The organism is Mycobacterium sp. NGS67 (genome assembly GCF_059812185.1).
Window position 1 is genome coordinate 1 of record NZ_JCALCF010000003.1, and the last position, 113,389, is coordinate 113,389.

Annotated in this window: 103 protein-coding genes and 3 pseudogenes (1 of these 106 cut by a window edge); 52 read left to right on the forward strand and 54 right to left on the reverse strand. The window is 67.1% G+C overall.

Annotation, left to right across the window (positions count from 1 at the left end):
- Window positions 1–116: 116 nt before the first annotated feature.
- From AC5Y4D_RS02925 to AC5Y4D_RS02950, 6 genes are all read right to left on the reverse strand, one after another.
- Window positions 117–350, reverse strand: coding sequence for a hypothetical protein (locus AC5Y4D_RS02925; protein WP_500036299.1), 234 nt, complete (start codon window positions 348–350; stop codon window positions 117–119).
- A gap of 85 nt (window positions 351–435) precedes the next feature.
- Window positions 436–735 carry a type II toxin-antitoxin system PemK/MazF family toxin gene (locus AC5Y4D_RS02930; RefSeq protein ID WP_500036300.1) on the reverse strand — a complete coding sequence of 100 codons (300 nt, stop codon included), beginning with the start codon at window positions 733–735 and terminating at the stop codon, window positions 436–438.
- Window positions 732–968: a YlcI/YnfO family protein gene (locus AC5Y4D_RS02935; protein ID WP_500036301.1), complete on the reverse strand. Its 237-nt coding sequence runs from the start codon at window positions 966–968 to the stop codon at window positions 732–734. Before AC5Y4D_RS02935 ends, AC5Y4D_RS02930 begins: the two co-directional genes overlap by 4 nt.
- A gap of 324 nt (window positions 969–1,292) precedes the next feature.
- Window positions 1,293–5,555 (reverse strand): patatin-like protein, encoded by a 4,263-nt coding sequence (locus tag AC5Y4D_RS02940; RefSeq protein ID WP_500036302.1) that lies wholly within the window; start codon window positions 5,553–5,555, stop codon window positions 1,293–1,295.
- A gap of 217 nt (window positions 5,556–5,772) precedes the next feature.
- Window positions 5,773–6,405: an ATPase gene (locus AC5Y4D_RS02945; RefSeq protein WP_500036303.1), complete on the reverse strand. Its 633-nt coding sequence runs from the start codon at window positions 6,403–6,405 to the stop codon at window positions 5,773–5,775.
- Window positions 6,406–6,418: 13 nt separating this feature from the next.
- On the reverse strand, window positions 6,419–6,766 hold the full coding sequence (locus tag AC5Y4D_RS02950) for a type II toxin-antitoxin system Phd/YefM family antitoxin (RefSeq protein ID WP_500036304.1): 348 nt from the start codon (window positions 6,764–6,766) through the stop codon (window positions 6,419–6,421).
- A 134-nt stretch (window positions 6,767–6,900) separates the two neighbouring features.
- Here AC5Y4D_RS02950 and AC5Y4D_RS02955 point away from each other — a divergent pair, with 134 nt between their 5' ends.
- The gene (locus AC5Y4D_RS02955) at window positions 6,901–7,464 is read left to right on the forward strand and encodes an FKBP-type peptidyl-prolyl cis-trans isomerase (RefSeq protein ID WP_500036305.1); all 564 of its coding nucleotides are present in this window, start codon (window positions 6,901–6,903) and stop codon (window positions 7,462–7,464) included.
- Between the two features lie 200 nt (window positions 7,465–7,664).
- Here the strand turns inward: AC5Y4D_RS02955 and AC5Y4D_RS02960 are convergent, their stop codons facing one another.
- Both AC5Y4D_RS02960 and AC5Y4D_RS02965 read right to left on the reverse strand, forming a co-directional pair.
- On the reverse strand, window positions 7,665–8,063 hold the full coding sequence (locus AC5Y4D_RS02960; RefSeq protein ID WP_500036306.1) for a type II toxin-antitoxin system VapC family toxin: 399 nt from the start codon (window positions 8,061–8,063) through the stop codon (window positions 7,665–7,667).
- Window positions 8,060–8,320, reverse strand: a complete 261-nt coding sequence (locus tag AC5Y4D_RS02965; protein WP_500036307.1) for a type II toxin-antitoxin system Phd/YefM family antitoxin — start codon at window positions 8,318–8,320, stop codon at window positions 8,060–8,062. The genes AC5Y4D_RS02960 and AC5Y4D_RS02965 overlap by 4 nt, the downstream gene beginning before the upstream one ends.
- Window positions 8,321–8,447: 127 nt before the next feature.
- On the opposite strand from AC5Y4D_RS02965, the gene AC5Y4D_RS02970 reads away from it, so the two are divergent.
- From AC5Y4D_RS02970 to AC5Y4D_RS02980, 3 genes are read left to right on the forward strand one after another with little or no spacing between them, the layout of a single operon-like run.
- A complete protein-coding gene (locus AC5Y4D_RS02970) occupies window positions 8,448–9,401 on the forward strand; it encodes a GGDEF domain-containing protein (protein WP_500036308.1) in 954 nt (317 codons plus the stop codon).
- Between the two features lie 57 nt (window positions 9,402–9,458).
- Window positions 9,459–10,382, forward strand: a complete 924-nt coding sequence (locus AC5Y4D_RS02975; RefSeq protein WP_500036309.1) for a class I SAM-dependent methyltransferase — start codon at window positions 9,459–9,461, stop codon at window positions 10,380–10,382.
- Window positions 10,383–10,430: 48 nt separating this feature from the next.
- Window positions 10,431–11,276: an aldo/keto reductase gene (locus tag AC5Y4D_RS02980; protein ID WP_500036310.1), complete on the forward strand. Its 846-nt coding sequence runs from the start codon at window positions 10,431–10,433 to the stop codon at window positions 11,274–11,276.
- 16 nt (window positions 11,277–11,292) lie between these two features.
- On the opposite strand, the gene AC5Y4D_RS02985 is transcribed toward AC5Y4D_RS02980, so the two are convergent.
- Genes AC5Y4D_RS02985 through zwf form a run of 3 tightly spaced genes read right to left on the reverse strand, consistent with a single transcriptional unit; the run spans window position 11,293 to window position 15,222 of the window.
- Window positions 11,293–12,528 (reverse strand): osmoprotectant NAGGN system M42 family peptidase, encoded by a 1,236-nt coding sequence (locus tag AC5Y4D_RS02985; protein ID WP_500036311.1) that lies wholly within the window; start codon window positions 12,526–12,528, stop codon window positions 11,293–11,295.
- Window positions 12,529–12,566: 38 nt separating this feature from the next.
- A complete protein-coding gene (locus AC5Y4D_RS02990) occupies window positions 12,567–13,706 on the reverse strand; it encodes a M42 family metallopeptidase (RefSeq protein ID WP_500036312.1) in 1,140 nt (379 codons plus the stop codon).
- A 4-nt stretch (window positions 13,707–13,710) separates the two neighbouring features.
- Window positions 13,711–15,222 (reverse strand): glucose-6-phosphate dehydrogenase, encoded by a 1,512-nt coding sequence (gene zwf / locus AC5Y4D_RS02995; RefSeq protein ID WP_500036313.1) that lies wholly within the window; start codon window positions 15,220–15,222, stop codon window positions 13,711–13,713.
- 107 nt (window positions 15,223–15,329) lie between these two features.
- On the opposite strand from zwf, the gene AC5Y4D_RS03000 reads away from it, so the two are divergent.
- A complete protein-coding gene (locus AC5Y4D_RS03000) occupies window positions 15,330–16,409 on the forward strand; it encodes a YihY/virulence factor BrkB family protein (RefSeq protein ID WP_500036314.1) in 1,080 nt (359 codons plus the stop codon).
- A 17-nt stretch (window positions 16,410–16,426) separates the two neighbouring features.
- Here the strand turns inward: AC5Y4D_RS03000 and hrpA are convergent, their stop codons facing one another.
- Window positions 16,427–20,320 (reverse strand): ATP-dependent RNA helicase HrpA, encoded by a 3,894-nt coding sequence (gene hrpA, locus AC5Y4D_RS03005; RefSeq protein ID WP_500036315.1) that lies wholly within the window; start codon window positions 20,318–20,320, stop codon window positions 16,427–16,429.
- Window positions 20,321–20,348: 28 nt separating this feature from the next.
- Window positions 20,349–20,663, reverse strand: coding sequence for a hypothetical protein (locus AC5Y4D_RS03010; RefSeq protein ID WP_500036316.1), 315 nt, complete (start codon window positions 20,661–20,663; stop codon window positions 20,349–20,351).
- Between the two features lie 120 nt (window positions 20,664–20,783).
- Between AC5Y4D_RS03010 and AC5Y4D_RS03015 the strand changes: the two genes are divergently transcribed.
- A complete protein-coding gene (locus AC5Y4D_RS03015; protein WP_500036317.1) occupies window positions 20,784–21,425 on the forward strand; it encodes a cutinase family protein in 642 nt (213 codons plus the stop codon).
- 15 nt (window positions 21,426–21,440) lie between these two features.
- Here the strand turns inward: AC5Y4D_RS03015 and AC5Y4D_RS03020 are convergent, their stop codons facing one another.
- The 3 genes from AC5Y4D_RS03020 to AC5Y4D_RS03030 form a co-directional block, all read right to left on the reverse strand.
- Window positions 21,441–22,829, reverse strand: coding sequence for a PPE family protein, SVP subgroup (locus tag AC5Y4D_RS03020; RefSeq protein ID WP_500036318.1), 1,389 nt, complete (start codon window positions 22,827–22,829; stop codon window positions 21,441–21,443).
- Window positions 22,830–23,033: 204 nt separating this feature from the next.
- Entirely contained in the window at window positions 23,034–23,450 is a 417-nt protein-coding gene (locus AC5Y4D_RS03025; RefSeq protein ID WP_500036319.1) for a hypothetical protein, read from the reverse strand.
- Window positions 23,451–23,469: 19 nt separating this feature from the next.
- Window positions 23,470–24,276: a 1-acyl-sn-glycerol-3-phosphate acyltransferase gene (locus AC5Y4D_RS03030; protein WP_500036320.1), complete on the reverse strand. Its 807-nt coding sequence runs from the start codon at window positions 24,274–24,276 to the stop codon at window positions 23,470–23,472.
- A gap of 306 nt (window positions 24,277–24,582) precedes the next feature.
- On the opposite strand from AC5Y4D_RS03030, the gene manT reads away from it, so the two are divergent.
- From manT to mmpH, 3 genes are read left to right on the forward strand one after another with little or no spacing between them, the layout of a single operon-like run.
- Entirely contained in the window at window positions 24,583–25,833 is a 1,251-nt protein-coding gene (manT, locus tag AC5Y4D_RS03035) for an MMP alpha-(1->4)-mannosyltransferase (RefSeq protein WP_499990756.1), read from the forward strand.
- Window positions 25,827–26,561, forward strand: coding sequence for a class I SAM-dependent methyltransferase (locus tag AC5Y4D_RS03040; protein ID WP_499945871.1), 735 nt, complete (start codon window positions 25,827–25,829; stop codon window positions 26,559–26,561). The genes manT and AC5Y4D_RS03040 overlap by 7 nt, the downstream gene beginning before the upstream one ends.
- A gap of 10 nt (window positions 26,562–26,571) precedes the next feature.
- Complete coding sequence (gene mmpH, locus AC5Y4D_RS03045; protein ID WP_500036321.1) at window positions 26,572–27,639, forward strand: MMP endo-(1,4)-3-O-methyl-alpha-D-mannosidase; 1,068 nt, start codon at window positions 26,572–26,574, stop codon at window positions 27,637–27,639.
- Here mmpH and AC5Y4D_RS03050 read toward each other — a convergent pair whose 3' ends face one another.
- The 3 genes from AC5Y4D_RS03050 to AC5Y4D_RS03060 form a co-directional block, all read right to left on the reverse strand.
- Window positions 27,640–28,296, reverse strand: a complete 657-nt coding sequence (locus tag AC5Y4D_RS03050) for a class I SAM-dependent methyltransferase (protein ID WP_500036322.1) — start codon at window positions 28,294–28,296, stop codon at window positions 27,640–27,642.
- A 100-nt stretch (window positions 28,297–28,396) separates the two neighbouring features.
- Window positions 28,397–28,675: a hypothetical protein gene (locus tag AC5Y4D_RS03055; protein ID WP_499945874.1), complete on the reverse strand. Its 279-nt coding sequence runs from the start codon at window positions 28,673–28,675 to the stop codon at window positions 28,397–28,399.
- A gap of 95 nt (window positions 28,676–28,770) precedes the next feature.
- On the reverse strand, window positions 28,771–29,640 hold the full coding sequence (locus AC5Y4D_RS03060; RefSeq protein WP_500036323.1) for a cyclopropane mycolic acid synthase family methyltransferase: 870 nt from the start codon (window positions 29,638–29,640) through the stop codon (window positions 28,771–28,773).
- Window positions 29,641–29,823: 183 nt separating this feature from the next.
- Between AC5Y4D_RS03060 and AC5Y4D_RS03065 the strand changes: the two genes are divergently transcribed.
- From AC5Y4D_RS03065 to katG, 3 genes are all read left to right on the forward strand, one after another.
- The gene (locus tag AC5Y4D_RS03065) at window positions 29,824–30,516 is read left to right on the forward strand and encodes a DUF899 domain-containing protein (protein ID WP_500036324.1); all 693 of its coding nucleotides are present in this window, start codon (window positions 29,824–29,826) and stop codon (window positions 30,514–30,516) included.
- 70 nt (window positions 30,517–30,586) lie between these two features.
- A complete protein-coding gene (locus AC5Y4D_RS03070; protein ID WP_500036325.1) occupies window positions 30,587–31,024 on the forward strand; it encodes a Fur family transcriptional regulator in 438 nt (145 codons plus the stop codon).
- Window positions 31,025–31,073: 49 nt separating this feature from the next.
- Window positions 31,074–33,314 (forward strand): catalase/peroxidase HPI, encoded by a 2,241-nt coding sequence (gene katG, locus AC5Y4D_RS03075; RefSeq protein ID WP_499945878.1) that lies wholly within the window; start codon window positions 31,074–31,076, stop codon window positions 33,312–33,314.
- 476 nt (window positions 33,315–33,790) lie between these two features.
- Here katG and AC5Y4D_RS03080 read toward each other — a convergent pair whose 3' ends face one another.
- The 3 genes from AC5Y4D_RS03080 to AC5Y4D_RS03090 all read right to left on the reverse strand — a co-directional run bounded on the left by AC5Y4D_RS03080 (window position 33,791) and on the right by AC5Y4D_RS03090 (window position 35,883).
- Window positions 33,791–34,120 carry an STAS domain-containing protein gene (locus AC5Y4D_RS03080; RefSeq protein WP_499945879.1) on the reverse strand — a complete coding sequence of 110 codons (330 nt, stop codon included), beginning with the start codon at window positions 34,118–34,120 and terminating at the stop codon, window positions 33,791–33,793.
- 130 nt (window positions 34,121–34,250) lie between these two features.
- Complete coding sequence (locus AC5Y4D_RS03085; protein ID WP_499945880.1) at window positions 34,251–35,048, reverse strand: DUF1906 domain-containing protein; 798 nt, start codon at window positions 35,046–35,048, stop codon at window positions 34,251–34,253.
- 37 nt (window positions 35,049–35,085) lie between these two features.
- Window positions 35,086–35,883 carry an enoyl-CoA hydratase-related protein gene (locus AC5Y4D_RS03090; RefSeq protein WP_499945881.1) on the reverse strand — a complete coding sequence of 266 codons (798 nt, stop codon included), beginning with the start codon at window positions 35,881–35,883 and terminating at the stop codon, window positions 35,086–35,088.
- A gap of 242 nt (window positions 35,884–36,125) precedes the next feature.
- Here AC5Y4D_RS03090 and AC5Y4D_RS03095 point away from each other — a divergent pair, with 242 nt between their 5' ends.
- Window positions 36,126–36,764, forward strand: a complete 639-nt coding sequence (locus tag AC5Y4D_RS03095; RefSeq protein ID WP_499945882.1) for a cutinase family protein — start codon at window positions 36,126–36,128, stop codon at window positions 36,762–36,764.
- 3 nt (window positions 36,765–36,767) lie between these two features.
- Here AC5Y4D_RS03095 and AC5Y4D_RS03100 read toward each other — a convergent pair whose 3' ends face one another.
- A complete protein-coding gene (locus AC5Y4D_RS03100) occupies window positions 36,768–37,040 on the reverse strand; it encodes a hypothetical protein (RefSeq protein ID WP_499945883.1) in 273 nt (90 codons plus the stop codon).
- A gap of 760 nt (window positions 37,041–37,800) precedes the next feature.
- Between AC5Y4D_RS03100 and AC5Y4D_RS03105 the strand changes: the two genes are divergently transcribed.
- Genes AC5Y4D_RS03105 through AC5Y4D_RS03120 form a run of 4 tightly spaced genes read left to right on the forward strand, consistent with a single transcriptional unit; the run spans window position 37,801 to window position 41,391 of the window.
- The gene (locus tag AC5Y4D_RS03105; RefSeq protein WP_499945884.1) at window positions 37,801–38,100 is read left to right on the forward strand and encodes a PE family protein; all 300 of its coding nucleotides are present in this window, start codon (window positions 37,801–37,803) and stop codon (window positions 38,098–38,100) included.
- Window positions 38,101–38,130: 30 nt separating this feature from the next.
- Entirely contained in the window at window positions 38,131–39,318 is a 1,188-nt protein-coding gene (locus AC5Y4D_RS03110) for a PPE family protein (protein WP_499945885.1), read from the forward strand.
- 23 nt (window positions 39,319–39,341) lie between these two features.
- The gene (locus AC5Y4D_RS03115; RefSeq protein ID WP_499945886.1) at window positions 39,342–40,529 is read left to right on the forward strand and encodes a PPE family protein; all 1,188 of its coding nucleotides are present in this window, start codon (window positions 39,342–39,344) and stop codon (window positions 40,527–40,529) included.
- 52 nt (window positions 40,530–40,581) lie between these two features.
- Entirely contained in the window at window positions 40,582–41,391 is an 810-nt protein-coding gene (locus AC5Y4D_RS03120; RefSeq protein WP_499945887.1) for a glycoside hydrolase family 16 protein, read from the forward strand.
- Window positions 41,392–41,487: 96 nt separating this feature from the next.
- Here the strand turns inward: AC5Y4D_RS03120 and AC5Y4D_RS03125 are convergent, their stop codons facing one another.
- Entirely contained in the window at window positions 41,488–41,694 is a 207-nt protein-coding gene (locus AC5Y4D_RS03125; protein WP_499945888.1) for a hypothetical protein, read from the reverse strand.
- 260 nt (window positions 41,695–41,954) lie between these two features.
- On the opposite strand from AC5Y4D_RS03125, the gene AC5Y4D_RS03130 reads away from it, so the two are divergent.
- From AC5Y4D_RS03130 to AC5Y4D_RS03155, 6 genes and pseudogenes are all read left to right on the forward strand, one after another.
- On the forward strand, window positions 41,955–42,959 hold the full coding sequence (locus tag AC5Y4D_RS03130) for an NADP-dependent oxidoreductase (RefSeq protein ID WP_499945889.1): 1,005 nt from the start codon (window positions 41,955–41,957) through the stop codon (window positions 42,957–42,959).
- Window positions 42,960–43,081: 122 nt separating this feature from the next.
- Window positions 43,082–43,375 (forward strand): EF-Tu/IF-2/RF-3 family GTPase, encoded by a 294-nt coding sequence (locus tag AC5Y4D_RS03135; protein ID WP_499945890.1) that lies wholly within the window; start codon window positions 43,082–43,084, stop codon window positions 43,373–43,375.
- Between the two features lie 37 nt (window positions 43,376–43,412).
- Window positions 43,413–44,843: an amino acid permease gene (locus AC5Y4D_RS03140; RefSeq protein WP_499945891.1), complete on the forward strand. Its 1,431-nt coding sequence runs from the start codon at window positions 43,413–43,415 to the stop codon at window positions 44,841–44,843.
- Window positions 44,844–44,855: 12 nt separating this feature from the next.
- Window positions 44,856–45,062 (forward strand): annotated as a pseudogene (locus tag AC5Y4D_RS03145) (nitroreductase/quinone reductase family protein); the annotation flags it as partial.
- Between the two features lie 87 nt (window positions 45,063–45,149).
- Window positions 45,150–45,419, forward strand: a complete 270-nt coding sequence (locus tag AC5Y4D_RS03150; protein WP_499945892.1) for a hypothetical protein — start codon at window positions 45,150–45,152, stop codon at window positions 45,417–45,419.
- 131 nt (window positions 45,420–45,550) lie between these two features.
- Window positions 45,551–46,306: an SDR family NAD(P)-dependent oxidoreductase gene (locus AC5Y4D_RS03155; protein ID WP_500036326.1), complete on the forward strand. Its 756-nt coding sequence runs from the start codon at window positions 45,551–45,553 to the stop codon at window positions 46,304–46,306.
- A gap of 34 nt (window positions 46,307–46,340) precedes the next feature.
- Here AC5Y4D_RS03155 and AC5Y4D_RS03160 read toward each other — a convergent pair whose 3' ends face one another.
- Window positions 46,341–47,246, reverse strand: coding sequence for an NAD-dependent epimerase/dehydratase family protein (locus AC5Y4D_RS03160; RefSeq protein WP_500036327.1), 906 nt, complete (start codon window positions 47,244–47,246; stop codon window positions 46,341–46,343).
- 87 nt (window positions 47,247–47,333) lie between these two features.
- Between AC5Y4D_RS03160 and AC5Y4D_RS03165 the strand changes: the two genes are divergently transcribed.
- Complete coding sequence (locus tag AC5Y4D_RS03165) at window positions 47,334–49,037, forward strand: sensor histidine kinase (protein WP_500036328.1); 1,704 nt, start codon at window positions 47,334–47,336, stop codon at window positions 49,035–49,037.
- Window positions 49,019–49,714: a response regulator gene (locus AC5Y4D_RS03170; RefSeq protein ID WP_499945896.1), complete on the forward strand. Its 696-nt coding sequence runs from the start codon at window positions 49,019–49,021 to the stop codon at window positions 49,712–49,714. Before AC5Y4D_RS03165 ends, AC5Y4D_RS03170 begins: the two co-directional genes overlap by 19 nt.
- On the opposite strand, the gene AC5Y4D_RS03175 is transcribed toward AC5Y4D_RS03170, so the two are convergent.
- Complete coding sequence (locus tag AC5Y4D_RS03175; protein WP_499945897.1) at window positions 49,680–50,006, reverse strand: PE family protein; 327 nt, start codon at window positions 50,004–50,006, stop codon at window positions 49,680–49,682. The two genes, AC5Y4D_RS03170 and AC5Y4D_RS03175, sit on opposite strands and share 35 nt — an antisense overlap.
- A 308-nt stretch (window positions 50,007–50,314) precedes the next feature.
- On the opposite strand from AC5Y4D_RS03175, the gene AC5Y4D_RS03180 reads away from it, so the two are divergent.
- The 5 genes from AC5Y4D_RS03180 (at window position 50,315) to AC5Y4D_RS03200 (ending at window position 56,511) form a co-directional block, all read left to right on the forward strand.
- Entirely contained in the window at window positions 50,315–50,950 is a 636-nt protein-coding gene (locus AC5Y4D_RS03180) for a PE family protein (RefSeq protein WP_500036329.1), read from the forward strand.
- A gap of 82 nt (window positions 50,951–51,032) precedes the next feature.
- A complete protein-coding gene (locus AC5Y4D_RS03185; protein WP_500036330.1) occupies window positions 51,033–51,293 on the forward strand; it encodes a hypothetical protein in 261 nt (86 codons plus the stop codon).
- Window positions 51,294–51,311: 18 nt separating this feature from the next.
- Window positions 51,312–51,713: an NYN domain-containing protein gene (locus tag AC5Y4D_RS03190; protein WP_500036331.1), complete on the forward strand. Its 402-nt coding sequence runs from the start codon at window positions 51,312–51,314 to the stop codon at window positions 51,711–51,713.
- Window positions 51,703–52,650, forward strand: a complete 948-nt coding sequence (locus AC5Y4D_RS03195) for an NAD(P)H-dependent flavin oxidoreductase (protein ID WP_500036332.1) — start codon at window positions 51,703–51,705, stop codon at window positions 52,648–52,650. Before AC5Y4D_RS03190 ends, AC5Y4D_RS03195 begins: the two co-directional genes overlap by 11 nt.
- A gap of 618 nt (window positions 52,651–53,268) precedes the next feature.
- A complete protein-coding gene (locus AC5Y4D_RS03200; RefSeq protein ID WP_500036465.1) occupies window positions 53,269–56,511 on the forward strand; it encodes a LuxR C-terminal-related transcriptional regulator in 3,243 nt (1,080 codons plus the stop codon).
- 5 nt (window positions 56,512–56,516) lie between these two features.
- Here AC5Y4D_RS03200 and tpx read toward each other — a convergent pair whose 3' ends face one another.
- Entirely contained in the window at window positions 56,517–57,011 is a 495-nt protein-coding gene (gene tpx / locus AC5Y4D_RS03205; RefSeq protein ID WP_499990719.1) for a thiol peroxidase, read from the reverse strand.
- Between the two features lie 110 nt (window positions 57,012–57,121).
- Between tpx and AC5Y4D_RS03210 the strand changes: the two genes are divergently transcribed.
- Together AC5Y4D_RS03210 and AC5Y4D_RS03215 are read left to right on the forward strand one after the other, a co-directional pair.
- The gene (locus AC5Y4D_RS03210; RefSeq protein WP_499990785.1) at window positions 57,122–58,072 is read left to right on the forward strand and encodes a GlxA family transcriptional regulator; all 951 of its coding nucleotides are present in this window, start codon (window positions 57,122–57,124) and stop codon (window positions 58,070–58,072) included.
- Between the two features lie 37 nt (window positions 58,073–58,109).
- Complete coding sequence (locus AC5Y4D_RS03215) at window positions 58,110–58,847, forward strand: DJ-1/PfpI family protein (RefSeq protein WP_499990718.1); 738 nt, start codon at window positions 58,110–58,112, stop codon at window positions 58,845–58,847.
- Here AC5Y4D_RS03215 and AC5Y4D_RS03220 read toward each other — a convergent pair.
- Window positions 58,844–59,320, reverse strand: a complete 477-nt coding sequence (locus tag AC5Y4D_RS03220; RefSeq protein WP_500036333.1) for a nuclear transport factor 2 family protein — start codon at window positions 59,318–59,320, stop codon at window positions 58,844–58,846. The two genes, AC5Y4D_RS03215 and AC5Y4D_RS03220, sit on opposite strands and share 4 nt — an antisense overlap.
- A 19-nt stretch (window positions 59,321–59,339) precedes the next feature.
- On the opposite strand from AC5Y4D_RS03220, the gene AC5Y4D_RS03225 reads away from it, so the two are divergent.
- A complete protein-coding gene (locus tag AC5Y4D_RS03225; RefSeq protein ID WP_500036334.1) occupies window positions 59,340–59,792 on the forward strand; it encodes a hypothetical protein in 453 nt (150 codons plus the stop codon).
- On the opposite strand, the gene AC5Y4D_RS03230 is transcribed toward AC5Y4D_RS03225, so the two are convergent.
- The 5 genes from AC5Y4D_RS03230 to AC5Y4D_RS03250 are packed head-to-tail and all read right to left on the reverse strand — an operon-like array spanning window position 59,786 to window position 65,721.
- Window positions 59,786–60,553 carry a YqjF family protein gene (locus AC5Y4D_RS03230; protein WP_500036335.1) on the reverse strand — a complete coding sequence of 256 codons (768 nt, stop codon included), beginning with the start codon at window positions 60,551–60,553 and terminating at the stop codon, window positions 59,786–59,788. The two genes, AC5Y4D_RS03225 and AC5Y4D_RS03230, sit on opposite strands and share 7 nt — an antisense overlap.
- Window positions 60,550–62,373, reverse strand: coding sequence for a fatty acyl-AMP ligase (locus AC5Y4D_RS03235; RefSeq protein WP_500036336.1), 1,824 nt, complete (start codon window positions 62,371–62,373; stop codon window positions 60,550–60,552). Before AC5Y4D_RS03235 ends, AC5Y4D_RS03230 begins: the two co-directional genes overlap by 4 nt.
- Window positions 62,374–62,401: 28 nt before the next feature.
- A complete protein-coding gene (gene lipD, locus AC5Y4D_RS03240) occupies window positions 62,402–63,679 on the reverse strand; it encodes a lipase LipD (protein WP_500036337.1) in 1,278 nt (425 codons plus the stop codon).
- A 21-nt stretch (window positions 63,680–63,700) separates the two neighbouring features.
- Window positions 63,701–64,816 carry a serine hydrolase domain-containing protein gene (locus tag AC5Y4D_RS03245; protein WP_500036338.1) on the reverse strand — a complete coding sequence of 372 codons (1,116 nt, stop codon included), beginning with the start codon at window positions 64,814–64,816 and terminating at the stop codon, window positions 63,701–63,703.
- Window positions 64,817–64,857: 41 nt separating this feature from the next.
- The gene (locus tag AC5Y4D_RS03250) at window positions 64,858–65,721 is read right to left on the reverse strand and encodes a lysophospholipid acyltransferase family protein (protein ID WP_500036339.1); all 864 of its coding nucleotides are present in this window, start codon (window positions 65,719–65,721) and stop codon (window positions 64,858–64,860) included.
- Window positions 65,722–65,806: 85 nt separating this feature from the next.
- Between AC5Y4D_RS03250 and AC5Y4D_RS03255 the strand changes: the two genes are divergently transcribed.
- The gene (locus AC5Y4D_RS03255; protein WP_499945913.1) at window positions 65,807–66,271 is read left to right on the forward strand and encodes an SRPBCC family protein; all 465 of its coding nucleotides are present in this window, start codon (window positions 65,807–65,809) and stop codon (window positions 66,269–66,271) included.
- Between the two features lie 25 nt (window positions 66,272–66,296).
- On the opposite strand, the gene AC5Y4D_RS03260 is transcribed toward AC5Y4D_RS03255, so the two are convergent.
- Together AC5Y4D_RS03260 and AC5Y4D_RS03265 are read right to left on the reverse strand one after the other, a co-directional pair.
- Window positions 66,297–67,460 (reverse strand): LLM class flavin-dependent oxidoreductase, encoded by a 1,164-nt coding sequence (locus AC5Y4D_RS03260; protein WP_499945914.1) that lies wholly within the window; start codon window positions 67,458–67,460, stop codon window positions 66,297–66,299.
- A 160-nt stretch (window positions 67,461–67,620) separates the two neighbouring features.
- A complete protein-coding gene (locus tag AC5Y4D_RS03265; protein WP_500036340.1) occupies window positions 67,621–68,061 on the reverse strand; it encodes a hypothetical protein in 441 nt (146 codons plus the stop codon).
- Window positions 68,062–68,735: 674 nt separating this feature from the next.
- Here AC5Y4D_RS03265 and AC5Y4D_RS03270 point away from each other — a divergent pair.
- On the forward strand, window positions 68,736–73,577 hold the full coding sequence (locus tag AC5Y4D_RS03270; RefSeq protein ID WP_500036341.1) for a PPE family protein: 4,842 nt from the start codon (window positions 68,736–68,738) through the stop codon (window positions 73,575–73,577).
- Between the two features lie 415 nt (window positions 73,578–73,992).
- Here AC5Y4D_RS03270 and AC5Y4D_RS03275 read toward each other — a convergent pair whose 3' ends face one another.
- From AC5Y4D_RS03275 to AC5Y4D_RS03285, 3 genes are all read right to left on the reverse strand, one after another.
- A complete protein-coding gene (locus AC5Y4D_RS03275; RefSeq protein WP_500036342.1) occupies window positions 73,993–80,550 on the reverse strand; it encodes a PE family protein in 6,558 nt (2,185 codons plus the stop codon).
- A gap of 284 nt (window positions 80,551–80,834) precedes the next feature.
- Entirely contained in the window at window positions 80,835–83,123 is a 2,289-nt protein-coding gene (gene aceA, locus AC5Y4D_RS03280; protein ID WP_500036343.1) for an isocitrate lyase ICL2, read from the reverse strand.
- A gap of 126 nt (window positions 83,124–83,249) precedes the next feature.
- A complete protein-coding gene (locus tag AC5Y4D_RS03285) occupies window positions 83,250–84,533 on the reverse strand; it encodes an RsbRD N-terminal domain-containing protein (protein WP_500036344.1) in 1,284 nt (427 codons plus the stop codon).
- Between the two features lie 117 nt (window positions 84,534–84,650).
- Here AC5Y4D_RS03285 and AC5Y4D_RS03290 point away from each other — a divergent pair, with 117 nt between their 5' ends.
- Window positions 84,651–85,655 (forward strand): zinc-binding dehydrogenase, encoded by a 1,005-nt coding sequence (locus AC5Y4D_RS03290; protein WP_499946795.1) that lies wholly within the window; start codon window positions 84,651–84,653, stop codon window positions 85,653–85,655.
- A gap of 21 nt (window positions 85,656–85,676) precedes the next feature.
- On the opposite strand, the gene AC5Y4D_RS03295 is transcribed toward AC5Y4D_RS03290, so the two are convergent.
- Both AC5Y4D_RS03295 and AC5Y4D_RS03300 read right to left on the reverse strand, forming a co-directional pair.
- Window positions 85,677–87,119, reverse strand: a complete 1,443-nt coding sequence (locus AC5Y4D_RS03295) for a class I adenylate-forming enzyme family protein (protein WP_500036345.1) — start codon at window positions 87,117–87,119, stop codon at window positions 85,677–85,679.
- 3 nt (window positions 87,120–87,122) lie between these two features.
- Window positions 87,123–87,812: a hypothetical protein gene (locus AC5Y4D_RS03300; protein ID WP_499946793.1), complete on the reverse strand. Its 690-nt coding sequence runs from the start codon at window positions 87,810–87,812 to the stop codon at window positions 87,123–87,125.
- 151 nt (window positions 87,813–87,963) lie between these two features.
- Here AC5Y4D_RS03300 and AC5Y4D_RS03305 point away from each other — a divergent pair, with 151 nt between their 5' ends.
- Window positions 87,964–88,440: an Rv1352/Rv1906c domain-containing protein gene (locus tag AC5Y4D_RS03305; RefSeq protein WP_500036346.1), complete on the forward strand. Its 477-nt coding sequence runs from the start codon at window positions 87,964–87,966 to the stop codon at window positions 88,438–88,440.
- 15 nt (window positions 88,441–88,455) lie between these two features.
- On the opposite strand, the gene AC5Y4D_RS03310 is transcribed toward AC5Y4D_RS03305, so the two are convergent.
- Window positions 88,456–88,878 carry an anti-sigma factor antagonist gene (locus AC5Y4D_RS03310; protein ID WP_499946791.1) on the reverse strand — a complete coding sequence of 141 codons (423 nt, stop codon included), beginning with the start codon at window positions 88,876–88,878 and terminating at the stop codon, window positions 88,456–88,458.
- Window positions 88,879–89,058: 180 nt separating this feature from the next.
- Window positions 89,059–89,454, reverse strand: a complete 396-nt coding sequence (locus tag AC5Y4D_RS03315) for a phage holin family protein (RefSeq protein WP_500036347.1) — start codon at window positions 89,452–89,454, stop codon at window positions 89,059–89,061.
- Between the two features lie 94 nt (window positions 89,455–89,548).
- Between AC5Y4D_RS03315 and AC5Y4D_RS03320 the strand changes: the two genes are divergently transcribed.
- Complete coding sequence (locus AC5Y4D_RS03320) at window positions 89,549–90,811, forward strand: sialate:H+ symport family MFS transporter (protein WP_500036348.1); 1,263 nt, start codon at window positions 89,549–89,551, stop codon at window positions 90,809–90,811.
- 48 nt (window positions 90,812–90,859) lie between these two features.
- Here AC5Y4D_RS03320 and AC5Y4D_RS03325 read toward each other — a convergent pair whose 3' ends face one another.
- Complete coding sequence (locus tag AC5Y4D_RS03325; protein ID WP_500036349.1) at window positions 90,860–92,155, reverse strand: competence/damage-inducible protein A; 1,296 nt, start codon at window positions 92,153–92,155, stop codon at window positions 90,860–90,862.
- Window positions 92,156–92,208: 53 nt separating this feature from the next.
- Here AC5Y4D_RS03325 and AC5Y4D_RS03330 point away from each other — a divergent pair, with 53 nt between their 5' ends.
- On the forward strand, window positions 92,209–92,655 hold the full coding sequence (locus AC5Y4D_RS03330) for a hypothetical protein (protein ID WP_500036350.1): 447 nt from the start codon (window positions 92,209–92,211) through the stop codon (window positions 92,653–92,655).
- Here the strand turns inward: AC5Y4D_RS03330 and AC5Y4D_RS03335 are convergent.
- The gene (locus tag AC5Y4D_RS03335; RefSeq protein WP_500036351.1) at window positions 92,640–92,942 is read right to left on the reverse strand and encodes an MTH1187 family thiamine-binding protein; all 303 of its coding nucleotides are present in this window, start codon (window positions 92,940–92,942) and stop codon (window positions 92,640–92,642) included. The two genes, AC5Y4D_RS03330 and AC5Y4D_RS03335, sit on opposite strands and share 16 nt — an antisense overlap.
- Window positions 92,943–92,974: 32 nt before the next feature.
- Between AC5Y4D_RS03335 and dtd the strand changes: the two genes are divergently transcribed.
- Together dtd and AC5Y4D_RS03345 are read left to right on the forward strand one after the other, a co-directional pair.
- On the forward strand, window positions 92,975–93,406 hold the full coding sequence (gene dtd / locus AC5Y4D_RS03340) for a D-aminoacyl-tRNA deacylase (RefSeq protein ID WP_500036352.1): 432 nt from the start codon (window positions 92,975–92,977) through the stop codon (window positions 93,404–93,406).
- 18 nt (window positions 93,407–93,424) lie between these two features.
- Window positions 93,425–94,333 (forward strand): annotated as a pseudogene (locus tag AC5Y4D_RS03345) (class I SAM-dependent methyltransferase).
- 4 nt (window positions 94,334–94,337) lie between these two features.
- Here AC5Y4D_RS03345 and AC5Y4D_RS03350 read toward each other — a convergent pair.
- The 3 genes from AC5Y4D_RS03350 to AC5Y4D_RS03360 are packed head-to-tail and all read right to left on the reverse strand — an operon-like array spanning window position 94,338 to window position 98,250.
- Window positions 94,338–95,270 (reverse strand): carbon-nitrogen hydrolase family protein, encoded by a 933-nt coding sequence (locus AC5Y4D_RS03350; RefSeq protein WP_500036353.1) that lies wholly within the window; start codon window positions 95,268–95,270, stop codon window positions 94,338–94,340.
- 17 nt (window positions 95,271–95,287) lie between these two features.
- Window positions 95,288–96,313 carry a zinc-binding dehydrogenase gene (locus AC5Y4D_RS03355; protein ID WP_500036354.1) on the reverse strand — a complete coding sequence of 342 codons (1,026 nt, stop codon included), beginning with the start codon at window positions 96,311–96,313 and terminating at the stop codon, window positions 95,288–95,290.
- Window positions 96,314–96,318: 5 nt separating this feature from the next.
- On the reverse strand, window positions 96,319–98,250 hold the full coding sequence (locus tag AC5Y4D_RS03360) for a flavin-containing monooxygenase (protein ID WP_500036355.1): 1,932 nt from the start codon (window positions 98,248–98,250) through the stop codon (window positions 96,319–96,321).
- 241 nt (window positions 98,251–98,491) lie between these two features.
- Between AC5Y4D_RS03360 and AC5Y4D_RS03365 the strand changes: the two genes are divergently transcribed.
- Entirely contained in the window at window positions 98,492–99,622 is a 1,131-nt protein-coding gene (locus tag AC5Y4D_RS03365; protein ID WP_499990690.1) for a nitronate monooxygenase, read from the forward strand.
- Window positions 99,623–99,673: 51 nt separating this feature from the next.
- Here AC5Y4D_RS03365 and AC5Y4D_RS03370 read toward each other — a convergent pair whose 3' ends face one another.
- From AC5Y4D_RS03370 to AC5Y4D_RS03380, 3 genes are all read right to left on the reverse strand, one after another.
- On the reverse strand, window positions 99,674–99,895 hold the full coding sequence (locus tag AC5Y4D_RS03370; RefSeq protein WP_499946848.1) for an Rv1893 family protein: 222 nt from the start codon (window positions 99,893–99,895) through the stop codon (window positions 99,674–99,676).
- A 75-nt stretch (window positions 99,896–99,970) separates the two neighbouring features.
- Window positions 99,971–100,261, reverse strand: coding sequence for a hypothetical protein (locus AC5Y4D_RS03375; protein ID WP_499946849.1), 291 nt, complete (start codon window positions 100,259–100,261; stop codon window positions 99,971–99,973).
- Window positions 100,262–100,269: 8 nt separating this feature from the next.
- Window positions 100,270–100,683, reverse strand: a complete 414-nt coding sequence (locus AC5Y4D_RS03380) for a hypothetical protein (protein WP_499946850.1) — start codon at window positions 100,681–100,683, stop codon at window positions 100,270–100,272.
- Between the two features lie 182 nt (window positions 100,684–100,865).
- On the opposite strand from AC5Y4D_RS03380, the gene AC5Y4D_RS03385 reads away from it, so the two are divergent.
- The 3 genes and pseudogenes from AC5Y4D_RS03385 to AC5Y4D_RS03395 all read left to right on the forward strand — a co-directional run bounded on the left by AC5Y4D_RS03385 (window position 100,866) and on the right by AC5Y4D_RS03395 (window position 103,774).
- The gene (locus AC5Y4D_RS03385; RefSeq protein WP_499990688.1) at window positions 100,866–102,158 is read left to right on the forward strand and encodes a cytochrome P450; all 1,293 of its coding nucleotides are present in this window, start codon (window positions 100,866–100,868) and stop codon (window positions 102,156–102,158) included.
- A gap of 16 nt (window positions 102,159–102,174) precedes the next feature.
- A pseudogene (locus AC5Y4D_RS03390) lies at window positions 102,175–103,189 on the forward strand (alcohol dehydrogenase catalytic domain-containing protein).
- 24 nt (window positions 103,190–103,213) lie between these two features.
- Window positions 103,214–103,774 carry a YceI family protein gene (locus AC5Y4D_RS03395; protein ID WP_500036356.1) on the forward strand — a complete coding sequence of 187 codons (561 nt, stop codon included), beginning with the start codon at window positions 103,214–103,216 and terminating at the stop codon, window positions 103,772–103,774.
- 1 nt (window position 103,775) lies between these two features.
- Here AC5Y4D_RS03395 and AC5Y4D_RS03400 read toward each other — a convergent pair whose 3' ends face one another.
- Window positions 103,776–104,900 (reverse strand): DUF7159 family protein, encoded by a 1,125-nt coding sequence (locus AC5Y4D_RS03400; RefSeq protein WP_500036357.1) that lies wholly within the window; start codon window positions 104,898–104,900, stop codon window positions 103,776–103,778.
- Window positions 104,901–105,479: 579 nt separating this feature from the next.
- Between AC5Y4D_RS03400 and ag85B the strand changes: the two genes are divergently transcribed.
- Window positions 105,480–106,460, forward strand: coding sequence for a diacylglycerol acyltransferase/mycolyltransferase Ag85B (gene ag85B / locus AC5Y4D_RS03405; protein WP_499946855.1), 981 nt, complete (start codon window positions 105,480–105,482; stop codon window positions 106,458–106,460).
- Between the two features lie 77 nt (window positions 106,461–106,537).
- On the opposite strand, the gene AC5Y4D_RS03410 is transcribed toward ag85B, so the two are convergent.
- Entirely contained in the window at window positions 106,538–107,107 is a 570-nt protein-coding gene (locus AC5Y4D_RS03410; RefSeq protein ID WP_500036358.1) for a lipoprotein LppJ family protein, read from the reverse strand.
- Between the two features lie 94 nt (window positions 107,108–107,201).
- Here AC5Y4D_RS03410 and AC5Y4D_RS03415 point away from each other — a divergent pair, with 94 nt between their 5' ends.
- The 6 genes from AC5Y4D_RS03415 to AC5Y4D_RS03440 all read left to right on the forward strand — a co-directional run bounded on the left by AC5Y4D_RS03415 (window position 107,202) and on the right by AC5Y4D_RS03440 (window position 111,466).
- Window positions 107,202–107,771: a chorismate mutase gene (locus AC5Y4D_RS03415; protein WP_499990687.1), complete on the forward strand. Its 570-nt coding sequence runs from the start codon at window positions 107,202–107,204 to the stop codon at window positions 107,769–107,771.
- A 107-nt stretch (window positions 107,772–107,878) separates the two neighbouring features.
- On the forward strand, window positions 107,879–108,304 hold the full coding sequence (locus AC5Y4D_RS03420; RefSeq protein ID WP_499990686.1) for a transglycosylase family protein: 426 nt from the start codon (window positions 107,879–107,881) through the stop codon (window positions 108,302–108,304).
- Window positions 108,305–108,355: 51 nt separating this feature from the next.
- Complete coding sequence (locus tag AC5Y4D_RS03425) at window positions 108,356–108,811, forward strand: SRPBCC family protein (protein WP_499990685.1); 456 nt, start codon at window positions 108,356–108,358, stop codon at window positions 108,809–108,811.
- Window positions 108,812–108,824: 13 nt separating this feature from the next.
- Window positions 108,825–109,667 (forward strand): SDR family oxidoreductase, encoded by an 843-nt coding sequence (locus tag AC5Y4D_RS03430; RefSeq protein ID WP_500036359.1) that lies wholly within the window; start codon window positions 108,825–108,827, stop codon window positions 109,665–109,667.
- Between the two features lie 35 nt (window positions 109,668–109,702).
- Window positions 109,703–110,131, forward strand: coding sequence for a lipoprotein LpqH (locus AC5Y4D_RS03435; RefSeq protein ID WP_500036360.1), 429 nt, complete (start codon window positions 109,703–109,705; stop codon window positions 110,129–110,131).
- Between the two features lie 9 nt (window positions 110,132–110,140).
- Complete coding sequence (locus AC5Y4D_RS03440) at window positions 110,141–111,466, forward strand: cytochrome P450 (protein WP_500036361.1); 1,326 nt, start codon at window positions 110,141–110,143, stop codon at window positions 111,464–111,466.
- Here AC5Y4D_RS03440 and AC5Y4D_RS03445 read toward each other — a convergent pair.
- Together AC5Y4D_RS03445 and AC5Y4D_RS03450 are read right to left on the reverse strand one after the other, a co-directional pair.
- A protein-coding gene (locus AC5Y4D_RS03445; protein ID WP_500036362.1) for an IS5 family transposase occupies window positions 111,463–112,360 on the reverse strand; the annotation gives its coding sequence in 2 pieces (ribosomal slippage) (window positions 111,463–112,015 and window positions 112,014–112,360; 900 coding nt in all). The two genes, AC5Y4D_RS03440 and AC5Y4D_RS03445, sit on opposite strands and share 4 nt — an antisense overlap.
- Window positions 112,361–112,407: 47 nt before the next feature.
- Window positions 112,408–113,389 carry the 3' portion of a potassium transporter Kup gene (locus AC5Y4D_RS03450; RefSeq protein WP_500036466.1) on the reverse strand. The gene runs 899 nt beyond the window's last position, so the window shows 982 of its 1,881 coding nt (coding positions 900–1,881); its start codon lies off the right edge, out of view; the stop codon is at window positions 112,408–112,410.

The window sequence follows — 113,389 nt, forward strand, 5'->3', positions numbered from 1 at the left end:
GACCACGTGGCCTACTTTTCACCGTCGCTTCTGGCCTAGTTTTCGACCGTCGTCAACAGCGGGAACCCGACAGCTCGTGACCGCGACTCCCCCGTGGGGCATGCAACGGAAAGACCTCACCACGCACGCAGCGTCTCCATATCGCGCAGCACCTGCATTGCCTCAGCGCGATCGGACTCGTCTTCGGCAAGACTTTGCGCCTCGGCGCGAATCGCCGCGGCGGCTTTCCGTCGTGCCGCCTCGATGAGGGCAGATCGAACGGCCGCGGACACGGCCGTGCCATCTTTGGTCAAGACCTCCAGCGCCTTGGATGTGTCGTCGTCCGGCCGGAAGGAAATCGTGTCAGCCACAGCAACAGCGTACGACGTTTTGTATGACAGTCGGCGCATCGGCAGGAAGCTGCGCGGCAAGCGAATTCGCCACGGCCCCTGCTTGTCAGTCCAGATCGAAGGCGTGCTGAATCGCCGATGTCAGCGATTCCTCTTGATCAGGAAGAAAGAACCCGATCTGGCGGCCCAGGGCCGTAACCGGGATCGTGACAATGTTGTCGACGCTGACGACGGAATCTTTCTCGAGCCCGTTACGCACACCTACTGGAACTTCGGTCGACAGGCCGCGAGCTGTTCCGGTGATCGGTGCCACGGTGACTCTGGTCAGGTGAGGCCGCACGAGTTCCCGAGTGAGGATCAGAACCGGCCGAGCCTTATCGAGTTGGGCGAGGTGAATTGGCCTCAATCGATATCCAACTCGAAGGTAGAGGTATGAGCAGCGAGCGCATCGAAGTCATCGTCGGCCGTGGTCCGGGTGGCCAGAATCGCCGCATCGCGGGCGGCGATAAGCCGGCGTCGCTCACGTTCGAGCGCTTTGAGTACAAACGATGCACGGCTCTCGACGTGCCGCTGGTCCACTTCCCTGTCAATGAAATCGACGACCTCGTCCGGGAGCCGAACGGCGATCTGTTTGCTCATCGCGCTATGGTACCGATGTGGGATGCGAGACGCTACCACTGATTGACGCGTGGACGCTTGCCGGCCGACGTTTTCTCGGATGCGTCGGATATCCGCCCGAGGAGGATCACCGTTGAGGTGTCAGGATCCCCCGGCTCGGAGCTGTTGGTCCCAGCGACGAGTCGGTCAGATCGTCGATGGCGCATCGGAGCGCGTCTGGTCTCACCTGTGGGAGATTCTTGCGGCGACGAATGAGTTCGGCTGAGCCTGCGCTGGATCGCGGCAGCGGGCGGAGCTCCGCCAACACCGCCGCCGGCTTCCGATAACCGCTCCCCGCTCGGCGGCTCAGAGTTCCTTGGACTGCTTGCCAGCCCGGCCGGCGGCTAGCGACCCGGTTGGATTGCGTTGCCGCCGTTGGCTTTCGACGGAACGGCAAACGCGCTTCTGCACCCGCTTGCCGTGCTTTGACAAAACGGACGGTCGGATTGTGGGGCCGACGGGCAGCGTGTCGGCCCCGACGGGCGTCGTGTCGGCCCTCTGATCCGTCTTGACGCCCAGCAAGTAATTGGAGAACTCTCCGACAGTCGCTAGCGCGCTGATGAACTCAGCATCGTCGTAAGGATTGCCGCGCGGTCCGAAATGTGTCGCGAGTCGTCGTACAAGTCGTCGCTCGCGCAGGATCGGAATCAGATGTACCGCGACCACGCAGAAAACCAGCCCGAAGACGGTCGAGACGATTGCCGCGGTCTGCACCCAATTGCGTACGCCCATACCCAAAAGGGGTACCAATGTGACACCCGCCAGGAGGTAGAAGGACCCGTACACCGGCGACCATGCTGTCGCCAGACCGGCCGGGTCGGCTAGCCGCGTGACAGAACCGGCCGGTGCTGACGGACGGAACCGCTTCGAGATGAGATACGCCGCAACGCCTCCGTACAGAGCCGCGCCAACCACCGGAACGATTGCGAGAGAACAAAAGTCGCCGGACACCGGACTGCTGCTGAGGTTGCGTCCCAGCCACGCAACCAGACCCTGAGCCCACGGGCACCGGTGGTAGAGATCCAGGATCGGCTGCCTCAGCCAGACGTAAAACAGCAGTGCCGCCGCCCCACCGGCGACAAAGATCAGCAGTGTGCGCACCAGCACGGCCTTGCGAGCGCGTATCCATGACCGTGACGCGCGAAACAACTTGTTGAGAGTAGCAATTGGCGATCGCGTGTTCGGGGCAAAGTTGGCGACCACCACCACCGATGCCACCAGCAACACCAGACAAATCACTCCGACACTTGCTTCGCCCGGGGCCTTGGCGTTCGTAGGCTGCGTGGCACCGGCTGTCGCGTAGGCGATCAGTGGAATGTACAGGCCGAGTAACGCCGCCCCGTGTACCAACGAGCGCGTCCGCAACGTGGCGAACACCAGAAGTGTGAGAAGCGCCGTGATCCCGACGGTCGGCACCAGCTTGCCCACAAAGCCTGGCAGATCCGTAAGCAGCGACAGCGCAGTCAAAGTCACGCCGAGTGCCAACATCAAGGTGGCCAGAGTTCTGGCGACGGGGCTTCGACTGGACAAACTCGTCAGCGTCCAATACGGCAGAGCGATGAGGCCACGAGCCACCCTGGTCACCGGCGCGGCGAAACCCAATCCGGACCTCTCGGAGCTCAGTGCTGTCACCGCAGTGGCGGCCGCGGTCGCGGTGGTACGAATCATCAGATCGCTCGGCATCTGACCGGCAAGAGCTTCCTGTCCGATGCGCGAGTCGGCAAACAGCGTGAGCAACCGATAACCGTCAGGCGGTCGGCCGCCGTCACCGTCTCGGTGAAGGGAATCAAACTGATTGATGAATTCGGCGGTCTCTGCCCCGGTCGCCCCATCTTCGCGATCGTCGAGAATCGTCGTGGCCAGCCACGGGACATCCTCTGCGGCTGTTGCGATTTGGAAACCGTACGCGGCAAGGCTGGCGAGATTGACCATCGGCTCGTCACTGCCGGCGAGGGCCCGTTTCACGTCCGTGATCGCGTCCGTACGCAATTGCCCGAGCTTGCTTGGCGCCTCGTTGGCAGGTGTGGGTTTCGCGAGGGCGACATAGAGCTCATGGTTCGCAAACGCCCGCTCGGCTATATCGTCGACAATCTGTTCGGTGCTACCGTTTTGCCCGGCGGCCTCGCTGTTGCGGTCATTCAGTCCTCGAATCATCTCGGGCGTCAAGATGATGAGCATCAGTATCTTGGCCGCGTCGAGCCGACCCCAGATCCAGTCGTTGGCGCGCCATGCCCGCTTCAGGAACGCGCCGAACCGGTTCAGGGACATCCCGGCTAGTTTGTCGTCGGAGGTGAAGCGGGGCGCGAAGTGTTGCTGGATCTGCGCACTCAACTGGACGAATTCGATTGGCGCAGTGGGCACCGACGCGTCGTTGACGTCCTGTTCGGCGGTGAGATAGGCCACGATCTCGATTTGGACCATCCGCTTCAGAAGCTCGGCTTCGTCGGTGACGTTGCGCAGCGGATTGTGCGGCTCCAGCAGTGATGCGGTCCTGTTTCGCGGAACCTCCTGCGACGTACCGTCACGGTGAGTGGCACCTGAGTTCGGCGCGGCGAGTGCTGCCTGAAGAGCGGTGACGACCGTGACAAAGGAAAAAGCGATACGGCGCAATGCCTTTATCGTTCGTTCGCCGTCTGAGGTCTCTGCGGTGTTGGTCGCATCGCTGGTAGACAGCATCTTGATGGCGTAGTCGGCCAGGTTTTGGCGAAGGCATCTGCGGATTCTGTTGCTCTCTTGCTCCTCTTCGTGTGGCGGACTGTCGACGGACGCGCGTTGCCTGGCAGCCGCTATCCGGCACTGTCGGGCGGCGGCCGCTTTGGAGCGTCTTTCCCGGTCTTGTTCCTCCCCGATCTGATCGAGCTCGATGCCGACGTTCACCGCTGTCTCCCACGCCTCATAAGCTGCGGTCTTTACGGCGGTGCGGGCTTCCTGGGGGACCGGAATGTCCTTTAGTGAGTTGATCAGCTGGCGCAGCACATCGGTCGCTTGGGTCGCGACGCCGACCGCCAACTGCAGTCCCCACCGCCATTCCTTCGAGTTCGAATCGAAGTCCTCGGGGCTGGGTGGCGTCTTGGGCAGGAATGGCAAGCCAGCCGCGTTGCTGTCATCAGCGTCCTGCAAGACTTCGGCGGCGTACTGCATCAACTTGGCGAAAGGCGTTGCGAAATCTTCGCGTATCTGCTGGGCCATGACGTACGCGGCGCGCCGCATTCGCATGCGACGGAACAGCTGCCAGGACGGGCACCCGTCGTCGGTCTCACCGATGAAGTCGGCCAGCGTGTCGGAGGTGAACTGCACCATCGCGGCTTCTCGGCCGTCGCGCCACCGCAGCGCGAGGTCATTGTGTTGCCGGATCTCCTCGACGTAGGTGCGGGAGCCAACAGATCCGGAGGCGCTCAGGACCTTCGTGAGAGTGCCTGCGAGCGTGGGTGGTTTGCCTGGATCATCACCGATGTTGTCGATGTCGCTGGCGTATTCGGCGTGTGGATGGACGAGGACGAGGACCCGGCGCACCATTGTCTTGGTGACTGTTTGTCGGCGAATCGCCGACAGCGCGGGGCGGGTCGGCGTGTTGGCGAGTACTCCCCCGTCAACGGCAAAACGTGACAGATCTCGTGTGTCGTCCTCTTGCTTTCCGGTGACTGCCCAATCCGCGTAATACCCCATGTCCGGCCGGTTGTCGTCGGTGGTGCCGTCGTATCGCACGGGAACAAAGGTCGGCTCGAAGGCCGCCGGGAAGCCCGCGGAGGCGCGCGCCGCCAGCGCGAGAGCTTCGACGGTTACATCGATTTCGCGCCGCTCGTCGCTGTCGTCCTTGACGTTTCGTCCGTCCCTCTTTGCCGGTCCGTCCGAGAAGGCGTCTGCCGGTGGACCGTCGTCGGGAACACTTCGGTTGCTGCCGCGAAAATAGAAGAGACCCGCATGTTGGGGCTGCACCATGCCGGTTCCCAGATCATCGACCGAGAAGGTTTGGATGGGGGTCAGCAGTGTGGCAGGAATCGTCAAATCCACTGGACGCAAACGTCGTTGGCTTGCGGGAGGTGCGGCGGAGTCCTCAGAGTCCTCGACTATCTTGGGGGCTCGTTGGTAGCCGTCGATCAGTCGTTTGAAGGCCGCGCGGATCTGCGGGTAGAAGAAGTCGTCACCGCGCAAGATGGATGCCGGACCGGCGTGAAAGGGCTCCCTCATCAGGTCCCCGATCTGCCCGTGCTGAATCCACAGCCCTTTCAACACATCCAGATCGCCGTTGACGTTGGCTTGGGCAAGGGCGAGCGCCGCGGCGTTGATCCCGCCGGCTGAGGTGCCTGTGATGACGTCGATGATGGGTAACACATCAGACGGCTCGTCGGTCGGGCCCTTCGACGCGTAACCGAACTTCGACAGCAGTGCGCGATATCCTGCGGCGCCTCGGGTGAATCTGTTGAATTCGTGTGCGACACCACCGATATAGACCGCCAGGCTGACGCCGCCGTTCATCGTGACGGCCAGCCGCAATTCGCGTTGGATTTCCGGATCGGTCTTCTCTATCGGAGATTTCGGCGTCGCTGCCGCCGAGGTTTTCTCGGTCATCGCGCCCTCCTCGCGGTCGATGGGCACGACAGACAGCCCATCACTAGAGTGTGTCACTGGTGAGACGCCCTGCACCGCTGTTTCGTTGTGCTGGGCGAGATTCGCCGACGGCTGCGGGTGGCGATCGCGACGGATCGGCGGCCTTGTCCGCTGCCGCACAACCGGTTTGGTGGTGCCCGGGCACCCAACGTTGATGATCCCGGATTCGAGACTTTGATCAGTTGGTGAGTTCCAGCGCGGCCGCGACGACGGGTTTGGCCCAATCTGGCGTAGAGGTCAAGTCGGGGGGACCGACTATCCGGCGCTCCTTCCAGTGCAGCACCAAGACCGGACGCGGTGGCTGCCCCTTGGCGGGGTCGGCAGTGATCGAGTTGTCGTACACCCGCAACTCGGTCAGCACCGGCAGCAACGTCACAAGATTGATCATGCTGTGCCGGTACCGCCGGCGAATGTCGGCGTCGGAAATGTCATGCCCGCCGGCGCGGACCCGCTGCCCTACCCGTGCGATATGCATATCCGGGCTGGCGAGCCCGACATAGAAGACGTGAATCTCTATGCCGCGCTTGGCGGCTTCGGCCAGCAGTGCCGTTATCGTGTTGCCGCCGAGTGTGGTCTCGAACACGAAGTCGAGACCGTCATCGATCGCCCGTTGCAACAACATTCGGCCCTGTTCCCACGCCGCGGCATTAGCCTCGGTCTGGCTCAGTCCGGCATTGGCCGCCATGATCTCCCGTGCGGCTTCGTCGGGGTTGTAGTACTCACCGCCGTTGTCGCGGATGGTCGCGCCGACGATGCTGCTCTTGCCGGCGCCGTTGACGCCCGCTACTACGCTGATGCGTGCTGGGGCCATGAGCGGTGCCGGGTCACCGCCGTCGGGCGGCTTTCACCGCAGCAGCCCCGAGCTCCTCGGGTGTGGCGTCGAACGCCGCAGCAACCCCGGCTTTGGCTTCGGAGGTCTGCATCGCTGACAACAATTCGTCGAACCGCGCACTGAGGCCATCGAGGACGGGGGTCGCCGAAGCGGTCAACGCCTCGAATTCGGCGAACGACACCAACACCGCCCGCGGGGTGTCGTGCTTGGTGATCACCACTGCCCCACGGGTGGCGGCCTCTTCAAAGACGGCGCCGAAGGCATTTCGGAGGTGACTGGCAGTCACCGTGGGTACATCGACCAGCTTGCCGTCGCGGTTACGGAAGGCGACCGTAGACATGGCGCTCACTCCCCTCGGTTACGTCCATTCTAACTGTTTTGTCTAATTTGTGCGATTAGTCCAATCTACTGCGGCTTCCCAGCTTGCGCCACCGGGCGGACTCGCGGCGAGCGAGGCCTCGAGGTGGCTGTAGCGTGGCGGCCGTGAAATTCTCCCGGGTATGTTCCTCCGTCGCGCTCGCATCCGCCGTCTTCGCCGGCGCCACCCTTGCCGGATCAGGCGTAGCGTCCGCCGCCGGCACCTGCCCCACCGCGGCACCACCGGCCGGCGCGGCAACCGACTGGACGCTTTCGGGGACTACCGGCAGCATCGCGGTCGTCGGTCCGACGGATGCGGCCGCGCCGCGGGTGACGGTGACGGCGCCGTTCAGCGTGTCCCAAACCCAGGTCCACACCTTGCAGGCCGGGGACGGGCCGGTGGTACCGGCTACGGCGCGGGTCTCCGTCTGCTACCAGGGCGTCAACGGACGCGACGGCTCGGTGTTCGACAGCAGCTACGAGCGCGGTGCCCCGGCCAGCTTCTCGCTCCTCGGGGTCATCCCCGGCTTCCAGAAGGCCATCAGCGGACAGAAAGTCGGGTCCACAGTGGCCGTCGCCGCGACGCCCGCCGACGGTTATCCCGAAGGTCAGCCCAGCGCAGGAATCCGGCCGGGCGACTCGCTCATCTTCGTGCTCAAGATCCTCGCCGCCGCGGGCTGAGCCGGGTTAGACGGGTGGTTTCGCCGTCACGGGTCAACGTATAACGACCTGTCTTTTCTGGTCCGATGAAAGCTCCTGGATGGTGAATACCCCGAACCCGCCCTCGTCGTCATGGATCTGCACGGTGGTGGTGTGCTGTGTGCCGTGCCCTGTCACCTGTGCGCGATGCGGGGCTGCGATGTGATCGAGGGAATCGAACCCTAGACGTGAAGAACCGTCAGACCGGCAGCACCTTCGAGCGCGTCGAAATCATCGTCCTGGGTCACTACCGCTAACCCGCGCGAAGCGGCGATGGCCGCGATCCACAGATCGTTGACGCGGACCCGCCGGCCCGTTTCGGCCAAATGAATGCGAAGCCGCGCCCGCATCCGCGCTGCGCTGTCATCTACGGGCAAAGCGACCAGGTCAGCGACCGCATCCAACGTTTGCAGCCGTTGCGCTCGGACATCGGACGAGTCCGCCGCAAGCACGCCGAGATTGAGTTCGGCCAGAGTGACCACGGTTGTCGCCACCTCGTCGGGGATTTGTGACACATCCAGTCGGCGACCGCTCTCCTTCGCGATGAATACGGATGTGTCGAGCACGCCTGCGGATGTCATTGTAGGGGCCCGAGGTCATCGGTCGTGTCGCCGGCAAGTTCGGAGAGCTGTTGGCGCAGTGCAGGATCCGCTTGTGCGTATTCAAGACGCTGGAGCAGTTCGGCCCGGCTCAACCACCGGCGCCGAGTCGGCCGCACCGCGGTCAGCATCGCGACGGCTTTTCCGTTGACGGTCACAGTGATGTCTTCGCCGCCCTGAACCCGCCGCAACAAACCTGCGGTGTCGTTGCGGAGTTCACGGGATGCCACTTCTGACATGCTACGAACGTAGCACATCTGTAGAAAGTAGCCTTGCGGCTATCCCGGTAGCTGGATCACCCGCACGTCCCGACGGCGTAGTCGAAGTCGTCGCCGAGATAAGCCGCCGCAACCCTATTCTTGGCTCGTGTCCTGGCACGTGGACCCTCCACCCACAACGCGACGCTGGCATGCGATCGGTGTGGCGGGATATCTGTGCATGCTCGGTATCTACGCTGTGGCGGCAGCGCACGTCGAGGCTGCCAAGGGAGAAACCCGACTGCACTGGCTGCTGGCCGGAGCCGCGGTGTTGGGCGTATGCGGCGCGGTGGTCGGCTGGCTTCGCGGCTGGGAACGGCGGCGCGACCTGCTGCTGGCGTGGCCGGTGGGAGGACTCGTCGTCACCGTGCTGGCCGGGTGGATCGATCCGCACGCCACCCGGGACTTCCCCGGCACCATCACGATCGCGTTCGCCTACATCGGGCTGACCCGCCCCCGCTGGCAGTCGCTGACCCTGGTGCCGCTGGGAGTCGCGGCGTTCCTGGTGGGCGGCGCCAGGGACTTCCCCGGCGCGCTACCGGCCGCGGTGCCGCCCGCGATCATGTGGGTCCTGGTCGCCGAAGTCCCGGCCTGGCTCATCGACCGGTTGGAGCGGCAGAGTGCGCTGCTGCGCAAGATCGCGCAGACCGACGCCCTCACCCAACTGCTCGACCGCAGCACGCTGGGACCACGGTTGTCGATGCACGCCGCCGAATCGGCGGTCGTGCTGCTCGACCTCGACAACTTCAAGCGCTACAACGACCGCCACGGCCATGAGGCCGGCGACGAACTGCTGGTCGCCTTCGCCGATGCGTTGCGCTGGTCAGTCCGCAAGGAGGACATCATCTTTCGGATCGGCGGCGACGAATTCCTACTGATGCTCGTCGGCGCCGACCGCGCCCAGGCCGAACAAGTCGTCGAACGGCTGCGCCGCCGCTGGTCCGAGGTCGAGGGCCAGGTCGGTTTCAGCGCCGGGATCGCCACCGGCGAGCAAGACCTGTTGCGTCTGGCGGACGAGCACATGTATGCGGCCAAGCGCTCCCGCGGTCTGCCCGCCGACTGATCGACGACGGTTAGGCTGGCGAAGGATCGCATCGTCCCGGCGGAACGGAGTACGCGGATGTCGTCATTTGGTTCAGCACGCACCGACGGGGACAGCTGGGACCTCGCCTCCAGCGTCGGGGCTACCGCGACGATGGTGGCGGCGGCGCGGGCACTGGCCTCCACCCCTCCGGAACCGCTGCTCGACGACCGCTTCGCCGAGCCGCTGGTGCGCGCGGTCGGGCATCCCTTCTTCATTCGCATGCTGGACGGGGAGATTCCGCTCGACGACGCCGACATGCCGATGACCTATCAGCAGCGCCGCGAGCAGATGACCGTCCGGACGAGGTTCTTCGACGACTTCTTCGCCGCAGCGACGACCGCCGGCATCCGTCAGGCGGTGATTCTGGCCGCCGGGCTCGACGCCAGGGCCTACCGACTGCCGTGGCCGGCCGGCACGGTGGTCTTCGAAGTGGATCAGCCCGACGTCATCACCTTCAAGGACGTGACCCTCGCCCGGCTGGGCGCCGAACCGGCGACCGAACGCCGTCCCGTCGGGATCGACCTCCGGGAGGACTGGCCAAAGGCGCTGCGCGACAACCACTTCGACATTGCCCGGCCCACCGCCTGGATCGCCGAGGGGCTACTCCCCTACCTGCCGCCCGAAGCTCAGGACCGGCTGCTGGACAACATCACCGCGCTGAGCGCCCCCGGTAGCCGGTTAGCGACCGAGAACATCAAAGACATGAGCGTGTTCACCGACGAACGTGCCCGCGCGATGCGCAGCAGCTGGCGCAAGCACGGACTCGACATCGACGTCGCCGAGCTGGTGTGGCTGGGACCCCGGCGTCAAGCCGCTGAACATCTGGCGTCCACCGGCTGGACAGTCACCCGGCATTCCACCGAGCAGGTCTACGCCGACTACGGCTTCGTGGTGCCGGACAATGAGATCCTGACTGAATTTCGCCAGGCGGTCGGTTACCTCAGCGCCGAATTAAGTTGACGGGAAGTGGGCATCCAGTCCACAACCGCAACGAGGAGGAATGAGTACATGACCGACGTCCCGTCAATCACCCTCAACGACGGGAACCTGATCCCGCAACTGGGTCTCGGGGTCTTTCAGATCGAGCCCGACGAAACGGCCGCCGCCGTTCGTTCCGCGCTGGAGTTGGGCTACCGCCACATCGACACCGCGCAGATGTACGGCAACGAAAAGGAAGTGGGACAAGGGATTCGAGACGCGGGTATGGACCGCAGCCAGGTCTTCGTCACCAGCAAACTCAACAACGGATTCCACCGGCCCGACGACGCGCGGCGCGCCTTCGATGAGACGTTGACGGCACTGGGGTTCGACTACATCGACCTCTTCCTCATCCACTGGCCGCTGCCGACGCTCTACGACGGCGACTTTCTCGCCACCTGGACCACGCTCGAGGAGTTCGCCCGAGACGGGCGCGCCCGCAGCATCGGCGTCTCGAACTTCCAGCCAGACCACTTGGATCAGCTGTCGGCCTCAGCGATCGTGCCCGCGGTCAACCAGATCGAAGTACACCCCTACTTCACCAACGACCAGGTGCGCGCGTACAACTTGCAGCACGAGATCGCGACCGAGGCGTGGTCGCCGATCGCCCAGGGCAAGGTCCTCGACGACCCGGCGGTGGTCGGGGTCGCCGAATCGCTGGGCAAGACACCTGCGCAGGTGGTGCTGCGCTGGCACATCCAGCGCGGCGACATCGTGTTCCCGAAGTCGGTGAATCCCGAACGGATGAAGGCCAATTACGAGATCTTCGACTTCGAGCTGTCCGGGGACGACATGACGGTGATCAGCGGACTGGACCGCGGTGAGGATGGCCGCACCGGAGCCCATCCCGACGAGTTCGACTACATCCCCGACTGATCGGACCCACGGGACCTCACGCCTGTGGACCCACTGAAGGTGGCCAGTGCGTGCCCGGCGATGCGTCACCGGGTTCGGCGTGCTCCCCGCGCGACAGCGGCACCCACTGCTCACTCGGCGCCGGCTGGTTCGACGACGGAAAGTCACGCAGCTTGCCCGACGGCTTGGCGTCCCAACGGGCGAACGTCAGCGGTGTCTGCAGCCAGGCGTGTAGCAGGTTGTACACCGCTTCCAAGGAGTCCATGTGGGTGCGTTCCCAGCCGTGGCTGCCGTCGAGTCCGAAGCCGACCAGCGCGGCCCGGGTACCCGCGCCCGCCTCGATCGCCGCGGCGGCGTCGGACCGGTAGTAGCGGAACACATCCCGCGCGAAAGGTATCTCGCATCGCTCGGCGAGCCGGCACAGCTTGCGCGTCAGGTGATAGTCGAACGGGCCGTGCATGTCGGCCATCGGGATGGTCACCCCGTCCTCGCGGGAGTGCTGGCCGGGCGCGCACACTGCGTTGTCCACGGAGATGAGCTCGGCGACGTCGGCGGGCAACCCGTGGCTGGCGCCGTGCCCGACTTCCTCGGTGATGGTGACCATGATCGTGGTCCGGTGCGGCAGCACCAGCTTGTTCTCGGCGAAGTTCTTGGCCAGCGCGAGCGCCACCGCCACGCCCGCTTTGCCGTCCAGGTGCCGGGACACGATGAAGCCGTCGGCGGTGAGCTCTGGGCTGGCGATCAACGCGACGAAGTCGCCGACGTTCAGGCCGAGACGGACCAGGTCTTCCCGCGAGGACACCTTGCGGTCGATGCGGACCTCGACGTGCTCCCAGTCGGTGGGCTGGGTGTCGATCTCGTCGCCGAACGCGTGCCCACTCGCCTTCAGCGGCATCACCGTGCCGGTGATGAACTCGTCGGGATCGTCGATGAAGATACGCACCCGGGCGCCGGCGGCGAACCGTGCCGAGAAGGTGCCTACCGGGACCAGCTCGAGGCGGCCGTTGTCCTTGAGGTTGCGCACCATGCACCCGATGGTGTCGGCGTGCACCACCAACGCCCGGTCGGTGGTCTTGGACTTTCCTGCGAGTTCGGCGGTCAACGCCCCGCGGCGGGTCAGCGAGAAGGGCACGCCGAACTCGTCGAGGATGTCACCGATCAGCTGCATCACCGCGTCGGTACGTCCCGACGGGCTCGGTGTCTGCACAAGCGCCAGCAGCGTATCGATCATCCAGGCGCGATCGGCTTCCGACATGGCCGCTTCTTGGCCCACGCCGCCTCCCTTCCAGGTTGTTCGGACTCGTGTTCAACCTAGCGGGTGGCCTCGGGATGCTGTTCGGTGAGGAACTCGACGACGATCGCCGCCATCTCGTCGATCGCGTTGCGCGCGATGACTTCGAAACCGTGCGTGCTCAACGTGGGCAGGCACAGCAGGCCCGCGCGCGGCGTCAGGCCGTTGGCCTTGGCGTGGGAGGCGTCGGATTCGAAGGCGCCGAGGGCCGCGGCCTGGGGCTCGAGTCCCTGCTCGGCGGCGATCTTCATCAGCCGGTCGGCGACGTCCTTGTCGTAGACGCACAATGCATCGTTGTAGCCGACGATCGGGCCGCCCGCGACGCTGGTCCCGTACTCCTGCTCGGTGGGGCCGACTTCCAAGGCGAGGGCGAGCGTGCCGGGCAGCGAGGCACTGGCGTAGGAGCCGCCCACGCCGCCGATTTCTTCGTTGGTGGTGAAGACCAGGTAGACGTCCTCGGCCGGCCGCCGCCCGGCAGCATGAAGGAGCCGCGCCGCGCGCAGCAACGCGGTGATCGCGGCGCGATCGTCGAGGAAATAGCAGCCGATGTAGTCGCCGAGTTCGACCAGCGTCCGCTTGGTCCGGTCCACGCAGATGCGGGTCCCCGGGTGCACCCCGGCCTCCTCGAGCTCCTGCTGGCTGCGTCCGGTGAAGACGTAGACGTGTTGCCAGTCCAGTGCCCGATCACCCTGGTCGGGTTTGGTCTCCCAGATGCGCTGGCTTTCCTTGGTGGTGTGCTCGGAGCCGAGGGTGAGCACCGCGGTGAACGTCTCCCGGTCGCCGAGCACGGCAACCGGTCCGAGACCGAAATTGCCCGGATACATCGTCCCCAACTGCGTCAGATGCAGCGTGCCGTCCGATTCGACGCGCTTGACCAGCATGGACAGTTCGTCCATGTGCGCCATGACTTTCGTCCCGGATCCCGGTCCGGTCGCCGGGTTCCAGCGGTGACGGCCCTGGGCCAGGGCGTCGCCGTCGGGATCATCCCCGGCGGCGATGTAACCGATCAGATTGCCGGCGGCGTCGGTCCACATGTCGTCGACGAACGGGCGCAGTTCGCGGGCACAGACCGTCCGCACTTCGTCTTCCTGACCGCATGGCCCGTAGGTCCACAACAGTTCCTGCAGGAGGTCGTCGGTCGAGTCGCTGTCGGGGTGCACGGGCCTAGTCCCCCTGCGCGGATTTCTTCTCGCGCCATTCCCGCTCGAATGGCAGCCGCCACGCATTCGGCGCGATCAACTGGTGGATGGCGTTGGGGCCCCACGTACCCGGCTGGTACATCTTGACCGGCGGCGGGTCGTCCAGGAGATCCTGGGAACGCTCCCACAACGACTCGATGCCCTCGGCGGTGTTGAACAGCGTGTGGTCGCCACGCATCGCGTCGAGGATCAACCTCTCGTACGCTTCGAGCACGTCGGCGACGGCGTCGATCTCCTGGGTGGAGAATTGCATCGACATCTTGTCGAGCTTCATTCCCGGGCCCGGCCGCTTCCCGTAGAAGGACAGCGAGACCTTCGAGTTGTCGGCGAGGTCGAAGGTCAGGTGGTCCGGGCCCTGGGTGCCTACGCCCGATCCGGGCGGGAACATGGTCCGCGGTGCCTCTTTGAACGCGACCGAGATGACGCGGATGCCTTCGGCCATTTTCTTGCCGGTCCGCAGATAGATCGGCACGCCGGCCCAACGCCAGTTGTCGATGCCTACCTTCAGCGCGATGAACGTCTCGGTGTCGGAATCCTTGGCCACTCCGTCCTCTTTGCGGTAGCCGGCGTATTGACCGCGCACCACATGGGACGTATTGACCGGCAGCATCGAGCGGAACACCTTGTTCTTCTCTTCGCTGATGGCGCGTGGCTCGAGCGCCGTCGGCGGCTCCATCACCACGAACGCCATTACCTGGAACAGGTGAGTGACGACCATGTCTTTGTAGGCGCCGGTTTGCTCGTAGAAATTGGCCCGCTGGTCGAGTCCGAGTTCTTCGGGGATATCGATTTGGATGTGGTCGATGAAGTTGCGGTTCCAGATCGGTTCGAACAGCCCGTTCGCGAACCGGAACGCCAGGATGTTCTGCGCGGCTTCCTTGCCCAGGAAGTGGTCGATACGGAAAATCTGCGATTCCTCGAACGTTTCGTGCAGGAAGTCGTTGAGGGAGACCGCGCTGGCCAGGTCGGTTCCGAACGGTTTCTCCATCACCACCCGCGAGCGCTCGACCAGATCGGCGTCGCGCAGCATCGTTATCACGGGGCGGGCGGCCTTGGGCGGCACGGACAGGTAGTGCAGCCGTCGGGTGTTCGGTCCGAGTTCCTTTTCGGCTTTCGCGACGGCGGCTGCCAACGCCTCCGGTCCGGCGTCTTGCGGGACGTAGGTGAGGATCTTGGAGAAGTCCTCCCACTGCTCGTCGGTCAGCTTGTGGGTGCCGTAGTTGTCGATTGCTTCCTTGGCGAGTTCCCGGAACTCGTCGTCGGTGAGGTCTTCCAGTGACGTCGCGATGATGTGGATGTCGGGCGCGAGCTCGGACTGATCCAGGTAGGCCAGGCCGGACAGCAATTTGCGCTTCGCCAGATCCCCGGTCGCACCGAACAGGACGATGACATGGGGCTCGAGCGGGTCGGAGTCGTTGCGGCGCGGGCGGGACCCCGGCGCCGGATAGGAGATCGTCTGCGGTTTCTTGGTGGCCACTCTGGCGATACTTCCATCGCTGCGCCGTGTACGCACCCATCCCCGCCGGATCAATCTCATCGAGATTTCGGCGGTGTGGATCCAGCGGCTGCGGGGAACGAACGAGTATGGCCCACACCGAAACCGACCCCGAGATGGGCTCCGAGCGCACCGAGGAGAAGAACCGGGCACCCGACCCCGACGACCCCAGCAAGCCGGAATCTCCGCACGACCTCACCCAGGCGTCGTGGTTGTACGTGCTGCGAAAGACGGCGCACGAATTCGTCGACGACCAATGCACCGACCTGGCCGCGGCGCTGACGTACTACGCGGTGCTCTCGCTGTTTCCGGCACTGCTGGTGATGGTTTCGCTACTCGGCGTGTTCGGGCAGGGCCGCAGTACCACCAACGCGCTGCTCGATGCGGCCGCCGGTCTCGTGCCGGCCTCCGCGGTCGACATGCTGCGCGAGCCGGTCCAGCAGATCGTGGACAACCCGTCGGCCGGCTTCGCGCTGATCGTCAGCACACTGGCGGCGTTGTGGACGGCCTCGGGTTACGTCGGGGCGTTCGGGCGGGCGATGAACCGCATCTACGAGGTGGCCGAGGGACGGCCAATCTGGAAGCTGCGCCCGCTGCAGGCCGGGCTCACCCTGGCCGGCGTCGCGCTGGTCGCCGCGGTGGCGTTGATGCTGGTGGTCAGCGGACCGGTCACCGACGCTGTCGGCGACGCGATCGGCTTGGGTGAGGCGGCGCAGACCGCCTGGACGGTCGCCAAGTGGCCGCTGATCCTGGTGTGCGTCTCGCTGGCGGTGGCGATCCTGTACTACGTCAGTCCCAACGTGCGGCAGCCGAAGTTTCGCTGGCTGAGCATCGGGGCGGCGGTCGCGATCGTGGCGTGGGCGATCGCCTCGGTCGGCTTCGGGTTCTACGTCACCAATTTCGGCAGCTACAACAAGACCTACGGGGCGCTGGGCGGTGTCATCGTGTTCCTGCTGTGGCTGTACATCACCAACGTCGCGCTGTTGTTCGGCGCCGAGCTCGACGCCGAACTCGAGCGGGGACGAGAGCTGCAAGCCGGCATCCCGGCCGAGCGGGAACTGCAGTTGCCCCCCAAAGACACCCGCGTCGTGGAGAAGAACGAAGCCACCGAAAAGAAGGACATCAAGCGCGGCCGCTGGTTGCGCCGCACCCGGGGCCGACGCGAGTAGCGGCATCGGCAGCGGCGTCAGAGCCGATCACGCACGCTGTCGATCGCCCGCAGGATGCGCTGTTCGCTGACCGGCCGCGGGGTGCCGAGCTGCTGAGCCCACAGACTCACCCGCAATTCCTCGATCTGGCGGGCGATGTCACCGACGTCGGCTCCCCGGGCCCGGGCCGATGCCAGTTCCTGCAGCAGATCCTGGTAGGCCCTCTGCACGGCGTGCACCCGTTGCATCCGTTCCCGATCGGCCTGGATGGCGTGCGGCAACCTGTCCAGGCGGCGCCCGATCGCGGTCAGGTAGCGCTTCAGATCGTCTAGGTGTTCGACCCCGGTGGCCGTGACGAACCCCGGTGCCAGCAGCCGATCGAGCTGTGTTCGCACATCGGAGATCGCCTCGGCCTGAGCCGACGGCGGATGTGCGGGCAACAACAGCTCGACCTCCCGCGCGGCAGCCAACACCTGCTCCACCCGCCGCACGACGTCCAGGGTCGCGGCGGGCAGGGTCTGCGCCAGCCGGTCGCGCAGCGCCGCGAATTCGTCGTGCGTCCAGACCGGCTGCTTGCACAGCGTGTCCGTCGCGGCGTCGGCGCAGTCGTCGAGCAACGCGCGCAACGAACCGTCGGGATTGCTGCCCAGCGCCAACCTGGTCCGCGGATCCAGTTGCCGCTCAACGGTTTTGGCTGGCGACGGCGCGCTGAGTCGCAACAGCCGACGCAGGCCGGCGGCCATCGCGCAATGCTGCTCGCCGGCCGTCGCGAAAACCCGCAGATCGACGGCGGTGCCGGCGTCGACGAAGGCGGGATAGCCACGTACGGTCCGACCGTCGACCGTGCGCTCGACCACCCGGGGCAGTTCGTCCAGGTCGTCGGGCCAGGTGCGTAGCCCGGTCCGTTCCAGGTCGCCGGCCACGGCGTGGGCGACGGCTTGCCGCGCGGGCGCCGCCAACTCGTCCTGCAACGCCGGCAGATCCTTGCCGCGGGCCACCTCGGTGCCGTCGGCGGCCTCGACGGCGAACGTCACCCGCAGGTGCGCGGGCAGCGCATCCAGGTCGAAGGCGTCGACCGGCACCAAAACCCCGGTGCGGCGGCGCAATTCGCGCTGCAGCGCGACCAGCAGTGGCTCGCCGACGGGGTCGATGTCGGCGAGCACCGCACGCGCCGTGTCGGGCGCCGGAACAAAGTTGCGCCGCAGATCTTTTGGCAGTGAGCGGATCAGGGCGGTGACGAGTTCCTCACGCAACGCCGGTACCTGCCAGGCGAACTCGTCGCCGCCCAGGCGCGCCAATACGTCGATGGGCACGTGCACCGTGACGCCGTCGTCGGCGGCGCCGGGCTCGAACCGGTACGTCAAGGGCAAGATGGCATCGCCGGTGCGCCAGGTGTCCGGCCGGTCGACGTCGTCGTTGCTGCGCAGCAGTTCGTCGCGGGTGAAGGTGAGCAGGTCCGGGGTGCGGTGGCGCTGCTTCTTCCACCACCCGTCGAAGTGCCGGGTCGAGACGACGTCGGCGGGGATGCGGGCGTCATACAGGGCGTAGACCTCCTCGTCGCCGACCAGCAGGTCGCGGCGCCGGGCGCGTGCCTCCAACTCCTCGAGTTCGGCCCGCAGCCGGGCATTGTCGGCGAAGAAGCGGTGGCGGGTGTGCCAGTCGCCCTCGACCAGTGCGTGCCGGATGAACAGCTCCCGGGCCACCGCCGGCTCGACCCGGGCGTATCCGACACGGCGGCGCGCGGCCAGCGGCAGGCCGTACAGCGTCACCCGCTCGTAGGCCAGCACCTCCCCGCGCGTGGCGTCCCAGTGCGGCTCGCTGTAGGTGCGCTGCACCAATTCCCCCGCGACCCGTTCCACGATCTCGGGCTGGATGCGCGCGGCGGTCCGCCCGTAGAGGCGACTGGTCTCGACCAGCTCGGCCACCACCACCCAGCGCGGTGGTCGCCTGCTGAGCACCGAGCCGGGCGCCAGGACGAACCGCGCATTGCGCGCGCCCAGGTACTCGCGCCCGTCCTCCCGGCGCATCCCCACATGCGACAGCAACCCGGACAGCAGCGCCGCATGGATCCGGCCGGGGTCGGCGGGCTCGTCGGATTCGGTGATACCCAGGTCACGGGCGATGCTGCGCAGCTGCCCGACGAGATCCTGCCATTCCCGGATCCGCAGGTAATGCAGGAACTCGTCCCGGCACATCCGTCGGAACCCATTGCCGGACAAAGACTTTCGTTGCTCGCCGAGATAGCTCCACAGGTTGAGGTAGGCCAGGAAGTCCGAATGCTCGTCGGCGAACCGGGCGTGTTTCTGGCGGGCGGCCTCCTCGCGGTCGGCGGGTCGTTCCCGCGGATCGGGAATGGTCAGCGCCGCGGCCAGCACCAGCACCTCCCGCACGCACCCCTCGGTGTCGGCCTGCAGAATCATCCGGCCCAGCCGCGGGTCGACGGGCAGCCGCGCCAGCCGCCGGCCCAGGTCGGTGATCGCGCCCTGCTGATCGAAGGCACCCAGCTCCTGCAGCAGCTGCACGCCGTCGCGGACGCTGCGCCGATCCGGTGGGTCGAGAAACGGGAAGTTCTCGACATCGCCGAGCTGCAGGGCCGCCATCTGTAGCAGCACCGCGGCGAGGTTGGTGCGCAGTATCTCCGGTTCGGTGTAGCGGGGCCGGGTCTCGAAATCCGGCTCGGAGTAGAGGCGGATGCACACGCCGGGCGCCACCCGACCGCACCGGCCGGCGCGTTGCGCCGCGGAGGCCTGCGAGATCGGCTCGATCGGCAACCGCTGCACTTTCAGCCGGCGGCTGTAGCGCGAGATGCGGGCGTTGCCCGGGTCGACGACGTAGCGGATCCCGGGCACGGTCAGCGAGGTTTCGGCGACGTTGGTGGCCAGCACGACCCGACGGCCGGTGTGCGGCGCGAACACCTTCTGTTGTTCGGCGGTCGGCAGCCGGGCATACAGCGGCAGCACCTCGGTGTGCCGAAGCTCTCGCAAAGCCTCTGCGGTGTCACGGATTTCACGTTCGCCGGACAGGAACACCAGGATGTCACCGGCTGGTTCGGCGGCCAGTTCGTGCACGGCGTCGACGATGGCCTCGACCTCGTCCCGGGTCTCGGTGCGCACGATCTCCTGGTCGGGGTCGTCCGGATCATCCTCGGCGCCAACGGAAATGGGAACTTCCAGCGGGCGGTACCGAACCTCGACCGGGTAGCTGCGCCCGGACACCTCGATGATCGGCGCGCCACCGAAGTGCGCTGCGAAGCGTTGCGGTTCGATGGTGGCCGACGTGACGATCACCTTCAAATCGGGTCGGCGCGGCAGCAGTTCACGGAGGTATCCGAGCAGGAAGTCGACGTTGAGGCTGCGTTCGTGGGCCTCGTCGAGGATGAGGGTGTCGTAGCGCAGCAGGCGACGGTCGCGCTGGATCTCGGCGAGCAGGATGCCGTCGGTCATCAGCTTGACCAGGGTGCGGTCGCTGACCTGGTCGGTGAACCGCACGCTGTAGCCGACGGTGTCGCCGAGCGGGCTGTGCAGTTCGTCGGCGATGCGCTGCGCGACGGTGCGGGCGGCCAGCCGCCGGGGCTGGGTGTGCCCGATGGTTCCGCGGACGCCGCGGCCGAGGTCGAGACAGATCTTGGGCAGCTGGGTGGTCTTGCCCGAGCCGGTCTCCCCGGCCACCACGACCACTTGGTGTTGACGGATCGCCTCGGCGATCTCCTGCCGTCGGTCGGCGATCGGCAGGTCGGGATAGGTGATGACCGGGACCGCAGCCCGCCGGGCCGCGACCAGGGCTTCGGCGGCGGCGACCTGGTCGGCGAGGCGGTGCAGCGTCTCGGGCTTGGCGCCGCGCAGGTTGCGCAGCCGCCGGCGCAGCCGTGTCGCGTCGCGGATCGTCAGCTCGTCGAGGCGGCTGCGTAGCTCCGCGGGGGTCGGGTCGGCCACTCCGCAGAGGATAGGCCGTCAGGCTCGCCTATCCGGCCGGCTGCACGGGCCGGCACACGTTGGCGCCCGGGTCCCACCATTCGCCGTCCGCGCACGCGAGCGGCTGCGGTCCCACCCCGAGCGGCCGGCACACGTTGGCCGTCGGATCCCACCACTCGCCGGCCGCGCACGCCAGCGGCTGCGGTCCCACCCCGAGCGGCCGGCAGACCTTGCCGGTGGGATCCCACCATTCACCGTTGGCACACTGGGCCGAGCTGACCGCGGGCGATACGAATGTCACGATCGCCCAGGGCGCTACCACCATGGCGGCGACGGCGACCAGACGGCTGCAGAGTGTCCACATTGCACACCTCTATTCGCGCTGTTCAGGTGACCAGATGCCGGATTCGTTCCCGATGCGGCCAGATCCCAAACCCGCAGGCCGCCGACGAACGCGCTACGGCCGGTATGCCAGGATCTGGATATGACTGCACGCAGCCTCGCACGGATCTTCGGTGTCTTCGTCATGGCGACATGGGCGGTGCTCAGCGTGCCCAGCGCCGCTCCGACCGCCGCCGCCGACCCGTGCGCCGACGTCTCGGTCGTCTACGCCAGGGGCACCCACCAGGAACCCGGCCTCGGCAACGTGGGCCAGGCCTTCGTCGACTCACTCACCTCGCAGATCGCCGGGCGTTCCGTCGAGGTCTACCCGGTCAACTACCCGGCCAGCGACGACTACCACGGCAGCGCCCCGGCCGGCGCCGACGACGCCAGCGCCCACGTCCAGGGCACCGTGGACAGCTGCCCGAACACCAAGATCGTGCTGGGTGGCTACTCGCAGGGCGCGACCGTGATCAATCTGGCCACCAATCAGCTGCCGCCCGCGGCGGCCAACCGGGTGGCCGCGGTCGCCTACTTCGGCGAACCGTCCAGTGGATTCTCCAGCGCGTTGTGGGGTGGCCCGCTGCCGACGATCAACCCCGCCTACAGCGGCAAGCTGATCAGCTTGTGCGCCACCGATGACCCGATCTGCACCGGAGGCGGAAACATCATCGCGCACGTCTCCTACATCGAGAACGGCATGACGAACCAGGCCGCGACCTTCGCCGCGAACCGGATTAAGTAGCGCCCGGCCACGACCTCACTGGGCCAGCAGACGCCGCTTCTGCTCGGTGAACTCCTGCTCGGTGAGGATTCCCGCGTCGCGCAGCGACGCCAGCTCCCGCAATTCGGCGGCGATGCTGGTGATCGGCCCGCCGGCCGGTGTCGGCGGCGCAGCGACGGGCTCCTTGCCGGCCGTCGCCGCCTCCGCATCGGGTTTTGCCGGCCGCTTGGCCACGCCGCCCAGTTGCTCGCGGGCGCGTGTCCCGGCGCCGCCGCCCGAACCGGTGGTGCCGGCCACCGCGCGTCCGGCCAGGCCCGCAAGTGCCATCTGGCTGAACAGGTTTCCGGCGCTGCCCGCCACGCCTTCGGCGGCGGCAGCGGCGGCCGGCACTGCCAAGGTAGTCATGCGGATGGCCGGCGCCGCCGTCGTCCAGCCCGCAGGTACCGACAACCCCCCGACCGTGGCGGCTTCGCCCAGGCCGGCCGACACGGTGGACCCCGCCGCCGGCGGCAGCGGCACGGGACCCGAGTAGGCCGGTAGCCTGGCCCAGCCGCTGACGATGTCGTCGGTGTGCAGACCGACGTAATACCCGTCGATGTCGTAGGGCAGAGCCGCGCCGGCGAGGATTCCGTCGAGCGTCACTCCCGCGGTACCGATCTCCGGATCGAGGAAGATGCCGCTGAAGTCGCCCAACAGATCCAGGATCTGCAGCGGCGACAGGCCGGACGCCAGTGGATCGGTGACGGCGGCCGGGCCAGCCAATCCGGTCAGCGCGTTCGGGACCGCGGACAACGTTTGCTGCGCCGAAGAAACGGCCGAGGAAACGGCGCTTTGCGCATCACCGGCGGCGGTGCCGTTGGCCTGCGCGACCGCACCGGCCTGCGCCGACAGCCCACCCGGATTGGTGCTCGACTCGGGCTCTTGGAACGGCGTCAGCGTGGTGGCGGTGGCAGAGGCGAGTGCGTACGCGAGCATGGTCCCGGTGTCTTGCGCCCACATCTCGGCGTACTGAGCCTTGGTCGAGGCGATCGCCGGCAGATTCTGCCCGAAGAAGTTCGTCGCAATCAGCGTCGCCAACAGGCTGCGGTTGGCCGCGACGACCGGCGGCGGCACCGTCGCGGCGAAGGCGGTTTCGTAGGCGACAGCGGCAGCGGCGGCCTGGTCGGCCGTCTGCTCGGCCTGCTGCGCGGTGACCTGCAGCCACGCGACATAGGGGGCGGCCGCACTCGACATCGACGCCGACGCCGGCCCTACCCAGGGTCCGGAGGTCAGCGTCGTGATCACCGATTCGTACGCACTCGCCGTCGAGTACAGGTTGGCGGCCAATTCCTCCCACGCCGTGGCGGCGCTGAGCATCGACCCCGAGCCGGGTCCGGCATACATCAGCGTCGAAATGATTTCCGGCGGCACCAACGCGAAGTCCATAACGTTCCCTCCCGGTCGGGTGCAATCGGCTGCAACACCCCGAACGCCGACGCACCGGCCCGAGATCACTTCGTCGTGGCGAGCCAGGCCCAGTGATATTGCCTGTCGTTCGCACAGCCGCTACCAATAAAGCACATATATGCGCAGTGCGTGGAATCCGCTCACGTCCCCACCGACGTGGGCATCGTCACAGGTCGGAGGCTATTACCGCTCGAACTCGAGGTAGTGCCGGATCTCCTCGACTGCCGCGTCCAGGTTCCGCGACACCAGGCCGCGCCCGACCCATTCGCTGAGCCGCGCGATCCCGAGGCCGGTGGTGGTGAACGTCAGAGTCAGCGTGAGACGGCTGCGGTCGCCGTCGGGTTCGGCCAGCGCCGCGAACGAGTGCCGGGTGCCCTGCACCGAACGCCACTTCAGCAGGCTGCCGGTCGGGGTCGCGATGAGCACGCGTCCGCCGAGTTGAATGGTGCCGCTGTCCAAATAGACGTCCCACAGCTCGCCGTCGTCGCGGGCGTGGATGAACCGGCAGCGGCTGAAGACCGACACCGCGTCGAACAGGCAGTGCGGGTCGGTGACGAAGCCGGCGGTGTCCGCGAACGGGCAGTTGATGTGGCGTGTCACGCTGACTGTCTGCGTCATCTCACCGAACCAGCGGGACGACGGTTTTGCTGGCCAATTTGGACAACCCGACCTGCATGACGCTGGTGACGTAGGCCGACGCCTGGTCCCAGTCGGGTTCGTCACCGAACCGGGCCCGCACGTCGATGGGCTCGAGTACCTGCATCCGGATCTTGGCCGGCAGCGGGAAGTGCGGCAGCGGCAGCGGTGACAGACCCCAGGGGATGCTCAACGTCATCGGCATGCTCTTCACCCGGGCGAGTTTGTCCAGCCGCAGCAGTTGCGCGGTGCGCCGGCCGTCGTTCAGCACGATCAACGTGTCATGGCCGCCGGTGGCCACGACCGGAACGATCTTGACGTTGCTTTGATGCGCCAGGCGCAGGAACCCCTTGCGGCCGGAGAAGACGATCTTGTTCCGGTCGCGCCACGGCCGCAGCGCCTCGACGTCGCCGCCCGGATAGACCAGCGCCGAGCCGCCGCATTCGAAGACGCGCTCGGCGAAGGAGTGCGCGGCCGGAACGACGCCGAGTTTGCGGGTCACCCTGCCGATACCGGGCGCGGCGGTGACGGTGTCGTGCGCCAGCGCGTACAGCGGACGGCCTTCGACGGTGAAGTAGGTGTTGTAGGCGAGCAGGAAGATGAACGTGTCCGGCGTGGCGCCCCCGCCGCTGTGATTGCACACGAACAGCACCGGCTCGTCGGGCACGTTCTCGAAACCGCACACCTCGGCTCGGAACCAGACAGTCGATGCCAGCCACAACGGGGGCAGCACGGCACGGATGAACTCCGGGTCGCGGTGACGGAGTTCCTTCGGGAGACGAGGCCGCATCATCTCGATGAGATTAAACCGATCCCGCGCGATCCAATCGCATTGGGGCGTTCGTCGGTCCGTCCAGGGGCGCGGATCGCGGGGCGGGGTCTACGTTCGCACCCGCCGTAGTCGGTGTCGTAGCTTGAGACGGGAGCGGCCGCGCGGCTGGTCCAGGTCTTCGAGTGGGGGGCAGCGTTTGCGTCGATTAGGCGACCGAACTATCATCTGGACACATGTCCAGTTTGCTGTCGCGCGGGCGGGTGCGTTGACTGCAAACCGACGGGTGCCCTTCCCCGGTGGTTCGGCGACGGTAAAGGGTTGAGTATGCGAATCGCGCTGTTGTCCTACCGGAGCAAGGATCACTGCGGCGGGCAGGGTGTCTACGTGCGGCATCTCAGCCGCGGTCTGGTCGACCTCGGACACGACGTCGAGGTGTTCTCCGGTCAGCCCTATCCGGAGTTGCTCGATCCGCGGGTCCGCCTGACGAAGGTCCCCAGCCTGGATCTGTACCGCGAACCCGACCCGTTCCGGGTGCCGCGCCCGAGCGAGATCCGGGACTCGATCGACCTGCTGGAACTCGCCACCATGTGGACCGCCGGCTTCCCCGAGCCGCGCACGTTCACCATGCGGGTGGCCCGGCTCCTGGCCGAGCGGGCCGGTGAGTTCGACGTCGTCCACGACAACCAGAGTCTGGGCACCGGCTTGCTCAGCATCGCCGCCGGCGGAACGCCGGTGGTGGCCACCGTGCACCATCCCATCACCCGGGACCGGGTGCTGGATCTGGCTGCCGCGAAATGGTGGCGAAAGCCGTTGGTGCACCGCTGGTATGGGTTCTCCACCATGCAGAAGCAGGTGGCGGCCCAGATCCCGGACCTGCTGACGGTGTCGTCTTCGTCGGCGCAGGACATCGTCACCGACTTCGGGGTCTCCCCCGATCAACTGCACGTGGTGCCGTTGGGCGTCAATACCGATCTGTTCAAACCGGTTTCGGCGCCGCGACAACCCGGCCGGGTGATGGCGATCGCGAGTGCCGACACTCCACTCAAGGGCGTCAGCACGCTGTTGCACGCGGTCGCCAAGTTGCGGGTGAACCGCGACCTGGAACTGCGGCTGGTCGCGAAGGTGGAGACCAACGGCCCCACCCACAAGCTGATTGCGGAGTTGGGTATCTCCGACATCGTCCACATCGCCAGCGGTTTGTCCGATGCAGACCTCGCCGCTTTGTTCGCTTCGGCCGAGGTTGCTTGCATTCCCTCGCTCTACGAAGGGTTTTCGCTGCCCGCGGTGGAAGCGATGGCCAGCGGAACCCCGATCGTGGCCAGCCGGGTGGGTGCGCTGCCAGAGGTGCTGGGGACCGACGGCGCGTGTGCCGAACTGGTGGCGCCCGCCGACGTCGACGCCCTCACCCACGCGCTGGGCAAGCTGCTCGACTCGCCGGAAAAGCGGCGCAGCCTGGGCCAGGCCGGCCGGGCGCGCGCGGTCGGCGTGTTCAGCTGGGAGGCGGTGGCGGCCCAGACCGTGCGCGTCTACGAGCGCGCGATCGACCGCGCCGCTGAGGGCCGTACGCGATGCTGACGATTGACTTCGACCGGCTGGACATCGGTCCCGGCACGACGGTCATCGACGTGGGCTGCGGGGCTGGGCGGCACGCCTTCGAAGCGTATCGGCGCGGGGCTGACGTCGTCGCCTTCGACCAGAACGAGTCCGACCTGCGCGACGTGGATGCCATCCTGCGCGCGATGGGCGAAAGCGGCGAGGTACCGGAATCGGCCACTGCCAAGGTGGTTCGCGGCGATGCGCTGCATCTGCCCTATGCCGACGGAACCTTCGACTGCGTCATCGCCTCGGAGATCCTGGAGCACATACCCCACGACGAAGCCGCCATCGCCGAACTGATCCGGGTGCTCAAAGTCGGTGGCACACTAGCGGTCAGCGTGCCCCGCTGGCTTCCCGAGCGGGTGTGCTGGTTGCTGTCCGAGGAGTACCACAGCAACGAGGGCGGCCACGTCCGCATCTACCGGGCCAGCGCGCTGCGGGACAAAATCGTCGGCCGCGGACTGGAATTGACCCACGCACACCACGCGCACGCCCTGCACTCGCCGTTCTGGTGGCTCAAATGCGCTGTGGGCGTGTCGAATACGCAGCACCCCGCGGTGACCGCTTACCACAAACTCCTGGTGTGGGATCTGATGCAGCGGCCCAAGTTGACCCAGCTGGCCGAGACGGTGCTCAATCCGTTCGTCGGTAAGAGCGTGGCCATGTACTTCAGCAAGTCGCGGCCGGTAAAAACCAACGCAGCGTGAGGTATTGAATTTGCTTCGCGATAACGCGCCGGCCGTGGCCGGCATCCTCACCCCTGAGCAGTGCCGGCAGACCGCGGTGTCGATCGCGGCCGCCCAGGAGCCGTCCGGAGCCATCCCCTGGTTCGCCGGCGGCCACACCGATCCGTGGGATCACGTGGAAAACGCGATGGCCCTCACCGCGGCCGGACTGCTGGAACCGGCGCGGGCCGCCTACGAGTGGTGTCGGCGGACGCAGCGGCCCGACGGTTCCTGGCCGATTCAGTTGCGCTCGGGCGTCGTCGAGGACGCCAACAGCGACAGCAACTTCTGCGCCTACATCGCCACCGGCGTATGGCATCACGTGCTGGTCACCGGCGACGAGGCGTTCGCCGCGACGATGTGGCCGGTGGTGCACAAGGCAATCGACTTCGTCATCGACCTGCAGATCGGCTACGGCGAGATCTGCTGGGCCCGAAGCGAAGTCGGGCCGGTGCCGGAGGCGCTGCTGACCGGTTGCGCGAGCATTTATCACAGCATCCGCTGCGCGTTGGCGCTGGCCGCCTTCATCGGCGAGCCGCAACCGGAATGGGAACTGGCCGCGGGCCGGTTGGGGCATGCCATCATCGCGCACCCCGAGGCGTTCACCGAGAAGGACCGGTACTCGATGGACTGGTACTACCCCATCCTGGGTAGCGCGTTGCGTGGCCCGGCGGCCGCCGTCCGGATCAAGCAGCGCTGGGACGAATTCGTGGTGAGCGGCCTGGGTATTCGATGCGTGTCGGACCGGCCCTGGGTCACCGGTGCCGAAACGTGCGAATTGGTAATGGCTTTGGACGCTCTCGGGCACCGTTCGGCGGCGTACCGGCAGTTGGCGGCGATGCAGCACCTGCGCGAGGGCGACGGTTCTTACTGGACGGGTCTGGTGTTCGCCGACGGGAAGCGCTGGCCCGAGGAGCGGACCACGTGGACCGGTGCGGCCATGATCCTGGCCGCCGACGCGCTGTCGGACACCACCCCGGGTAGCGGGATCTTCCGCGGCGACGCGTTGCCGACGGGCCTGCAGACCGACTTCGCCTGCGAGTGCGTGGCGACCGGGTAGTCAGACCTGCTCGCCGGCCTGACCGCCGGTGCGTTCCAGCACGCGCAGCGAACCCAACGCCGCCACTTCCTTGAACTGACCGGAATCCAGTGCGCGGCAATAGATCTGGTATGGAGCGCGGCCGCCGTCTGCCGGATCGGGGAACACGTCGTGGATGACCAGCGCGCCGTCGGCGGACACCCATTTCGCCCAGCCCTCGAAGTCCCGGGCGGCGGCGGCTTCGGTGTGCCCGCCGTCGATGAACAGGAACTGCAGCGGCGTGCGCCATCCCCGCGCGACGAGCGGGGACTTGCCCACGACGGCGACGACGTGGTCGTCGAGGCCGGCGGCGTCCAGCGCGCGGCGGAAGGTCGGCAGCGTGTCGAAGAGTCCGGTGACCTCGTCGACCAATGACGAGTCGTGGTATTCCCAGCCGGCCTGGTGCTCCTCGGAGCCGTGGTGATGGTCGATGGTGAACAGCACACTGGCCGTCTCGAGCGCAGCCGCACCCAGCAGCAGGGTGGACTTGCCGCAGTAGGTGCCGATCTCGACGCCGATACCACCGTCGAGGTAGCGCCGGGCGGCGTCGTAGAGTGCGCGACCCTCGTCGCCGGGCATGAAGCCGCGCACCTGCTCGGCCAGCGCGAACAACCGGTCGGTCGCGTCGTGATCGCTCATCGGCTCAACCTATCGGTCGCTCGTCGAGCGCCGGCGCTGTGGTCGTCGGTCCTTGCTGGCTTGTCCTCGTGGGCGACTCGGCTGGACAGCAGTCCGGGGGTCAGCCGTGCGGCGCTTCGGAGATTTTGCTGTCGGGCTTGCCGACGGTCTGACAGTAGGTCTGCACCGAGAGGCGGGTGGCAGTGATCTCCAGTGAGGCCGGTTCGGTGCCGCTCTTGTCCTTGAGCATCTTGCTGACCTCCTCACTCTGCTTCTTCTCGTCCTGGCTGACGAAGTCCTTGCATTTGGTGTCGCCGCCGGTGTTGATCACTTCTGACGGCGAACAAGCACTGAACATCAGCGCGGCGATGATGACTGCGGGAGGGGCGAAGCGCTTCATCGAAGGCCTTTCAGAGTCGGGGTCGCTGCTATTTATAGACCGCGGTGCCTGATTCCAAACGCCGCCTTGGGATCCCGGCCTGCGGGTGGCCCGGGTCAGGGCTGCTTTTCCAGTGTGAACTGGTTGACGTCGATATAACCCGCGCGGAAGTTGTCGGCGCAGCCGGTGAGGTACTTCATGTAGCGGTCGTAGACCTCTTCGGACTGAATGGCGATCGCTTCGTCGCGCCGGGATTTCAGCGCGGCCCCCCACAGGTCGAGGGTCTTGGCGTAGTGCTGTTGCAGCGACTGCTGGCGGGTCAGGGAGAAGCCGGCCTTCCCCGCGTGCGTGGCCACCATGTTGGTGCTGGGTAGCCGTCCGCCGGGGAAGATCTCGGTGAGGATGAACTTGGCGAAGCGGACCGTGTCCATGGTGATGGGCAGACCACTTGCGGTGAGCTGCTCCTGATCCAGCACGGTGATCGAGTGCAGCAGCATGACGCCGTCGGCGGGCAGGACCTGGTAGGCCAGCGCGAAGAAGTCGTCGTAACGGTCGTAGCCGAAGTGCTCGAACGCTCCGATCGACACGATGCGGTCGACGGGCTCGTCGAACTCTTCCCAGCCCTGCAGCAGCACCCGCCGGCTGCGCTCGGTGTCCAGCTCGTCGAACGTCTGCTGCACGTGCGCGGCCTGGTTCTTGGACAGGGTCAGCCCGATGACGTTGACGTCGTACTTCTCGATCGCGCGGCGCATGGTGGCGCCCCACCCGCAGCCCACGTCCAGCAACGTCATGCCCGGCTGCAGACCCAACTTTCCCAGCGACAGGTCGATCTTGGCGAGCTGCGCCTCTTCCAGGCTCATGTCGTCGCGCTCGAAGTAGGCGCAACTGTAGGTCCGGGTCGGGTCGAGGAACAGTTCAAAGAACTCGTCCGACAGGTCGTAATGGGCCTGTACGTCGTCGAAGTGCGGCGTCAATCGCTCGTTCATGAGGTGGGGAGATGCCTTTCCGGCTTCAGAGGCACTGGGGAGCCCGGCATTGCCGCCGTTGGCTACCCGAGGGTTCCCCGGAAAGCCCAGATCAAACGGTGCGGCGATGAGTTTCGCTCGCACCGCGGGTCATAACGTTCACAACGGACACATCGACAACGTGCGCGAACAAAGGTGGATTTCATGTCTCATGCCTCCCCGACCCTACCCCCTGTCGCCGATCATCAGACCTGGCGCGCTCAGCTGGATGAACTTCGCAAACGCGAGAAGGCCGCCACCCGGGAACTGGATGCCATCGCCGCCCAGCGCCGCCGGCTCCCGATGGTCGCCCTGCCCGATTACACGCTGATCGGCGCCGATGGTCCCCTCAGTCTGAGCGAGGTGTTCGGCGGCCGCGCGCAGCTCATCACCTACCACCACATGTGGTCGCCGGGAGCGGACTGGCAGTGCGGCGGCTGCACGGGATTCACCTCGCAGTTCACCCGATTGGAATTCCTGGACAACTACGACGCCCGGTTCGTCGTCGTCACCACCGGAACCATCGAGGAGGCCCTGGCGTACCGGAAGAAGGTCGGCAACAGGATGGAGTGGTACTCGTCGTCGGACAGCACGTTCTCCGCGGACATGGACGCACCGGCCGGCGGCGGGTTCGCGGTGAATGTGTTCCTGCGCGACGGTGACGCGGTGTACCGCACCTGGCACACGGCCGGCCGGGGCACCGAGCAGCTCAGCCATTCGTTCGGCCTGATCGACATCCTGCCGTGGGGCCGGCAGGAGGAATGGCTCGATTCGCCGCCGGGCTGGCCGTCCCGACCCACCTATTCCGGCTGGCTCGACTCCCCCGACATCGCCCGCGCTTACGGCGCCCCGCATTAAGCAATCCGGTTACTGGACTGGGTTCAACAAAGTCTTGACTGAATCCAGACGAGCGCGAAATATGTGCGCTGTGTCCTCAGCCCAGGATTACGCCGAGCAATTGCGGCGGGCCGATCTGCGGGTGACACGACCAAGGATCGCAGTGCTGGAAGCCGTGCAGGTACATCCGCACGCCGACACCGACACCATCTTCTCCGCCGTACGGCTGGGCCTGCCCGCCGTGTCCCGCCAAGCCGTCTATGACGTCCTGAACGCGCTGACCGCGGTCGGTCTGGTCCGGCGAATCCAGCCGTCCGGCTCGGTGGCACGGTACGAGTCCCGGGTCGGCGACAACCACCACCACGTCGTGTGCCGATCCTGCGGGGTGATCGCCGACATCGATTGCGCGGTCGGTCAGGCTCCCTGCCTGACTCCGTCGGACGACGACAACGTCTTGGATGGGTTCGTTCTCGACGAGGCCGAAGTCATCTATTGGGGCCTGTGCCCCGACTGTTCGAGTGATTCCTGATCACAACCGTGGTCACTGCCCGTTTCACCTAACACCCGGAAGGAATGCTGTGTCATCCGATACGTCCGACAGCCGCCCACCCCACGACGACGCGGGAACCGCCAGCACGAGCGAGAGCGAGAACCCGGCGATCCCCTCGCCCACGCCAAAGTCGGATGCGCCGCGGACCAACCAGGACTGGTGGCCCAATCAGATCGATGTGTCGAAGCTGCACCCGCACTCGCCGCAGTCCAACCCGCTGGGCGAGGACTTCGACTACGCCGCGGAGTTCGCCAAGCTCGACGTCGACGCGCTCAAGGCCGACCTGACGTCGGTGATGACCACCTCGCAGGACTGGTGGCCCGCCGACTACGGCCACTACGGCGGCTTCTTCATCCGGATGAGCTGGCACGCGGCCGGCACCTACCGCATCTACGACGGTCGCGGCGGCGGCGGCCAGGGACTGCAGCGGTTCGCGCCGCTGAACAGCTGGCCCGACAACGCCAGCCTGGACAAGGCGCGCCGGCTGTTGTGGCCGGTCAAGAAGAAGTACGGCAACAAGATCTCCTGGGCAGACCTGCTGGTCTTCGCCGGCAACGTGGCCCTGGAGTCGATGGGATTCGAGACGTTCGGCTTCGCGTTCGGTCGTCCGGATGTCTGGGAGCCCGAAGAGATCCTGTTCGGCGAAGAGGACGAATGGCTGGGCACCAACAAGCGTTATTCCGGTAAGCGTGACCTCGCCGAGCCGTACGGCGCGACCACGATGGGTTTGATCTACGTCAACCCCGAGGGGCCCGAAGGCAAGCCGGATCCGATCGCCGCCGCGCACGACATCCGGGAAACGTTCGGCCGGATGGCCATGAACGACGAGGAGACCGCCGCGCTGATCGTGGGTGGCCACAGCTTCGGCAAGACGCACGGTGCCGGCGACGCCGGCCTAGTGGGACCCGAGCCGGAGGCGGCCCCGATCGAGGCGCAGGGGCTGGGCTGGCAAAGCTCGTACGGCAGCGGCGTGGGCAAGGACGCCATCACCAGTGGACTGGAAGTGGTCTGGACACCGACCCCGACCAAGTGGGACAACAGCTTCCTGGAGACGCTGTACGGCTACGAATGGGAGCTGACCAAGAGCCCCGCCGGTGCCTGGCAGTACACCGCGAAGGACGGTGCCGGCGCCGGGACCATCCCCGACCCGTTCGGTGGCCCGGGCCGCAACCCGACCATGCTCGTCACCGACGTCTCACTGCGCGAGGATCCGATCTACCGCGAGATCACCAGCCGCTGGTTGAAGAACCCCGACCAGCTCTCCGAGGCCTTCGCCAAGGCTTGGTACAAGCTGCTGCATCGCGATCTGGGACCGATCTCGCGCTACCTCGGGCCCTGGGTTGCCGAGCCGCAGCTGTGGCAGGACCCGGTTCCGGCGGTCGACCACGCTCTGGTCGACGACCAGGATGTGGCGTCGCTGAAGGCCAAGGTTCTCGACTCCGGTCTGACGGTCCCCCAGCTGGTCAAGGCGGCGTGGTCGTCGGCGAGCAGCTACCGCAACACCGACAAGCGCGGCGGGGCGAACGGGGCGCGGGTTCGGCTGGAGCCGCAGAAGGACTGGGAGGTCAACGAGCCGGCTGAGCTGGGTCAGACGTTGGCGGTCCTCGGGCAGATTCAGCAGGACTTCAACGCCTCTGCCGGGGACGGCAAGAAGATCTCCTTGGCCGACCTGATTGTGCTGGCCGGGTCCGCGGCGGTGGAGAAGGCGGCCAAGGACGGCGGCTACGAGATCTCGGTGCACTTCGCCCCCGGGCGCACCGATGCCACGCAGGAGAACACCGACGTGGAGTCGTTCTCGGTGCTCGAACCGCAGGCCGACGGGTTCCGCAACTACGTGCGCCCCGGCGAAAAGGCGCCACTCGAGCAGCTGCTGCTCGAGCGTGCCTACCTGCTGGGGGTGACCGGCCCCGAGTTGACGGTGCTCATCGGTGGTCTGCGTGCCCTGGGCGCCAATCACGGCGGCACCAAGCACGGCGTCTTCACCGACAAGACCGGCGTGCTGACCAACGACTTCTTCGTCAACCTGCTCGACATGGGTACGCAGTGGAAGCCGTCGGAGACCGCAGAGAACGTCTACGAGGGCACCGACCGGGCGACCGGCGAACTCAAGCGGACCGCCACCGCCAACGACCTGGTGTTCGGCTCGAACTCGATCTTGCGGGCCTTGGTCGAGGTGTACGCGCAGGACGACAATCAGGGCAAGTTCGTCGAGGACTTCGTCGCCGCCTGGGTCAAGGTGATGAACAGCGACCGGTTCGACCTGAATTAGTTCGGGGCGAGAGGGCACCCCGCGGGCCACGTGCTCGCGGGGTGTCGCTTTCTCAGCAGACGTGGTTGGCCGGACCGATGACCGCCCACACCGTCTTTCCGGAGTCGGTGGGAGTGTTCCCCCACTCACGGCTGAGGACCCGCAGGACCTCCACGCCTGACGCGCCGGCACGGCTGTACAGATATGGCGCAGTTGCGTGGGCGTGGGATCCGGGTCGTCGACGGCAACCGTGACGCTGGCGCCGTTGGTTTCCAACCGCAGCTTCGCGCAGCCGCCGGAACGCTGATTGATCAGATCCTCGAAGAACACCGTCGCGACGGTCGTGGCCGCGGGGATGAACTCGCACTTCGACCATCGGGTGAGCCAGTCGGTGATCAGGCTGCAGGCCCGTGCCACCGTGTCCGGCATGATCGGCAACTCGACGTGCGCGCGACGCCGCAGCGGACTCTCGCGGGGCACGTTGGCGACGGCTTCGGTTAGCGACGATAAACCGTCAGATACCGCGTCAAACCGTTACGCCGGATCGCCTCGCGACCTTGCTGGTGGGAGCAGACCAGCGCCATCGGAACCTCGTGCCAGACGTTGACCTGCCAGTAGGCGTTGAGGAACACCATCCAAGCCGAGGCGGCCGACACCTCCAGTTCGGACACGTCCACCACCACCGCGACCGGGTCGTCGACGGCGGTCTTGACCAGGTAATCCCGCAGCCGCAGATACGTGGTGCTGTCGAGCACACCTACAGCAGTAACCAGGGTGACGTCGTCGCGCACGGACGGCGTCAACTCCAGTCGACTATGAATGCCCAAGCTGCGCCCCCTAGCCCAGAACCACCACCTGTGCGTATCTTGCACCGGGCGTCCTAACTGTGGCAACGGCCGTTCGTCGATCGAGCTTGCCGGATGCGATGTCAGCAAACGATGTTCGGCGCGGCACCGATCAGCGCGTCAAGTCCCACTGCCCGTAGTCAGCCGCAAGGATGTCGTCCACGTCCACTTTGATGCCGTTGAGGACGGGACCTTCGAGCACTCGCTGATACAACACCGCGGCCGGCTCGCGCTGGCCGTGCGACCACCCGATCGTCTGCCATGCCCATTTGTGGCCCGGGGTGGTCGAGTTTCCGATGACACCGTCTTTGATCGCCCAGCCGCATACCTGGTAGCTGCCGTAGATGCCGCTGCGGCCGACGCCGAGTACCGAGTTGATGCCTCGAAACCATTGCAGCGCAACGGTGTTCCAGGTGTTCTGGTCGATGTCCTCGTCGACGCTGAAGAAGATCGGGGCCGACGGTGGGCCGCCCGCGGCCGCGTGCAGGCTCTGCGCCGTCTGGGCATCGGCCACGCCGCCGTCATATCCGCGGGTGTAGTCCGACGGCGAGTCGACCCAGCCCGGCTTGCCGTATTGAAAGTTGCTGACGATGTGCAGACCGGCGGCGCGCAGGGAGTCGGCGTACTGGCGGGTGATCGGCTTGGCTTCGAAGTGCGCGCCGGGCCGCTCCGTCGACACGTAGTTGACGACCCCGTCGTAGCCGGCCGCCTTGATCTCTTCGGGTGGGATGCGGCGTTCGGCGAAATCGATCAACTGGCCGCTGGCCGCCGACGCCTTCGGTGGGTTCTGAGTGGCGGCCCACGTCCCCAGGCCGAGCAATACCGGAGCGGCGGCGTACCGGAACGCGTCGCGTCGGGTCACCGAACGCGCATCGAGGTGCCTACCTGGTGATTCAGCCGAATCGTGCACGGCGCGATGGTAACAAGCCTGTTGTCGCAGCACCCGGTCAATGCCCGGAGAAGTTCGGCGACCTCTTCTGGGCGAACGCCGACAACCCCTCCTTGGCGTCTTGGGAGCGCATGACCTCTCTGACGAAGCGTCGCTCGATGCGGCGCGCGTCTGCGTCGTCGAGCCATCCGCTGGCCAGGATCGACGCCTTAGCATTGCGGACGGCCAACGGACCATTGGCGGCGATCCGCGCGGCGATCCCGCGTGCCTTGGCCAGTGACTGCCCGGTGGGCACGACATGTCCGACGAGGCCGAAGTGATAAGCCTCCTCGGCAGTGAGGGGATCGCCGGTCAGGATCATCTCCATGGCTTTGGTGTAGGGGATCTGGCGCTTGAGTCGCACGGTGGATCCGGCGCCGGCGATCATCCCGAACTTGGCTTCCGGCAATCCGAAGACGGCCTGCTGCTCGGCGATCCGGATATCGGTCTGCTGCAACATTTCACACCCGCCGCCCAGGCACGGCCCGTTGACCGCCGCGATCAGCGGCTTGGCCAGCGACCGGCTGAGCAGCAGGCCCTCGCTGATGATCGTGCCGACATCCTTGGGCGGCGCCGAATCCGACGGCTTGGCCGCCTCGACCATCCACCCGTCGGCCAAATCGCCGCCTACACAATAGGAGTCGCCGGCCCCCGTCAGGATCGCCGCCCGGATCCCGTCGTCGGCGTCGATCTCGTCCCAGGCAGCCGCCATCAAGGTGAGCATCGACGGCGTGAGTGCGTTCTTGCGACGTGGATTGTTCATCGTGAGAATGACGACGTCACCGTCGCGCTGGTAGCTCAAATGAGGTTCGGTCATTCGTCCGCCTATCGTAAAAGTTTGTGCTGCAGTGCGATTGGTCGATTGCCGCGCGCAGATTCGACGGCGGGAGCGTCGTCGTCGGGCATCGGACAAGTATCGCCGACAGCCGGCAGAACGCCAGTGTGCTGCGCATCTCGAATCAACCCGCGCGCGGGTCGGGTGCGAGTCGCTACCATCTTGCTGTGCGTCGAGAAAATGCCCGGAAATCGGTTGATCTTGGCCTCGCGGTGCTCGCGACCGTGGCCGCCCTCCTGTCGGCCGGCGTGGTCTTGCCCATCGCCGCGCTGGTCGCGCCGCCGTCAGCGGCGGCCGCGAACTGTCCACAGATCGAGGTCGTCTTCGCCCGCGGCCGACTCGAGTCGCCGGGCACCGGCGTCCTGGGCAATGCGTTCATCAACGCGCTCAGCTCCAAGGTGGGCGGTCGCAGCATGGGCACTTACGCCGTGAAGTACCCGGCGGACACCGAGGTCGACGTCGGCGCCAACGACATGAGCCGGCACATCCAATACATGGTCAACAACTGCCCGAACACCCGGCTGGTGCTCGGCGGCTACTCGCTCGGTGCCGCGGTCACCGATGTGGTGCTCGCGGTTCCCATGAGCGCCTTCGGGTTCGACAGTCCCCTGCCGCCCGAGGCGGAGCAGCACATCGCCGCGGTGGCGTTGTTCGGCAACGGCAGCCAATGGGTCGGGCCCATCACCAACTTCAACCCGGTCTACAACGACCGGACCATCGAGCTCTGTCACGGCGCCGACCCGATCTGTAATCCGGCCGACCCGAACACGTGGAAGCAGAATTGGCCGGCGCACCTCGCAAGTGCCTATGTGGCCGACGGGATGGCCAACGAGGCGGCCGATTTCGTCGCGGGCAAGCTGTAGCCGCTACCGCCATCTGGGCCGGGGCCGCGCGGTACGGCCGCGCCTGCCGATAGCCGCGGGCAGTATGCGCCGGGCGCGCAGGCTCCGCCGCAGACGACGGGCCACTACCAGGACGATCAGGCTCCCCGCGGTTCTGCCCAGGGCCAGCCGGCTGGTGCGCTGCTGCCAGGACGGTGCTCTGTTCCTGGCCGGCGATCTCGCGCCGGCGTGCCGGCCGAACTGGTAGCCGGTGCACAACGCAGTCAGCAGCGCAAAGCCGATTACAAACGCCGCCATGCTCAACAGCGTGCTCGGTTGCGGTCGCGTCGAGGTCACATGCCAGATACACCTCGGCCAAAAAGTCGCGCTCGCGGTAATGGAATGCAACCTAAAATCAGTTTGAAAATAAGAGCCGAGACCGGCGAAGAGCCGGGCCGGCACAGGAAAGAGATAACCTCACCCTGAGTTCAACTATTGCCGGCGAGTCTCATATGTTCGTCGTGCGGAAATCTCTTCAGTTATCCGCGATAGCTGTGCTATAGGGCCGCGCGGTGCCGTTGCGGCCGTGGTGCGTCCGGCGGGACGGGTCGCCCGGCGCGTCCGCTGCGGCAGGCCCCTCCAATCGACGAGTCGGAGTCCTGGTGACGGCTGCACGGATCGGGTGTGGCCCTGTCGCAGACGGTCGCGTCGAACCTGGCATTCCGCGAAAGACGGTCACTGACAGGCTGATTCAGCGCGGCCGGGCGGGTGTCGTTTCGCGCGGCCGGCGTCTGGGCGGCGCATTCCAGGACAAACCGGACTGCGGGACTGTTGCGCCGCGCCGGGCCGCCGTTCTTTCCGCGCCGCATCCCGCGCTCGGCAACAGCGGCCTTAATTCTATGAAGTGCATGTGACTAAAAATCAGGGTGAATGTTGTGAAAACATCAAGATCAGCGTCCATTTATGGGACGGACACGTTGGGACGGTTCGGCACAGAGTCAATACCGTGTCGAAATAACAACGCAACACACAGACGTGTGCGTGTGCAATTTTCCCAATTCTTGTTGGAGGAAATCCTATGTCTTTCGTTCGCACATATCCAGAGCACTTGACGGCGGCCGCCAGCAACCTGCAGTCGCTGGGCGCGGCGCTGAACATCGGGACCGCGGCGGCCGCCGCCCCGACCACCGGCGTGGTTCCCGCGGCTGCCGACGAGGTGTCGATCCTGACCGCGGCGCAGTTCGCCACCCACGCGATCCGGTTCCAGGAACTGCACGCCCAGGCGGCCCGGATCCAGGCCACGTTGACGGCGACGCTTTCGGCCAGCGGCGGCTCGTACGCGGAGACCGAAGCTGCCAACGCCGCGGCAGCGGGCTAGTCAGCCTCGGACATCTAGGGAGTCATAGCAATGGTGGACTACGGATTGTTGCCGCCCGAGATCAATTCCGGGCGCATTTATGCAGGCCCGGGTGCGGGTTCGCTGGTGGCCGCGGCGGTCGCCTGGGGCAACCTGGCCGCTGACCTCGGCGAGGCCGCGGCCGGACACCGTTCGGTGATCGAGAGCCTGACCAGCGGCCCCTGGCTGGGACCGGCCTCAGCGCAGCTGGTTGCGGCTGTCTCGCCGTTCGTGACGTGGTTGAGCAGCAGCGCCGAACAGGCAGCCGAGGCCGCCAGTCAATCCGCCGCGGCAGCGGCCGCCTACGACGCGGCGTTCGCGGCCAGCGTCCCGCCGCCACTGATTGCGGGCAACCGGGCCCTGGTGCAGGAGCTGACCGCCACGAACCTGCTCGGCCAGAACAGCGCGGCCATCGCGCAGCTCGAGGCCCAGTACGCCGAGTTCTGGGCCCAGGACTCTGGCGCGATGTATGCCTATGCGGGTCGCGCGTCGTCGGCGACCCAGCTGTCCGAGCTGGCGGCGCCGGCCGAGGTGGCGGACCCCTACGGCCTGGTCGACCAGGCGCTGGCGGTGTTCAAGGCGGAGTACAACTCCGCGTACACCAACGTCAACCAGGTGCTGGCGCAGATCAACCCGAGGGTCGGCGATGTGCTGAAGACGCTGTCGACGCCGATCAACCAGCAGGCGATCGACGCGTTCCTGGTGCAGAACACGCCGCTGGACGACATCGTCGGGCTGTACAGCAAGTACATCGGGCCGTACGTGCAGGCGCTGCAATCCGGGATTCAGTCCACCCAGTCCTTCGGTCAGGTCACCAACGGTCTGGTGGCGGCAGCCAACTTCGCCAAGCCGGCCGCGTCCGCTGCCAAGGCCGCCGAAGGCGCGGCGTCGGCGGCCGGTGCTGCCGCCTCCAGCGCGGGCCAGGCCGCGGCCGGTGCAGGTCAGGCGGCAGCCGGTGCGGCGGCAACGCTCGGCAAGGCCATTCCGATCGGCGGCTTGTCGGCCCCGGCCAGCTGGGTCCCGTGGCAGTCCACCCTCAACCCCGGCGTCGCGTCGGCGATTCCGGCCGGCGTCGAGACCGCCAACAGCTTCCCGATGGCGCCGCCGTTCGGACAGTTCCTCAACGGTGGCTACGGCCGGAACCAGCCGACCTACGGATTCAAGCCGTCGGTCATGGCCAAGCCGCCGGCAGCCGGCTAGCGGTCGGATCTGGGGGACAAACCATGGTCGACTATGGCCTTTTGCCGCCCGAGATCAATTCGGGACGTATATACGCCGGACCGGGGTCGGGTCCGTTGCTGGCTGCCGCGGCGGCATGGAGCGGGGTGGCCGCGGACCTGCAGGCCGCCGCGTCCGGTCATCGGTCGGTCATCACCGAACTGACCAGTGGCCCGTGGCTGGGGCCCTCGTCTGCGGCGCTGCTCTCGGCGGTGACTCCGTTCATCGCCTGGCTGGACAGCGGTTCGGTGGAGGCTGAACAGACGGCGAGCCAAGCCTATGCGGCGGCGGCGGCATACGAGACGGCGTTCGCGGCGCACATCCCGCCGCCGGTGATCGCGGCCAACCGCGCCCTGCTCGCGGTGTTGGTTGCGACCAATTTCCTGGGTCAGAACACCCCGGCGATCGCAGCGACCGAGGCCGTGTACGCCGAGTTCTGGGCTCAGGACGCGGCCGCGATGTACACCTACGCGGGCAGTTCGGCGGCGGCGACGGAACTGACGGAGTTGCCGCAGCCGGCCGACGTGGCCGACCCACTGGCGGTGATCGACCAGACCCTCGCGGCATTCAAGTCACAGGTGACGTCGTTGCAGAACCAGCTCACCAGCGTGATGAACCCGATCAACACCAGGGTCGCCGACGTCCTCAAGACGCTGTCGTCGCCGATTAACCAGACGGCAATCGATCAGTGGTTGATCGCCAATACGCCGCTCGACGACCTGGTCCCCCTCTACAGCAAGTACATCCAACCGTATCTGCAGGCACTGCAGGGCGTGTTCCAGTCCGGGCAGGCTTTCGGGCAGGCGACCAGCGCCCCCATCGCGTTGAACACCTTCGCGAACAATCTGGCACCCGCGGCCAAGGCGGCCGCCGGTGCGGCTCAGGCCGCCGGGTCTGCGGCGGGCAACATCGGATCGAAGGTCGGCAGTGTGACCGCCGGTCTGGGCAGGTCGCTTCCGCTCGGCCGGCTGTCGGTGCCGGTGAGCTGGACCTCTGCGACCGGCTCGGCGACCCCGGCGGCGACCGCCGCCGGCAGCGCGGGCGCGGTCCCGGCCGCGGCGGAAGGTGCTGTCGTCGGAAACACGCCGGTGGCGCCGCCGTTCGGCCAGTTCATCAACGCCGGGAACGGTCGCAAGACGCCGTCCTACGGGCACCGTCTGACGTTCATGACCCGACCGCCGGCGGCCGGCTGAGCGGTTCGCGGATTTTCCCGAGGTTCGGCGCGGCTGCTATGGTGCGTTGCTTATGCGCGAAATAGATCGTCGCCGCATGCTTTTGATGACGGGGCTGATGACGGGGGCGGCCGCGCTGACCGCAGTCCCCTCCCCCAAGGTCTCGGCAGCGCCCAGCGGCGGCTCGGGGCCCTACATCTTCCACGACGAATTCGACGGACCGGCCGGCTCGGCGCCAGATCCGTCGAAGTGGACGGTGTCGAAGGCACGCGAGACCATGAAGGACCCGACCTATTGGGAGCAGCCCGAGCGTGTCGGGCAGTACCGCGACGACCGGCGCAACGTGTTCATCGACGGCAACTCCAACCTCGTCATCCGGGCTGCCAAGGACGGCGACACCTACTACGGCGGCAAGGTCTTCAGTCCGTGGCAGGGCGGCATCGGGCACACCTGGGAGGCCCGGATCAAGTTCGACTGCCTGACCGCCGGCGCTTGGCCCGCATTCTGGTTGTCCAGCGATGCTCAGGGTGAGATCGACATCGTCGAGTGGTACGGAAACGGCAAGTGGCCCTCGGCGACGACCGTGCACGCCAAGGCCAACGGCTCGGAGTGGCAGACGCACAACATCGCGGTCGACAGCGGGTGGCACACCTGGCGGGTCCAGTGGGACGACGCCGGCATGCGCTTCTGGCAGGACTATGCCGATGGTGCGGCGCCCTATTTCACCGTCGCCGCCCACTCGATGGCGGATTGGCCGTTCAACAATCCCGGATACCAGGTGTTCCCGATCCTCAACCTCGCGGTCGCGGGCTCCGGTGGCGGTGACCCGGGACCCGGGACCTATCCGGCGCAGATGCTCGTCGACTACGTGCGGGTCTGGTAGAGGAAATACTTCAGCAAACCCACGCCGGAATCCTCAGCGCGTTCAATACGACAAGTGTCGAATATGGGGGTCGAAAGCGAAAATCGTGCGAAATCGTCAGGCCGGAGCGTCGTCGGTACCGTAGCGCCGAGGCCTGTGGGTAACGCCCTGCACGTCGTGACCCATCGCGAGTGCGCGCTGCCTGCCGATATATGCCGGGTGGCGCCGCATAGCGGCTTCGAGTTGGCGTTCCCGGCGCTGAGCTGCCGTCCACAGCGGGTGCGATTGGAGGTCAATCACTTTGGCCTCGGCTGCCTTCGCCATGATTGTCAGCTCCTCTCCGATTAGCACGCATAAGCGAAAATCGGGTATTTTTGTCGCCTGTTTCGCAAGGATGCCCAGCAAAGCTGTGACCTAACCGTGTCTGAAGATGAGAATTTGCCGTGAATTTGCAACTCGGCAGTTATCTGCATCACAGGAAGCGCTCCTCGGACCAACAGGTCGGGGTTCGGCCGTGACATGCAAAGCGTTATAACACTCACCGGTGACAACGTGGCGGAACGCGCATGGGTACCGTTCGGGGCATGGCCAACCGACGCTTTCTCCTGCACAAACGCCCCACCGGACGCATCGGAACGGACACCTTCGAACTCGACGAGCAACCCGTCCCCGACATCGGCCAGGGCGAGGCGCTGGTTCGGGTGGACTGGATCTCGCTGGACCCGACGAACCGCATGTGGATCACCGATGTGCCGACGTACCTGCCGCCCGTCGGCATCGGCGAGGTCATGCGGGCGGGCGGTATAGGCGAGGTCGTCGCCTCCAACAACCCGAACTACCCGGTGGGGCAGACCGTCCAGGGCCTGGTCGGCTGGCAGGAGTATGTGGTCGCGTCCGACACGATGCCGCTGATGCCGGTCCACGTTGCTGACGGCGTCTCTCCGAGCGCCTACATGGGCGCGCTGGGAATGACCGGGCTGACCGCCTGGATCGGTATCCGCGACATCGGCAAGCCGAAGCTGGGTGAGACGGTGGTGGTGTCCGCGGCTGCGGGCGCGGTCGGCTCGGTCGCCGGTCAGCTCGCCAAGGCAGACGGTGCCCGCGTCGTCGGAATAGCGGGTGGCCCGGAGAAGTGCGCGTTGCTGACCGAGCAACTCGGTTTCGACGCCGCAGTCGATTACAAGACGGACGACTGGTACGCGCAGCTGGCCTCGGCGACGCCCGACGGCATCGACGTCGACTTCGAGAACGTGGGCGGCCCCATCATGGACGCCGTCTTCGCGCGGCTGAATATCGGTGCGCGCGTTGCGCTTTGTGGTTTGATCTCGGGTTACAACGAGGCCGATCCGCCGCCCGGGCCACGCGCGTTCGGAAACCTGCTCATCCAGCGCGCGACCGTGCAGGGTTTCATCGTGCTGGACCATTTCGGCCGCGCTCCCGAAGCGATCAGCGAAATCGGCGGGTTGATCGCCGAGGGCAAGCTCACGCCGCTGGAAACCGTCGTCGAGGGCTTCGAGCAGTTGCCGACCGCGATCAACATGCTCTTCGACGGCCAGAACGTCGGCAAGCTGATGGTGAAGATCACCTAGTGGCATCGTCATGACACGCAGTGCCCCTGAAAAACCAAGGTGGACACCGTATTACGGGTTGAGGAGGTCGAGTCGGGCCGGCATGTGAGCTGCAGTCAGCGTGTAGCACGTAGCGTTGTCGCATGTTTCGCATGACCGTCCAGGACGTATTCGTCATCCGCGGTCGCGGCGTGGTGGCTACCGGAGAGGTGCAATACGGAGAGTTGAGCGTCGGAGATCGGGTGCGGATCAACGACGGTCCCGAGGTCCGGGTGGACGCTATCGAGACCTTCCGCAAGAAGGTGAAAACGGTCGGCGCCGGTGACAATGTCGGCCTGTTGTTGTCGACGCTGGCCAGTGATGACGTGGCGTCCGGCGACGTGATCACCGGTCTTGGCCGAGCAGACGCAAACGCCCCCTTTTTGTCGACGATTTAGGGGCTTTTGCGTCTGCTCGGCAGATTAAAGTCGTCCCATGCCGCAGGACGCCGGGTTGGACGGTGACCGGCACCTGCATCGCGACCTGTCCAATCGGCAGATTCAACTGATCGCGATCGGTGGCGCGATCGGCACCGGCCTGTTCATGGGATCCGGGCGGACGATCAGCCAGGCCGGGCCAGCGGTCGTGGTCATCTACGCGATCATCGGGTTCTTCGTCTTCTTCGTGCTGCGCGCGATGGGCGAACTGCTGCTGTCGAACCTGAACTACAAGTCGTTCGTCGACTTCTCGGCCGATCTGCTCGGACCCGCGGCCGGCTTTTTCGTCGGCTGGTCCTACTGGTTCGCCTGGGTGGTCACCGGGATCGCCGAAATCGTCGCGATAGTCGGCTATTCCAGATTTTGGTGGCCGGAGTTGCCGGCGTGGATACCGGCGCTGGTGACGGTAGCTCTGGTGCTGGTCTTCAACGTGTTCAGCGTGCGCAACTTCGGTGAGATCGAGTTCTGGTTCGCGTTGATCAAGATCGTCGCGATCCTGGGACTGATCGCGGTGGGCGTGGTGCTGGTGGCCACCGGGTTCGTCTCTCCCTACGGTGATCGCGCTGCGGTCGAAAACCTCTGGCAGGACGGCGGATTCTTCGCGACGGGATTCTTGGGCCTGGTCGGCGGGTTCCAGATCGCCTTCTTCGCTTTCGTCGGAGTGGAACTCGTCGGCACCGCGGCGGCCGAGACCGCCGAACCGCGCCGCACGCTCCCCCGCGCCATCAACGCCGTTCCGTTGCGGGTGGCGGTCTTCTACATCGCTGCGCTGCTGGCAATCTTGGTGGTCGTCCCGTGGCGGCATTTCGCCAGCGGCGAGTCGCCGTTCGTGACGATGTTCGCCTTGGCCGGTCTCGCGACTGCGGCGTCGACGGTGAATTTCGTCGTGATCACCTCGGCGGCCTCGTCGGCGAATTCCGGTGTGTTCTCCACGGGGAGAATGCTTTTCGGTTTGGCCGACGAAGGCAGCGCACCGTCGGTGTTTCGCCGGCTCAACCGTGCCGGCGTGCCGGCGCCCGCGGTGCTGTTGACCGCTCCGCTGCTGTTGACGTCGGTTCCGCTGCTGTATGCGGGTGGTTCGGTGATCGGTGTCTTCACCGTCATCACGACGGTCGCCTCGCTGCTGTTCATGTTCGTCTGGACCATGGTGGTGATCAGCTACCAGGTCTACCGGCGGCGTCATCCTCAGCGGCACGCCGAATCGAGCTACAAGATGCCCGGCGGGGTGGCGATGTGCTGGGCCGTGTTGGCCTTCTTTGTGTTCGTGGTCTGGACGCTCTCCACGGAGCGGGACACCGCCGTTGCTCTGGCCTGGTTCCCGGCCTGGTTCGTCGTGCTGGCTGCGGGCTGGCTGATCGTGCGCCGCCGGCCCGGTCGCGCCGAGCAGTACCGTGTGTTCCAGGCCGAGATGCGACAACCCGCCCCGTGACCCACCGACGTCGACCCGGCATGGCTACACAACCTGCGCGCGCACCCGGACGCGCACATCGAAATCGGTACCGACGCCTACGATGTGCGGGCCCGTGAGCTGCCTCGCGACGAACGCGACGCCGTCTACCCACGGATCGTCGAGCGGGCACCCGGGTTCGGGGGTTACCAGGACAAGACCGACCGGGTCATCCCGATCATCGAACTGCAGCGGATCTGATTCTTGGGATCGGTAGCGGTCCGGCGGCTCTGTACTTGGCGCAACGACGACGCCAACGAGGCGCCGCGCCACGAAAGGAAGACCGCCATGAACATCGTCCCCGCCGGCATCGAGCAGCACATCAACCGCGTCGACCGGCAGCGCAGCCTGTGGATCGGGATCAGCATGGCCGTGCTGGCCGCCGGTTCGTTCTTCCGGTTGCTCTGGATGCTCTACGTCTCGATGACATTCGGCTGGTTCGTCGGTCCGATGGCCTTCAACATCGTGGTGTCACTCGTCGTCGGCACGGTCGCCGCGGCCGGCGCGATCGGCTTTCTGAACCGCTACTTCAACGGCCCCGAATCCCATCGACTTTGACGCGCAACAGACGAATGGTCCCGGGCTTCGGCTCGGGACCATTGGTCGTCGGACCGTTCGACCCAGAGGTTAGGCTACCGTCGACAAGTCAAGAGCCTAGGGGCAGAAGATGATTCGTGAGGAGTGAGGCGTTGACCGGGACGGACAGTCGCATAGCGGTGGTAACCGGCGGAGCCTCGGGTATCGGGGAAGCCACCTGTCATGAACTGGCGCAACGCGGCCACAGCGTCGCCGTGCTCGATGTGAACGGCGCTGCCGCGCAGCGCGTCGCCGCCGACCTCGGCTCGAAGGGTGTGGCCGCGCTGGGTGTCCAGGTGGACGTCACCGACCGGGCCGGTGTGGAGAGCGTCTTCGCCCGGGTGCGCGCCGAACTGGGGCCGATCGGCATTCTGGTGACCAGCGCCGGCAAGGCAACCTTCTCGCCGTTCGCCGACATCACCGTCGAGTCGTGGGCCGAGATCATCGACATCAACCTGACCGGAACATTTCACTGCTGCCAGGTGGCGCTGCCGGACATGGTCGCCGCCAAGTGGGGCCGGATAGTGATGATCTCGTCGTCGAGCGCGCAACGCGGCAGCCCGTACATGGCGCACTATGCGGCGGCGAAGGGCGCGGTCATCACATTGACGAAGTCGCTGGCCAACGAGTATGCCGCGGTCGGCATCACCGTGAACAATGTGCCACCGTCGAGTATCGACACGCCGATGTCGCGCCAGTCCCAGGCCGAGGGCAAACTCGGCTCACCCGAGCAGTTGGCCAAACTGATCCCAATGGGCCACATGGGTTCTCCGGAGGACATCGCCGCCGCCGTGGGTTTCCTGTGTTCAGAGGAAGCGGGATTCATCACCGGACAGGTGCTCGGTGTCAACGGCGGCGCGGTGATGTGACTTCCGGCCGGCGGTCGGGCTGTTTCCGGGATCGCTAGACCTGGACCAGGTCCGGGTGGAACTTGGCCGCCATCCGGCGTAACCCGTCGCGCCAGTCGACTGTGCTGCCGCCGCCGACGAGTTCGTGCAGTCGGGTCACATCGACGGGATTGCCGCGCAGCGCCTGGTCGCTTTCGCTGAACACCGGTTCCCGACCGATCAGCGTGCCCAGATAGCCGCACCATTCCTGGATGCTCACCATCTGGTCGCCGGCCCAGTTCACCGTCACGGCCGGAACCGAAGCCGCGGCAAGCAGTTTCGGGATGGTGGCGATGATGTCGTCCTGGTGGATCGGGTTGTAGAACGCCGCGCCGCCGGGTGGCACCGGGATCGGGATGCCGCCCAGGATCATCTCCATGTGGTAGAACGGCCAGCCGCCGTTGTCGCCGTAGGGGACGTTGAGTCGCGCGATCGTGGTGGGTACGCCGAGGATGCGCGCCGTGGTGCGGGCGACCGTCTCGCCGGCGATCTTGGAGATCGAGTAGGTGGGGAACAGCGGCTTGTGGTTGTCGCCCAAGGCGGCACGCTCGGTGCGCACTTCGTCGTCGGGCGGATCGTAGACGGCGGCAGATGAGCAGTGCAGGAACGCTTTTGCGTCGCGACAGTGCGCCATCAGCAGGCCGACCGATTCGGCGTTGGCACCCAGGTCCTTGTCCCACCGGCCGCTCTTGGCCACCGCCAGGTTGAGCACGTAGTCGAAGTCGGAGGGCAGCGCGCTGAAGTCCCCGGCGGCCAGGTTGACCGTCTCGCACCGCACGCCTGCCTGCTCGAGACGGTTGCGCGCGGCCGCGTCGGTGAACCGGGCGATACCCCAGACCTCGTTGTCGGGCGCCAGGGCCAGGGCGACCGGAGTGGCGACCTGGCCGGTCACCCCGGTGATCAGGATCTTCGAGTCACGCATGGGCTGATGGTAGGTGACCTCGGTAGCCAGGACGCGTCCCCGGTGACTTTTGCGCATTCTGCTCAGCACCCGTGGTAGGGTCCCCCCATGCCCACCCGGGGGCGCATCGACCTGCGGCTCGCCAGCCGGGTACTGCTGCTGCAACTGGTGTTGGTCACGCTCACGCTGATCGTCGCCTTCGTGCTGTTCGCTCAGTTCAACCGGCACCGCCTGGATCTGCAATACGGCGTGCACGCAATGGATATCGCTCGCGTGGTGGCTTCGTCCCCGACCGTGCTGACCAACATCCGGCGCTACGACGACACTCGGGTGACGACGGACCCCGCAACGGTGAACGAGCTTGCGGCGGGCCCGCTGCAGACCGTCGCCTCCCGGGTGGAGCAGCGCACCCACGTGTTGTTCGTCGTGATCACCAACGTCGACGGCATCAGGCTGGCTCACCCCCATCGCGACGAGCTGGGCCGTCGGGTCAGCACCGATCCCGGTCAGGCGCTGGCCGGACACGAAGAGGTGGTCCACGAATCGGGCACCCTGGGCCGCTCGATCGTCGCTAAAGTCCCTGTGTTGGAAGCGGGTACGAACCGGGTGCTGGGCATGGTCAGCGTCGGTGTCTCCACCAGGGCGTTCGACGAACAATTCTCCAAGAACCTGCGCGTGCTCGCCCCGCTCGGCGGCGCCGCCCTGCTGATCGGCGTGATCGGCTCGGTCGCGCTGGCGCGGCGGTGGCGGGGTTTGACTCTGGGATTGCGGCCCGCCGAGATGGCCGAGCTGGTGCGCACTCAGGCGGCGGTGCTGCACGGTATCGGCGAGGGGGTGCTGGCGACCGACCAGACCGGCACCATCACCTTCGTCAACGACGAGGCGTGCCGGTTGCTGCAGATCACCAACGAGCTCGGCCGCAATATCAGCGAAATCGGTTTGACACCAAGGGTTCTCGATGTTGTCCAGGCCACGTCCGAACATACCCCGACCGCGCCGACACTGGCCACCGTCGGTCAGCGCATCGTCGTCGTCTCGGCACGCAAAGTGCACCGCGACGGACGCGAACTGGGCACCGTACTGGTGGTCCGCGACCGCACCGACGTCGAATCACTGACCCGCCAGCTCGACGCGGTGCAGGTGATGAGCACCGCGTTGCGCGCCCAGCGCCACGAATTCGCTAACCGTTTACATCTGCTCAACGGGTTGCTGCACACCGGCCACGTCGAAGAGGGCTTGCAGTATCTGGAGGAACTGCTCGGGTCGGGCCCGCTGGGATCGGCGGTGCCCGGTATCGATTCCATCCGCGACACGCATCTGCAGGCATTCCTGGCGGCCAAGGGGGCGACCGCCCGCGAAGCCGGGGTGACGTTGGTGATCGGTGCCAACACCTGGGTGTCGGGCCGGCTCGAATTGCCGGTGGATGTCACCACCGTGGTGGGCAACCTGGTCGACAACGCGATCGACGCCGCCCGGACCAGTGACAACCCGGTCAAAGAGGTGGAAGTCGAACTGCTGCAAGAGGGTTCGACGCTGCACGTGACGGTGGCCGACAGCGGTGACGGTGTCGCGGCCGACTTCGTCGAGGAACTGTTCACCGAGGGCACCTCGACGAAGCCGGATTCGGGGATACCGGGCGGGCGCGGTATCGGACTGGCGTTGTCGCGTCAGATCAGTCGTGCCCTGGGCGGTGATCTTCGGCTGTCCAGTCCGGGCAATCCGGCTGCAGGACAAGGGCTCCGAGGCGCGGAGTTCATTGCCCGGCTGCCGGGTGTGATGACCGAGGAGGAGCAGTGGGCGGCGCAGACCTGACCGTGCTGGTGGTAGACGACGATTTCCGGGTCGCCAACATGCACGCCGGAATCGTCGACGCGATGCCAGGTTTCGCCGTAGCCGCCCGCGTCAACACGCTCGCGGCGGCACGCGAGGCCCCGGCCGTCGACCTGGCACTGGTCGACGTGTACCTGCCCGACGGGTCCGGCGTCGACTTCGTGCGCGAACTGCGCGGGGACGCCATGATTTTGACGGCGGCCACCGAAGCCGAAACCGTTCGCGCGGCGCTGGCCGCCGGCGCGGTGAGCTATCTGGTCAAGCCGTTCGCCACCACCGAACTGGCCGCCCGGCTGGCCGGTTACGCCCGCTACCGGAAGATCCTGTCCGGTCCCAACCTCGCCGCCGGCGACGTGGATGCCGCACTGGACGCGCTGCGGCCCAGGGTCACTGCCGCGCAGCCGTCCACCTCCGTGGCCTCCCCCACCAAAAAGCTCGTGCTGCAAGCCCTGCGCTCCACGACAGCGCCGATGTCGGCCGCCGAGATGTCCGCGGCGATCGGCATCTCGCGAGCCACCGCGCAGCGGTATCTGGCATCGCTGGCCACGACCGGGGAGGTCAGCGTCGGGCTGCGCTACGGGACCACCGGACGTCCCGAACAAGAATTCAGGGCGGTCGACTCTGCTAATCGCCGGCCCAGGGATAGGACATCGGGATAACCAGAGAATCGGCGGCCAGCTGGTCGACATCGGTATAGGTCTGTGCGATCTGAGTGAATGCCGCACCGGCCCGGATGAGCTCCTGCTGGGCCGCCCTGTTCAGGTCCAGCATCGCGGCGGCTTCGGCATGAAACGCCAGCACCGCCTGCGCCGACACCTCGTCGGCGCCGGCCGGCGCGAGACCGGTCACCGACATCGACGCCTGGTCGCCGGCCTGTAGGGAACTGATACCGATCTGGACGACCTGCGCGCCGATATCCCCGACGATCGGATGAAATGTCATGGTCTGCATTGGTGTACTCCTCGTTGTTGCGCCCCCGCAGTGCGAAACCGGTGACACCGCCATCGGCGGGTGCTTGATCGTTTCGCGTCGCACCTGCTGCTCGTGAAGTCGAAGCTAGGGCGGCGGCACAAAGCTGTCGCGGTTGTGGGCGATAGTCGGAGTAAGCGACGATTACCTGGTTTTGCGCATTGTGCTCATGGACCGGAAAACGTGCATTCGGGCCGGTCCGGGCGGCTTAGAATTGACGTGTTGTCCAGCACGGTCGAGTGATGATGGGTGACCCGCGCACAGAGCACAGGAGCAGCACGCAGATGGCAATGGATTCCATGTCCCACAACCCGGCTGCCGGTGACATCGGCTCGCAGTTGGTCGACATCGGCAGCCAGGGCATCAGCGCGGGCTCCACCGCGGCGATGTCGGTGTTGAGCGGGTTGGTGCCCGCCGGGGGCGAAGAGGTCTCGATGCAGGCGGTGCTTGCGTTCGCGCAGGAGGCCGCCACCATGTTGGCGTCCAACGCGGCGGCCCAAGAAGAGCTGATGCGGACCGGCACCGCGTTGACCGACATCGCGCGCATGTACGGGGAATCCGACGACATCGCTGCGGGCGCTTTGGCATTCAGTTCCAGCCCCATGTCCAGGTTGGCCTCGATGGCCGGATCGGGCGGCGGCGGACTGTCCAGCGCTGCGGCGGTGCAGACCCAATTGGGCGCCGCCGCAACCACTCCGGTGGTAGCCGGCTTGGCTCAAGAGTCCGCGATGACGTCAGCGGCGGCCGGCGCGGGGACGTCGGCAATGAGCGGCGCCGCCCCGTTGGGCAGCGGGATGGGCGCGGGCACCCCGGCCACGGGCTCCTCCAAGCCGGGACTGGCGTCGGCCACCGAACCGGCCGACGAGTCGGACGACAATCGGCGCGATGGCGACGACGACCGAGCCGACGGTCAGCGCCTGATCTGACGGACCCGCTCGCGCGTCGGGTCTGCATCAGGCCACGCACTCTTACGCTAGCGCTGACACCCCATCGTGAAGGAGCGACGTTGTGACCGACGAACCTGGCATGGCCTCGATCCTGCGGCAGATGAAGGTGCCCGAACGGATGGCCGGCAGTCAGGCCCTGCGCGACTTTTTGCTCGTCTACGTCGACGACGAAGAATCGATCGAGAACAACCCGGAACGGCTCAAACAGTTGAACGGGTTGATGATCCTGTCCCAGCTCGAGGTCATCAATGCCCTCGGGAGCATGGAGGAGGCTGCCAAGAGCCAGGCTCAGCGGCCGCCGCGCAAGCGTAGGTGGTTCTGAGTCGCCGTACGGTGAGGTGTGCGCTGGATTATCGACGGCATGAATGTGATCGGAAGCCGCCCCGACGGATGGTGGCGGGACCGTCAGCGTGCCATGACGACGTTGGTGCGGCGGCTTGACCGTTGGGCAGCAGCCGGCGATCGGGTGACCGTCGTGTTCGAGCGTCCGCCGGCGGCACCCATCGCCGCGTCGGTTATCGAGGTGACGCATGCACCCAGAGCGGCCGCGAACTCCGCCGACGACGAGATCGTGCGACTGGTGCAAGCCGCCGATCTGCCGGGTGAGATCCAAGTGGTGACCTCGGACAAGGTGCTTGCCGAGCGGGTCCGCAGCCTGGGCGCGTCGGTGTACCGTGCGGAACGATTCCGTGACCTGATTGACCCTCGCGACGCCAAATCCGGAGTACGACATGCCGATTGACCAAAACCGGGTCTGTGCGCTCGCGCGGATCGAGATCCCGATCATTCAGGCGCCGATGACCTACATCGCGGGCGCGCAACTGGCGGCCGCGGTATCCAACGCCGGCGGGCTCGGCATCATCGAGACCACTTCGGAGCAGGGCCGTGCCGATCTGCGCCGCGTACGCGACCTCACCGACCGGCCCGTCGGAGCCAACATCGCGCTGCTGTTCAACCGTGACCCGGCGATGGTGGATTTGTTGGTGGCCAACGGCGTTCGGTTCGTGACGACCTCGGCCGGAGATCCGGGGCTGTTCACCGCACGCCTGCACGATGCGGGCATCACCGTCTTCCACGTCGTCGGTACCTTGTCGGCGGCCAGGAAGGCCGTCGATGCCGGCGTGGACGGCCTGGTGGTCGAGGGTGTCGAAGGCGGCGGGTTCAAGAACCGGTTCGGCGCTTCGACGATGGTGCTGTTGCCGTTGGTCGCGGCCCACGTCGACGTCCCGATCGTCGCCGCGGGCGGCATCTGCGACGCCCGCTCCATGGCCGCCGCGCTCGTCCTCGGCGCCGAGGGCGTGCAGATGGGCACGCGACTGCTCGCCTCGGCGGACTCCCCGGTCCACGGCAATCTCAAGCAGGCGGTGGTGAGTGCGGACGAGACGGGCACCGTCTTACTGCCGTTGGACGGCCGGCGGATGATGCGGGTGATCCGCACGCCCGCCGCGGAAAAGCTGGATGCGACAGCTTCGGTGGAAGCGGGCGGCGCCGCGCTGCAACGGGTCCAGCGGCTCTACTTCGATGGCGACATGGACGCCAGCGTCGCCAACACCGGTCAGGTGGCCGGGCGTATCGAGGATCTGCGGCCGGCGGCTGACATCATCGCCGGCATGTGGGCCGGGTGCCGGGAGGTGCTGGCTGCGACGGCCCGTCGTCTCGGCCAAGCCTCGTGCACATAACCGTACTGCGGATATCGGATCTCATCCCCGATGACTATGAGCGCCGTTCGAAAAATTCGACAAGCGGCCAGCGACAATCCGTCAATTCATGCATTGTCAAATTTGTTGACAAAGCGTTCCGATGCAAGGCCAGAACAGTCAAAGACTCTGTCTTGCAACAGCTCCCAACGATCAGATCGATTGCGAGTGGACACGTGTCCTGCCAATTCCCGGATACCCGACCTGGCTGTCCAAGAACTCCCCATTAATTCCTAAAGGGCTATTCCCGATAACGTGCCGCAGCGCTAATATCCCACAAATCACGATCGCGGACTCAGGGAGCGCGCATGACCGACGAACACCGAATCCTGGCGGTTCGCGTGGTGCTGGGCCTGGTGATGACAGCGGGCACCCCGCGACCATGCTCGCGGGGTGCCCGGCCGGTACCAATCCGCCGCTCCAGCCGCGTGCCGCGGAAATGACAACGCACACCACCCCCTGACGCCCGTCCGCGGCGTGCACGTACGCATGCCGACGCCAGGTCAATTGGCGATTTCGCTGATGATTTGAGCCGCAGGTCACCGCATGCTGGCTAGCATGACCGAAACCAGCCTGCCCGATCTGGACTTGGACGCAGACATGAGTGAGCTTCCGACCGGAACCGTCACCTTGTTGCTGGCCGACGTCGAGGGTTCGACCCGACTGTGGGAGACCGACCCGGACGCGATGCGGGCCGCGGTCGAGCGCCTGGACCGCCATCTTTCGGACGCGACCGCCACCCATCACGGTGTGCGACCCGTCGAACAGGGTGAGGGCGACAGCTTCGTGATCGCGTTCGGCCGCGCCGTGGACGCGCTCAGTTGCGCGCTGGAGTTGCAGCAAACGGCGCCGGCGCCGATCAAGTTGCGCATCGGCATCCACACCGGGGATGTGCAGTTGCGCGACGAGAGCAACTACATCGGCTCGACGATCAACCGCACCGCCCGGTTGCGCGACCTCGCGCACGGCGGTCAAACCGTGCTCTCCGGAGCGACCGAGCTGCTGGTCATCGACCAGTTGCCGGCAGCCGTCACGCTCACGGATCTGGGTTCACATCCGTTGCGGGACTTCGCCCGGCCCGAGCGGGTGGTGCAGCTCTGTCATCCGGACCTGCGCAACGAGTTCCCGCCCCTCCGGGTTGCGAAAACGTCTGCGACGCAGAACCTTCCGATGCAACTCACCAGCTTTGTCGGGCGCGCCGGGCAGACAGCCGAGCTGAGTGAGCTGCTGAGCGCCAACCGGCTGGTGACACTGACCGGCGCGGGCGGGTCGGGCAAGACGCGGCTGGGCATCGAGGTCGCAGCGGCACTGACCCCTCGGATGCCCGGTGGGGTGTGGTACGTCGACCTGGCTCCCCTCACCGACGCCGACGTCGTGCCGGTGGCGGCCGCTCGCGCGCTGGGCCTACCCGACGAGTCCGGTCAGTCGACGCCGGACACCCTGATCCGATTCATCGCCGATCAGCGCCTGCTGATCGTGCTCGACAACTGTGAGCATCTCCTGGATGCGAGCGCATCGCTGGCAACGGCGATCCTCGGGGCGTGCCCGGAGCTGCGGTTGCTGACCACGAGCCGGGAACCGATCGGGGTGCCCGGCGAGGTCACCTACGTGGTGCCGTCGTTGTCGCTGGCCGACGAAGCGATCCAGTTGTTCACCGACCGCGCCCGCCGCGCGCAGTCGGATTTCGCTGTCTCCAAGGACAATGCCGCGACGGTCACCGAGATCTGCCGAAGGCTCGACGGCATGCCGCTGGCCATCGAACTCGCCGCGGCGCGGGTGCGGGCGCTGACCCTCGACGAAATCCTCGCCGGACTGCACGATCGCTTCCGCCTGCTCACCGGCGGCGCTCGCCGGGCGGTGCGCCGTCAGCAGACGTTGCATGCCTCGGTGGACTGGTCGCATGCCCTACTCACCGATAGCGAACGGGTGCTGTTTCGGCGGCTGGCCGTCTTTCTCGGCGGCTTCGATCTGCCCGCCGCCCATGCGATTTCCGCCGAGGCCGGCGTGGAACGCTACCAGGTGCTCGACCAACTCACCCTGCTCGTGGACAAGTCGCTACTGAATGCTGAAAACCGCTGCGGCCGAACGCGATACCGGCTGCTGGAGACCGTCCGCCAATATGCGCTGGAGAAATTGGGCGAATCCGGCGAGGCCGACGGCATCGGCACCCGCCATCGGGACTACTACACCGCGCTGGCAGCCGAGCTCGACGCACCGGGCGGCGCCGATCATGCGCAGCGCCTCGAGCAGGCGGAGATCGAGATCGACAATCTCAGAGCCGCATTCGCCTGGTCGCTGGAGAACGGTGACAGCGTGCCGGCGTTGCGGCTCGCGGCATGCCTTCAGCCACTGTGGTTTTCGCGGTGGCGCTTGAAGGAAGGTCTCGCCCTGCTCGACGCCGCGCTGGCGGCCGAGGCCACCACCGATACTGACTATGATTCGGCGCGCGTGCGGGCACTGGCCGACAAAGGTCTGATACTCGCCTATCTCGGCACCACCGACAGCGCGCCGATCGCCGAACAGGGGCTTGCCCTGGCACGCGAGATCGCCGAGCCTGATGTGCTCATGCGGGCGCTCGTGACGCACGGAAACGCGTACGCCTATGACGCCGACGTCGCACGAGCGGACTTCGTCGAAGCCGCCGCGCTGGCTCGCGAACTCGGCGACCAATGGCGACTGAGCGGGATTCTGGGCTGGCGATCGGTAGCCGGAATGGTGGTGGGTGACCACGACGCCATCCGTGCCGCGGCGACCGAAGGTCGTGAACTTGCCGAAGCGATCGGTGATCAGTCCACCGCACGGGTGTGTCGGTTGGCACTCGCGACCGCGCACACCGATCGGGGCGAGGTGAGGCTGGCCACCGCCCCGCTGCGCGAGGTCATCGTCGATTCGACAACAGCCCGCGATGTGTTCTGCCGATCAGTCGCGTTGATAAATCTGGTTTTTGCGCTGGTCTGGCAAGGCGACGTGGACGGCGCACAGGCGGCGATGGATGAGTTTCTGGACGATCGCTCGAAACCGGGCGAACTCGTGGACCGCGTCGGCTACTCGGCGATCGGCCTCATCAAGCTGTTCCGGGGGGACATCACCGGGGCGTGCGAGGCATACGAAGCGGCACTGCAGCGCATCCCGATAACGCCCGCGACGGTGGTCACTTACGTGGTGTCGGCATTGCCGTTGCTCGGCGGCGACCTCGCCGCAGCGCGCCGCCGTGCCGACGAGGTGGTGGCGGCGGCAAAGGACATCTCGCTGGTGGCGGCGCTGGCTACCCGAGCCCGCGTCGCGATCACGCAGCGCGAGTTCGAGCAAGCCGGCGACGATGCGCTCCAGGCACTCATCGTGGCGGACCAATCCCACGGCTACATGAGTGTGGCGGAGGCGTTCGAATGCCTGGCCTACCTTGCGGCGGAGGCCGGTAATCAGCGAGAAGCGGCACGCCTGTTCGGAATTGCCGCTGCCGCACGCCAGTCCACCGGTGTCGTCCGATTCCCGATGCTCGAAGCCGATCATGAGAGTCAGCTCGCCGCGGTCCGAGACCAGTTGGGCGAGAACGAGTTTCAAGCCGCCTGGGATGAGGGTGCGGCCGTGACGATCGAGGAGGCGATCGCCTACGTCCGCCGCGGCCGCGGTGAGCGCACCCGCGCGAGCACCGGCTGGGACTCGCTGACCCGCGCGGAACTCGACGTGGCCAGGTTGGTCAGTGCGGGCCTGGGCAACAAAGAAGTCGCGGCACGGTTGTTCGTCTCACCGCGCACCGTGCAGGCGCATCTGACGCACATCTACACCAAGCTCGGGTTCAGTTCGCGGGTGCAGCTCGCCCAGGAAGCGGCACGGCGCGGCTGAGGTTGTCAGTCCAGCGCGGCCAGCGCGGCGTCGTAATCGGGCTCCTGGGCGATCTCGGGCACCAGTTCGGTGTAGGTGACGTTGCCGTCGGCGCCGATCACCACGATGGCGCGGGCCAGCAACCCGGCCATCGGGCCGTCGGCGATCGTGACGCCATAGTCCTCACCGAAGCTGTCCCGGAACGCCGAGGCGGTCGTGACATTCTCGGTGCCCTCGGCGCCGCAGAACCGCTGCTGGGCGAACGGCAGATCCTTGGACACGCACACCACCGACGCGCCGGTGGCACCGGCGCGCTCGTTGAACGTCTTCACGCTCTTCGCGCACACCGGGGTGTCCACCGACGGGAAGATGTTCAGCAACACGGCTTTACCGCCGAACTGTTCGTTGCTGACCGTGCCGAGATCGCCGCCGGTCAAGGTGAATGCCGGGGCCGGGGAGCCAACGGCGGGAAGGTCGCCGACGGTGTTGATCGCATTTCCGCGCAAAGTTATCTGTGCCATGTGCACAGTCTGCCAAGCAGCGCCCCGCCGCCCTTGATCGGGTCCTGATGTCCTGATTCGTGGGCACCATGACGTAGACGCCATGGTGTCGCATGGCCAAGACTGTCCGCATGGCACGCAAAGTCGTCATCGCCGGCTTCCCGGGAGTGCAGGCGCTTGATCTGATCGGGCCCTACGAAGTGTTCACCGGTGCATCTTTGCTGACTCAGGGCGGTTACGACGTTCTCGTGGCCTCGCTGGAGGGACAAACCATCAGCACCGCCGCGGGGTTGGGCTTCACCGCCGCGCCGCTCCCCGATCCCCGCGACCGGGTCGATACCGTCGTGCTGCCGGGTGGCGGCGGCGTCGACGCTGCACGGGCCAACCCCGAGTTTCTGGACTGGATCAAGGCGGTGGCCCGAACCGCCCGCCGCATCGTCACGGTCTGCACGGGCGCCTTCCTGGCAGCCGAAGCCGGATTGCTGGACGGGCATCGCGCGACCACGCACTGGGCGTTCGCCGACCGGTTGTCCGCTGAGTTTCCGGACATCGAGGTCGATCCCGACCCGATTTTCGTCCGCAGCAGCGCACGCATCTGGACCGCCGCAGGCGTCGCCGCCGGGATCGACCTGGCGCTGTCGCTGGTGGAGGACGATTACGGCACCGAGGTGGCGCAGACGGTCGCCCGCTGGCTGGTGTTGTATCTGCGGCGTCCCGGCGGGCAGACCCAGTTCGCCGCACCGGTGTGGATGCCGCGGGCCAAACGGACGTCGATCCGGGATGTGCAGGAGGCCATCGAGTCCGAACCGGGTGGTTCACACAGCGTCGACGAGTTGGCGCGGCGGGCGGCGATGAGCCCGCGGCACTTCACCCGGGTGTTCACCGAAGAGGTCGGGGAGGCGCCCGGGCAGTACGTCGAACGCGTGCGCACCGAGGCCGCGCGCCGGCAACTCGAGGAAACCGACGACACCGTCGTGGCGATCGCGTCGCGGTGCGGCTTCGGCACCGCGGAAACCATGCGGCGCAACTTCATTCGGCGCGTCGGCATCCCACCTGATCAGTACCGCAAGGCGTTCGCCTGATCGCCAGCGTCTGCTCGAGAAACCAAGGAGAACACCCATGACCCAGATCGCCTTCGTGGCCTACCCGGGATTCACTGCGCTGGACATGATCGGCCCCTACGAGATGCTGCGTCAACTGCCGCACGCTGAGGTGCGCTTCGTCTGGCACGAGGTCGGGCCGGTCACCGCCGATTCCGGCGTGCTGGTGATCGGCGCCACCCACACGCTGGCCGAAACACCTTCGCCCGACGTCATCCTGGTGCCGGGCGGTCCGGGGACGCCGGTGCACGCACGCGACGAGAAGCTGCTCGGCTGGCTGCGTCAAGCTCACCAGACTGCCAGCTGGACCACGTCGGTGTGCTCCGGTTCGGTGATCCTGGCGGCCGCCGGCCTGCTTCAGGATCGGCGCGCGACATCGCACTGGATCACCCTGCCCGCGCTGAAGGCGTTCGGCGTCACGCCGGTCGCCGACGAACGAATTGTGCACGAGGACAACATCATCACCAGCGCAGGCGTGTCCGCGGGTCTGGATCTCGGGCTCTGGCTGGCCGGCCAGATCAGTGGCCAGGCGCGCGCCAAGGCCATCCAGTTGGCCCTCGAATACGACCCGCAGCCGCCGTTCGACTCGGGCCACATGTCCAAGGCGTCGGTTACGACCAAAGCCGCGGCCACGGCGTTGTTGTCCAAGGACAGTGCCGCACCCGCCACCCTCAAGGCCGCGACGCTGCTGGCGTGGGACCGCGCACTGCAGGTCGCGCGCACGCGTCGGCGCAAGCGGTCGTTGGCCCGCGTCTAAGTGCGGGGTTCCGGAAACTTCTTGGACGCGAACCGGCCGCCGGCCTCCAGCCAGGCGTCGACGGCGCCGGGGGCGTCGCGGTTCGGGTTGTAGATGTCCTCTTCACTGGAGAACAGACCGTCGCCGGCGTAGACCAGCCGGGTCCAGTTCGGGAACCAGAACGGTTCGCCGTCGGGGTCGGTGGGGTGATCGAGCAGATTCTTGATCATGATGACCACGGCGTCGTTGTCTTCGTCGTAGGCGGTCCAGCCGGCGGGAAATCGCATGTGCGGGAACGGCGCCATGACGGCCACGATCCATTCGCGCACCTCTTCGCGGCCGTGGAAAGTCCCGTAGTGATGCTCGATGTAGACGACATCCTCGGTGAACAGATCCGCGAACGGACGCCAATCGCCCGACGCCGAGCAGCCTTCGACGACGGTCGTGTAGTTGCGGACGGCTTGCTCGATCTCTGCTTTGGCGAACTTGCCCATACCGGACACACTAGAGCCCATGGACGGGCGGGAGATGAAGGCTACGCCTGCCCCTGAGCCCGGCGAAGCCCGGTTCAGTTGCGCGGTCTGCGGCAACCTGGCCGGCCGGGTCAAGTTCCTGACTCCTGCCGACGCGGTCGGGGACGAGCCGGGGTCCGCCTTGCAGGCGCTGGCCGAACTGGACGTCCTGCAACGGCCCACGCAACAAGCCGCGTTGCTGGTGCAGACGTTTTTCGGCGTCATCACGCAGCCGGTGCCGAGTGAGCGGGTCGAATGGCTCGGCTACGCAATCGCCGACGGTGACGCCGTGGCGCTGTATCGAATGGGCCACGCGTATGCCCCCTTTCACTGCCCCGACTGCCCGGCGTGCTACTGCGGTGAGCACTGGGACTGGCGGGAATTCGACGACGAGCCGTTCAGCGGCGTCGAAGGTCGCTGTCCCCGGGGACATTTCCACGTGCTGAGTTACTGAACGATGCAGGGTTTGCCGAATTGCGTTCGCACACCGCGGGAAAACATCGCAGGCAGACGGTCTCCTGCGGGCTGGACCCCGGCCGCCGCCACCAGCTCGTCGTGCAATTCCACGATCTGCGCGGCCTGCAGCGGCCATTGCACGTGATCGTTCGGCAGCCACCACGTCCGGCCCGCCTTGCGGGTGTGCGCGCCCCAGCGGGCAGTGAGCCACACCTGCAGCGGCGTCGGTTCGATCACGTCGCCCACATCGACCGTCACCAGGCAGCGCAGCCCGCGCCGCGGCCAGCGCCGGACGCTGGTGTAGGTGATCCGGTTGTCCGAGCGGGTGATTCGCATCTTCGCCCACGTGTAGGGCACCCCCAGACCGACCCGGGTCACCGGCACCACCGCCAGTCGCTCGGTTTCCAATGACCGGAACAGCACCCCGTGGCGTCCGGCGTCGTCGACCGAATACAACCGCACGTTCGTCTCGTGGAACGACCCGAAATACGGAAGCGGTAGTGCCGCACCCAATTTGGTGCTGGTCATGGTGAACGGAACCAGGCCGACGTAAGCCCATCCGTCGGCGAAGACGTCGGGACGGGTCCCGGGCGGATACAGGTGCGCGATGCCCTCGGGCGCCACCGGCCAGTGAATGAAGGTCAGTTCGCTCCAGTATTGGTCGAAGGTGACCGGACGCACCAGCGGCGGCGGTGTGACCGGATACCCCACCAGTTCCGGGGCGCGGTCGGGTTCGTCGGCAGACGGGGTGAAGCTCACCGGATCAGGGTGCCGTCCAGATATTGCACACGGCACGCGACGCGGGCCAGCTTGCCGCTGGTGGTTCGCGGGATGGCACCGGCCGGCAGGAAACGCACGTCGGCGACCGGCAGGCCGTGCCGGCTGGACACCGCGGCGCGGATGGCGTCCATCGCGGGCGCCGGGTCGGCGCGGCTGGTGCCGGTGGCGCGTTCGGCGATGACCACCAAACCGTCCGGCCCGACGAACACCGTCACGTATCCCCGTCGCACCATCGGCGACGCCTCGGCCACGGTGGCCTCGATGTCCTGCGGGTAGTGGTTGCGACCGTCGACGGTCACCAGATCGGCGATCCGGCCGGCGACGTAGAGCTCGCCGTCGAGGTAGACGGCCAGGTCGCCGGTGCGTAGCCAGTTGCCGTCGACATCGGATCCAGTGGCATGGCTGCCTACCGGGAGGGTCGACTTCAGCTTGGCGCCGAACGTCGCACGCGTCTCCTCCGGACGTCCCCAATAACCGCGTCCCACGTTGTCGCCTTGCAGCCACGGCTCGCCGACCTGACCGTCGGGCAGTTCGCAACCGGTTTGCGGGTCGACGATGACGAGCCACAGACTGCGCGCCACCTGGCCGCACGACACCTGCGCGACGGCGTTGGGCGCATCCGGGGCCACCCGGACCGCGCGCCCCGCACCGAGTTGCTCACGGTCCAGATAGATCACCGAGGTCTCGGCGGCGTGGTCGATGGTTGCGATCATCAGCGTCGCCTCGGCGATACCGTAGGAGGGTTTGAATGCGGTGCGCGGCAACCCATATGGGGTGAACGCCTTCTCGAAGGTCCGCACCGCGTCGACGCTGACCGGCTCGGAGCCGATGATGAGCACGACGTTTCCGAGGTCGATGTCGTGCCCGGCGGCGGGCAGACCGCGCTGCGCCGCCCACTCGTAGGCGAAGTTGGGTGCCGCGGTGACCACACGGCCGGTCCGCGAGCCGTCCGACAGTGCCTGGATCCAGCGTTGCGGCCGGCGCACGAACGCCGTGGGTGACATCAGCGTGGTGTGGCCCCCGTAGACGGTGGGAAAGCCGATCATCGACAGGCCCATGTCGTGGTAGAGCGGCAGCCAGCTCACGCCATGGGTGTTCCGGTTGAGCAGGTCGATCGACAGGATCATCTGGGTCAGGTTGGTGGCCACCGCCCGGTGGGTGATCTCCACGCCCACGGGCGGCCGGGTCGCACCGGAGGTGTATTGCAGGTAGGACACCGCGTCCATGTCCAGCGCCACGGGGACGAACAGGTCCTGGCTCGCGTCGGGGATCTGGTCGATGACCAGTACCCGCGGCTCGGCAAGCCCGGCAACGGTTTTCAGGAAGCTCTCGACGGCGTCCTTGGCCGCGGTCGTGGTGAGGACGACGGTCGGTTTCGAGTCGAGAAGCGCGGTTTGCAGACGTTCGGCGTGGCCGGGTAGCTCGGGAGCGAACAGCGGCACGGCGATGGTGCCCGCCTTGATCGCGGCGTAGTAGCCGACGACCCAGTCGATGCTCTGCGACGCCAGTATCGCGACCCGGTCGCCGGGGCCGGCGTGCTGCTGGATGTGTGCGGCGACGGCGCGCAGCCGAACCCCGAACTGCGCCCAGGTCACGTCCTGGGCGTGTGCTTCGCCCGGGCGCCCATAGTCCAGGAAACGGTAGGCGACCTCGTTGCCGACGTGGCGGATATTGCGGTCGATCAGCGAGATCAGCGTCGTGTCCGGGGGCAACGCGATGTTCCCGTCGGCGTCCAGGCAATCCTCGATCTCGAGCAGGCCGTCGGGCACTGCTGGCTCCTGCCGGGCACCGCCTTCCATGACCGCAGTCTATAAACCGCTCGCTGGGCTACTCCCCCGCCGCCGGCTCGTGCTCACCGGAGTCGTGGTAACCCGACCCGAATTGCGGAACCTGTAGCGGTTCGTCATTGCGCACTGCGTTGACGGCGTTGGTCAGCAGCGGAGCCAACCCCGCGAAAGACCCGACGTCGAACAACAGCAGCGTGAGCAGGCGGTTGTGCACGTAGCCGAACGAGCTGCCGGACTCCGGATCCGCCCAGCCGACCGTCCCGCCCAGACCGATGTGACCGTAGCCTTCCAAAAACCCTGGGACAGGCGATGATTGGTAACCCTGGTGGTAGGTGAAGGGCAGACCCAGGTTCAGGTCCGGCCACAGCTCGGCCTTGCCCTTCATCCCGGATACCGCCTCCGACGACAGCACCCGGGTGCCGTCGATGACGCCGTCGTTGGCCAGCACCGCGTACGTCTTCGCCAGCGCGCGTGCGGTCACCACGCCGTTGACCGCTGGAAGCTCGCCATCCAAAAACGGCATGTCGTCCTGCAGCATCGACATGATGCCGGGGAAATAAATCGAGCCGAGCAGCCCGGAGAAGGACAGCCCCGCGACCTTGGGAGCGATGAAGTCCAGCAGCGGGGTCGGGATCTTGGCCTGGGGCAGCAGCGTCTGCGCGGCCTTGGTCGGACACTCGGCCGGTGGCCGGCCGAGGTGCAACCCGTCGGTGTTCAGTGGGCGGGCGAGTTCCTCTCGGAACAGTTCGCGCATGCCTTTGCCGGTGGCCGCGCGGGCCAGACCGGAGAGCAACCAGCCGTAGGTGATCGCGTGGTAGGCCATCTTGCCGTGGGCGCGGTCCACCGGGGCCGCCGCCAGACGCTGCTCCATCAGCAGGTGGTCCATGATCGTGTCCTTGTCGACGCCCTTGAGGTGCGACAGACCGGCGCGGTGCCGCAAGACGTCGCTGACGGTGATCTCGGACTTGCCGTTGGCCGCGAACTCGGGCCAGTAGTCGGCGACCGGCGCATCGTAGGACAGCAGACCGCGATCGACGAGAAGGTGAATGATGGTGGCGGCCAAGCCTTTTGTCGCCGAAAACACCATGGCGCCGGTGTCGGCGGTCCACGGCACGTCGCCCTTGCGGTCCGAATAGCCCGTCCATACGTCGACCACCTGTCGGCCGTCGACGAACACCGACAGAGCCCCGCCGCCGAACTTGCGCCCGGGATACAACCCGGCGAACGCACGGGTCACATTCAGGAAGCGGGAATCACACGCGCCCTGCACGCCGGAAGGTAAACCATTGTCGCTGGTGAGAATCGACGGTTGCGCCATACCGTGAATGATGGCAGCTTGCTAGCCCGGCATCCAGATGCTGCCCAGCGCGTCGATCATGGCCCCGGGGTCCTGATTGTCGACGTTGCAGCTGACGGCCACGGCCGTGCGACGGTCACCGCTGATGCGGAACGCGGTGACGAAGCCGGCCCAAACCCCGGGATGATCGAGCATGCCGTTGGCAAGTGACTGGATCCCGGCGCCGTAGCGGTCGCCGCCGCCCGGCTCGGTCTCCACCGCCCCGGCCAGCTGCGCGTCGAGCAGCTGTGGACCGCCGACCTTGCCGGTCCGATAGTTGTCGGCCCACCGAACCAACTGGCCTGGTGTGGTCTGGATGCCGCCGTCGCCGACCTGTTCCCATTTGAAGTCCACGACTTGGTAGTCGTCTGACTTGGTGTACGCCACAGCCTTGTTCGGAACCTTGGCGACAGGCTCGAGCGCCATGTTCAGGCCGAGCGGACGAAAGATCTCGGCGCCGATGAAGTCCGCGAGCGCGCGACCCGAGACGCGGTGCACGATCTCGCCGAGCAACAGGTAGTTGGAGTTGTTGTACTCGTAGCGCGCACCGGGCCTGAAGCTCAACTCCGGCGCCGACACCAGCGCCTGCAGCGCCTGCGTTTCGGTGGTGCGGTCGGTGTAGCTGAATCCTTGCTCCTGAAGCAGGTTCGAGTAGTCGGGGATCCCGCTGGTGTGATGCATCAGCTGGGCCAGGCTGACGCTTGCGGCCCACGGCGGCATCTCGGGCAGGTGCTGCGACAGCCGATCGTCCAGCGTGAGTCTGCCCGCCTCGGACAGCAACAGAATCGAAGTGGCGGTGAACTGCTTGGACACCGAAGCGATGTCGAAGACCGTGTCCGCAGTGATCTTGGTCTTGTTGCTCAAGTCGGCCAGACCCGCGACGCCGGTCCAGGCGATACGACCCTCGATGCCCACCGCGGCCGAACAGCCCGGCCCGTCGGCTTTGACCGCGGAGTCCAGCACGTGCTGGCTGTTACCGGCCTGGGCGCCGGAGACTGTCGTGGTCGCGGTGCTGGTCCCCGAGACAGGCGCGTCATGGGCATTACTGCAACCGGCGATCACCAGCACCGAGATCAGCCACGCCGCGCCGCGCCGGCAGCGAGAGAACCTATTCGTCATCGACATCGGTTGGCGGGCAATCTCATCCATTCGCTGACTGGTCAGGCATCGGTGCGCAGCAGCCGCCCGACCACGGAGCGGTTCGGGTCGGCTTCGCGTTCGGCGAGCATCAGTTCGATACCGTCCTCGATCGCTGCGGCGGTACGTTCGCGCACCTTGCGCGCGGCGTTGTCGTCATCTTTCTGACCCAGGAATTCAGCGGTGCCGATCGGCTCGCCGAACCAGTAGTACTGCCGTTCGGGACGCGGCAGCGGCGTCAAGCCCACGCCACGCACCAGCGGCGGCGCGTCGGACACCCCCAGCAGCTTCTCGGCCAGGAACTGCACCGGCGCCAACAGCGGGGATTGGTTGTCCAGCACGATGTCGATGCCGTGTTCGGCGCCCACCGAGGCGAACGGCACGATCGGGTAGCCGAATCGAATCGCCAAGCGCGCGAACCCGAGTCGGTTCTTCCAGACCAACTTGTAGCGTTCGTTCTTGCGTTTGTTGACTTCACGGCCACCGCCCGGGAACACCATCACGAGTTCACCGCGTCGCATCAATTCGGCGGCATTCTCCCGGGTGCCGTCGACCACGCCCATTCTCTTCAGCCCGTCCCCCCAGCCGGGAACTTTGAAGTGGGCGTGGTCACCGAGGGAGCGGACCAATCTGTCCCGCTCCCACAGTTCGGCAGCCAGCAACGGCGCATCGACGATGCCGAGCGTGTTGTGATTGCCTACCAGCAGCGCGCGTTCGGTCGGCACGTTGTCAATGCCATATACCTTGGGCTTGATCAACTTTCGCAATGGCTTCAGCACGTTCAGCGCCGCTGCGACGTCGGCCTTGGTGAGGGTGGCCAACTCGGTGACGTCGTCGGCTTTCGGCACATGGTGAGTATGCCCCGGCCGGCGGCCGCACGGAATCACTTCCGTTGCGAAGGTCCGGCCCGGGGTCGCCTACCGGCCGCGCGGTAGGGTACACGGCGACATTCATCGAGACGGGGAGTTTGACATGTCGGGTCGCAAGTTCACATTCGAGGTCAACAAGACCACCAGTGCGCCCCCCGCAACTGTGTTCCGGCTGGTGACCGACGGTGGCAACTGGTCGTCCTGGGCAAAGCCCGTTGTCATGACCTCCAGTTGGGTGCGGCAGGGCGACCCCGCCCCGGGTGGGGTCGGAGCCATCCGCAAGCTCGGCATGTGGCCGGTGTTCGTGCAGGAGGAAACCGTCGAGTACGAACAGGACTACCGGCACGTCTACAAGCTGGTGGGATCCCGGCAGCCGGTCACCGATTACGTCGCCGAGGTGGTCCTGACCCCGACCCAAACGGGCGGCACCAATATCTACTGGGGCGGGTCGTTCACCGAGAAGGGGCGCGGGACCGGCGCGGCCGCGCGTGCCGCGATGGGCGGCGCGGTCAAGTACTTCGCGGGCAAGTTGGTGAAGGCGGCCGAGCGCGAATCGCCTACCCGGTAGCCTTGGCGAACAACGCTTTTCGCGGTTACTGAGCTCCGACCTCGTCCTGGTATTTCTTGGTCATGTGCTCGATGGCCTGCAACTGCGTCTGAGCCAGTCCCTCACGCATCTGGCCGGCGCGTTCCGCGGCTGCCAACGTGGGTTCGGCCTGTCCCTGGAAGTGCGGCATCACTTCCGCGGCGAACAACTCGGCCGAGCGTCTGGTCGCGGCCGGATTGGCCCACTCGTGGCCCATCTGCAGCATGCAGCCGAAACCACCGGATTGATCCCACAACCGCTGGACCTGTTCCCGGGCACGCTCGGGGGTGCCGATCACCCCGGCGCCGTTCTCGTTGATCATGTCGATCATCTCGTCGAGCCGGTCCCCCGGCATCGTCATCTGCGGGAAGGCGGCCACCTTCTGGAAATAGCGGAACCAGGGTTCGATGCCGAATTTCACGTCGGCGCGGGCTTGTTCGTCGGTTTCGGCGATGTGCATGGGCCCCACCAGAGTCCAGTTGCTGCGGTCGACGCGGGTGCCGAATTTCGCCGCACGCTCCTCGACGATGCCCCAGTGGTAGGCCAGCGCGTCGAAGCCCTCGACGACCAGCGTCGCGCCGATGGACAGCAACCCGATGCCGTGCTTGCCGGCCAGTCGTGCTCCCGTCGGCGACGCGACCGCGGCGACCGCCAGCGGAATCCCACCGTCTGAGTAGGGGGCGAGTTGCAGCCGGGCGTCGAACAATTGGTGGGTGGCGGTCTTGGCGCTGACCGTCTCCCCCGCCAGCAGCCGGACCACGATGTCGAGGTTGGTCTCGAGCAACTCGCGGGTGTCGGTGGGCGTCAGCCCGATCATGGACGAGTCGGTGGGCAGTGATCCGGGACCGACCCCGCCGATGATGCGGCCGTGGGTGAGGTGATCGAGCAGCATCAGCCGGTCCGCCACCCACAGCGGGTTGTGGTAGGACAGCGAGATGACACCGGTGCCGAATCGAATCCGCTTGGCCCGCTGAGCCGCCGCCCCGATGAATATCTCTGGGGAACTGATGATTTCGCTGCCGGCCGAGTGGTGCTCGCCGATCCATGCCTCGTCGAATCCCAGGGCGTCGAGATGTTCGACGAACTCCAGATCACGCTGTAGAGCGAGCGTCGGGTTGGTGCCGGCGCGGTGGAATGGTGCGATGAAATATCCGAACCTGAGCTTCGCCATCGGGGCTCCCTTGCGATCGACGCTGACCGAACCCTAGCCCGGCGAGGACGCCCGCCGGAACAGTCCCACTGGTCCCGGGGCCGCAACAAACAAGGACCGGGGTCACCCCCGGCCCTTGTCGGTCGATATCTCGTCCGCCGATATCAATGTGAGCGGTCGATCACGGAAAGCCGCCGCAGATGTTGCCGACGCAGCCGCCGCCACCGCCCGGTCCGCCGCCGCCACCGCCGACGCCGGGAATCGTGCCGCCGCCGCCACCGGGTCCGCCGCCGCCGGTCGGGCCACCGGGCACGCCACCGCCGCCACCGCCGGGTCCGCCGCCGCCGCTCGGGCCACCGGGCACGCCACCGCCGCCGCCACCGGGTCCGCCGCCGCCGCTCGGGCCACCGGGCACGCTGCCGCCGCCACCGCCGGGTCCGCCGGTGCCGCTCGGAGCGGGTGAGGTCTCCGAATTGGCGGGAGCGCTCGTCGATGTCGCCGGCGTTGACGGAGTGGTGCTGCTGCTGGGCGACTTGTTGTCGCCGCCGCCGCAGGCCACGGCCATGACGAGCATGGCGCCGCCGCCGAAGACCGCAAACGCCGTCCTGGCTTCAGATCTCATCAGACTCACCAATCTTCACTGTTGTCTGCAAATGTGCTCGGGTCGCATACCCCCTAATTTGGGGGCGGAAACTAGCGTCAGGAGCAGCGGAATCTCCGCCATAGGACGCCACAGCCGGGGTCACCCGGCGCGGAACAACAGCTCATCGGACGGTCGACGCGGGTGAGTTGCGCGCTTCCACCTCGGTCACCGGCCTGGCGTCGTAGGCTGCAGATTCGGGCATCGGCATTCGGGTGATGTCCTGGGCCGTGTACGCTCGGAAATTGCACCACGGCATTTGAATTCTTTTATTTGTGAAGTTTTTGAGGCGCATATGTCGTGCATCAAGCGGTGCATTCGAGGGCAAACTCCACCAGCGTCAGTGTGCCGCCGAGCGCGGGCGAATTCCGTTGGGGTTTCGTGACTCCGGGCTGGTAGAGGCTCTGCGTCAGTTGACACCGGACCCGGAACCAATGCTCCAAAAACGCTTTGTAAAGTAAACTGTCAAATGGCCTGTTGGTTAATCACATTTTGATAACGGTTAGATCGCGTTTTGATAAATCCGACGGTTTACCACCTGTGTCTCCGCGTAACTTGTGCGCTACCAGATCACCTTGCTGACGGTTGTGGGTCGGGAATCACGCCGGTTGTAGATGGCTGTCCGTGGCGCGATGCCACCAGAGAGAGGTAGAGCGATGAGCTTCTTTGTGCTGCCACCGGAGATCAACTCGGCTTTGATCCACGCCGGTGCGGGCGCCCAGCCGATGTTGGCGGCAGCGGCGGCTTGGGGTGGGCTTGCAGACGAATTGGCAACGGCGGCGGGCGCTTTCGAGACCGTCACGGCCGGGCTGACCGATGGTGCATGGCAAGGCGCGGCATCGCAAGCCATGGCGGCCGTTGCGGCCCCGTACGCAAGTTGGCTGGCGGCGGCGGCCAGCCAGGCTACGCAGGCGGCCACCCAGGCCTCGACGCTGGTCGGCGAATTCGAGGCGGTCCGAGCCGCCATGGTGATTCCGGAACTGGTCTCGGCGAACCGCAATCAGCTGGTGTCACTGGTCATGTCCAACATCTTCGGGCAGAACGCCCCCGCCATCGCGGCGATGGAGTCGCTGTACGAAGAGATGTGGGCGCTCGACGTGTCGGCGATGGCGGCCTACCACGCCGGTGCCTCCGCCGTCGCAGCCGGACTGACACCGTTCCTGCAGCCGGCGAACTTCCTGGCGTTGTTGCAGAGCTCGGTGGAGCCGAACTTCAACGTGGGCTTCGCCAACGCGGGCTACGGCAGCATCGGTACCGCCAACGTCGGCAACCTGAACCTCGGCAGCGGCAACATCGGCAACTACATCCTCGGTGCCGGGAACATCGGCAGCGGGATCATCGGTTTCGGGAACCTCGGTGACAACAACTTCGGGTTCGGCAACGTCGGAACCGGCAATCTCGGCTTCGCCAACATCGGGCCGGGGCTGACCGCAGGCCTGCGGAACTTCGGTTTCGCCAACATCGGCGCCGACAACTTCGGCTTCGGCAACACCGGTAATGGCAATATCGGCTTCGGCAACACCGGTAACGGCAACATCGGTTTCGGGCTCACCGGCGACAACCAGGTCGGCTTCGGCGCGCTCAATTCGGGGACCGGCAACATCGGTTTCGGCAACTCCGGCACCGGCAACATCGGTCTGTTCAACTCGGGCACCGGCAATTTCGGCTTCGGCAACTCCGGCAGCTACAACACCGGCTTCGGCAACGCCGGCGTCGCCAACACCGGGCTGTTCAACGTCGGGAACATCAATACCGGTCTTGCCAACCTCGGCCATTTCAACAGCGGCAGCTTCAATACCGGCGACCTGAACACCGGCGACTTCAACTTGGGTAACTCCAACACCGGCTTCATGAACCCCGGCAACTACAACACCGGTATCGGCAACACCGGCAACGTCAACACCGGTGCGTTGATCCCCGGCAACTACAGCAACGGCATGTTCTGGCGCGGCGACTACCAGGGACTGGCCGGCTTCAACGGCACCATCACCATCCCGGCGATGCCCCTCACCGTAGGCGGATTGGGCACCGTCGGCCCCATCACCGTGCCGCCCATCTCCATTCCGCAGATCGGGTTCGGCGTGAACAGCAACGGTGCGCTGGTGGGCCCGATCACCTTGCCGCCGATCTCGATTCCGCCAATCAGTCTGGGCGTCAACAGTTCTGGTGCACTGGTGGGTCCGATCACGGTTCCGCCGATCACCATCCCGAACATCGGCTTGGGCATAAACAGCAACGGTGCGCTGGTCGGTCCGATCACGATCCCGCCCATCACCATCCCGAACATCGGCTTGGGCATCAACAGCAACGGCGCGCTGGTCGGCCCGATCAGCTTGCCGCCCATCACCATTCCCACCATCGGGTTGGGCATCAACAGCAACGGGGCTCTGGTCGGACCGATCAGCGTCCCCCCGATCAGCATCAATCCGATCACGCTGTCGTTGAGCAGCGCGAGTTTGTACGTCCCCATCGAAATCCCGGAGTCGCCGTTCAACTTCGCCTTGATCGGCTTGCCTTCCGCCCCCGGGACCATCGGTCCTTCGCTCATCGATCTGACTCTGGGCGGCATCACGGTCGGCGGTTCGATCGGGGGCATCAACACCCCGACCATCACACTTCCCGGAATTCCGTTGGGTATCAACGTGGGTGGCACCATCGGCCCATTCAGCACCCCGCCGATCACCCTTCCCGGCATACCTCTGGGAGTCAATCTGGGCGGCGGCCTGGGCCCCGTGACACTGTTCCCGAACGGGCTGAGCCTGGCCGAAATTCCGTTGAGCGTCAACGCGGGTGGCGGCCTGGGTCCGGTGACGTTGTTCCCGAACGGCTTCACCATTCCGGCGATTCCGTTGGGCGTCAACGCAGGTGGCGTGCTGGGTCCGTTGACACTGTTCCCGAACGGTTTCACCATCCCGGAGATTCCGTTGGGCGTCAACGCAGGTGGCACTCTTGGTCCCCTCACCACCCCGCCGATCACCCTGGCGCCAATACCACTGGGCATCCAGGTGACCGGCACGGCCGGACCCATCGAGATCCCGATAAACATCGGCGGCACACCTGGATTCGGGAACTCCACCGGAGCCCCGTCGTCCGGGTTCTTCAACAGCGGCGCAGGCACTTCGTCCGGTTTCGGCAACCTGGGTGCCGGTGCGTCAGGATTCTGGAACTCCGCTGTCGGCGCGCTGGGCAACTCGGGCATGTTCAACGTCGGGCCGCTGACCTCCGGCGTCGCAAACCTGGGCAATTCGGTGTCGGGTCTGTTCAACACCGGCACGCTGGGCCAGGCGACGGCGTCCTTCACCTCCGGCGTCGGCAATTTCGGCGACCACCTGGCCGGCTTCCTGCGCGGCGGTGCCGCCGAACCGGTGTTCAACCTGGGCTTCGCCAACGACGGCAGCCTGAACTTGGGCGCCGCCAATGTCGGCAACTACAACTTCGGCCTCGGCAACGTCGGCGGTTTCAACTTCGGTGCCGGCAACGTCGGCAGCACCAGCCTGGGTTTCGGCAACCTCGGCGACAACAACTTCGGCTTCGGCAACATCGGCCTGGGCAACTTCGGGTTCGGCAATGCCGGTGCCGGCCTGACGGCCGGACTGCAGAACATCGGCTTCGGCAACCTCGGCGACAACAACTTCGGCTTCGGCAATACCGGCAACGGCAATCTCGGCTTCGGCAATACCGGCAACGGCAATTTCGGCATTGGGCTCACCGGCGACAACCAGGTCGGGTTCGGCGCGCTGAACTCCGGCAGCGGCAACATCGGCTTCGGCAACTCCGGTACCGGCAACGTCGGATTCTTCAACTCCGGCACCGGAAACTTCGGTATCGGCAACTCCGGCAACTACAACAACGGATTGGGCAACGCGGGCCTCGCCAACACCGGCCTGTTCAACGTCGGCAGCGTCAACAGCGGTCTCGCCAACGTCGGCAGCCACAACACCGGCAACTTCAACGCGGGCAACGTCAACACGGGAGACTTCAACCCCGGTGACACCAACACGGGCGCGTTCAACCCCGGCGACATCAATACCGGGATCGGCAACACCGGCAACGTCAACACCGGCGCGTTGATCACGGGCAACTACAGCAACGGAATGTTCTGGCGAGGCGAATACCAGGGTCTGCTGGGTGCGGGAGCCACCATCAGCATCCCCACCATTCCGCTGAGCGTGAACGCCATCGGTGCGTTCGGTCCAATCACCGTGCCGGACATCACCATTCCCGCGATCCCGTTGAATCTGTTGGCGGGCGGCGGTGTTGGTCCGATCGTGGTGCCCAACATCGAGATCCCGGGCATTCCGCTGGACTTGTTGGCGGGCGGGGGTGTTGGTCCGATCGTGGTGCCCAACATCGAGATCCCCGGCATTCCGTTGAGCATTCTGGCCGGCGGGGGCGTCGGACCGATCACGGTGCCCGGCATCAACATCCCGAGTATCCCGTTGAACATGATCGCTGCCGGCGGTGTCAGCGGCGTGACGATTCCCAGCATCAGCATTCCGGGGATCCCGATCAGCCTCAACGCCGGTGGCAACGTCGGGGGCGTGACCATCCCCGCGATCACGATTCCCGGAATCCCGATCAGCGTCGGTGCAAACATCCCAGTGGACGTCACCATTCGAGTCGTTCCATACCGGGTCCCGGGTTTGCCGGGTCTACCCGATGTCCTCAACGGCAGCATCGGGCCGATTTCGTTGGTGCACTTCGACATCGGCCCGGTACTCACCGGGGGCACCGGCAACATCTCCGTGAACGGCTTCAGCATTCCGCAGTTCAATCTCAACATTCCGTTGAGCGGCTCGACGGCTCCGTTTACCATCGGCGGGTTCAGCATTCCCGAGTTCGGGCTCAACATTCCGCTCAGCGGTGCCACCAGCCCGTTCAGCATCGGTGGCTTCAGCTTGCCGCAGATCGGTCTGAACGTTCCGTTGAGTGGCTCGACGGCTCCGTTCACCATCGGCGGGATCAGCTTGCCGCAGATCGGTCTCAACGTTCCGTTGACTGGCTCGACGGCTCCGTTCACCATCCCCGGGATCAGCTTGCCGCAGATCGGTCTCAACGTTCCGCTCAGCGGCAGCACCAGTGCCTTCACCATCCCCGGGATCAGCATCGGCCAGGCACCGGTGAACATCACCATGAACGGCGGGCTCGGGCCGATCACCATCCCGCTCAACTTCGGCGGCGCGCCCGGTTTCGGGAACGGGACCACTTCCCCGTCCTCTGGCTTCTTCAATATCGGCGCCGGTGGGGTCTCGGGGTACAGCAACGTGGGCTCCGCGGTCTCGGGCTTCTTCAACCAGGTGCCCCAGACGCTGCTCGGTGCGGTTTCGGGTTACAACAACGTCGGCCAGTTCCTCTCCGGTGTGTCCAACCTGGGCCACACCATGTCCGGGATCGCCAACACCAGCTCGGTGGGCCTGATGACCGCCGCGTTCAACGCCGGCGTCCGCAACTTCGGGGAGCGGCTGGCCGGGTTCTTCACCACCGGCGCCGGGCCGTAGCCGGTCGGACCTGTCGCTGCGCGCTTTCGCGCATCCGAGGTCGTGCTGACGGCTCTGGTCGGCGATTCCTGGACTTTGAGTGTGAAGCCCTGGCTTTGGGTGTGCGCCCTGGGCTTTGAGCGTGAAGCCTGGGCTTTGAGCGTGAAGTCTGGGTGGGATTTCGGTCGGCTTTCCCACCGTGGGCTCACTCCGAAAGCCAAGGCTTCACACTCAAAGCCAGGGCTTCACACTCAAAGCCAAGGCTTCACACTCAAAGCCGGTGCAGCGGTCAAAAGCCACTCGCCCTGCCGCGTGGACTTGACCAGGGATTGACACTTGGCCGGGAATCACCGAAGACACCGGGCCGCAAAAAGTACCGCGCAGCACCAAGACTGAGACCGGGAAAAGTCCCAGCGGCACCGTTGTCCGATACGCCCTACCCGTGAGCGCCGTTGCTGCCGGCGATGCCGTTGCCGCCCGAGGCGCCGGTAGCGCCGTTGCTGCCGGTGGCACCGTTGGACCCGTTGAACTGACTGCTCCCGTTGTTCCACGAGGTGCCCGCGCCGCCGGCACCGCCGGTGCCGCCTGAACCGCCGGAGCCGCCTGTGCCGGCAGCGCCGCCAACGCCGCCGGCGCCGCCGCCGACAGTGCCACCATTGACACCCAAGCCACCGGCGCCACCGCCGCCACCGTTGCCGCCTGCGCCGCCGGTGCCACCGGTGCCTCCGCTACCGCCCCAGCCACCGTTACCGCCGCTGATGCCGCCGCTTCCGCCGCTGCCGCCCTGGCCGCCCACGGCCCCGACTCCACCGCCGCCGCCGGCCCCGCCGTCGCCACCGATGCCGCCGACCGCGTTCCCAGCCCCGTATCCGGCGTTGCCACCGGCTCCGCCCGCGCCGCCGTAACCGCCGTTGCCGCCGCCAGCCCCTTGACCACCCTTACCGCCGTTGCCGCCCGGACTGTTGGTCGGCACCGCGGCATTGCCGCCCTCGCCGCCCCTGCCGCCCATGCCGCCGCCGGCGCCACCTTCACCGCCGACGCCACCGGGGCCACCGCCCGGGTAACCGGGGAGAGTCCCGGCGTTGTATCCGCCCTTGCCGCCGGTGCCGCCGTTCGCCCCGTATCCGCCGGTGCCACCCGCGCCGCCGGTGCCTCCGATGGCACTTGTCCCGTTGGACCCATTGCCGCCCATGCCGCCGGTGCCACCGTTAGCCCCGTACCCGCCGGTGCCGCCGGCGCCGCCGGTGCCACCGACCGCGAACATCTTGGCGTCGGCCAGGGTCGACCAACCGCCGTTGCCGCCGGTGCCGCCGATCTCGCCGTACCCGCCGTTCGCGCCGGCGCCGCCGGTGCCGCCCACCTGGTTGGGGGCAATGACATCCACCCCTTTGGCCCCGGACGCGGCGGGACCTGACTGGTTGGCGAAGGCGCCGGGGTTGACGCCGGCAGCACCGCCGGCGCCGGCACCCCCCTTGCCGCCATTGCCGCCGCTACCGGCGTTGCCGACGCTGCCGTTCGAAGCTCCGACACCGCCGGCCGTGCCGCCGGCGCCGCCGTTACCACCATTCCCACCGATGCCGCCGCTGCCACCGTTGGCGCCGTTCGTCGTGGCACCGCCACCGGCGCCACCGTTGCCGCCGCTGCCGGCGTTACCGCCCTTGCCGCCGTTTCCGGCGCCGGTACCGCCGGCCACCGCCGCTGCGCCGCCGTCGCCGCCCTTGCCGCCGTTGCCGCCGTTGCCGCCCGCGGAGCCGGCAGCGCTGCCGGTGCCGCTCTTGCCCAGCGAGCCGAGGCCGCCGTTGCCGCCGATGCCGCCATCGCCTGCGAAGCCCACGGCCCCGCCGGGGGCTGCGGCCGCACCGGCTTGGCCGCCGGTCCCGCCGGTTCCGCCATGCCCTCCGTGGATGGATCCGGTGGTTCCGGCGCCGCCGGCACCGCCGGTGCCACCGATCCCACCGTTTCCGCCTGCGCCCAAGGTGCCCGATTTGAAGCCGGCAGCGGTCGCGTTACCGGCTGCGCCGCCCTGGCCGCCCGTTCCACCGGTTCCGCCGATGCCGCCGGTCGCACCGGCACCACTGGTGCCGCCGGTGCCGCCGATACCGCCGACGCCCCCATTGCCGCCGTTGCCGCCGTCGCCGGATATCGATCCGCCGCTGCCACCCTTTCCGCCCTTGCCCCCGTTGCCGGCATTCCCACCGGCGCCCCCGTTCTGGCCGGCGCCGGATGCGTCCGACCCGGTAGTGCCGATGGCACCTGCTCCCCCGGTGCCGCCCGCGCCACCGCTACCGACCGGCCCGGCGTCGCCGCCGTTGCCCCCGTTGCCGCCGTTGAGCCCACTGAAGGCGGGCGCGGCGGCGCCGGTGCCGCCGATACCGCCGTTGCCGCCGACACCCAGGTCGCCGGATTTGCCGTTCGCACCGGCCGCGCCGGCGTGGACACCGCTACCGCCGCCGGCACCCCCGGCGCCGCCGCCACCACCGGCGCCCGGGTTTCCGCCCTTGCCGCCGTCACCACCGTTGCCGCTGCCGCTGTTGGCGAAGGTGCCGGTACCGCCGGCACCGCCGTCGCCGGCCGCTCCGCCGAACCCGCCGGTGCCCGCAACCCCGCCGGCACCCCCGGTGCCGGTGCCGGACGCGCCGGTACCGGGCGCGCCGCCCGCGCCGCCTTTGCCGCCGGTACCACCTTGACCGCCGTTGCCGCCCAGACCGCCGGTCTGTCCCGCGTCACCGGTGTTGCCGTTTGCGCCGGACCCGCCGATTCCTCCGACGCCGCCGCGGCCGCCGGCGCCACCATTGCCTCCGACGCCGGAGATCGACCCGCCTTTGCCGCCGGCTCCGCCCTCGCCGCCGTCGCCGCCGTTACCACCCGCGGCACCGTGGCCGCCGGCACCGCCGGACTGACCGGATTTGGTCCCGTTCGTGCCTTCGACGCCCATCGCTCCCGCTCCGCCGGCGCCACCGGTACCGCCGTTGCCGAACGCTCCGGCGTCGCCGCCCGACCCGCCCTTGCCGCCGTTGAGGCCACTCAACGCCGGTGCGTCAGCTCCTGCGCCGCCGGTGCCGCCGTGCCCGCCGACGCCGTGGGCGCCCACGACGCCGTCCGCGCCCTTGGCGGCTGTGCCGTAACCCGCTCCGCCCTTGCCGGCGGTGCCACCGGCACCTGGCGTCCCGCCGGTCCCGCCGTCACCGCCGTTGCCGGTGCCGCCGTTCTCGAAAGTGCCGGCGCCGCCGGTGCCGCCGCTGCCGGCAGTCCCACCGAAACCGCCGTTTCCGCCTTGGCCGCCGACACCGCCCTTGCCGGTGCCCGAAGCCCCGGTGCCGGGCGCGCCGCCCTGGCCGCCGTCGCCGCCGGCACCGCCTTGACCGCCGTTGGTGCCGGCGCCGGCGGTCTGGCCTGCTAGTCCGGTGGCACCGTCGGTGCCGGCGCCGCCGAAGCCGCCCGTGCCGCCGGTCCCGCCGGCGCCGCCGTTGCCGCCCACCCCGGACGTGGTGCCGCCGCTACCGCCGACACCACCGTTGCCGCCGTGGCCGCCCGAGCCGCCGATCAGGCCGTTGAGACCTTGGGTCCCGTTGGCGCCGGCACCCCCGGCCCCGCCGGTGCCGCCGTTGCCGACCGGCCCGGCGTCACCACCGTTGCCGCCGTGGCCGCCGTTGAGTCCGCTGAATGCGGGCGCGGTGGCACCGGCGCCACCGGTACCGCCGTGACCTCCCGTGCCGATTGCGCCGACGGATCCGTCGGCACCCTTCGCGCCGGTGGTGCCGCCGCCTGCGCCGCCGGTGCCGCCGGTGCCGCCGGAGCCGACCGTTCCGCCCGCTCCGCCGTTGCCGCCGTTTCCGGTGCCGCCGTTGGCGAAGGTGCCGACACCGCCCGTCCCGCCGCTGCCGGCGATGCCGCCGGTGCCGCCGTCGCCCGCCGCGCCGCCGCCCGCATCGATGCCTTTACCGGAAGCACCGCTACCGGCCTGCCCGCCCGCGCCGCCGTTACCGCCGGTGCCACCCTGACCGCCGTTGGTGCCGTTTCCACCGGTAGCACCCAGCGCGCCGGTGTTGCCGTCGTAGCCGTTGCCGCCGAACCCGCCGAGGCCGCCGCGACCACCACCGCCGCCGCTGCCACCGAATCCGGACGTGGTACCGCCAGCGCCGCCGGCGCCGCCGGCCCCGCCGTTGCCACCGTTACCGCCGATGCCGCCGTTCTCGGCGGCGGTGGTTGCGTTGGTGCCGTGGGCTCCGACATAACCGTGGCCGCCGCTACCGCCGGTGCCGCCGTTGCCGACCGACCCGCCGTCACCGCCCTTGCCACCCGCGCCGCCGTGACCGCCGTCGACGGTTGCGGAGGCACCGACGCCGCCGGCGCCGCCGTTGCCGCCGAAGCTCGGGCTGCTGCCCGTCTTGCCGTTTGCCCCGCTCAGGGCCCCCGTGCCGCCTGCCCCTCCGGAGCCGGCCGCGCCGGCGGCACCCGGATCGCCGCCGTGGCCGCCGTTGCCGCCGTTGCCCGCGACTCCGTTCACGACGGCACCGTTGCCGCCACGCCCGCCGTGCCCCGGGGTGCCGCCCTGACCGCCGTCACCGCCGGCGCCGCCCTGACCGCTCACGCCCTTGCCCAGCGCGGTGCCGCCGACGCCGCCGGCGCCGCCCTGGCCGCCCGATCCACCGTCGCCGCCGTCGCCGCCGGCCACACCGGCACCGCCGTCCGTGCCGGTGATGCCGGCGCTGCCGTCCGCGCCATGGCCACCGGCACCGCCCACGCCGCCGTTGCCGGACGTCGTGCCACCAGCGCCGCCGTCACCGCCGGTACCGCCGTTGCCGCCGGCGTTGCCGTCGGCGCCCGGGGCCACCACCGGTGCGCCGGCGAACCCGGCACCACCGGCACCGCCGGCGCCGCCGTCGCCGACCGACCCGCCATCACCACCGTGGCCGCCCGCGCCGCCGTGTCCGCCGGCTGTGATCGCGCCGGCACCTGCCCCGCCGGCGCCACCGTTGCCACCGGAGGCCGCCGTGCTCCCGGCCTTGCCGTCCGCGCCGAAGGTGCCCGGCTGGGCGCCCGCGCCGCCGGCGCCGCCGAGACCCGCCGCACCGGCCGCGCCCGGATCGCCGCCTTTGCCGCCGTCGCCGCCGTTGCCCGCAACCCCGTTGGTGACGGTGCCCTGGCCACCGGCACCCCCGTTACCGGGCGCGCCGCCGCTGCCGCCGTTGCCGCCGGCACCGCCTTGCCCGCCGGTGCCGGAACCGAGCGCAACACCGCCGAGCCCCCCGGCTCCGCCCTTGCCGCCGGCGCCGCCGCTACCGCCGTCGACGCCGTTGGATCCGGCCCCGCCGGCGGTTCCGGACACCCCGGCGGTGCCCTCGGCGCCCGCACCACCGGCGCCACCGACGCCGCCATTACCCGAAGTCGTGCCTCCGGCGCCGCCGTCACCGCCGGCTCCACCGTCGCCCCCGGCGTTGCCGGTTGCTCCCGGAGCCGTCACCTGCGCGCCGGCCCGTCCGGCCCCGCCGGCCCCGCCGGCACCACCCGTCCCGACCGCTCCCGCGTCGCCACCCCGACCGCCGGCACCACCGGCCGCACCGGCGGTTGTCGCGTCAGCCCCGGCGCCGCCCGCACCGCCGTTGCCGCCGGTTGTGGGGGTGGCGCCGTGCAGTCCGGCACCGGCTCCGGGCGCGCCCGCACCGCCCGCGCCGCCCAGGCCGGGGTTGCCGCCGCGGCCACCCTCGCCACCGCTACCGGCGACCCCGTTGACGACGGTGCCCTTGCCGCCCGCTCCACCGGTTCCGGCGGTACCACCCGCGCCGCCGGCACCACCGGCGCCCGGGGTGCCGGCCTGGCTGAACAGAGCACCCCCGGAGCCGCCGACGCCGCCCACCCCGCCGGTTCCGCCGCCGCCGCCGTCGCCGCCGGCTCCACCGGGCAGGCCCGGGTCGCCCACCGCGCCGAGACCACCGGCACCGCCCGCGCCACCGACACCGCCGACGCCCCCGGCGCCCCCGTTGCCGTAGAGCAGTCCCGCGTTGCCGCCGGCGCCGCCGTTTCCGCCCAGACCGCCGGCCGTGCCGTTGCCGCCGTTGCCGCCCGGTGACAGGGCGTCGCCGCCGACAGACCCGGAGATGCCGGTGCCACCGGCGCCGCCGGCGCCGCCGTTGCCGAAGAGGAATCCCGCGTTGCCGCCGGCACCGCCGCTGCCGCTCTGGGCGCCACCGATGCCGCCGATCCCGCCGGCCCCGCCGGCGCCGGTCAGCAGTCCGCCGCTGCCCCCGGCTCCGCCGGTGCCGCCGGTGCCGGTAGCGGAGAAGCCGCCCGCGCCGCCGGCTCCGCCGGTGCCCCACAATGCAGCCGCACCCCCGGACCCGCCGGTACCGCCGGTGCCGGACACCGAGGATCCCCCGGCCCCGCCGAAGCCCGCCGCGCCGAACAGGCCGGCCGCTCCGCCGGCGCCGCCGCTGCCCCCGACACCGCTCGTCGACGATCCGCCGGCCCCACCGATTCCGCCGACGCCGAACAGGCCGGACGCCCCGCCGCTGCCGCCCGCGCCGCCGTTGGCACCGTTCAGACCGGTCGCGCCGGAGCCGCCGGCACCGCCATTGCCGAACAGCAGGCCCGCCGCACCACCGTGCTGCCCGGTGCCCGGCGCCCCGTCGGCGCCGTTACCGATCAGCGGACGGCCCAACAAAGCCAGCGACGGCGCATTGATTGCGTTAAGTGTCTCGCGCATGAACGCCGCGCTGACAGCCTCGGCGCTTGAATAGGAAGCCGCAGTCGCCTGCAAAGTGCGAACGAATTGCTCGTGGAAAACGGTCGCTTCGGCGGCAAGGTTTTGGTAACTGACGGCATGCGCGCCGAATAACGCCGCGATGCGGGTGGAAACTTCGTCGGCGGCGGCGGCCAACATCTCCGTCGTGGGCACCGCTGCAGCGACATTGGCTGCGCTGATTGTGGATCCAATGCTCCCGACGTCCGATGCCACGGCGGCGAGTGTCTCGGTTGCAGCAATCACGTACGACATGGCAGTAGAACCCGCTTTCCCAAAAGTGGCCCGACCCGCCGATGCTATTACTCGCCTGCCGAATCTCGACTAGATCCGGCGTTCGTTATCGAAACGTTATAGCCGTCATAGAAAACGTCTATTTGCTTTACAAGCGGCCTTTAATTGCATGAATTCGACCTTCTTGTATGGCAGGTGGTCACCGAGTGCGGGCAGTGCCCATCGCCGGTTCGATGTCGGCGACGCAAGAGACGAAATCTCCCCGGCGCAGCCGGCGCCGGGGAGACTAGGGAGAAAATTCGCGCTCAGTTTTCCTTGAGGATCAGCTTCCGCAACGCCGCGCCGTCGGAGGTGAGCAGTTCCTCGATACGAGGCTTGTTCACCTCAGCGACGATGATCTCGCCGACCTCCTGATACACCTCGCTGAAGATGCCGTGCGACTTCATCTTCTCGGTCTGGTACTGGTTGTCCTCGGTCGGCGTGACGTAATAGACCGCGTCGGCCTTGAACCGGTGCACCAGCCACAGATGGATCAAGGTCATCAGCCGCTTCTGGCGTAGCTTCTCGGCGAAGGTGTTCTGGTCACGCACCTGCAGGATGCTCCGACCGTGCCGGTCCTTGATGGGGTCGACGACGACGTTGGCCAGCTGCTCGTCGGCGTCCCCGTAGATCCCCAGTTCCAGCACATCCGAACCGGCGCGGCGGGGCCGCAGCGTGACCCGGAGCTTCTCGCCCAGCTGATAGTGCTCGCTCCACACCGCCAGCCACTCCTCGAGCAGCTTCTTGGGCACCTCGGTCTGCACCAGGTGCTGGTGCTGGGTGGACCCCTTGCCCATGGATTTGGTGGTCGCCGTGCGTCCCGAGGACGCCGCCAGCGCGGCGTCGCTGCGCGGCCCGCCCACCAACGTCTGCGGCGTGCGGTACGGCGACTCGACCAGGCGCATCTTGCGTTGCAGCCGGGCCAGCGCCAGCATCCCGTCCTGGCGGAGGTTGGTGGCGAACTCCTCGGCGGCGACGCCGTCGATCTGGTGTCCGCCGTAGGTGATGAAGTTGAAGACGAACCCCATCTTGCCCAGCTCCGCGGGGAACTCGCGCATCTCCTCGTCGGTCATGCCGGTGGTGTCCCAGTTGAACGACGGCGACAGGTTGTAGGCCAGCATCTGGTCGGGATATACGGCATGGATGGCATCGGCGAACTGGCGTGCGTCGGCCAGATCAGCGGTCTTGGTCTCCATCCACAGGATGTCGGCGAACGGCGCAGCCGCCAGCGACTTCGCGATCGCATAGGGGATGCCGCCGCGGATCTGGTAGTAGCCCTCCGGCGTCTTGGCCAGCTCGCAGTCCCACCCCGGGTCGACACCCAACTCTTTGGCCTTGCGTCGCGCGTCATAGAGCGACGCCGTGGCGGCGAACGTGCGCCAATCCTGTGCGCTCATCCCACGCGGCTCGTCGTCGCTCTCACCGAATTCCAGGACCTCGGCGACCGCTTCCCCGTAGGTGAGCACCCCGGCGTCGTCCTCCCAGGCGGCCACGAAACGCGATTCGACGTCGTCGTACACGTCGTCGATCGAGGTCTCGCCGTTCTCCCGCCACGTCTTGATCGCCTCGGCGATCAGCTCGGTGATTCCCTGACGCTCCAGCCACGCGCCCGCCTCGGCGTACTCGTCGTCGCTGAGCGAATACAGCAGGTGCCCGTTGAGTTCCTCGACACCCGAGTCGTAGAACCGCCGCATCATCGCCAGGAAACACGCCTTGTACGACGGCACCTGGAGGTTGGTGGCCCCGAGCAGGAACGGCTGGTCGCGTTCGTCGCCGCGGCTGTCGAGCAGGTTGGCCGCCTCGGCGTCGGTGCGCGCGACGATGATGCCGGGCACCCGCATGATGTCGAGCTGGAACCGGGCGGCGTTGAGTCGCTTGATCTGTTCGTCCGAGGGGACCAGGACCTTGCCGCCCTGGTGGCCGCACTTCTTGGTGCCCGGGCGCTGGTCCTCGATGTGGTAGCCCGGCACGCCGACCTCGGCGAAACGTCGAATCAGGTTGCGCACGTGCGGATCTCCGCCGTGACCGGTGTCCGCGTCGGCGATGATGAACGGCCGGTAGTCGAAGAAGGTGGCCGACGCGCGCTGGCGCTCGCTCATGTTCAGCCGCTGATATTCCTGGTTGCGGTCGGCGGTCAGCAGCGCACGCACCAGCACCGCGGCATCGTCGGGCACCTGGCTCAACGGATAGCTGGCCAGGTCCGGTCCCGGGTCCTCGGTGACCGAACCCTTGGCCGAGGTCGCCCAGCCGCCGAGGTAGATGGCCTCGATGCCCATCCGCTTCATGCTCACCGCCTGCCCCGGTGAATAGGGGCCGAACGTGGTGACGCTCTTCTTCTCGGCGAACAGTTCGCGCAGCCGCGGGAAGAAGGCGGCCGCCGCCTCGCGGGCCACGGTGTAGTCGACCGGGATCGTGCCGCGTTGCTCGACGACCTGGCGGGCCGTGTAGAGGCGGGTGATGTCGGCGAAGCGCGGGCTCTCGAAGTAGCGCTGCGTCGCGGCGACGTCTTCCTCGAACTGTGATTGGACCGCATTGTCCGTTTCCGCGATGACCATGGCCTTACGCTCCTCTTCAGCCCCGATTCACCTGACGCACGAAGTGTATGCCCCAAGATAGTGATCTGAATCACCGGCCGAGGGGCCTGCATCACAATGGCTTTCGCGCCCCGTCCGGGGCGAGCGTCAGCTCGGTCCCGGTACGGCCGCGCCGTACCGGTGGCAGGCGGCCAGCGCCAATTCGACGTCGACGCGGTCATCGATCGGACGTCCGCGACGAGCGACGGCTTGCTCCACCCGGTTCCTCAGCACGGTGAAGGGGACATCGAGATCGCGTGCCGCGGCCTCGTGGACGGATCCGCTGTGCAGGAACACCCGCAACGACTCCCGCAGCAGCGCGTCGTCGTCGGTGTCGGCGGCCAGCGGGCCGAGGACATCGGCCACCCATCCGCGGATTTCGGCGGTGTCGGTGCCGAGCAGTGCCACGGCCGCCAGGTCGGGATCGGTGGCCGCGGCCACCGTTCGCTGAGCATCCGCGTGCGCCGGGCCGCCGGCCGACACCGCCGACCGCACCCGCTGGGCCTGACGGTGGGAACGACGGAATCCACCCACCCCGGTGCCGATCGCGCCCAGCGCGATGGACGGCGAATCCTCTCGGACACGGGCGAATTGGCGCACCTTTGCGACGATGTCGCCGGGCGCGGTTCGAAACGGCAGCCAGCCCCAGGCGCTGGTCCGGTCGGCGGCGGCGAACAACGGGGCCGCGGAGGCGTCGACGGCCCCGGCCAAGCTGCGGACGAAGCGCTGCATGCGGGCCAGCTCGTCGTGTTCGGTCGCCGGGTCCGGCTGCCACGCGATGACCGCGACGTGTTGCCACCGCAACGGGTAACGGATTGTGGCAGAGGCGATGTCGACGTCGACGGCGGATCCGTCGGCAAGCACGTCCCGGACCCTCATCGCGCGGATACTGTTCTGGTTTTCCAGCCAGTGCTGGCGTTCGTCTTCGTACGCGCTGACCACGTGTTGGGACACCAGGTCGACGTATTCGAACACCAACGTGGTGATCACCTCGATCACGGCGACCCTGGTGGTGGGTTCGACGTCGAGGGCACGCAGTTCGGTGAACACCAGCTCGGTCATGTGCCGCTGCCCGAGTCGATACGCGCGCACCAGAGACGTGACCGGTACGTCGTGCTGGGCCACCCGCCGGGCGTACTCCAGCGCCGCATCGGGAGCGGTGATCTCGTCGACCGGGATGTCATGCAGCAGTGCATCGAAGATCGTCTCGATGTTGGACCGGATGCTGGCGCCCATCAACTCGAGCATGTGCGCATCGCCGCGCAGTTCGGGGACCTGTTCTTCGAGCGCTTTTTGAATCGTCGTACTGATGTCGGCGACCTGCCGTTGCAGCCCGGTCGCGATCGTCAAGACACAGCCGTGCACCTCGTCGTCACCGGACGAATAGCTCACTCTTGGAACGGTAACGCCACTCGTGACGGAACCGGTAGAACTCCGAGCCCGCCGCTATCCGGTGGCGAGGCCGGGAGTGTATGACGGAGACGTACCGCAACCGAACAAGGAGAAACCGTGCGCGCAGTCGTCATCACCAAACATGGCGGACCGTCGGTCCTGCAGGTACTGCAGCGTCCGGACCCGCCACCGCCGGGACCGGGCCAGCTGCGCATCGAAGTCCGGGCCGCCGGCGTCAATTTCGCCGATCACCTCGCGCGTGTCGGCCTGTATCCCGACGCACCCGACCTCCCCGCCGTGGTCGGCTACGAAGTGGCCGGCACCGTGGTGGCCGTAGGCGACGGAGTGGAAGACAGCCGGATCGGCGAAAGGGTCTTGGCCGGAACGCGTTTCGGTGGTTACGCCGAGATCGTCAACGTCGCCGCGGCCGACTCGGTGCCGTTGCCGGAGTCGGTGAGCTTCGAACAGGGCGCGGCGGTTCCGGTCAACTACGCCACCGCGTGGGCGGGCTTGCACGGCTACGGGTCGCTGCGCGCCGGCGAACGGGTGCTCATCCACGCCGCGGCCGGCGGCGTGGGCATCGCGGCCGTCCAGTTCGCCAAAGCCGCCGGGGCCGAGATACACGGCACCGCCTCGCCCGCAAAGCACCAGAAGCTGGCCGAACTGGGTGTAGACCGGGCGATCGACTACCGCCGTGACGGTTGGTGGAAGGGGCTGCAGCCCTACGATCTGGTGCTCGACGCCCTGGGCGGCACGTCGTTGCGACGGTCCTACGATCTGCTGCGGCCGGGCGGACGGCTTGTCGGCTACGGCATCTCGAATCTGCAGGAAGGCGAGAAGCGGTCGCTGCGCAGGGCGGCGCCGCACGCGCTGGCGATGCTGCGCGGGTTCAATCTGATCGATCAGCTATCGGAGTCCAAGACCGTCATCGGCCTGAACATGCTGCGGTTGTGGGATGACCGGGGCACGCTCGAACCTTGGATCACGCCACTGCGCCAAGCGCTCGACGACGGCATCGTGGCACCGGTCGTGCACGCCGCGGTCCCGTTCTCCGAAGCCCCTGAAGCACACCGGATTCTGGCGGCGCGGGAGAACATCGGCAAGGTGGTGCTGGTGCCGTAACGGCGGACAGCAATCCGCGTGTCAGTCCGCGGCCGCGATCAGCGCGGCGAGCCGGCTGCGGTCGACTTTGCCGGTCACGTTGTAGGGAATGTCGTCGACAATCCTCAGTCGCTCCGGCAATTTGAAGTAGGCGATCAGATCCGCGCAGTGCGTTCGCAGTTCCTCCAGCGTCACCGGCGCGCGCGACACCACCGCGGCACCTACCCGCTGGCCGAGTTCTTCGTCGTCGACTCCGGCTACCGCGACGTCACGCACCGCCGGATGGGACCGCAGCGCCTCCTCCACTTCGATGGGCCCGAACTTCTCGCCGCCACGGTTGATGGTGTCGCGCAGCCGGCCGCTCGGGTACAGGTAGCCGTCGGCGTCCCTACGGCCCAGATCGCCGGTGCGCAACCACCCCGCCGTGCTGTTCAGCGGGCTGTCGACCCAGATCTCGCCGACCGCGCCGACCTCCACTTCCACACCGGTGTCCGGGTCGACCACGCGCACGTCGACGCCGGGAAGGGGCCGTCCCACCGATCCGGTCCGGGCTGGATCATGATGATCCTCGGGCAGCAGGTTGGCGTAGGTGCCCAGAGTCTCGGTCTGGCCGAACACATTGGTGAACGCCACGTGCGGAAGGGCCGCAATTGCCTTGCGCATCAACGTCTTCGGCGCGGCCGCGGCCCCGTAGGTGATCGCGGACAGCGAGGACAGGTCGGTGGCGGCGAAGTCGGGATGTTCCAGGATTCGATGAATCATCGTGGGCACCAAGAACATTGCGGTCACCCGATGCCGGGACACCAGTCGCAGCCACTGGCCGGCGTCGAACCGGCGCTGCACCACCAGGGTGTTGCCCGAGTACAGACTGGCGAGCAAGCCGAGCGACCCTCCCACGTGGAAGTAGGGCACGCACATCATCACCGCGTCGGGTGGGGTGTCCGGCGAGAACGGCTCGGATGTCCGGTTGAGCCGTGCGCCGAGTTGCCGGCTGCCGATCGGGACCGTCTTGGGCAGGCCGGTGGTGCCGCTGGTGAACAGGACCATCGCGGGCAGGTCGTCGTCGACGCACACCGGAGGTCCCGGCCGTTCGTCGACGGCGAGGAGTTCGGACGCCGTCAAAACGGTGGGCACCGCCGCTTCGCGCAGACGGTCGGCGTGCGTCTCCCCCGCCACCGCCACGTCCGTGCAACCGGCGTTGTCGAGCAGTGCCCGCAGTTCCGGCGGCGTCAACGCCGGATTCATCAGCGCTGCCGCGGCGCCGATGCGGGCCGCGCCGAGCAGCGCGGCGATCGAAAGAAGGCTCGCGGTGTCGACGACGGCGACGCGGTCGCCGGGTCGGACACCGTGTGCGGCCAAGCCGGCCGCGCAGGCCCGCACTGCCCCGGCGAGTTCGGCATAGCTGTACGGGCGGTCGTCGATGACGAGCGCGGTGCGCTGCGGATCGTGTGTCGCCGCGGCGTCGACGATGGTCCCGATGTTCATGGCTCAGTACAGCGGCGACCAGGTCGAGGTCCGCAGCAGCCGGCTGGTCCACTGATCCCGTAAGTCCAGCGCATCGTGCAGCCACGTTCCGGGAGTCCGGTATTCGGCCGGGATATGGGTGCGTAGCAGGTCGAGCAGCGCTTCGGGACGACTGATCTGCTGCATCAGGATCACTTCGCGGCGCAGGTGACTGCCCAGGGCGGGCTGGAACGACGCATGCATCCGCAGCATGGACGCCGGCTGTTCCAGGCCGCGGGCATAAACGTCCCCGCACCGCAGGATGTACTCCTCGAACTTGTCCTCGTAGGGCCACATGGTGTCTTCCATGTAGAGGCTCATATCGTGCTCACGCCCGTCCACCGGCACATCGTCGAAGGACACCTCTTGCATCGGTGACCACGGCAGCGGCACCAGCAGCTTGGCGTCGACTCCGTGGCGCAGTTCGTCGGTGTGATGCATCCAGTCCCGCAGGTCCCCCTGCTGCACCCGCTTGGTCAGCCGTTCCCAGGCCGCGCCGTCGCGAACCGCGGTCACGGTGATGACCGTGTATGCCGGGCCGCTGCCCTGGGCCTGGTTGGTGTACCACAGCAGCCGGGCCTCGTCGCCGGCGGCCAGCGTGGGCATCCAGCCTTCGCGAAACGCCGCCTCGAATTCATCCTCGGCGCGCCCGCGCACCGTATGGACTTCATGCATGAACAGCAACGCCCAGACCTCCGAACGCCTTCTCGCCCACTATTTGCAGGGACGTTAATCGGGACGAATCTTCCTGTCCACGCCGGCTCTACGCACTCGTCAATATCTCAGGCGCACCGTCCGGCCCGCTCGCCGAGTACGCTGTTTAGTTATGAGTTCTAAGCAAGCGCGAGTTTTCGGCGTCGCTGCACTGGTGGTCGCAGGCTGGGCGGGCTCGCTGGGTGTCGCGGCCGCCGACCCGGAGCCGACCCCGTCCCCGGCCCCGGCTCCCCCGGGCGCCGCTGCGCCGGCGGCGGCACCCAGGACGACGATCGACCACGACGGCGTCTACACCGTAGGCAAAGACATCGCCCCGGGGGTGTATGCCTCCGCCGGGCCCGTCGGCAACGGCACCTGCTACTGGAAGCGGACGGGCAATCCCGACGGTGCACTGATCGACAACGCGATGACCAAACGGCCCCAGGTCGTGCAGATCGAGGCCACCGACAAGGCGTTCAAGACCAGTGGTTGCCAGCCCTGGCAGCCGTCGGGCGAGGCACCGCCACCCGCGGCCGCGGGTCCGCAGGTGCAAACCGCACTCGGCATCTTGAACGGGCTGCTCGCGCCGAACGGTCAGCACGGGCCGTAGCCGGCCGGTCGGGACTCAGGCCGGCGGGGCCAGGGCGCCCTCGACCGTGGTGTACATCGGCAGCAGGCGGCGCAGGCCGCAGGCGGCGATGGTACGGGCCACGATCGGCTGATCGCTGACCAGCCGCAGATTCACCCCGCGCCGACGACACCGCACCGACTCTTGTGCCAGCACGGCGTAGGCGCACGATCCCAGGAAGTCCAGTTCCCGGATGTCGATGACGAACGGGCCCGGCGCAATCGCGATCGAGGCGCTTCGGTTCACCAGACGCTGCCAGATGGTCTCGTTGCTGGCATCGATGTCACCGCCGACATGGACGACCACCGCCGAGCCGGTGCATTCGGTGAGCGCTCGCAAACCGCTGCTGGGATCGGTGATTTGAGAATTCAGCCGCGTGCTGGATGGAGCTGGCGATGATTTGATCGCGACAGTCTTCATCGTTCGCAATGTCCCGTCGTCGTGGTGGCTGAGGATGCCTTCGGTGCTGAAGGCGGCAACGTCGTCGTACCGAAAAACAGCGTAGGTGTTCGCGGGGTTCAGCGAGTGGTCTTCGTGATTACGGGCTTAATAAGCATATGTGCAACAGGCGCTGACAACCTAGGGTGTCGCGCCGGAAATTTACGTGTTCCGCGAAGCGCGACGCGTCAGGAGCGACAGAATCCAGCTGACGATGGACAGCAGGATGGCCGCCCAGATCGCCGTCCACCAGAAGTGGTCGATCTGCAGTCCCCAGTGGGTGGTGTGCTCGGTGATCCGAGCGGTGATCCAGAGCATGAACGCGTTGACGACGATGTGGAACAGCCCCAGCGTCAGGATGTACATCGGGATCGACAGGATCTGCACGATCGGCTTGACGATGGCGTTGACCAGACCGAAGAGCACCGCGACGACGAAGATGATGCCGACGCGCTGCAACGTAGTCTCACCGCCGACGAAGCGCAGGCCGGATACGAACTGCGTCACCACCCACAACGCGAACCCGGTCAACGCCGCGCGCAGCAAAAAAGGAACCATCCGGCGATCCTGCCACCACGGGCGCATGCAGCCGGTTCAGGCCGCGCGGTGCGCCACGCTCGCGGTCTGGCGTCGGGTAGGCCACGATGCTGACGTGACCAGACAGCGCCTGACCAGCGACCAGCGCAACTCCTTCCTCGCGGCGTTCCTGGGCTGGACGATGGACGCCTTCGACTACTTCATCGTCGTGCTGGTCTACGCCGACATCGCCGAGACGTTTCACCGCAGCAAGACCGAGGTCGCGTTCCTCACCACCGCCACGCTGGCGATGCGACCGCTAGGCGCGCTGCTGTTCGGGCTGTGGGCCGACCGGGTCGGACGACGGCTGCCGCTGATGGTCGACGTCATCTTCTACTCGGTGGTCGGATTCCTGTGCGCGTTCGCGCCCAACTTCACCGTGCTGGTGATCCTGCGGCTGCTGTACGGCATCGGCATGGGCGGTGAGTGGGGACTGGGGGCCGCACTGGCGATGGAGAAGGTTCCGGCCGAACGGCGGGGCTTCTTCTCCGGGTTGCTGCAAGAGGGCTACTCGTTCGGCTACCTGCTGGCCACCGTCGCCTCGTTGGTGGTGATGAACTGGCTGGACCTGTCGTGGCGCTGGCTGTTCGCGCTGAGCATCATCCCGGCCCTGGTCAGCCTGATCATCCGGTATCGCGTGGAGGAATCCGAGGTGTGGGAAGCCACGCAGGACCGCATGCGGCTGACCAAGACCAGAGTTCGCGACGTGCTGCGCGAGGCCAAGGTCATCCGTCGGTTCTGCTACCTGGTGTTGCTGATGACGGCTTTCAACTGGATGAGTCACGGCACCCAGGACGTCTACCCCACCTTCCTGAAAGCGACCACCGACGACGGCGCCGCGCTGTCCAGCGCGACCGCCCGCTGGATCGTGGTGGTCTACAACGTCGGCGCGATCGTCGGCGGTCTGGTCTTCGGCACGTTGTCGCAGCGATTCGGCCGCCGCTACACCATCGTGTTCTGCGCGGTGCTGGGGTTGCCGATCGTGCCGCTGTTCGCCTACTCACGCACCGCGGCCATGCTGTGCCTGGGTTCGTTCCTGATGCAGGTGTGCGTGCAGGGTGCGTGGGGAGTCATTCCCGCTCACCTGACCGAGATGTCGCCGGACGCCATTCGCGGCCTGTATCCCGGGGTGACCTATCAGCTGGGAAACCTGCTGGCCGCGTTCAACCTGCCGATTCAGGAGCACCTGGCCGCGACCCACGGTTATCCGTTCGCACTCGCGGCCACGATCCTGCCGGTGCTGGTCATGGTCGCGGTGCTGACGTGGATCGGCAAGGACGCCACCGGAATTCGGTTCGGCACTGCTGAATCCACTTTTCTGCCAAGCGAAGTCGAGTGAGCTGCGGACCGGCGTCCACGGCGTCCCCGGTCGATCCGCTGCCGGCGCTCAGCCCGCTCCGGAACCGTTCAACGTCCGCAGCACCATGTGCATCGCGACGGTGGTGGAACGTTCCCGGACGTCGGAGCGGTTGCCGGGCAGCCGCAGGGTGCGGGTGACGCCGGTGCCGTCCGCCAGCGCGACCGTGAAACATACTGTGCCGACCGGTTTCTCCTCGGTGCCACCGCCGGGGCCGGCGATTCCGGTGATGGCCACGGCGGTGTCGGCGCCGAAGCGTGTCAGCGCGCCCGCCGCCATCGCCTGCGCGACCGGCTCGGACACCGCCCCATGCTGCTCGATCAGGCCCGCGTCGACGCCGAGTAACTGCACCTTGGCCTCGTCGGCGTAGGACACCACCCCGCCGACCACGTAGTCCGACGAGCCGGCCCGATCGGTCAGCCGCGCCGCGAGCAACCCCGCGGTGCAGGATTCTGCGGTGGCGATACGGCGTCCGGCGAGCAGGGCGGCGACCAGATCGTCGACTTGCGAACCGTCTTCGGAGAACACCTGCGCACCGTGGCGATCGCGGAGCAGTTGGCTCAGCTGCGCGTAGACCTGTTCGGCGGCCGGCTCGTAGCGGGTGACGATCTCCAGCTCACCGCGGCGCAGACAGGTGGTGATCTCCAGCGCCTCGAAGCCCGCAATGGCGGTCTCGGCTTCCCGCAGCGTCTCGGCCAGCCCGGACTCGGGCAGTCCGAACATGCGCACCATGTCCTGCCGGTAGACCGTCCGGCCGGCGATCGCCTCCTGCACCCCGGGGGTCTCGACGGCCTTGTGCCACATGGGCTGGAGTTCGCGTGGGGGTCCGGGAAGCACCAGCACCGCGGGCTTGCCCGGGACCACGACGCCGGGTGCGGTGCCTACCGGATCGAGGATCTGCGCTCCGACCGGGATCATGGCCTGCTTGCGGTTGGCGGTCCGCACCGACTCGAAGTTGCCCGGCTCCAGCAGCGCCGCGAATGCTGGGTTGCGTGCCATCAGCGACTTGAGGATGTCGGCGATCCGGTTCTCCAGCGCGTCGTCCAGGACCAACTCGCGGCCACAGAATCGGGCCACCACCTCGACGGTCATGTCGTCGGCGGTGGGTCCCAGCCCGCCGCTGGTGATGATCAGATCGACGCCCTGATCGGCCATGAAGCGCAGTTGCGCTTCGATGTCGGCGGGGCGGTCACCGCAGATGGTGATGTGGGCGAGTTCGACACCCAGTTCCAGCAGACGATCGGCGATCCAGGGCCCGTTCTGGTCTTGGACCCGTCCGGTCAGAACCTCGGTGCCGGTGACCACGATGCCCGCGCGTGCGCTCACCGTGACGACACTACGCATCGCCACCGAGTTGGTTCTTAGGTGCTGGGGCTGCCTTGCTGGCCGGGGATTCCCGGATCGGTCAATCCCCCACGCTCGCCGGGACTTCCGGGTTGACCGGGCTGACCCGGCTGGCCGGGCTGGCCCGGCTGACCGGGTTCGCCGCCGGCGCCGCCTGGGCCGCCTTCGCCCGGCTGACCGCCGGGGCCGCCATCGCCGCCGGGGCCACCGGGGCCACCGTCGCCACCGCGACCACCGTCGCCCCCGCGACCACCGTCGCCACCGCGACCGCCCGCGCCACCGCGACCGCCGGCACCGCCTCGACCACCTGCGCCGCCCTGACCGCCGGCCCCGCCGGGCCCGCCTGCGCCGCCGGTCATGCGCTGGGTTCTGGAGCTGGGAAACGGGCCATCATTGCGCCTCCTGGTTGCCGTTTGGATCCGCACCACGCTACGCGCAGCGCTGAGCACCGGGTTTGCCAGGCCGATCAACTCGACAGATAGCGTTCGACCGACTCGACCTTTCGCGTCATCGCGCCGCTGACCCCGGTTCGCCAGTCCGCCTTGATCACCGTGCTGACCCGCGGTGCCCGGGCGGCGACGGCCTCCACCGCGCGCTGCACCACGGCCATCACCTGCTCCCAGGTATCGCCTTCGATCACGGTGAACATCGAGTCGGTCCTGTTGGGCAGTCCCGATTCGCGGACCACCCGAACCGCTTCGGCGACGATCTCACCGACGGCCTCGCCTACACCTAGCGGAGTGACGGAAAACGCGACCAGCACAGACATTCCTTCACTGTCGCATGGCAGCATCGGGGCTCATGCGGGTTCTGGTGCAACGGGTCTCGTCGGCCACCGTCTCGGTGGACGGTGAACAGGTCGGCGCCATCCGCCCGGACGGACAGGGGTTGCTCGCCCTCGTCGGCGTCACGCACACCGACGGACCCGAAACAGCGCAGCGCCTGGCCGAGAAACTGTGGACGTTGCGGATCCTGTCCGGCGAGCAGTCCGCATCCGACGTCGACGCGCCGATCCTGGTGGTCAGTCAGTTCACCCTGTACGCCGACACCGCCAAGGGGCGCCGCCCATCGTGGAACGCCGCCGCGCCGGCCGCGGTCGCCGAGCCCCTCGTTGCGACGTTCACCGAGGCGCTACGCCGCGCGGGCGCGCGGGTGGAGATCGGTGTCTTCGGCGCTCACATGCAGGTCGAGTTGGTCAATGACGGGCCGGTGACCGTGCTTTTGGAGCTCTGACGGGTACGTTCGGAAGCTATGACGCCCCCTGAGTTCGGATCGCTACGCTCCGACGACGACGAATGGGACATCGTCAGCGGTGTCGGCTACACGGCTCTGCTGGTAGCCGCCTGGCGCGCGCTGCATGCCGTCAACGAGCAGCCGTTGGTGCGCGACGACTACGCGAAGCTCTTCATCGAGGCCTCGGGCGACGATTATCTGACCGAACTGTTGGCCAACCCGGGAACCTCCGACCACGAGAACGCCTTCCCGCGCCTGTACGGCGTGCAGACGCGGTTCTTCGACGAGTTCTTTGTCGCTGCCGGCGACGCGGGCATCCGGCAAGCGGTGATCGTCGCCGCGGGTCTGGACTCCCGGGCCTACCGACTGCAATGACCAACGGGGACAACGGTTTTCGAGATCGACCTGCCCAAAGTCCTGGAATTCAAGGCGCAGGTGCTCAGCGAGCACGGCGCGGCGCCGAAGGCCGAGCGGCGCGAGGCCGCCGCCGATCTGCGCGCGGACTGGCCCGTTGCACTGCTGGCCGCCGGATTCGACTCGCAGCGTCCGAGCGCCTGGTCGCTGGAAGGGCTACTGCCCTACCTGACCAGCGCCGCCCACGAAGCGCTGTTCGCCGGCATCACCGAGTTGAGTTCCCCGGGCAGTCGACTTGCCATAGGCGCGTTGGGGTCTCGGCTGGATCACCAGCAGTTGGCCGCACTCGAAGAGGAGCACCCAGGGGTCAACTTGGCCGGTGATGTCGACTTCTCCTCCCTGACTTACGAGAACCCGCTGGACCCCGCGGAGTGGCTGGCCGCACATGGTTGGGCGGTCGAACCGATGCGCAACAACCCGGATCTGCAGGCCGGTTACGGATTGACCCCGTTCGAGGTGGACATCACGATCGACGGCTACATGCACTCCCAGTACATCGTCGCCCAACGCTGAGCGCTCAGGACGCCGTCCCGGCGACGTGCCGACGGTAGTAGTGGCGGCCGTGCAGGCGTTGATAGTGCCACACCGCGGCCGGCAGCGCTCCGCGCCGATGCAGCCAGAAACCGCTGGGCGCGTTGGAGGTTGGTGTCCGGCGCCCGATTTCGACCTCGGCGACGATGATGCCTTCCCCGTCGGCCTCGTCGCGGCCGGCCAGCACGGTGCCGTCGGCCGCCACGATCAGGGTGCCACCCTCGAATCGGCCGCGGTATCGGATCGGCAGCCACGGCATTCGGCACCGTAGCGGGCCCGCGTGCGCGGCATGCAGCACCGGTGCGCCGACGTAGCTCGCCAAGGATGCCGCGGCCCGTCGTGCTGTGGCCGCGTTGCGCGCCTCCAGCCGGCGGAAGCTCGCTCGCGGCCACCACTCGGGAATCGACCACCACCCCGACCCGGTCATTGCCAGATCGATGCGTCCACGCAGCCGGCGCACCGTCTGGGTGCGCATCAGTTCCCAGCACACCGCCGCCCCTACGGTCATTGCGTCCGTCTCGATCACGCCGTCGTCGTCACCGCCGACGTAGAAGGCGTTCTCCCACATCGTCGGCAGGTCCTTGTCATGGCGCCCGGCCAACCCGGCGGCCGTCGCGAGCAGGTAGGCATTGCGGACGTTGCCGTCGTCGTCCCGGACCAGCAACGAGCCGCCGACCATCACGTCGTGGCGCCGGGCCAGACCCAGCAGCAGTTCGGTGGCCTTGCCGTCGGGCGGCAGCGCGGCATCGGCGAGATCGGGCCAGAACCCGATGCCGGTGGTGAAGAATTCGGGCAGCGCGATCGTCTCCGCGCCGGCTTGGACTGCGTCCTCGACGAGACGTTCGATGGTGGCCAGGTTGGCGTCGACGTCGGCCGGTACTGCTTCGAGCTGGATTGCGGCGCAACGCATGAACACCATGCTGCCACGGTGGAACGCTACGGCGTCAACAGGATTTTGACCGTATCGCCGGTCCGCGCCGCCGCGGTGCGGTAAGCCTGGGCCGCTTCGTCCAGCGGCATCGTGGTGGTGAAGATGCCCTCGACATCGAGGCGCCCCGACTGCAGCAGTGGGATCAACTCCGGCCAGGTGCGCTGTACCGGCGCCGTCGTCCAGCGCACGGTGATGCTGCGGATCAGGGACATGAGGGCGGGGAACGGAAACGGTTGCAGGTCGTGCACACCGACCACCGACACGGTGCCGCCGGGGCGCACCGCGGCCAGCGCGTCGGTCAGTGAGGCATCCGTGGCGACAGCGTCGATCACCGCGTCGGCGCCGCGTCCGCCCGTCGCGGCGAGGATGGACTCGACCGTGGGTCCCGGCACCGCGGTGGCGCCCCACTCGACGGCGCGCTGCAGTCGACCCTCGACCCGGTCGACCGCGAAAACTGTTGCCGCGCCTTGGGTCAGCGCGCTGCGCAGCGCGCACAATCCGACCGCGCCCAGTCCGATCACGGCGACGGTGCCGCCGTACGGGATGTCGGCGCGCTGTGCCGCAGCCCAGCCGGTGGCCAGATTGTCGGTGAGTAACAGCGCCTGTTCGGTGGAAATCCCTTCGGGCACCTTGCGGACCTGAAAGTCGGCCGCGTGCACCGCGAGCAGATCCGTCTGAGCTCCCGGCAGCACACCGCCGCCGAAGATGTTCAGACCCGAATAACACATGACCGGGTCGTTGGTGGCGCATCCCGGACACGCTCCGCAGCCGGCCACCGACGACACCAGAACCTCGTCGCCGACCCGCACGGTGCGGACCTCCGGGCCCGCCTCGACCACGGTGCCGACGGCTTCGTGGCCCAGCGCGATGGGTTCGACCATCGGGTAGTCACCTTCGTAGAAATGCAGGTCCGAGCCGCAGATGCCGGCGGCGCTCACCTGCACGATCACCCCGTCCGGTCCGGTCAGGGCCGGATCGGGCCGGGTGTCGACCCGGATGCTGGCGGGCCCGTCGACGACTACCGTTCGCATCGCGCTCACTTTCCCTGTCGGAGAATGAAATTGGACCAATCGGGCTCACGCACCGCGGCCCAGTACTCGTTGAGGCGCCACGGGCTGACGGTGTGAATTTCCCCGTCGGCGTTCTTGAAGTACGAATGTTTGACAGCTGGATGTGACCACACCATCTTCTTGATCTCCGCCTGGGTGCGTTGATGCCACTCGGTGGCTGCGTCTGCGGTGGGCTCCACGGCGACGATGTTTTCCTCGGCCATCCGTTGCAAGCACAGGTTGATGTAGCGCATCTGGAGTTCGGACTGGAAGATCAGGCTGCCGCCGTGCGCCAAATGCGTGCCGGGCCCATAGATCAGGAAGAGGTTCGGGAAACCCGGGACGGTGACGCCCAGATACGCGTAAGGCCGGCTCCCCCACAGCTCGTGCAGATCGATTCCGTTGCGGCCCTTGATGTTCAAGGGCCAGAGCACGTCGGTGTGCCGGAAACCGGTGGCGTAGACGATCACGTCGAAGTTCCGGGTGGTGCCGTCCTCGGTCTCGATGCCGTGCGGTGTGATCCGCGCGATCGGGGTACGCACCAGTTCGACGTTGTCGCGTTGCAGCGTCTGAAGCCAGCTGCCGTTGTCCTGCAGGGTCCGTTTGCCGGTGGCCGGATAGTCGGGCAGCACCTGGGCGAGCAGCTCGTCACCCTCGGGGACCTGGCTGGTGATCCACTGACTGAACATCATCCGGGCGGCCGCGTTGATGTCGCTGACGGCGTAGTCCTGGTCGGCGTAGCTCGGGTCGCCCTGCGCGGCGTCCAGACCTTTGTCCGCGCCCGGCCATAACAGCAGGAATCGATACCACCGCCCGTAGCACGGCAGATGACGGAGCGCCCAGCGGACGCCGTCGCCGACCTCGTCGTGGTACATCGCGTTGGGAAACATCCATTGCGCGGTGCGCTGGAACACCGTCAGCTGCTCGACGTCGCCGGCGATCGCGGGTGCGATCTGGAATCCGCTGGCGCCGGCGCCGACCAGGGCTACTCGTTTGCCGGTCAGGTCGACCGAATGATCCCACCGTGCGGAGTGAAACGACGGACCGGCGAATGTGTCGGCCCCGTCGAAGTCGGGGACGTGCGGCCGGTTGAGCTGTCCGACCGCCGTGATCACCGCTCGCGCCTGCACCGTGCTGAGGCTGCCGTCGGTCGCGCGCAGCTCGACGGACCAATGGCCTTGCGTGTCAAGCCATGTCGCCGAGACGACTTCGGTGTCCCAGCGCACGTGCCGGGCCAGGTCGTGGTTGGCCATCACCTGGGTGAAGTAGTCGCGCAGCTCGGGCTGCTCGGCGAAGAAGTGGGTCCAGTCGTTGTTGGGTTCGAAGCTGTAACAGTAGAAGTGGTTGGCGACGTCGACGCGGGCGCCGGGATAACTGTTCTCCCACCATGTTCCACCGGGTCCGGAGTTCTTCTCGACGATGGTGAACGGAATGTTGGCTTGTTTGAGGCGAATTCCGGCCAGGATGCCGGACTCGCCGCACCCGATCACGAGCACCGGGAAGTCGGCCATCGAACCGGCCGGCAATGTGACCGGACGGCGCGGGTCTACGCCTTCGAGGTCGATCTCCTCGAGCGCCAGGGGCAGGTAATCGTCGGGAACGTGTTCACACGCGGCCCAGTCCATCATTTCCCGGATCAGGTCGTAGCTGAGCGGTTCGGGCTCTGGGCAGCCGCGATCGCGATAGTCGACGATCACCGGTAGCGCCTCGGCGCGGGCCCGGGCCTTGTCCTCCTCGGACATGAATCCTTGAACCTCGTTGAGGAATATGCCCATCTGCTTGAAGTCGCGGATGAACCGGGGATCGCCGGTGATGTGCACCAGTGACAGCAGCAGCGTCGGGATGCTGACATCCTCTAGCGCGGCGGCGATTTCGGCTGTGGACGTGGTGAAGGGTTGCCCGGCGTACCGGCTGCGCATCGAGGGGCCAAATCCTTTCGGGGACGCAATTACGCTACCCGTCGTTTCGTAATTGCGGGCTTCACGCTACCTCGCCGTAGCTGCCGGGATCAAGCGCTGCGGCTACGGGTCGCCGTCGGCCCGGCGAGGCGACGGGTATTAGTCGCCGCGCGCGGGACCTGGCTGGCCAAGCGACAGGCCCCCGTACTAAACTAGAACACGTTGCAGTTTTTCCGCTCGGTCAAGCTTCCTAGGAGCAGGCATGCACACCGCCCTGTGCGATCAACTCGGTATCGAGTTTCCGATCTTTGCGTTCACCCACTGCCGCGATGTGGTCGTCGCCGTCAGCAAAGCCGGCGGGTTCGGCGTGCTCGGTGCGGTCGGCTTCACCCCGGAGCAGCTGGAGATCGAACTGAACTGGATCGACGAGAACATCGGCGACCACCCCTACGGCGTGGACATCGTGATCCCCAACAAGTACGAGGGCATGGACTCGCACCAGTCCGCCGAGGACCTGACCAACACGCTGCGATCCATGGTGCCCCAGGAACACCTGGACTTCGGCAAGAAGATCCTCGCCGACCACGGAGTCCCGGTCGAGGACAGCGACGGTGACAGCCTGCAGTTGCTGGGCTGGACCGAGGCCACCGCCACCCCGCAGGTGGAGGTGGCGCTCAAGCACCCCAAGGTGACGATGATCGCCAACGCGCTGGGCACTCCCCCGGCGGACATGATCAAGCACATCCATGACGCAGGCCGCACCGTGGCCGCTTTGTGCGGCTCGCCGTCGCAGGCCCGCAAGCACGCCGACGCCGGGGTGGACATCATCATCGCCCAGGGTGGCGAGGCCGGTGGACACTGCGGCGAGGTCGGCTCGATCGTGTTGTGGCCGCAGGTCGTCAAGGAGGTGGCGCCCGTCCCGGTCCTGGGTGCCGGCGGCATCGGCAGCGGCCAGCAGATCGCGGCCGCGCTGGCGCTGGGTTGTCAGGGCGCGTGGACCGGCTCGCAGTGGCTGATGGTCGAGGAGTCCTCGAACACCCCGGTTCAGCAGGCCGCCTACATCAAGGCCGGTAGCCGTGACACCGTCCGCAGCCGTTCGTTCACCGGTAAGCCGGCCCGGATGCTGCGCAACGACTGGACCGAGGCGTGGGAGCACCCGGACAACCCGAAGCCGCTCGGTATGCCGCTGCAGTACATGGTGTCCGGGATGGCGGTGCGGGCCACCAACCGTTACCCGAACGAGTCGGTGGACGTGGCCTTCAACCCGGTGGGGCAGGTCGTCGGCCAGTTCCGCAAGGTGGAGAAGACGTCCACGGTGATCGAGCGCTGGGTGCAGGAATACCTGGAGTCGACGACCCGACTCGACGAACTCAACGAGGCCGCCGGCGTCTAGGGGCGATCGTCGGCGCGGCGTCGCCGGGTGCAGTCGGTCGCGACGGTAGAACTAGTCCAGTGGCGCGTCGTCGCTGCCGGTGAATACCTCTTTGACGCGGTCGACCGCGTCGGTGGCGATGTCGACGGAACTCTGGACGATGCCGCTGGCGCCGCCGGCGATGTCACCCCTGATGATGGCCGTGACGCTTTCGACGATGTCCGAGGACTTTTCGACGGCATTGATCGCGATGTCCTTGACCGCGTCCACGGCGTCCTTGGGGTCGAAAGCCATCTGAGTCTCCTGTTCGCTGGCGGGACGGACCTCTGAGTCTAGAGGTAGGCGAATTCGCCCCACCACCGACAGAACTCAGTAGTCGACCAGGGTGCGCCAGTAATCCTCCGGAATCTCGGTGCCCGAGCGCAGAACTCGCGCCAGCCCCGCGGCCATCGCGATTCCGAGCAGACCGAGCCATAAACCGGCCAGGCCGATCAGCCACCACAGCACAACGGTCACCGTCGGCCACGGCGACAGCACGGCCAGGACCGGCGCGAAGAAGAACCCGGTGCCGACATACCAGGCCGAGCCGGCACGATCAGAGGCCAAGACGAAGCGCAGCCACCGTGGGATCGGGGACTCGGCGACGTCGTGGCCGCGCACGACTCAGGTCATTCGCTCAGGTCGGGCGGGAAGAACCCTGCCCCGGTGAACCAACCTTCTTGCCAGCCTTGAGCACCCAGGCACAGCATCGGAAGACCGGCCGGCGATTGCGCGGCGACCTTGGGACCCGGACACGGCGCACCGATCTGCTGGACTCCCCGCAACGGGTAGGAGATGACCCAGTAGCCGGTTTCTGCGGCCGGGAACTGGTTGGGCGGCGGGAAGTGGCAGGCCTCGGCCTGGCCACTGGGACCGCGGCCGAAGATGAAGCGCTCGTAGTTGTCGCACGGCGCACCCAGCGAAGCGTCGTAGTTCATGCCCGGCACGTCGCCTTCCCAGCGCCCGTTGTCGGCGCCGGCTACCGGGGCGAGCCCGATCGCCGCACCCGTGACCGCGGTGGCAGTGAGCAGTTCGCGAATCATGGTGTTCCCCTTCTAGGCACCGGCGAGGTGTTTCTCAAGAGCATAACGATTGCCCCAGCAGTCACAAGGCCGGATTCGGGGCCGGGTTCGGCTTTGCCGGTTTTCGTTCAGAGCTTCCCAACTGTGGTGTAGCAATGGAGTATTGGCACGAGACGACCACCGGGACTCTCAAGGAGTGGGCCTTGTCAACTACGCAGCCAGCAGCCGAACCACAGCTCGAGCCGAATCTGCCGCCGGGGTTCGACTTCACCGACCCCGACATCCACGCCGAGCGACTGCCGGTGGAAGAGCTGGCCGAGTTGCGTCGGACCGCGCCGATCTGGTGGAACGAGCAGGAGTACGGGGCCGGCGGATTCGACGACGGCGGCTTCTGGGTGGTGTCCAAACACAAGGACGTCAAAGAGATCTCGCGTCGTAGCGACGTCTTCTCCAGCCTGGAGAAGACCGCCCTGCCGCGTTACCGGGACGGCACCGTCGGTGAGCAGATCGAACGAGGCAAATTCGTCCTGCTCAACCAGGATGCTCCGCACCACACCCGGCTCCGCAAGATCATCTCCCGCGGTTTCACCCCGCGGGCGGTCGAGCGCCTGCGCGACGACCTCACTGAGCGCGCCAGGAACATCGTCGAAACCGCCGCCGCGCAAGGATCGGGCGACTTCGTCGAGCAGGTGTCCTGCGAACTGCCGCTCCAGGCCATCGCCGGACTGCTCGGTGTCCCGCAGGAAGACCGGATGAAGCTCTTTCACTGGTCCAACCAGATGGTCGGCGACCAGGACCCCGAGTTCGCCAGCAACGATGCCATCACCGCGTCGGTCGAATTGATCATGTACGCCATGCAGATGGCCGCCGACCGGGCGCAGAATCCCGGCGACGACATCGTCACCAAACTGATCGAAGCCGACGTCGACGGCCACAAGCTCTCCGACGACGAGTTCGGCTTTTTCGTCATCCTGCTCGCGGTGGCCGGCAACGAGACCACCCGCAACTCCATCACCCAGGGCATGATGGCTTTCACCGACTTCCCCGACCAATGGGAGCTCTACAAGCGGGACCGGCCCGTCACCACGGCCGACGAGATCGTCCGGTGGGCAACGCCGGTCACCTCGTTCCAGCGCACCGCCCTCCAGGACTATGAGCTGTCGGGAGTGCAGATCAAGAAAGGGCAGCGGGTCGTGATGGTCTACCGGTCGGCGAACTTCGACGAAGACGTGTTCGACGACCCGTTCACCTTCAACATCCTGCGTGACCCCAACCCGCACGTCGGCTTCGGGGGAACCGGGGCGCATTACTGCATCGGTGCCAACCTGGCGCGGATGACGATCGACCTGATGTTCAACGCGATCGCAGACGCCATGCCCAACCTGGAATCGATCGGCACACCCGAGCGGCTGCGCTCGGGCTGGCTCAACGGAATCAAGCACTGGCAAGTCGACTATCACGCCGATGGGAGCGCCAAATGTCCTGTCGCGCACTGAAACTGAACGGATAACCGTGTCGACACACCGAGCGGTCCAGGTCCCGTCCACGGGTGCGCCGCTGGAGTTCGCCGACGTCGAAACGGTCGCCCCCGGCCGTGGCGAGGTCCGCATCGCCGTCACCGCCTGCGGCATCTGCGGAACCGACGCCCACTTCGTCCACGGCGGCTTTCCCGGCATGTCCTTGGCCGTTGACTCCCGGACACGAAATCGCCGGAACCATAGCCGAAGTCGGGGCCGGCGTGGAGGAATTCGCGGTCGGTGACCGTGTCGCGGTGGGCTGGTTCGGGGGCAACTGCAACCAATGCGATCCGTGCCGCAAAGGCATTTTCATACATTGCGCGAACATGAAGGTGCCGAGTTGGCAGTATCCCGGTGGTTACGCGGAATCGGTGACGGTCCCGGCGACCGCGCCGGCCCGGATCCCGGCCGGGCTTTCCGACGTCGAAGCCGCGCCGATGGGCTGCGCGGGTGTGACCACCTACAACGCGCTACGCCACACCAAAGCGTTGCCCGGCGACCGGGTCGCAGTCCTGGGCGTCGGTGGTCTGGGCCACCTCGGGGTGCAGTTCGCCCGGGCGATGGGATTCGAGACCATTGCCATCGCCCGCGGCGCCGTCAAGGCCGATGACGCCAAGACGTTGGGTGCCCACCACTACATCGACTCCACGACCGAGGATGTCGCCGAGGCGCTGCGCATCCTGGGCGGGGCGGCCGTTGTCCTTGCCACGGCTGGCAATTCGCAAGCCATGGCCGACACCATCGGCGGTCTGCTCCCCCAGGGCGAACTCGTCGCCATCGGTGTGACGCCCGAACCGCTGCCGATCAGCCCGGTCCAACTGATCACATCCGGGCTCAGCATCATCGGGCATCCGTCCGGAACGGCGAAAGACGTCGAGGAGACAATGCATTTCGCGGTCATGTCGGGTGTGCGGGCGTGGATCGAGGAGTTACCACTGGCGCAGGCGGCCGACGGGTACGCGGCGCTGGAGCAGGGGCGGGCGCACTACCGCACGGTACTCACCATGTGAGGTGACGGCTAGTAAGGTTCGCCCGTGGCCCCCGACCAGGACGAAACGTGGACGCTGGACCCCGCGGACGGCGAGTTGACCATTCACACCGGGGTTACCGGTCGAGCAGCGCGGATGGGTCATCGGCTCACCATCGCCATGACCGCTTGGCAGGCTTGGGTGACGTGGCTCGACGGTGAACCGGCCACCGCGGGACTCGAGGTGCAAGTGGATTCGTTGCAGGTGTTGCGCGGCTCCGGAGGCGTCAAGGGCCTGTCCGGCGCCGAGCAGGTCATGGTGCGCTCCAACGCCCTGAAGTCGTTGTCCGCCAACCGCTTTCCCGAGATCCGCTTCGCCACCGACCGCATCGAGCGGACCGGCGACGGGTACCGCCTGACCGGGCGACTGCACATCCGGGGTAAGTCCCGCGAGCACGTGGTCCAACTGCGGACCGACGACCTCGGAGATTCCTGGCGGCTGTCCGCGGAATCCACAGTGCGGCAGTCCGATTACGGCGTCAAACCCTACTCGTTGTTTATGGGTTCGCTACAGGTCACCGACGAGGTGACGGTGTCCTTCAGCGCGGTCCGGCGCCGGGACGACTAGATCATTCGGGTGGTTGCCCGTCCTCGGCGACGGTGCCGGGGAGCTGCTCGATCGCCGTACTCAACCGGTACGGTCCGCCGGCAGGCTCCGGGCGGGGCACGGCGCTGTTCGGTTGCCCGCCGGGCGCGGACCCGTCGGGCTGCTCGTCGGCGGCCAGACGCACCGGCTCCGGTTGCGCCGGGGGCCGAGGTTGCGCCGTCGGAGCCAGTGGCGCCTCGGCGACCGGGGGCGTCGGTCTGCGCACGACATGCTGCGTGGCGCTGGCATCCTTGCCCGGTGCCAACTGCAGACCCACCGCCAGCGACACCGACGCGACGAAGGTGACCGCGGCTGCGGCCAACGTGGTCGCCGCACCGGCGTACTGCCGTGATCGCGCGGGCACCGCGGCGACCGGCTCGACCGCCTCCTCCACCAGCGCAAACAACTCCGCGTCGGTGAAGTCGGTGCGCAGCGCCGCCGCCAGCGCGGCACCGCGCGCGACCGTCACCTGCGCCATCGTCTGGGCGAAAACGGGTACCGGCAGCACGCTTTCGAGTTGCGAGGACAGCGCACTGACGTCGCCTTCGGGCCCGACCACGACGACGCCCGCCGGACGCCAGCTGCTGCGGTCGAACATGCCGGTCAGCCAGGAAGTCAGACCGTCAAAGCCGCCGCGAACGTGCTTGACGGCGGTCTGCGTCTCGCCGTCGTGGGTGTCGACCATGACCACGGTCGCCCACTCGGCCTCGAGGATGCATACCGCCGTCCGCTCGAATCCGATGACGGGTGCGATGGCCTGGGCCAGTGTCTCGACGGCGTCGAGTTGCCGAACCGGCACCACATTGTCGAAACCGGCGTCGGCCAGCGCTTCCTGTACCAGCGCCGCCTCGGCCGCGGCCTCGTCGTTCCAGGTCACTCCGACCACGCGCAGTCGGTGATTGTCGACGGTGGCGATGTCTCGGGCGCGGATGACTTCGGCTGCGACTCGCTCTGCGGTGTTCACCGTGCGCACGGTGTGGCCGTCTTCGACGCCGTCCTGCAGGTGCATTTCGCGGTGGTCCAGGATTGCGCCGTCGGCGCCATGCCCTTCAGCCAGAACCCATCCGACCGTGGTCGGTGTCACTGATAGCCCGAGTACCGTATCCAAGTTTCGCACCTCAATCGTTCCCGGGTCTGACTCATCCGCTACGACAACCACGTGCACCAAAAGGTCAGGTGCGTGGCGCGCAGGGTGCCTGATCGGCCGGGGCTAGCGTGTCTGCAGTCGGCTTGCTCCGAGCAGCCTACGCGGTCGGCGGAAGTTCGGCTGCCCCGGGTTGAATGCCGCTCGAGAGATCTCGGGCCACCGATTTCGCCGGAAAAGGTTGCGAACTGACGGTGCGGTAAAAATTGGGCACGTTGGCCGACATGGCTGGAAATTCTGTCGCTCCGCTTCGGCGATTTCGTCCCGTGCACCATATATACGGTGCCCGGTAGACCCGACTCGGCCCGATTCCAACTCCATAACGCGTGCATAACGGCGCGGCGCGTGTCGCGTTTGCCCGTGTCGGGACCGGGTATCAACGAATGCGGTCGACCGGCGCGGTACGGAACTAACACAGTTGCGGTATCCGTGGCGGCAACCGATATGGAACTGAAATGTGATTGCGTCCGAATCGACATTTGGCCTATTCACGCGGTAAGTTCTGCCGGGAGCAATGCCATTAAGGAAAAAGGGGCACAGGTTATGACAGAGGTGAGCGGGAAGATACGGGCCTGGGGTCGCCGACTCCTGGTCGGCGCGGCTGCGGCTGCGACCCTGCCGGGCCTGATCGGACTCGCCGGCGGTGCGCCGAGCGCGGGAGCCTTCTCCCGGCCGGGTCTGCCAGTCGAGTACCTGCAGGTGCCGTCGGCGGCGATGGGACGCAACATCAAGGTGCAGTTCCAGAGCGGTGGCGACAACTCACCTGCGGTGTACCTGCTCGACGGCCTGCGCGCCCAGGACGACTACAACGGGTGGGACATCAACACCCCCGCGTTCGAGTGGTACTACCAGTCGGGCCTTTCGGTGATCATGCCGGTCGGCGGCCAGTCCAGCTTCTACAGCGACTGGTACAACCCGGCCTGCGGTAAGGCCGGCTGCACCACTTACAAGTGGGAGACCTTCCTGACCAGCGAGCTGCCCGCGTACCTGGCGAGCAACAAGTCGGTCAAGCCGACCGGCAGCGCCGCGGTGGGTATCTCGATGGCCGGCTCGTCGGCCATGATCCTGGCCGTCAACCACCCCGGCCAGTTCATCTACGCCGGCTCGCTGTCGGCGCTGCTGGACCCGTCGCAGGGCATGGGACCGTCGCTGATCGGCTTGGCGATGGGTGACGCCGGCGGCTACAAGGCTTCGGACATGTGGGGCCCGTCCAGCGATCCCGCGTGGGCGCGCAACGACCCGTCGCTGCACATCCCCGAGCTGGTCGCCAACAACACCCGCCTGTGGGTGTACTGCGGCAACGGCAAGCCGTCCGAGCTGGGTGGCGCCAATATGCCCGCGGAGTTCCTGGAGAACTTCGTCCGCAGCAGCAACATCAAGTTCCAGGACGCCTACAACGCGGCCGGTGGCCACAACGCGGTCTTCAACTTCCAGAGCGACGGCACGCACAGCTGGGAGTACTGGGGCGCGCAGTTGGTCGCCATGAAGGGTGACCTGCAGGGCGCACTGGGCGCTCGGGCCTGACCCTGCACTATCTCTACTACTGCGCTTGACGGCTACCTGCCGTCAAGCGCAGTAGTGCTTTTGCACCCGGTACCGCTCTAGGCCGGGCCGAATTCGCCGGTGATGTCGATCCAGCCGGTGGGATCGGCTCGATGGTCGGTCATGTTTCGGCATTCTCCATACAGCCGCAAAGTGCCCAGGTTCACGTTGTCGTCGTGGCGATAGACGACCGCGGTGACCCCGCCCTTGGTCAGCGTCTGCGCGAAGGCATGGTTGGCGGGGGCCACTCCCGCCGTCCAGCCGTCGGAGACCAATTTGGTCGCGACGGAAGGTAGGTAGGTGTCGGCACCGGTGTCGGGGGGCACGGCGAACGTCAGGTACACCGCCCCTTGGTAGGGCGGCTCGTCACGGCCCTGACACGACATCAACAGGTAGCCGGCCGTCGTCGTGCGCAGACCGGCGACCGCCACGACGTTCTTGGCCGCTCCGACGGCCTGCGCCTGGCTCTGTTGGTCGGTCGCCAGAGGTCCCGCAGGTCGCACGGCGCCGGTCGGCGGAGCATGCACCCGGTTCAGCACCACAAAAGCCCCACCCAACAGCATCGAGACAGCCAGCGCGGCACCGAGCAGGAGCCTGGCATGTCGCGAGCGCAACCAGTCAGCACGCATGCAAGCCATTGTCGGCCACCACGGGCGATTGACTTCCATGCAGTCTGGACAATCCGGCGGCGGTGACCGCGATTGAGGTGCTTGTCTTGAGGACGTGCGCGCAACAGCCGGATTCGCGGTACTTGCTCTGCTGTCGGTCGCGTTCGCGCCGCCGGTGCCGTCAGACCCAGGCGGCTCGCTGATCGCACTGGTCGACGCCGCCGCCGAGCGGCTCCAGATCGCCGATCCGGTCGCCGCGTTCAAGTGGGTCACGCACGCCGCGATCGAAGATCCGGTCCGCGTCGAGCACGAGCTCGCCGCCCTGCGCGACGAGGCCGTCGGCCGCAGCGTCGACCCGGACTACGTCGCAGCGGTCTTCGCCGACCAGATCCGAGCCACCGAAGCCATCGAGTACGCCCGGTTCGCCCAGTGGAAGCTGGACCCGAACCACGTCGAGCCGGCGCCGCCGGACCTGTCGGTCTCGCGGGCGGCCATCGACGAGTCCAACACTAAGATTCTGTCTCAGATAGCGCTTAACCAGAGTTTGCTGAATTCGCCCGATTGCGGGCCTGCGCTGCAACTCGCGCGCACCGAGACCACGCGGCTACGCCGACTCGACGACCTGTATCGACGTGCGCTGACCGTCGCGACACAGTCCTACTGCCAGGTCCGGCCGGACGCCTGAAACACCCGGTGAAACACCGTTTGCGCCAATCTCGAAGGGATAGATAAACGGTCTCATAATTTTCTCCGGTCGGTAACGCTTCGACTACGGCCGGCGAAAAGCCGCACATGACGAACATCACTAAGCCCTTCATCAAGTCCGCCGTGGCTGGTGGTTTCCTGGCCGCATCGATGTCGTTCTCCACCGGTGTCGCGGACGCCGAGACCATGAACTGGGAAGCCGTCGCACAGTGCGAGTCCGGCGGTAACTGGGCCGCCAACACCGGCAACGGCGCATACGGTGGCCTGCAGTTCAAGCAAGCCACCTGGGAGGAGTACGGCGGCGTCGGAAATCCCGCGAAGGCCTCCAAGCAGCAACAAATCGCGGTCGCCAACCGGGTGCTGGCCGGTCAGGGACCGGGAGCGTGGCCCAAGTGCTCGCGCGTCGGCGGTATGGCACCGGCGTCCGGCGGTGCGGTGCAACCCGCGCAGCCGGCGCAGCAGTGGCAGCAGACCATCAGCGCGATCATCGGGATGCTGACGCCCAAAGGGTGATTATCGGCGGTTCGTCTCGTTTCGTTACAGGCGACGTGATTGGATCGTTCTATGCAGGGTTCAGCAACGGTTCATATGGCCGCGCCGGCCGACAAGATCTGGGAATTAATAGCCGATATTCGAAATACCGGACGCTTTTCGCCGGAAACGTTCGAAGCGGAATGGCTCGGCGACGCAAGCGGTCCCGAGTTGGGTGCGCGGTTTCGCGGCCATGTGCGCCGTAACGAGATCGGGCCGGTCTATTGGACCACCTGCAAAGTGACGGCATGCGATCCCGGCCGTGAGTTCGGGTTTGCTGTGCTGGCCGGTGACCGGGCCATCAACAACTGGCATTACCGATTGGTTCCGGCCGGTGACGGTACCGACGTCACCGAGTCCTTCCGGATGGCGCAGTCCCCGTTGACCAAGGTCTACCTGGTCCTGGGTGGTTTCCTGCGGAGACGGCGCAACATCCGGGACATGACCAAGACGCTGCAGCGCATCAAAGAAGTGGTCGAAGCGGACTGAGGGTATGGGATCGATGAAGGCGATTTTCATCACCGGTGCCGGCAGCGGAATGGGCCGGGAAGGCGTCCGGCTGTTCCACGGCAAGGGTTGGCGCGTGGGCGCCGTGGATCGCAACGACGACGGTTTGGCCGCGCTGTGCCTGGAACTGGGATCGAGGCTGTGGACCCGTGCCGTCGACGTCACGGACAAGGCCGCCCTGGACGCGGCGCTGGCCGACTTCTGTGCCGGCAATCCCGGCGGCGGGCTCGACATGATGTGGAACAACGCCGGGATCGGTGAGGGCGGCTGGTTCGAGGATGTGCCCTACGAAGCCGCCATGCGTGTCGTCGACGTGAACTTCAAAGGGGTGCTGACCGGAGCCTACGGATCCTTGCCCTACCTGAAGAAGGCGCCGGGCAGCTTGATGTTCTCGACCTCGTCGTCGTCGGGCACCTACGGGATGCCCCGCATCGCGGTCTACTCGGCGACCAAGCACGCCGTCAAGGGGCTGACCGAGGCGCTGAGCGTGGAGTGGCACCGCCACGGGGTACGGGTGGCCGACGTGCTGCCCGGCCTGATCGACACCGCGATCCTGACCTCGACGCCCCAGCACTCCGGAACCGAACCGGATGACTCCCCGGCCCGAATGAGCCAGGAGGAGTTGCGCGTTGCGGCACCCAAGCGGGGCATGTTCCGCCTGATGCCGGCGTCCAGTGTGGCCGAGGTGGCCTGGAAGGCCTATCACCATCCCAGGCGGCTGCATTGGTATGTGCCCTCCAGCATCGGCTTGATCGACCGGCTGAAGGGCGCCAGCCCGGAACTGGTCCGAGGGCTGGTCCGCAAAGCACTGCCCAGGATGGACCTGAAACGGCCATAATCATTCCTACCCAACGCTCGATACGGAGGTCGCTGGTGCAGAACCGGGTTCTCAGGCTTGCAGGTGTCGCCATGGCCGTCGCCGGAGCCGTCTCCGGGTGCGGGGACGCGATGACGGTGCCCCGCAAGCCGGCGCATCTGACCATCGACGGCCAGGCGATCACCACCCGCCCGCCGGCCTGCAGCCAGATCGAGAACTATCGCACCATCGACATCCGCGAACGCGACGGCGAGGTGCAGGCGGTGGTGTTGGTCAGCGGCGACCGGGTGATCCCGCAGATCGTCAAGATCCGCGACTTCGGTGGCTTCACCGGCAGTTACTACGAAGGCGGGGTTGGCAGCGCGCAGGTCGATCCCCCCAGGCGGCCCGGCACGTATGTCATCACCGGCAGCGCCTCGGGCATCAACAGCAACAACCCCAACAAGGTGGTGACGGCGGATTTCAAGATCAGCGCCGAGTGCTGACCGGCGATCGTGAAGGACAGACTGCACTGGCTCGCCATGCACGGTGTCATCCGCGGGCTCGCCGGCCTCGCGGTTCGACGGGGCGACGTCGGGGCTCGGCTGATCGCCGACCCGACGGTTGCCGCCGACCCGGTCCCGTTTTTCGACGAGGTTCGTCGGCACGGTCCGTTGGTGCGCAACCGCGCGAACTACTTGACCGCTGATCATCGCGTCGCGCAGGAACTGTTGCGGTCCGACGATTTTCGCGTCGTCGCGTTCGGAGAAAGCCTTCCGGCGCCGCTGCGGTGGCTGGAACGGCGCACCCGCGACGATCTGCTGCACCCGGTACGTCCGCCGTCGTTGCTGGCCGTCGAGCCGCCCGATCACACCCGCTATCGCAAGACGGTGTCGGCGGTGTTCACCGCGCGGGCGGTCGCCGGCCTGCGCGACCGGGTCGAGCAGACCGCGGCGAGTCTGCTGGACCTGCTCGGTGACCAGCCCGGCGTCGTCGACGTCGTCGGACGCTACTGTTCGCAGCTTCCGATCATCGTCATCAGCGACATCCTGGGCGTGCCGGAATACGACCGGCGCCGGGTGCTGGAATTCGGCGAATTGGCCGCGCCCAGTTTGGATATCGGGGTGCCGTGGTGGCAGTACCAGCGGGTGCAGCGGGGCGTGGCGGGCTTCAACGCGTGGCTGGTCGAGCACCTGGCGCAGCTGCGCCGCTCCCCCGGCGACGACCTGATGAGCCAGTTGATCCGGACGGCGGCAGGCGGCGACGCCGAAGCCTATCTGGACGAGCGTGAACTGCAGGCGGTCGCCGGCCTGGTGTTGGTCGCCGGCTTCGAAACGACAGTGAACTTGTTGGGCAACGGAATTCGGATGCTGCTGGACCACCCGCAGCAGCTGGACATCCTGCAAGCGCGCCCGGAGTTGTGGGCGAACGCCGTCGAGGAGATCTTGCGCCTGGACTCTCCGGTGCAGCTCACCGCGCGCGTGGCCCGCACCGACGTGGAGATCGCGGGCATGCACATACGGCGGGGCGAAGTGGTGGTGGTCTACCTGGCCGCCGCCAATCGCGACCCGTCGGTGTTTCCCGATCCGCACCGCTTCGACGTCGAACGCTCCAACGCCGGAAAGCATCTCGCGTTTTCGGCAGGACGTCACTTCTGTCTGGGTGCCGCGCTCGCCCGCGCTGAAGGTGAGGTCGGGTTGCGTACCTTCTTCGAGCGCTTCCCCGAGGCGAGCGCCGCCGGGGCCGGCACCCGGCGCGGTACCCGGGTACTGCACGGCTGGTCGACGCTTCCGGTCGCGCTGGGGAGCGCGCGCACAATGGCCGGCCATACCGTCGGCTAGGGCGTGTCTGACAAATGCGGCAACCATAGAGTGATGGCGCGAAGGACCGCGGCGCCGCGGTAGACGATGGCTAGTTTGTCGTAGCGGGTGGCTAGGCCACGCCATTGCTTGACGTCATTGAAGTTTCGCTCGACGACGTTGCGGCCTTTGTAGTCCTCGGCGTCGAAGGCTGGTGGCCGCCCTCCGCGGGAGCCTCGTCGTTGGCGGTGGCTGATCTGGTCGCTGGGTTGGGGAATGACCGCGCCGATTCGGCGTCGTCGCAAGAGGGTTCGGTTTGCCCGACTGGAATAGGCCTTGTCGCCGCGCACGCGATCGGGTCGAGTACGCGGCTGCCCACCGCTGCTGCGGCCCACTTTCAAGTGGTCCAGCAAATACTCAAAGACCGGGCCATCGTGGGCTTGACCGGCGCCGACCAGCACTACCAACGGTCGTCCCGCGCCGTCGACGAGATGGTGAATCTTGCTGGTCAGGCCGCCGCGGGAACGGCCAATGCCGTGGTCAGGCGGCTCGACTCGCAGATTCTTGTAATTCGACCCAGCCCCCTGTGTGGCGGGTGACGTTGGTGGCGTGTTGATGAGCACGAGCGATCGTGGAATCCACCGCGACCGCCCAGTCGATAATCCCCGCATCTTCAGCCGCCCTGAGCAAACGGGCCAACACCGCATCCCAGGTGCCTTCGGCGCTCATTCGACGGTGCCAGGTCCAGACCGTCTGCCACGGCCCGAACACCGCGGGCACATCCCGCCATGCGATCCCGCACCGGTACCGGTAAATGATTCCCTCGATAACCTGGCGTGCATCACGAAAAGGCCTGCCCTGCTTACCTGTCCGCGCCGGCAACAAATCCTCGATCAATGACCACTGAGCATCAGAAAGCAACTGGAACCGCGACATAAGCTCAAGCCTCAGGCACAACACCCAAAATCTTTGTCAGACACGCCCTAGACCTCGATGCGCTCACCCATGATCACGGTGCGGTTGAGCGGGAGGCCGAAGTATTCCGCGGCGTCGGCGGTGGTGTAGGAGGTCGCGATGAACAGCCGCTTGCGCCAGCCCGCCATCGTCGGTGCCGACCCTTTGACCAGTTCGAGCTTGGACAGAAAGTAGGAGGCGCCGTCGACGTCGATCGGACCTTCGGTCTGCGCCGGATCAAGCAGCCGCAGCGCGGCAGGGACGTTGGGCGTCTCCATATACCCGAAATACGAAGTGACGTGGATGATCCCGTCGTCGGCGTAGCCCAGGGCGTCGATCTCGTTGCGCTCGGAATCCGGAACCCGCGGCACCGGCAGCGTCACGATCGCCATGACCACGGCATGTTCTTGCAGCACCCGGTTGTGCTCGACGTTGGCCCGCATGGCCAGCGGCGCGGTGTTGTTGCCGCGGTTGAGAAAGACCGCGGTGCCCGGTACCCGGGTGATCGGCTGCTGCCCCGACGCCAGGCTGTCGACGAAGTCGCGCAGCGGTCCTTCGGCCTCTTCCCTTGCGCGCGTGACGATTTCACGTCCACGCTGCCAGGTGATCAGCACCGTGAAGGCGACCAGCGCGATCATCAGCGGCAGCCAGGCACCGTGGATGAGTTTGGTCAGGTTCGCCGCCAGGAACATCAGATCGACCCCCAGCAGCACCCCGCCGCCCGCCACGATCAGCCACAAGGGTGTTCGCCAGGTGGTGCGGGCGTAATACAGAAACAGCGACGTGGTGATGGTGATCGTGCCGGTGACGGCCATGCCGAAGGCGAACGCGAGCGCGGCCGAACTGCGGAAGGCGAACACCAGGGTGAGCACCGAGATCAGCAGCAGCCCGTTGATCCACGGCACGTAGATCTGGCCGATGGTCGACTCGGAGGTGTGCGCGATCCGCAACCGCGGCAGATAGCCGAGCTGGGCGGCTTGGGATGCCACCGAGAACGCGCCGGTGATCACC

What these genes read in the sequence shown, in the direction of transcription:
- AC5Y4D_RS02935 (WP_500036301.1), bottom strand. Translation starts at nt 968, where the DNA reads ATGAGCAAACAGATCGCCGTTCGGCTCCCGGACGAGGTCGTCGATTTC.
- AC5Y4D_RS02940 (WP_500036302.1), bottom strand. Translation starts at nt 5,555, where the DNA reads ATGACCGAGAAAACCTCGGCGGCAGCGACGCCGAAATCTCCGATAGAG.
- AC5Y4D_RS02945 (WP_500036303.1), bottom strand. Translation starts at nt 6,405, where the DNA reads ATGGCCCCAGCACGCATCAGCGTAGTAGCGGGCGTCAACGGCGCCGGC.
- AC5Y4D_RS02950 (WP_500036304.1), bottom strand. Translation starts at nt 6,766, where the DNA reads ATGTCTACGGTCGCCTTCCGTAACCGCGACGGCAAGCTGGTCGATGTA.
- AC5Y4D_RS02960 (WP_500036306.1), bottom strand. Translation starts at nt 8,063, where the DNA reads ATGACATCCGCAGGCGTGCTCGACACATCCGTATTCATCGCGAAGGAG.
- AC5Y4D_RS02965 (WP_500036307.1), bottom strand. Translation starts at nt 8,320, where the DNA reads ATGTCAGAAGTGGCATCCCGTGAACTCCGCAACGACACCGCAGGTTTG.
- AC5Y4D_RS02975 (WP_500036309.1), top strand. Translation starts at nt 9,459, where the DNA reads ATGTCGTCATTTGGTTCAGCACGCACCGACGGGGACAGCTGGGACCTC.
- AC5Y4D_RS02980 (WP_500036310.1), top strand. Translation starts at nt 10,431, where the DNA reads ATGACCGACGTCCCGTCAATCACCCTCAACGACGGGAACCTGATCCCG.
- AC5Y4D_RS03000 (WP_500036314.1), top strand. Translation starts at nt 15,330, where the DNA reads ATGGCCCACACCGAAACCGACCCCGAGATGGGCTCCGAGCGCACCGAG.
- AC5Y4D_RS03010 (WP_500036316.1), bottom strand. Translation starts at nt 20,663, where the DNA reads ATGTGGACACTCTGCAGCCGTCTGGTCGCCGTCGCCGCCATGGTGGTA.
- AC5Y4D_RS03015 (WP_500036317.1), top strand. Translation starts at nt 20,784, where the DNA reads ATGACTGCACGCAGCCTCGCACGGATCTTCGGTGTCTTCGTCATGGCG.
- AC5Y4D_RS03020 (WP_500036318.1), bottom strand. Translation starts at nt 22,829, where the DNA reads ATGGACTTCGCGTTGGTGCCGCCGGAAATCATTTCGACGCTGATGTAT.
- AC5Y4D_RS03030 (WP_500036320.1), bottom strand. Translation starts at nt 24,276, where the DNA reads ATGCGGCCTCGTCTCCCGAAGGAACTCCGTCACCGCGACCCGGAGTTC.
- manT (WP_499990756.1), top strand. Translation starts at nt 24,583, where the DNA reads ATGCGAATCGCGCTGTTGTCCTACCGGAGCAAGGATCACTGCGGCGGG.
- AC5Y4D_RS03040 (WP_499945871.1), top strand. Translation starts at nt 25,827, where the DNA reads ATGCTGACGATTGACTTCGACCGGCTGGACATCGGTCCCGGCACGACG.
- AC5Y4D_RS03050 (WP_500036322.1), bottom strand. Translation starts at nt 28,296, where the DNA reads ATGAGCGATCACGACGCGACCGACCGGTTGTTCGCGCTGGCCGAGCAG.
- AC5Y4D_RS03055 (WP_499945874.1), bottom strand. Translation starts at nt 28,675, where the DNA reads ATGAAGCGCTTCGCCCCTCCCGCAGTCATCATCGCCGCGCTGATGTTC.
- AC5Y4D_RS03060 (WP_500036323.1), bottom strand. Translation starts at nt 29,640, where the DNA reads ATGAACGAGCGATTGACGCCGCACTTCGACGACGTACAGGCCCATTAC.
- AC5Y4D_RS03065 (WP_500036324.1), top strand. Translation starts at nt 29,824, where the DNA reads ATGTCTCATGCCTCCCCGACCCTACCCCCTGTCGCCGATCATCAGACC.
- AC5Y4D_RS03090 (WP_499945881.1), bottom strand. Translation starts at nt 35,883, where the DNA reads ATGACCGAACCTCATTTGAGCTACCAGCGCGACGGTGACGTCGTCATT.
- AC5Y4D_RS03100 (WP_499945883.1), bottom strand. Translation starts at nt 37,040, where the DNA reads ATGGCGGCGTTTGTAATCGGCTTTGCGCTGCTGACTGCGTTGTGCACC.
- AC5Y4D_RS03105 (WP_499945884.1), top strand. Translation starts at nt 37,801, where the DNA reads ATGTCTTTCGTTCGCACATATCCAGAGCACTTGACGGCGGCCGCCAGC.
- AC5Y4D_RS03110 (WP_499945885.1), top strand. Translation starts at nt 38,131, where the DNA reads ATGGTGGACTACGGATTGTTGCCGCCCGAGATCAATTCCGGGCGCATT.
- AC5Y4D_RS03115 (WP_499945886.1), top strand. Translation starts at nt 39,342, where the DNA reads ATGGTCGACTATGGCCTTTTGCCGCCCGAGATCAATTCGGGACGTATA.
- AC5Y4D_RS03120 (WP_499945887.1), top strand. Translation starts at nt 40,582, where the DNA reads ATGCGCGAAATAGATCGTCGCCGCATGCTTTTGATGACGGGGCTGATG.
- AC5Y4D_RS03125 (WP_499945888.1), bottom strand. Translation starts at nt 41,694, where the DNA reads ATGGCGAAGGCAGCCGAGGCCAAAGTGATTGACCTCCAATCGCACCCG.
- AC5Y4D_RS03130 (WP_499945889.1), top strand. Translation starts at nt 41,955, where the DNA reads ATGGCCAACCGACGCTTTCTCCTGCACAAACGCCCCACCGGACGCATC.
- AC5Y4D_RS03135 (WP_499945890.1), top strand. Translation starts at nt 43,082, where the DNA reads ATGTTTCGCATGACCGTCCAGGACGTATTCGTCATCCGCGGTCGCGGC.
- AC5Y4D_RS03140 (WP_499945891.1), top strand. Translation starts at nt 43,413, where the DNA reads ATGCCGCAGGACGCCGGGTTGGACGGTGACCGGCACCTGCATCGCGAC.
- AC5Y4D_RS03150 (WP_499945892.1), top strand. Translation starts at nt 45,150, where the DNA reads ATGAACATCGTCCCCGCCGGCATCGAGCAGCACATCAACCGCGTCGAC.
- AC5Y4D_RS03160 (WP_500036327.1), bottom strand. Translation starts at nt 47,246, where the DNA reads ATGCGTGACTCGAAGATCCTGATCACCGGGGTGACCGGCCAGGTCGCC.
- AC5Y4D_RS03165 (WP_500036328.1), top strand. Translation starts at nt 47,334, where the DNA reads ATGCCCACCCGGGGGCGCATCGACCTGCGGCTCGCCAGCCGGGTACTG.
- AC5Y4D_RS03175 (WP_499945897.1), bottom strand. Translation starts at nt 50,006, where the DNA reads ATGCAGACCATGACATTTCATCCGATCGTCGGGGATATCGGCGCGCAG.
- AC5Y4D_RS03180 (WP_500036329.1), top strand. Translation starts at nt 50,315, where the DNA reads ATGGATTCCATGTCCCACAACCCGGCTGCCGGTGACATCGGCTCGCAG.
- AC5Y4D_RS03195 (WP_500036332.1), top strand. Translation starts at nt 51,703, where the DNA reads ATGCCGATTGACCAAAACCGGGTCTGTGCGCTCGCGCGGATCGAGATC.
- AC5Y4D_RS03200 (WP_500036465.1), top strand. Translation starts at nt 53,269, where the DNA reads ATGAGTGAGCTTCCGACCGGAACCGTCACCTTGTTGCTGGCCGACGTC.
- tpx (WP_499990719.1), bottom strand. Translation starts at nt 57,011, where the DNA reads ATGGCACAGATAACTTTGCGCGGAAATGCGATCAACACCGTCGGCGAC.
- AC5Y4D_RS03210 (WP_499990785.1), top strand. Translation starts at nt 57,122, where the DNA reads ATGGCACGCAAAGTCGTCATCGCCGGCTTCCCGGGAGTGCAGGCGCTT.
- AC5Y4D_RS03215 (WP_499990718.1), top strand. Translation starts at nt 58,110, where the DNA reads ATGACCCAGATCGCCTTCGTGGCCTACCCGGGATTCACTGCGCTGGAC.
- AC5Y4D_RS03220 (WP_500036333.1), bottom strand. Translation starts at nt 59,320, where the DNA reads ATGGGCAAGTTCGCCAAAGCAGAGATCGAGCAAGCCGTCCGCAACTAC.
- AC5Y4D_RS03225 (WP_500036334.1), top strand. Translation starts at nt 59,340, where the DNA reads ATGGACGGGCGGGAGATGAAGGCTACGCCTGCCCCTGAGCCCGGCGAA.
- AC5Y4D_RS03235 (WP_500036336.1), bottom strand. Translation starts at nt 62,373, where the DNA reads ATGGAAGGCGGTGCCCGGCAGGAGCCAGCAGTGCCCGACGGCCTGCTC.
- lipD (WP_500036337.1), bottom strand. Translation starts at nt 63,679, where the DNA reads ATGGCGCAACCGTCGATTCTCACCAGCGACAATGGTTTACCTTCCGGC.
- AC5Y4D_RS03245 (WP_500036338.1), bottom strand. Translation starts at nt 64,816, where the DNA reads ATGACGAATAGGTTCTCTCGCTGCCGGCGCGGCGCGGCGTGGCTGATC.
- AC5Y4D_RS03255 (WP_499945913.1), top strand. Translation starts at nt 65,807, where the DNA reads ATGTCGGGTCGCAAGTTCACATTCGAGGTCAACAAGACCACCAGTGCG.
- AC5Y4D_RS03260 (WP_499945914.1), bottom strand. Translation starts at nt 67,460, where the DNA reads ATGGCGAAGCTCAGGTTCGGATATTTCATCGCACCATTCCACCGCGCC.
- AC5Y4D_RS03265 (WP_500036340.1), bottom strand. Translation starts at nt 68,061, where the DNA reads ATGAGATCTGAAGCCAGGACGGCGTTTGCGGTCTTCGGCGGCGGCGCC.
- AC5Y4D_RS03270 (WP_500036341.1), top strand. Translation starts at nt 68,736, where the DNA reads ATGAGCTTCTTTGTGCTGCCACCGGAGATCAACTCGGCTTTGATCCAC.
- AC5Y4D_RS03275 (WP_500036342.1), bottom strand. Translation starts at nt 80,550, where the DNA reads ATGTCGTACGTGATTGCTGCAACCGAGACACTCGCCGCCGTGGCATCG.
- aceA (WP_500036343.1), bottom strand. Translation starts at nt 83,123, where the DNA reads ATGGTCATCGCGGAAACGGACAATGCGGTCCAATCACAGTTCGAGGAA.
- AC5Y4D_RS03295 (WP_500036345.1), bottom strand. Translation starts at nt 87,119, where the DNA reads ATGAACATCGGGACCATCGTCGACGCCGCGGCGACACACGATCCGCAG.
- AC5Y4D_RS03300 (WP_499946793.1), bottom strand. Translation starts at nt 87,812, where the DNA reads ATGCATGAAGTCCATACGGTGCGCGGGCGCGCCGAGGATGAATTCGAG.
- AC5Y4D_RS03305 (WP_500036346.1), top strand. Translation starts at nt 87,964, where the DNA reads ATGAGTTCTAAGCAAGCGCGAGTTTTCGGCGTCGCTGCACTGGTGGTC.
- AC5Y4D_RS03310 (WP_499946791.1), bottom strand. Translation starts at nt 88,878, where the DNA reads ATGAAGACTGTCGCGATCAAATCATCGCCAGCTCCATCCAGCACGCGG.
- AC5Y4D_RS03315 (WP_500036347.1), bottom strand. Translation starts at nt 89,454, where the DNA reads ATGGTTCCTTTTTTGCTGCGCGCGGCGTTGACCGGGTTCGCGTTGTGG.
- AC5Y4D_RS03335 (WP_500036351.1), bottom strand. Translation starts at nt 92,942, where the DNA reads ATGTCTGTGCTGGTCGCGTTTTCCGTCACTCCGCTAGGTGTAGGCGAG.
- dtd (WP_500036352.1), top strand. Translation starts at nt 92,975, where the DNA reads ATGCGGGTTCTGGTGCAACGGGTCTCGTCGGCCACCGTCTCGGTGGAC.
- AC5Y4D_RS03350 (WP_500036353.1), bottom strand. Translation starts at nt 95,270, where the DNA reads ATGGTGTTCATGCGTTGCGCCGCAATCCAGCTCGAAGCAGTACCGGCC.
- AC5Y4D_RS03355 (WP_500036354.1), bottom strand. Translation starts at nt 96,313, where the DNA reads ATGCGAACGGTAGTCGTCGACGGGCCCGCCAGCATCCGGGTCGACACC.
- AC5Y4D_RS03360 (WP_500036355.1), bottom strand. Translation starts at nt 98,250, where the DNA reads ATGCGCAGCCGGTACGCCGGGCAACCCTTCACCACGTCCACAGCCGAA.
- AC5Y4D_RS03365 (WP_499990690.1), top strand. Translation starts at nt 98,492, where the DNA reads ATGCACACCGCCCTGTGCGATCAACTCGGTATCGAGTTTCCGATCTTT.
- AC5Y4D_RS03370 (WP_499946848.1), bottom strand. Translation starts at nt 99,895, where the DNA reads ATGGCTTTCGACCCCAAGGACGCCGTGGACGCGGTCAAGGACATCGCG.
- AC5Y4D_RS03380 (WP_499946850.1), bottom strand. Translation starts at nt 100,683, where the DNA reads ATGATTCGCGAACTGCTCACTGCCACCGCGGTCACGGGTGCGGCGATC.
- ag85B (WP_499946855.1), top strand. Translation starts at nt 105,480, where the DNA reads ATGACAGAGGTGAGCGGGAAGATACGGGCCTGGGGTCGCCGACTCCTG.
- AC5Y4D_RS03410 (WP_500036358.1), bottom strand. Translation starts at nt 107,107, where the DNA reads ATGCGTGCTGACTGGTTGCGCTCGCGACATGCCAGGCTCCTGCTCGGT.
- AC5Y4D_RS03420 (WP_499990686.1), top strand. Translation starts at nt 107,879, where the DNA reads ATGACGAACATCACTAAGCCCTTCATCAAGTCCGCCGTGGCTGGTGGT.
- AC5Y4D_RS03425 (WP_499990685.1), top strand. Translation starts at nt 108,356, where the DNA reads ATGCAGGGTTCAGCAACGGTTCATATGGCCGCGCCGGCCGACAAGATC.
- AC5Y4D_RS03430 (WP_500036359.1), top strand. Translation starts at nt 108,825, where the DNA reads ATGAAGGCGATTTTCATCACCGGTGCCGGCAGCGGAATGGGCCGGGAA.